The following is a 112,404-nucleotide window of genomic DNA, read 5'->3' on the forward strand; positions in this document are numbered from 1 at the left end:
GGGCGCGAGGTGAGCCGCTTCGGGCAGTGGCGAGGATGTCCATATCGCCGAAAACGAGGCAGCTGTCCTTGGCGCGCGACACCGTCACGTTCAGCATACTGGGCGAGGCATCGACGAAACCGCCATCCGCGTGTTTGGAATAGACAGGCGAGAAAATGACGATGGGTTGTTCGGCCCCTTGCAGCGCATGTACTGTGCCGATGGTCATGCCGTCGCGCCCAGACACGGTGATGCCGCGAGCAGTGCAGGCGTCCCGGAGGGCGCGCACTTGTTGGCCAAAGGGTGTGATAACCCCGACAACCCGTTCCAGAGGCTGGCCGTAGCGGTCTTCGAGAAGCGCGCGGTTCCCCTCCAGCCATGCAGCGATGGTGCGAGCCTCGACCGGGTTGGCGCGGCTGCCACCGTTAGCAAAGGCTCGTCCTTCGACATGCAGGTAACCCAGCGCGGGAAAGGGCGCGTCCTCCGGTGCGGGGCCGCGCATCGGGCGCAGTTTACCCTTGTAGCAAAGGGCATTGCTGAAGCCGATGATCTCGTCATGGCAGCGGCGATGTTCAAACAGGTAGAGCCCGCGATCCAGCTCGGGCCAAGGTGCGACCTTGCAGGCCTGCTGCGCAAGACGCATCGCGCTGCCGTCGGTGGATCGGATGCCGCTCGCGGCTAGGTGATCGGGCACCTTCTCGCCGTCGATCAACCCGCTGTCCTTGAGGTTGCCGATATCGACAGGGCCGGGGATGGCGGAGATCGGCTCGATCTGCTGCGTGTCGCCGATAACCAGCGAGCGTTTGGCCAGAGCGAATGAGGTGCCAGCGACCTCGGGCAGAACTTGCCCAGCTTCGTCGACGATCAGCAGGTCGATGAAATTGAAAAGGCTGTCGGACGCGAACTTGCCACCTTGGTAGCGGCTGCATGACAGCTTCCCAGGCAGGCTGGCAAAAGTGGCCACGGCGCAGGGCGTCAGCATCATGCGACGTTTCCAGCGCGGTTCGACGGCTTTTCGCCCCGTCCTTTCATGTGACGTGGTGATGGTGCCGAGATCGGCGTCCATCGCCATCAGCCACCGCCCTTCCCAGTAGTGGGTCGCGAGCAGGAACAGGTTAAACCGGGTCTGGAGGTCGGCCTGTCGCTCCAGCATGTCCAGGTCATCCGAGCCTCCGAAGGCTTCGGCCGCCTTGCGCCAAGCCAATTCGCTGGCCGTGGCCCGCTGCCTCAGCTCCACTGCGTGGGCCAAGCGCTGCTTGGCAGAGGCAAGGCTCTGCTGCCCCTGTCTCAGGGCATCTGCGACCCGCGTTTCGATATCCTCGACACGGGTCATGTCCTGCAACCCGTCCAGCCGATCACCGATGGTCAGTCGCGCTTTCAAAGCGCGCTTGCGCTTGATCGAAGAAATGAATCTGAAAAGACCGGTGAGCCAAGATTCAGAGGCAAAATAGTGATCAAGCGCTGCGCGTGCGGCGGCCAGTCGATCTGCCTCTTCCTGGCTGGCGCGGAGCGTATCCGCGCGCCGCACCTGCTCAGCGCCCGGATCTTCGCCCAGCTCGGACAAGACAGCGGCAGCACATGTTCTGAGGTGGTTCAAAGCCTTGTCGAGCTGGCTGAGCTTATTGACCTCTTCGCTCAGCCGATTTCGGAGCTGGGCGACAAAGCCGGCAACGTCTGCGTCCTTTACATTCGGGAATGCCTTGCTAGCCGCGTCCAGCCAAGCGGCCCGTGCGCGCTCGACATAGGACACGGACTCACATTCCGCCTGGAAGGCCTCCGTCTGATAGCGCTGCGCGGCCTCCATGCGCCGGGAATGCGACGGAAGAAACATCCCAAAGCTCTTGATGTCCGGCAACCAACGTCCGGCAAACACGCCATCTCCCGCCGAAAAATCCTTGCCGAAGGCGTCGATGATGTTGGTGACCGCTTGGTTGTTCGATGACGCCGCCACGATCACTGGCGGGTCGCCTCCGTCGAGCGCGGCTTTTACCCAGAGCCCCGCCACCGCTGAGAGCAGCATGGTCGTCTTGCCGGTCCCGGGTGGCCCGTTCACTGCGATCACCTCACCGGGTTTCGAGGCGTCGAGCCAGGCCAGAACCTGCCGTTGGTGTTCGGCCAGGGGGAAGTGCGGGTTTGAATGCCCAAGGCGTCGAGAAAACTCCTTTTCAATGCCGTGATCCATCGCGCTCTCAGGGCGGTGGGGCGAGGTGATCTGGCGTAGAAGCGGCGTGTCCGGTTCATTGGCCAGCAGATTGTCGTAGAGATCCAGCATCCCTCGCACCGTTGCATCGGCGCCTTCCGATACCTCAATGAAGCCGCTTCCGATCGGCAAATATTCCGTCTCGTCAGAGGGCCAGCCCGGCGCGAGGGCGTCGACCATCTGACGGCAGTGCTGGCGATATTCCTGCCATCCGTCGGCCGTCGTGATTTCGGGAAGGGGCGTTGTTGTCAGAAAATCATCGAGCACCTCCACCGATCCAAGGGCAAAGGCCCCCCGGGGCAAAGGCGTCAGCAGGTCGCGCGCAATAGCATTGCGAGTTGGCACGATCCGCCCCGCCCGATCCACGACGACCTCGGTGACCACGGGGGCGACGATCTCCGGCATCCCATCAACGCGAGACATGGCATGAGAGTCTTTGCGCGCTGTCACTAGGGGCCAGAAGCGAACCGAGACCGTTCCAACACCATCCTTGCCCTGGAACAGTGTCTGGACTAGCTGCTTGGGAAGGCTACCCGTCTTGAGCGCGTCTTTCGGGAGAACCAAGAATCTTTTTCGATCTGCAGCTCGGAACGTCCCTTCGCCAAGCGCACCATCTGCCAGAGATGTCCGCCAATACCGCAGGACGTTGGATGGTGTTGCGGCCATGAGGGGATCGCCGAGGGACTGTTGCGGGCAGAAAACTAAGCGAGCTCTGTGGTTTGCTCAGTTTTTTTGATTAGTGACCTTTTTAAGATGGGAGGGCAAGTGCTGGGTTTCCAGTCTCCGACCCATCGACGCGCCGCTCCGCTTTGCAACTCCGAAGATCCCCCCGCTCCGCAGATCGAACCTTCACCATTCGGGCGATTGTTCACAGGGCGGATTCAACCGGTCGTCGCAACACCCTCGATCATATCCTGTTTGAGCAGCTGGTCGAGTGCTTCTGCCGGTGTTTGCCAGCTCAGCGTTTTGCGTGGTCGCGTGTTCAGCGCGTGAGCAACCGCATTCAGTTCGTATGCACTATGCTGGCTTAGGTCTGTTCCCTTTGGGAAGTATTGGCGGAGCAGACCATTGGTGTTCTCGTTGCTACCTCGCTGCCAAGGACTTTGTGGGTCGCAGAAGTAGACGTCGAGACCGGTTCTGATCTGGAGCTGGGCGTGTTGTGCCATTTCTGCCCCCTGGTCCCAAGTCAGTGATCTGCGCAGGTGCGCCGGCAGATCCATGATGGTTCCCGCGATGGCATCACGGACGGCTTCGGCACCGTGACCGGCAAGAGCTGGACCGTTCTTTATGGACTTTGTCTTTCCGTGACCTTCCATGCGCGGCAGATGCAACAGCATCGTGAAGCGTGTTGTTCTCTCGACCAAAGTACCGATCGCCGAACTGCCCAGGCCGAGAATGAGATCGCCCTCCCAGTGACCTGGCACCGCCCTGTCACCGATTTCTGCCGGACGATCACTGATCATCAAGGCATCAGAGATGAAAGCCTTTCCGCGGTTCCGGGCGCGCTCTCGAGGGAGCCGCAAAGCGCGCCCAGACCGCAAGCAGGCGGAGAGCTCCCGCCTCAACGCACCGCGCCCTTGAATGTACAGCGCCTGGTAGATTGCTTCGTGACTGATGCGCATGTTCGGGTCCTCGGGAAAGTCCACCTTCAGACGCTGCGAGATCTGCTCCGGGCTCCAGGCCAAGGACCAGCGTCGGCTTTGACGACGAACAGCCCGCCGCTTCTTCCATACCACGACAGGCCCTTTGAAAGCGATGCCGTCCGGCGTGGTGATCAAGCCCGCCAGCCGATCCTGCACGTAGTCACGCAGAGCGGGATTGAGCGCGAGCTTGCTGGCCTTCGGACGCTTGGCGGAACGATCCGCGTGCCACTGCGCGTTGATCGCGCGGTAGTCAAAGTCTCCGCCACGGGTCGCCGAATTGCGCCTGATTTCTCGGGAGATCGTGCTGGGCGCGCGCCCCAGCTTGAAGGCGATACCGCGCACGCCCGTGCCCCTTGCGCACTCCAAGGCAATTTCCTCGCGTTCCGCGAAAGAAAGGTTTCGCCCCTTTGGCGGCGGTGTCGAAGGCGCAAGATGTGTTGGTGGCATTCCGCCAGAACTCCGAAACCATCGGGTTCCGACAGGAGCAGAGACACCCGCTTCAACGGCGGCTTCCTCACTGGATAGCCCCGCTGCAATCTCCCGCCAGAACCGGCATAGATTCTCACGCTGCCAGACTGGCGGTCGACCTGGCGAGGATAATTTGCGCCGCGTCGAGCGCTCAGATTTTCGTTTTCCTGTTGTCATCAAGACCTCCAACAATGGGGTGTTGCGACGACCGGTTGAATCCGCCCAGCGATGGGAAGTCTGTTTCCGGGACGCCGCGCCGCAGCGATAGCGGCATTTTGCAAAGGTCGGCTCTGTGCCGGATATGACCGTTGACCTGAATGTGGCGCGGCTAACCGCAGCAAGGATTCGCAGCCCAATTTCGGCGGCCTCACCATTTGATCGAAGCCTCCAATTCCTGCATTCGTTCATTTCGAACGAGGCTGCCCAAGTCTTGTCAACAGATCTTTGTGGAATGGTGATGTTTTTTCTGAAGGGCTGGCCAGGAGGGCTTAACTCAAACCACTGGCATTTGAGGCAGTTCGCCGTCGGCCCCTTCCTAGCTAACAGCCCTATGGGCTTTATAGGAAGGGGATTCTGCAACCCTGCGATTGAAGTATCCCTTTAAATAAATATCTTAAGTTGCAAAAATATCACCCCCGTCTGCAGCAAGGGCTTCCGCGACACTGCGCGGATTGCTCTTCGCAGCAGCAGCTGGGTAATCTCCGCCCATGATGCTGAACAATATCTCTCATATCACCCTCGCCGCCTGCGGACACATACGCTGATCCATCCAGGATCAGCGTGAGGGCACGTTCAGCCGTACGGTTCCTCTGACAGCTTATTACCTCTCGAATCGTCTGCCGAAAAACGGCCGCCGGTCTGGGAAACTTGGGGGCCAGAAGCTCCCTGGTCATTGTACAAACGGAAACTTTGTGAAGGCGGCATCCGCTGTGGAGCCGTTTTCGCAAGTTTCCTGCACAGCAGCGAGGGAGCGCCAGGACCTGTAAATTGTGGAGGAATTGCAGCGATGCACAATGTCTTCGTGTGCAGCGGCTGCGTTCTCTGAGACTATCGAAACTGCAGTCCTATTTTCGCACAAGACATTGATTTAAGTGAAATTATTCCATCTTCGCTCGAGCCGGTGTAAACAGCCTCGCCACGAAAATCAGCAGAAGGAGAGACCAGAATGAAGACTTAACATCTTTAGAAACGAAAACACCGGAATGTTGGCGCATTCCGGCGTGATCGTTCGAGGCAGACCGAAACCCGCCAGCTTAGACACAGGTCCCTTAGCAAATCCTGCGATCCGTCGCAAGGCTTCTGCATGGGCGAAGGCCTTCCTCACCCAATAGGCACACTTCCCCAAATGGAAGGATGAGCGAACCGGCCCTGACCGTAAACGGCAGGGCGGGACGGACTGTCTTTGCCTGTCTTCACGGAATGGTGCCTCAGCGGGGCCAGCTTCGCGCAGCCCCGGTGTGCGACTCCCTGCGTCCGGTTAGCGGGCGGAGGCCGATATCCCATGGGGAAAAATTGAAATGACCATCCAAGAGCCCGGCTGGCTGCCGGGTCAGCAGGAGACGGATGCTGGCGAGCTGAGTCCTATTGGCCTTCTTTGCGACGGCATTCTCAGCGCTGTTCGCCAGCTTCCCAGCAGCCCTGAGGAAGCCACGGTTGAGATCGGCACACGGATCAGCAGCATTCTGTCGCTGTTCTTCGAGACTGAAGGCGAAGTCCAGTCTGCAAAACGGCGGATCTCTGCGCTCAAGAGCGATCTGCGCCGGGTGACGGAGCAACTGGCGGTGCTGCGCCAGGAGCATTTCGGGCAGAGCTCGGAAAAAGATCCCGGCGATCCCGCGGAGGATGACCTTGGCCTCGCGCTTGACGATGACCTTGACGCTGAACCGAAGGAAAAACCCAAGGGTAAGCGCGCACGCAAAGTACCCAAGGATATCAAGGTCATCACCGTTGATCATTTCCCTGACGAAAGGAGCTGCGGCACATGCGGGCATGATCTCAAGTCGATCAAGCGTGAAGAACGTGCCGGGAGCTTCCGGATCGTGCCGGAGCATGTGGTTTTGGTGAAAGACGTATATCACACCTGCGCGTGCAACCGCGGGATTTGCAAGGAGAACAAACCCGTGGCCGCATAGTCGAAAAACTACATCATGAAGGGACGCGGCATGGAGCCGGGGTTTGCAGTCGAAGCTGCCTGCCAGAAGTTCTTCGAGCATATTCCGCCCTACCGGCTGGAGCGGCGGTTCAGGAACGCCAACATCAATCTTGCCCGCCAAACGATCGAAAACGGTGTTGCCCACGTGGCCAAATACGCGGGGCTGGTCCAGGACGAGCTTCATGCGCATGCGCTTGCTGGTCATACCGCACAAATGGATGAGACCCCGGTGAAGGTTCAGGCGCCTGGAAAAGGGAAGTGCGACACCGGGTATTTCTGGGTGATCAATCGCGATGAGCGCAATTGGAATCCCGAGGCCCGGCCGACTGTGGTGTACCGCTATGCCCATTCCCGCGCCGGCGCAGTTGCAGAGGAATTGCTTTCCGGCGCGTCGCTCTGTTTCCTGCAGACTGATGGCTACTCGGGTTACAACTGTCTCTTCAAAGAGAGCCGGGAGAATGACGGATTAATGCCGGTGCGCTGCAATGCCCATGCAAGGCGCAAGTTCTTCGAAGCCCATTTGGCGACCAAGAGCAAGCTGGCAGCCAAGGTCATTCAGATGTACCGCAAGATGTATGCTGTCGAAAAGGCGGCCAAAGGTCTGCCCCCGGAGGAGCGGAAACAGTTGCGCCTCGAGAAAACCCTGCCCATCCTGACCGAGCTCAAGGCCATCCTGACGAAACATCAGGATGACGCCACCGGGAAACTGAAGACGGCCATCAACTACACGCTCAACGCCTTTGACGGGCTGCAGCGGTTCGTGTCCGATGGCCGGCTTGAGATCGATAACAACGCAGTCGAACGCTGCATCCGGGGCATTGCTCTGACGAAGAAGAACTCGCTTTTCGCCGGGAACCATGAGGCGGCTGAAGTCTGGGCAACCTACTATTCGCTCATCGAGAGCGCGCGCCTGAACAAGGTCAACCCCCGCAGCTACCTGAACTGGGTGGTGCAGGAAATCGAGCGCAACTGCGGTGAGTTGGACTATGGCCAGCTGATGCCCTGGCACTGCCCGGTCGGCCGGATCGACGACTGACAGGCTATCACCACCCGCAATCGGGGCGGTGACGCATTCTCACACAGCCGGATCCCCATGCGGGGTTCCGGCGCAAAGCCGTGTCCGGACAGTCTCCCGGTGAAACGTGCCAATCTTCATTGCCTCAATCCGCGTCGCTTTGCGCCCGTCTCTTCAGGCTTGGGCAGAAACCGGAACGAGTTCAGCCACAAGCTCCAGAACCAGGCTGTTGATCGCCTCCTGGGCTTGCTCCTGAAATTTCTTCCTGCGCAACTTGCGGGCCAGCGCGGACCCGCGGGCGGAGGCTTCCTGCACCAGCAGCAGAAGGGCGATTTCCCGCATCTGATGCATGGCCAGATCAGCCTCGTCCCGCCCTAACAGCCTTTCAAGTTCAGCCGGTGCCGCGCATTCGAATAGCAGGCGCTTCAGGGCGGGCCCGTGTTTTGACGCCTCGGCCCAGGCAATGCAAATGTCGGTCATGCCTGCCATCTCGGCGTGAAAAACCTCAACCGGCATGCATGCCGTCTGTCTGGAATAACCGGCCTGCCGCTCAACATGGAGCTCCCGCTGGGCCGGGTCATAGGACATCACAAGCCCATCGAGCGACACGTCCAATGCAAAGGGATTTCCGAAGCGCTTGCGCAGGCTGAGCGCTTCCGCAAAGAGCACCAGCTGCAAAAGACCGGCCTGCGGCAGATCGCAGGAAATACGCTGGATGCCACTGCGATCGGTGTGCTTGTAGTTGAGCGCGAGCCGGGCACCGCCGTCCTCTCGCGCCTCCATCGAAAATATCTTTGCAGCCATGGCGCGGGTTATATGGAAGGCTGCCGGACCTTCAAGCTGCGGCCGGCAAGGTTCTGCGGTGCTAGGCAATCATACGCCCAAGGTCCGGCAGAAAATGGAAGGGACGTGTTTGCAAGAGCCCCTTGGTCATTCCGGATACTTTCAGGCCACGCAGAAATGCGGTGTTCAGTGAAGGGGAATCGCTTGGTCCGTCTTTGATTGGAGCCACGGTCTTAGGCATACTTGCCTGCAAAAAATTCGGCGGCGACGCCAATTTCCGGGGTGGATACACCGCTTACGCATCTTCGCAATCTTCTTCATCGCAATTGCAATTCTCGGGCTTTATTATCCGCAACCCTACAGTTCCGAGGTCCTGCGAGAAGTCGCGGTCGCGGTGGTGGACCGGGACGACACGACCTCCTCGCGGCAGCTCACCCGCGACGTGGATGTGTCGCAGAACGCCCGTGTCGTCATGAAGCTGCCCGATGTGGCCTCGGCCGAGCGCGCCGTTTTCGAGCGCAGGATCTCGGGCTATCTTTTCATTCCGCAGCATTTCGAACGCGAGCTGTTGAGCGGACGGCAGGCGGCGGTCGCTTTTTACGGAGACGCCAGCTATTTCCTCATCTTCTCCAAGCTGCGATCGGCCATCGGCACCGCCATTCAGCGGCTCGGGACGAACGTGGTGATCGGACGGCTTGCCGCCGACGGGATGAACCCGGAGGAGGCGCTCGCTGTGGCTTCACCAATGCGCATCAACATGATCCCGCTGTTCAACCCCGAGGGCGGCTATGCCAGCTATGTGGTTCCGGCCGTCTTTCTGTTGATCGTTCAGCAGCTTCTTTTGATGGGGGTCGGCCTGCTGAACACCCTGCCTTCAGAAGCCCCAAGGGCCAGTGCCACGCCGATCGTGGCCACCGTCGGCAAGTTAATCTCCTACATGATCCCCGGCGTGTTCCTATACCTCGTGGCCACGATCATCATCCCCTACGTCTATAACATTCCGCGCATCGGCGATGTCTGGTCGAGCCTCGCGATCGCGATCCCGTTCAGCCTAGCCGCGTCGGCGCTTGGCCTGTTCCTTGCAGCGCTTCTGCGGGGTGCCTTGATCGTTCAGCTTGTCTGCAGCCTGCTCGGTCTGCCGCTGTTCTTCATGTCCGGCATCGCATGGCCGAGTGAAGCGATGCCCGAGCTCTTTCAGTCGCTGGCCCTCCTGATCCCCTCGACATCCGGCATCGACGCCGCCGTGCGCATCAACCAGATGGGTGCGGCGCTGTCTGATGTTACCGGGCAGGTCCGGACCCTGTGGTTCCTCGCTGCGGGCTACGCGGTGCTGGCGGCTCTTGCCATGCGGCTGAACTCAGGCAAAGCAACGAAACACATTGACCATATCCCCTAGCCCATGTCGCAATGAGATTAACCGTGCAGGCCCGCGATGACACCCCGGTAACAGGCCGCTGAAGAAGTCGACCTTAGACGCGGCCTGCGGATCACGCTTCACCCTCCGCACGATAGTGGCAGTGGGGAATGATGCAGGGGACGGACGAGGCGCGAGGATCGCTTTGCAGCTACGTCGATCTTGAGGCCCGCATCCCCGCACGTCGCCAGGTAGGCGCGGCATTCAGCAATCAACGGGCGCACAACCCGGCACGAAGGCTGCGCCTTGTCCCGAAAAAAAAGCATGCGGATCTCGGAGGCGAATGGCTGGCTAAGATTGCTGGCGGCATGAGGCTGGATTAGACCGCCACAGGCCTGCCTCCAGCCGCCCAGTCCGGAAGATTGAGGAGGGACCTCAATCCAGCAGGGAACATGCCGTCCCGCTGGCTTGGCCAATTCAGCGGCCTGTTAGATTGAACGGTAGCAACGCTAGGCCATCCGACTGGCGACGGTAGCGCCGAGGGATTGAGACGACGCCGGTGCAGGAGGGGCTTGCCAGCGGCGCCAACGCGGCGCTGACCTTCGGCCGCTACGAGGGCGCGCTGCACCGGTTCAATGCCGAGGTCGAGGCCCGGCTCTGAGCCAGAGGGCCTACACGCTCACCAGCTGGGCGCGCAGGAAGGCGACGTTGAAGGCAAGCCCCGGCAGCAGCCACTGGAACAGGCGCACGACGGCCAGGACCTCCTGAGGGTCGGCATCCTGTGCCGCGGCCTCTGTCAGCGCGTCCGGCGTGAGGCCGGTGGCATTGGGCAGCGCCAGCGCCAGTTCCACCGCGCGTTCGTGAATGTCCTGCACCGCGGGTTCGTAGCGGCCGGAGAGGATCACCGGCTTCAGGTCTCCCCAGGCCGCCGCGAAATAGCTCGGCCAGCGGGCAAAGGCACGGTAGTCGGTGTTCACGAAGGGCAGGCCGAGCGTCTCGCGGAGATCCGCATAGAGCGCGGCGGTGTCCGGGCTGGCGTGATGGGCCTCCATCAGCACCGGATGCGCCCCGGCGGATGGCTGAGCGGGCCGGGGCACGGCCTCGCCCTGCGCGGTCCAGGCCTGGCCCTCCAGAAGCGCGCGCGCCAGCGACGCCATCAGCAGGTAGGGCATGTTCCCGGCCGAGAAGACCTCGTTGCAGGCGGTGATCTGGTCCAGTTCGGCCGCGTCATAGCCCGCCTCCGCGAGCCGCGGCCCGATGGCAGGCGGGGAGAACGCAGCGGCCCGCGTCTCCGCAAAGCTGCGCAGGTCCCGGCAGGCGGCGGCGAAGGCCTCGCTCGCGGCCACCGGTTCCAGCGCCTGCCAGAGTGTCCTGTAGAAGCCCGGGTAGCGGGCGAAGGCCATCGCCACGACCCCCATCCACGGCACGCCAAGCCCGCGCTTGGTGCGGGCGTAGACATCGGCCAGCTCGCCGGTTGCGGCGCGCTCCGGCACCGGGTGGATGGACGGCAGCGGGGAGGGTTTCAGCCGGGCCAGCATCTCAGACCTCCGCCGTCACGTTTGCGGGCAGCCCTTCGCTCCACTTGCGCAGCTCGTCCAGGAACCCAAGCGCGGTGCGGCCCAGATCGGTGATCTGGTATTGCACCGAGACCGGCGCGGTATCCAGCACCTGCCGGGTCACCAGCCCCTGCGCCTCGAGCTGGCGCAGGCGTTCGGTGATCATCTTCTTGCTTGCGCCGCCGATCATCCGGGCAAGATCGTTGAACCGCACCGGCTCGTCCTTCAGGTGCCACAGGATCGACCCCGTCCACTTGCCGCCGATGATCCGCATGCCCCGCTCGATGGCGCAGGGTTCAACGCAGGCGTCATAGGCGTTGCGGCGGCCTTTTTCGTCTTCTTCCACACGTGCACGCATCTTTGCCTCCATGAGGTACGGAAAAGGATTCGGATAGACAGGAAAAGTGATCAGGTGACTTTTCGTTTCCTGTCGTCACCCTTCATGAATTTCTTACAGTTGTCAACGCGGCCCTCTCGGATGCCGGTTTCTCTTTCAGTTTTAGGTCTCTAGCGGGCCCCGTCCGTGCAGGGCGCAGACGTCGCGGGTGGCATAATCAAAAGGTTACCAAAAGTATACTAGTTGCGAAATGTTTCGTTGTGTCCAGATTGATCGCTGTGCAGCGGCCGATCCCGCCGCGCCGCAGGCAATCGCAAGGAAGACACCATGAGCAATATTCTGATCCTCAACGGCCACAAGCCCTATCCCTTTGCCAAGGGTGAACTGAACGCAGCCTTCGTCGAACGCGCTGCCGCATATCTGGAGAAGGCAGGCCACGACGTGCGTGTGACCAAGGTCTCCGAAGGCTATGATGTCGAGCAGGAGATCGCCAATCATCAATGGGCCGACACCGTCATCATGCAGTTTCCGGTGAACTGGATGAGCGTGCCGTGGTCGTTCAAGAAGTACATGGACGAGGTCTATACCGCAGGCATGGACGGCCGCCTGACCAATGGCGATGGCCGCGTCGCCGAAGCCCCGAAAGAGAACTATGGCATGGGCGGCTCGCTGACCGGCACCACCTACATGCTGTCCGTCACGCTGAACGCGCCGGCCGAGGCCTTCGACGACCCGTCCGAGCCTTTCTTCGAAGGCGCGTCGCTCGACGATCTGCTGCGTCCGGTGCATCTGAACGCGAAGTTCTTCGGCATGGCGCCGCTGCCCACCTTCGGCGCTTTCGACGTGATGAAGAATGCCGAACCCGAGGCCGACTTCGCCCGTTTCGACGCGCATCTGGGCCGTGTCTTTGGTGCCAATTCCGTATCGGAAGTGGCCTGATCCACGCCTGTGGAACTCATTCCTAACCAAGGAGGCTCATGAGATGAGCAACTCTCCCCTGATCACCGAAGGCCAGCGTGCTCCGCTGGCCGACGAGGCGTCGCCCGACATGTATGAAGAGCTGGTGAACACCGGAATTACGCGTCTGGTCCGCATGAAGATGCCGCCGGGTGCGACGGATGAGCCGCACCGCCACCCCGAGGAGATCGTCTATTTCATCAAGGGCGGCACACTGTCCATCAAGCTCGAAGACGGCTCGATCGTCGAGAAAGAGGTGGCTGATGGCGACTTCATGCACAACGGACCCTGGACGCATCAGGTCAGCAATGTCGGAACTACCACGGTCGAGGCCGTGCTGTTCGAGCGTCTGGACAATGACTTGGAACCGCACAGCTGAGGCGAGGAACGACAGATGAGCAAGACTATTCTGATCACTGGTGCCGGCTCCGGGCTTGGCAAGGGTGCGGCCTTCGAACTGGCGAAGCAGGGTCATCGCGTGATTGCGACGACCCACCGCGCAAAAGGGGCGGAAACGCTCAAGGCAGAAGCGGCTGAGCTGGGCCTGGCGCTGGAAACCGTCAAGCTGGACATTACCAGTGCGGAGGACCGTCAGGCCGCCTTCGACCGCTTTGGCGCCGAGGTGGATGTCGTGGTGGCAAACGCCGCCATCGGCGATACCGGCCCTATTGCCGAGATTGACGTCGACCGCATTCGGACTGTGTTTGAAACCAATGTGTTCTCGACCGTCGAATTCGTTCAGCCCTACGCGCAGGCCTTTGCCCGCCGCGGGCGCGGCAAGGTGGTGTTCGTTTCGTCGATCGCCGGGTTCCTGACCTTCCCCTATCTGGCCCCCTATACCGCGTCCAAACACGCGCTGGAGGCCATCGCCGAACTGATGCGGGAAGAGCTTGAACCGATGGGTGTCCAGGTTGCGACCCTCAACCCGGGCGCGTACCGGACCGGGTTCAACGACCGGATGTATGACAAGATGGACGAGTGGTACGATCCGGAGAAGAGCATTACGCCGCCGGAAGCGATCCGCAAGGTCCGCGACCTGTTTGCAGGCGACGGCCTGCAGATGGATCCGCAGCCGATGATCGACAAGATGGCCGAGGTCATCGCGGCGGATCACCACAAGTTCCGCACAGTGTTCCCGGAAGAGGCGATCAAGGACGTGCTGGATTACCAGCAAAAACACTGGACGCTGGAAATCTGAACCAACCGGGCCTGCGCGATACTGCGCGGGCCCGGCCATTTGCCCTTGAGGAGACAGCCATGAGCCAACCGGACATTCACCTTTACACCGCGGCCACCATGAACGGTTACAAGCCGGTTATTTTTCTGGAAGAAGCCGGTGTTCCCTATGACCTGACTTTCATCGATTTCTCCAAGCAGGAGCAGAAAGCCCCCGATTTCCTCAAGCTGAACCCGAACGGAAAAATCCCCACGATCTATGACCGGGCCGAAGATCGCGCCATTTTCGAGTCCGGCGCGATCCTGTGGCATCTGGCCAACAAATACGGCCAGTTCCTGTCAGAAGATCCCGTCACGCGCTCGGAAACGCTGCAATGGCTGTTCTTCCAGGTCGGTCACGTGGGCCCGATGATGGGGCAGGCGATGTATTTCCAGCGCATTGCAGCTCCAAACGGGCATGAGGAGCCGTTCTCGATCAAGCGCTACGTGGATGAATCCCGCCGCCTGATGGAAGTGCTGAACACGCGTCTTGAGGGGCGCGACTATATCGCGGGCGAATATTCCATCGCCGACATGATGATCTACCCCTGGGCGCGGGCGTACCCTTGGGCGCGGGTCAAAGTTGACGACTTGCCGCACCTGAAGGCCTGGTTCGACCGCATCGGCGCGCGCCCGGCGGTGCAGAAGGCGCTGACCATCCCCAAGGCGCAGCCTCAGTTCTGGGACGAAAACGCGGATGCGGAGGCCTTCCTGAAGGAAAACGCGGCACGGTTCTCAGGAGATGTGAAGAAGGCCTGATCCAGCCGGGAAACCGCTGGCGGCTGGGGGTGAACCAGATGAGAAAGACGCAATGAAATGAGCATTACACTTGTCGGCTACCCGGTCTCTCCATTTGTGCGCAAGGTGCGGGTGGTGCTGGAGCAAAAGGGGATCGGCTATACTCTGGACCCCGTCGTTCCCTATACCGAGCGGGAGAAGGTGCTGGCGGTCAACCCGGCGGGCACCGTGCCGGTTCTGCTGCCAGGCGATGGCCTGGCGCCCGTCACCGAAAGCGCTGATATCGCCGCCTGGGCGGAACAGACGGTGCCGCTGCCGGTGCTGATCCCGCCGCTGCCGGAGCTGAAACAGCGGGCGCTGCGGCTTCAGCAGTTTGCTGACAGCCAGATGGCGCAGGTCTTTGGCGGGATGATGTTCGGCCAGCGCATCGTTGTGCCCTATTACTTCGGAAAGGTCGGCGGCAAGGAAGACATGGTCGAGCATGCGATGACCGTGCTGGCGCCGCAATTGCTGGATTCGCTGGCGGAGCTCTTGGCCGATGCGGACTATGCCGCGGGCACCTTCAGCGTGGCGGATATCGCTTTGTCAAGCTGGTTGCGCGGAGCGGAGCTGGCTGGGTTCGCACTGGACGATGCGCGCTGGCCGTCTATCCGGAGCTGGCTGGATCGCTGCTATGCGCAGCCCGGATACGCCCGCGTGATCGCGGATGAGGAGCAGCTGGAGGTCGTCCGCTGGGCCCACAACCGTTATGAGGGAGCAGCATGAAGACTCTGGTTTATCTGGCACATCCCCGGCCTGACCGGTCGGAGATAAACGCGCCGATGTTCGAGGCTGCGCGCGGGATCGAGGGCATTACTTGCGTCGACCTGTACGGCGAATACCCGTCTTTTGAGATCGATATCGACAGGGAGCAACAACGGCTCATCGACCATGACGCCATTGTCTTTCTGCATCCTCTGTATTGGTATTCCGCGCCAGCATTGCTGAAGGAGTGGCAGGACCTGGTGCTGGAGCATGGGTTCGCCTATGGCCATGCGGGCCATGCATTGGACGGTAAGGTGACCTTCAACGCGGTCACTTGCGGTGCTGCGGCCGAAGCTTACACACCCGAGGGTGCAAATGGCGCGCATCTGCGTACTCTACTGATGCCATTCGAGAAAACCGCTGATCTGTGCCGGATGCGCTACCTGGCGCCCTTCGTGCTGTTCGGCGCGGGGCGTGCGGTGGACGAGGGACGGGACAAGTCTCACCTCGCCGAATGGCAGGCGCTGCTGCACGCGCTGCGCGACGATACGCTGGACATCGCGTCGGCGCGTGCGGCGCTGACGCTGAACGGGATCGCGGCGGCAGGGGCCGCCAAGCTGGAGGCCGTGTAATGGAACTGCTCGCTGCCGGTTTTGTCTATCTCGCCGCTGCCGTACTGGCGGTGCCGCTGGCCAAGCGTCTCGGCCTCGGCTCCGTCCTCGGCTATCTGATCGCCGGGGTGGTGATCGGCCCGGTTCTGGGCATCGTCGGCGGCGAGACCGCCGACATCCAGCATTTTGCCGAGTTCGGCGTGGTGATGATGCTGTTCCTCGTCGGCCTGGAACTGCAGCCCGCGATGCTGTGGCGGATGCGGGCGCAGCTTCTCGGGCTGGGCGGCCTGCAGGTGCTGGGCACCGCCGCGCTGATCGCCGCGGTAGCGCTGGCCTTTGGCCTGGCCTGGCAGGCGGCCCTGGCGCTGGGGATGATCCTGGCGCTGTCCTCCACCGCGATCGTGCTGCAGACGCTGGGCGAAAAGGGGCTGATGCCGACAGCGGGCGGCAAGAGCGCCTTTTCGGTGCTGCTGACGCAGGACATCGCGGTGATCCCGATGCTGGCGCTGATGCCGCTGCTGGCGGTGAACGCGGCGGCGGGCGGACATGACGGGCATGGCGATGCGGGCCATGGCGCGCCCGCGGCGGATACGCATGGGCACGGCCACGGCGCGCCGACGCTGTTCGACACGCTGCCCGACTGGGCGCAGGCAGCGGCGGTGCTGATCATCATTGCGGGCATCGTTGTGGCGGGGCGGACGGTGATCCGGCCAGTCTTCCGCTTCATCGCCGAGGCCCGCCTGCGCGAGATCTTCACCGCCGCCGCGCTGATGCTGGTGATCGGCATTGCGCTGTTGATGAATTACGTCGGTCTGTCCCCCGCGCTTGGCACATTCCTGGCCGGCGTGGTGCTGTCGGACAGCGAATACCGGCATGAGCTGGAAAGCGACATCGAACCCTTCAAGGGGCTGCTTCTGGGTCTGTTCTTCATCACCGTCGGGGCGGGCATCGATTTCGGGCTGCTGCTGTCCAACCCCTTCGGCCTCGTTGGGCTGGCGGTTGCGCTGATGGCGCTCAAGGCGGGGCTGCTCTACCTGCTGGTCACCGGCTTCGGGTTGCGCGGCGCCGACCGCTGGCTGGTCACCCTGGGGCTCGCGCAGGCGGGAGAGTTCGCCTTTGTCCTGTTCGGCTTTGCCGCCGGGGCCGGTATCTTGGGGGCAGAGGTGGTCAAGCCGATGACGCTGGTGGTGGCGCTGACCATGCTGCTGACGCCGCTGCTGTTCATTGTCTACGAGAAGGTGCTGGCGCCGCGTGCGGTGCGGACAGAAGACCGCGCGGCGGACGGGATCGACGAGGCGGGCAGCATCGTGGTGGCGGGCATCGGCCGGGTTGGCCAGATCATCACGCGGATGCTGGTCACCAACGGCCACAAGGTGACGGTGCTGGACCACGATCCGGACACCATCGAGAACCTGTCGCGGATCGGCTTCCGGGCCTATTACGGCGATGCCACCCGCCCGGACCTGCTGCACAGCGCCGGGCTGGAGAACGCCCGGCTGTTTGTCGCCGCGCTGGATGACCGGGAGAAGCAGACCGAGCTGGTGCATCATGTCGCCAAGACCTATCCCGGGGTGATCATCCACGCCCGCGCCCACGACCGGCACCACGTCTACGAACTGGAGCAGGCGGGCGCCCATCTGGCCCAGCGGGAGACCTTCGAGAGCGCGCTGGCGATGGGCCGCGATGCGCTGACCGCCATCGGCTGCCACCCGTTCCAGGCCGAGACCGCAAGCCGCATCTTCCGCGCCCACGACCGCGAGGCCTTGGACGGGCTACGGGAGACCTGGAACGCCGAAGGGGTCTCGGCCGGGTATCTCGACGCGATGCGGGCGCAGTCGCAAACCCTGTTCAAGCTGATGACCGCCGACCGGCTGGACCGCCACGACCGCTCGGAACGCGGCTGGACACCTCCGCCCAAGGGCGATGCAAACCTGTGAGGAAGACCGCGATGAGTGACAGCAGACCTGACATCCTGCTCTATACGGCGCCGACGATGAACGGCTGGAAGCCGCTGATCTTCCTGCACGAGGCGGGCATCCCCTACGAGCTGGCGGCAGTGGATTTCGCCAGGAAGGAACAGAAGGCGCCGGAGTATCTGAAGCTCAATCCGAACGGCCGCATCCCCACCATCGTCGACCGCGGCAACGATGACTTCGCGGTCTTCGAAAGCGGCGCGATCCTGTGGTATCTGGCGGAGAAATACGGCCGCTTCCTGAGCGCCGATCCCAAAGAGCGCTCGCAGACGCATCAATGGCTGATGTTCCAGATGGGCGGCATCGGGCCGATGATGGGGCAGGCGATGTATTTCCAGCGCATTGCCCGGCCCAACGGCCATGACGACCCCTTTGCCATCAAGCGCTACGTGGACGAGTCCCGCCGCCTGCTGGAGGTGCTCGACGGCCGTCTCAAGGGGCGGACCTGGCTGGTGGGAGAGGAGATGTCGATTGCCGATATCGCCACTTACCCCTGGGCGCGGTCCTATTTCTGGGCCGGGGTGGACGTCTCCGGTCTCGACCATCTGAACGCCTGGTTCGCGCGCCTTGATGCGCGGCCTGCCACCCAGGCAGCGCTGCAGCTGCCGAAACCGCGGCCTGCCGTCTTTGGCGCAGGCGACACCGAAGCCGCGGCGGCCGCCAATGCGGCCAATTACGCCGCCGATTAATAAAAGGAGTGACCCCATGACCGCAGACACCCAGCCGATCCGGGTCGATATCGTCTCGGATGTCGTCTGTCCCTGGTGCGCCATCGGCTATTACCAGCTGGCCAAGGCGGTGCGTGAGACCGGCATCGAAGTGGACATCCACTGGCACCCGTTCGAACTGAACCCGCAGATGGCGCCGGAGGGGGAGAACCTGCGCGCGCACTTGGCCGCGAAATACGGCACCACGCCGGATGAGTCGCGCCAGGCGCGGGCGCGGCTGACGGAGATGGGCGCGGCGCTGGGGTTCACCTTCAACTATGCCGACGACATGCGCATGTATAACACTTTCCGTGCCCATCAGCTGATCGACTGGGCAGAGGAGCATGGCAAGGCGCATGAGGTCAAGCTGGCGCTGTTTGCTGCTTTCTTTTCCCGGCGCGAGGATGTCTCTAGCATCGATGTGCTGGCCGGGGTTGCCGCCGCCACGGGACTGGACGGCGATGCCGCCCGCGCCATGCTGGACAGCGGCGAACGCGCCGAACAGGTGCGCGAGAGGGAACAGTTCTGGACCAGTCGCGGGGTGCGGGGCGTGCCCGCGATGATCTTTGAGCGCCAGCATCTGGTCAGCGGCGCGCAAGGAGAAGAGAATTACGCCGGTATCCTGCGCCAGCTGAAGGCCGCGCAGGCAGCCTGAGGGAGGGCGCTATGAGCGAAGTATTCGATATCCGCCGCGAGGAGGGCGAGAGCAAGGGCCGCTACGTGCTGCAGCTTGACGGGCATGAGGCCGTGATGACCTATTCGCGGCTGGGCGCCGCCTCGATCATTATCGACCATACCGAGGTGCCGGAGGCGCTGAAGGGGCGCGGCGCGGGCCGGGCGCTGGTGCAGCGCGGCGTCGAGGATGCACGCACCGAGGGTCGGAAGATCGTGCCGCTTTGCCCCTTCGCCAAGGCCCAGATCGCCCGCCATCCGGACTGGCAGGACGTTCTGTAGCGGCTGCCTCGGCAGGGCAATTGGATACTTGGGTCTGTCCCCGGGCAGTGCGCCGCCATGCGAATATGCGTTTAAGGGAGGAAGTGGATGAACCTGCAGGAAATCAAGGCATTGACCTTCGACACCGGCGGCACCGTGCTGGACTGGCACAGCGGCTTTCGCGATGCATTCGACGCGGCGGGGCAGCGCCACGGGATCCGCCGGGACTGGGCGGCGCTGGCCAGCGATCTGCGGCGGCGGTCGATGCAGGCGATGCTGAACCTTGGCGAAAACGGACCGCCGGAGTACAATTTCGACGAGGCGCACCACTTCTGCCTGGAGGCGCTTCTGGAAGCCGAAGGGCTGGAGGCTTTTGACGCGCAGGACCGGCGCGCGATTGCCTGGGAGGCGCCGCATGGGTTTGACGCCTGGCCGGACGTGCGGGAAGGGCTGGCGGCGCTGCGCCGGGAGCGCATCGTGGCGTCGTTCTCGCTGCTGTCCTACCGGCTGATCATCGACAGCTCGCGCCGGAACGGTCTGGTCTGGGACGCGGTGCTGTCCTGCGAGGGGCTCGGCCTCTACAAGCTGCTGCCAGAAGCCTACCGGCGGGCGGCGGGGCGGCTGCAGCTCGATCCCGCGGAGTGCCTGATGGTGGCCTGCCACCCTTATGACCTGGACGCGGCGCGGCAGGTGGGGTTCCGCACCGCGCTGGTGCGGCGGCCGCGGGAATGGGGGGACCAGCCCCAGGAGACGCCAGCGCAGGGCGAAACCGGCGCCTATGACCTGGAGGTGGACAGTTTCACGGAGCTGGCGGCGGCGCTGCGGGGCTAGGCGCGCTCCCCTGCGTGCGGCGGAAGCGGCCGGGGGTCATGCCCGCCTGGCGCGAGAACACCCGGTGAAAGGCTGGCAGGTCGGAATAGCCGACCTCCGCCGCGATTTCCGCCACGCTGCGGGTGGTCGCGGCGAGCAGATCGCGGGCGCGCTCGATCCGCAGGTTCTGCTGGTAGGCGGTCAGGCTGTGGCCTGTGGCGCGGGTGAAGCGCCGCTGCAGGCTGCGCAGCGACAGGCCAACCGCGGCGGCCAGTTCGGTGGCGTGCAGCGGCTCGGCCAGCTGCGCCTCGATCCTCTGCTGCGCGGCCAGCACGGGGGCATCGCCATGGTCCATCGGCGGCAAGAAGCGGCGGAAGCGGCGCTGGTCGCGGCGGCCCGGGTCGATGATGAAATGCCGGGCCGTGTCCAGCATCGCCGCGCGCCCCGCCAGCCGCTCGATCATCACCAGCGCCAGGTCGATCCAGGCCATCAGCCCGCCCGCGGTCACTAGGTCGGTGTGCTCGATCACCAGCCGCCCGGTATCGAGCTGCAGGCCGGGGTAGGCCGCCCGCATCCGCGCCTCGAGCCCCCAGTGGGTGGTGACCGGACGGCCCCGGTCGATCCCGGCCGAGGCAATCCAGTGCAGACCGGTGCAGGCCGAGCAGATCAGCGCGCCGCGCGCGGATTGCTCCGCCAGCCAGCCGATAACCCAGGGCGCGTCCGCGGGATGAACCTCGCGCGCGGAGGGCGGCAGGATCACGGCGCGGGCGCGCGCGGGCGCGTCATCGGGCTGGCGGACGGTCAGCGGGGCGAGCCCCGCGTGGCCCAGGATGTCGCCAAGCCCCAGCACCGCCGAGGGCATCGCCCCGGGGTAGGCCAGGATCACGGCGGGAAACGGTTCGGCGGAGGGATCGGGTGGCATGGTTTGGCGTAACCGGCAAAAACTTTGTCACCCGCGACAATACCCGGCCCGGCTGCGCTGCGCCATACCCGTACGCAACCAAGCAATGGAGAGCCCCGATGCCCAACACCCCCCACAGTCTTACCGTCGGCCAGATCCGGCTGACCGTGTTCGATGACGGCCATTTCGATCTGCCGCTGGAGTATTTCTCCGGCCTGTCCGAGGATCTGGCCAGTCGGCTGAGCGCGCCGCTGACCATCGGCGCCAACCTCTGGCTGATCGAGGCCGGCAGCCGCCGCGTGCTGGTGGACACCGGCTCCGGAGCGGCGCTGCAGCAGATGTTCCCGGCCACCGGCCAGGCGCTGGCGCAGATCGCCGGAGAGGAGATCACCGACATCGTGCTGACCCATATGCACGCCGACCATCTGGGCGGGCTCATGGGCGGCGGGTTTGCCGGGGCGAAGGTTCACGTCTCGAAGCCCGAATGGGCGTTCTGGACCCAGAAAGCGCTAGCCGATGCGGTGCCCGAGGACCAGCGCCCGATGATCGAGATGGTGCAGGCGTTGGCCGCGTCCTTTGCGGACCGGGTGGTGCTGCACGAGGGTGCCGCCGATCTGGGCGAAGGCCTGAGCCTGAAGCCGCTGCCGGGGCATACCCCGGGCCACATCGGGCTGCGCCTGCATTCCGGGGGCGAGGAGCTGCTGATCGCGGGCGATGCGCTGATCTCGGGCGCGGTGCATTTTGCCGAGCCGGACGTGGCTTACGCGCTCGACAGCGACGCGGCCGCAGCCGCTGCCACCCGCCGCGCGCTGCTGGCGGAGGCGGCGCAGTCGGGCACGCTCATCGCCGCCACCCATCTGCCTTTCCCGGGCCTGGGCCGGGTCGAGGCCGAGGGCGATGCCTGGCGCTTCGTGCCGCTTTGAGCGGGCCTTTTCCGAATTTGACAATAGTCTGAACAGAAAACCGGCGGCCGCGAGGGGCCGCCGGTTTTATTTTTCGTGCAAGCCGCCGGTTCAGCCGGGACAGGCAGCGCCGGTTTCGATCCAGTTTTCAGCCAGTTCGGCAAAGGCCTCCCAGGTGCCGGGCGCCGGGGTGCGGCCTTCGCCCGGGGTCCAGGCCCAGCCGACCAGCGTGTCATCGCCCATGTGGTGCGCGACCTCTTCCAGCGACCGGCCGCCGTTGCGTTCCGGGTCCTTCAGCTGGGCGCAGATCTCCGGAACCGTCAGGCCGATCCAGCCCATGCTGACCGGTGCCAGCTGCCAGTGGCCGTTGCCCGGCACCGAGCCGCTTTCGCCGAGGAACGGCTGGTTCTCGTCCCCGTGGCAGGTGGTGCAGCGCATGGCGACGACGCCGAAGTTGTCCTCGGTGCGCGGCACCGGCGGAGAATGCGGCTTTTGTTCGTCGCCCTGCAGCGGCCCGGTGTTGACGGGGTGGCAGTTCATGCAGCGCGGGTGAGTGATGACCTTGGCCATCTCCTCGAAGATCGCAACCGAGCGCGCTTCGGCAGGCTCGATGCTCTCGAAGGCTTCAGCGGTTTTCAGGCCGTTGACCTCTCCGGCAAGCGCCGGGGTGCCGGGCAGCAGCTTGGCCATAAGGATGGCAACCGTGAGCGTGGCGAGGCGGGTATTGGGCTGTTTCATTGTCCGGTCTCCTTTCACGCGCGCACCAGCGGCAGACGGCGCACGGGCGCGCCCTTCAGCACGCGCCAGGCATTGGCGACGGCCGGCGCGATCGGCGGGGTGCCCGCCTCGCCGATGCCGCCCAGGTTTTCGGTGCTGACGGCGAGGTCGATCTCGACCTCGGGCATTTCGTGGATCCGCAGCAGGCGGTAGCTGTCGAAGTTCTCCTGCGCCACCCGGCCGTCCTCGTCGAAGGTGATCTCGTTGAACAAGGCCGCGCTGAGGCCGAAGCCCAGCCCGCCTTCGATCTGCGCTTTCACCACGTCGGGGTTGACGGCGATGCCGACGTCGGCGGCCACCCAGACCTTGTGAACCCGCGGTTCGCCATCCACCTCGGACACCTCTGCGATAAAGGCGAAATGCGAGTCGTAGCTGGGGTGCAGGGCCACGCCGTAGGCCTTGCCATCCGCGCCGTTCACGCCCTGCCAGCCCGCCATTTCCGCCACGCGCTCCAGCACCTTGCTGTCGCGCGGGGACTTGCCGCCCAGCAGCTCCAGACGGCCCGCGACCGGGTCCTTGCCCTTGGCCTGCAGCACCTCGTCCAGAAACACCTCGTTGGCGAATGCGGTATGCGAGTGGCCGACCGAGCGCCACCACAGGTGCGGCACCTTGCTGTTGGTCGGCACCCAGCGGGCCTCGAATGCGCCGAAGTCATAAGGTTTATGGATCGAACCCTCAACCGAGAACGGGTCGACGCCGTTCTGGATCACCACTTCGAAGGCGGAACCGCCCATGATGCTTTCGGTCGCAAAGGTGTTCTGCCAGCCCACGATGCGGCCGTCCTCATTCAGAGCGGCGCGCTGGCGGTGGACGGCCTGCGGGCGGTAATAGGCGCCCTGGATGTCGTCCTTGCGGCTCCAGACCAGTTTGAAGGTGCCCTCACCGCCGGCCTTGGCGACCTGGGCCAATTCCTGAGCGAACTGGCCGTCATACTGGGCGCGGCGGCCGAAGCTGCCGCCGGCCAGCAGCGTGTTGATCGCCACCTGCTCGGGCGCGATGCCGAGGATATTGGCGGTCACCTGCTGGTCGACGGTCTGCATCTGGCTGCCCATCCAGATCTCGGCCGCGTCGCCGCGGTTCTCGATCACGCCGTCCATCACCTCCAGCGGTGCATGGGCGAGGAAGGGCAGGCGGTATTCGGCCTCGATCACCTCGGCCGCATCTGCAAAGGCGGCGTCCAGATCGCCGTAGGTATCGGCAACCACGCCTTCACCCGTCGCAGCGGCGGCGGCGACCTCTTCCATCTGCTCCTCGGCTGAGCGGGTTTCGGCCTCGCTCAGATCCCAGTCGATCTCAAGCGCATCGCGGCCCTTGAAGGCGCAGTAGGTATTCCTGGCATAGACCGCGACGCCGGTAGGGATGGTCTCGACCTTCTCGACGCCGTCGATGGCCAGCGCGGCGGCGGCATCGACGGATTTCACCTTGCCGCCGATCCAGGGCGAGTGGGCAACGGCAACGGTCAGCATCCCCTCCCGGAAGACGTCGAGGGTGAACTGCGCCGCGCCGGTGGTCTTGTCCGCGGAATCGAGGCGCGGGACATCCTTGCCGATCAGCACGAAATCCGCCGGGTCCTTGAGCTTGGGCTCTTCGGGCGGGGTGCTGTCCTGGGCGGCGGCGACGAGTTCGCCGAATTGCGCCGACTGGCCGCTGGCGGGGTGGCTGACGACGCCCTTGGCGACGGTGATCTCATTCTCGGGCACGCCCCATTCGCGCGCAGCGGCCTGCACCAGCATCGAGCGCGCCGCGGCGCCGGCCTGGCGCATCTGGGTGAAGGCGTTGCGCACCGCGGTGGAGGCGCCGGTGCCCTGAATGCCAAATGCGAAGTTCTGGTAAGTGGCGGTGTCCGCGGGCGCATGTTCGGCGCGCATCTGCGACCAGTCGGCGTCCAGCTCCTCGGCAACGAGGGTGGCAAAGCCGGTGAACGGGCCCTGGCCGAACTCGATATGCTTGACGATCACCGTGACGGTGTTGTCCTCGGCGATGCGGACGAAGGCGTTCAGGCTGACCGGGCCGGAGGCCGCCTTGGCCGCCATCTTGCCGCCAACGGGGAGGTGCGCGCCGATGATCAGAGCGGCGCCGCCGGCCAGGAAGCCGCGGCGGGTGGGGGAGAACGTGGTCATGGATCAGGCCTCCAGCATTTTGGCTGCGTTGTGGATCGCCTTGCGGATGCGCACGTAGGTCGCACAGCGGCAGGCGTTGCCGGCCATCGCGTAGTCGATGTCCTCATCCGTCGGGTTGGGGATTTCGCTCAGCAGCGCGGCGGCGGCAATGATCTGGCCGGACTGGCAGTAGCCGCATTGAGGCACGTCAATGTCGAGCCAGGCCTTGCGCACGGCCTCGGCCTCCGGGCCCTCCAGCGCCTCGATGGTGACCACGTCGGAGCCTTCGAGCGCCTCCACCGGGGTCACGCAGGAGCGCACGGGCATGCCGTCCACCATGACCGTGCAGGCGCCGCACTGGGCAATGCCGCAGCCGAATTTGGTGCCGGTCAGGCGCAGGTCGTCGCGCAGCGCCCAGAGCAGCGGCGTATCGCCGGGAACGTCAAGCGTGACGTCCTTTCCGTTGATGGTGAGGTCGGTCATTTCGGGTCTCCTCCTTTGGCTGGTCCTGGAGAGTGGCTTCAACGCTGTTTGGTGCTGCGTTGTCGGGAGTGAAAAAGGTCGGGTAGGGGCGGGTCGCGCTTACCGTTTCATCTCAGGTTTCGAATCGCAACCGGTATACTTTTGGTAACCTGGCGACCCGGCAGGCGCGGCCCGGCGGGGTTATCGGCTAGGGTCCGGGATCCGGCCTCGGGCAAGTGTCTGGCTTCCAGTTGGGTTTGCGGTCCTTGTCGATGATCGCGGCCCGCACCCCTTCGAGGAAGTCGCCTTCGGTCAGGCAGTATGACGCTGCGTCAAGGTCACGCTCCAGGCAGCGGCGCAGGCTCGGGCAGGGGCGCGCGGCATCCAGCAGATCGAGCGCGAGCCGCAGGGAGCGCGGCGAGGCCCGGCGCAGCGCGGCAGCGGCGTCCTGCGCCCAGGCGTCGGGCCGCCGCTCCAGCCGGGCGGCCATCGCGGAGGGCGATTGCCCCGCAAACATCGCAGCCGCGTCTTCCGGATCGGGCAGGGTGCCCGGCCCGGGCGAGGTGCTGAATTGCGCAATCGGGCCTGCGTCCGCCGCTTCCATCAGCGCCCCGGCCAGGGCGGGCAGCCGGTCCGAGGGCACGAAACTGTCCGCCAGCCCCAGCGCGATGCAATCGGCGGCGCCAAGGCGCACCCCGGTCAGCGCAACCAGCCGGGCCAGCCCCTCGGGCGCCCGTGCCAGCAGGTGGCTGGCCCCGACGTCGGGCACCAGCCCGATGCCGCACTCGGGCATCGCCAGCACCGTGCGTTCAGTGACCACGCGGTGCCGCCCGTGGGCCGAAATACCTGCGCCGCCGCCCATCACGATGCCGTCCATCAGCGCCACATAGGGGGTTTCGAGTTCGGCAATCTGGGCGTTCAATGCATAGTTTTCTGCCCAGAATCCGGTGCAATAGGCAAAGTTGCCCGCCGTGCCCTCCGCATAAAGCCGGGCCACGTCGCCGCCGGCGCAGAAGGCCCTGCCGCCGACGGCGTCCACCACGATCAGCGTCACCCCCGGAGCGGCCTCCCACTCGGACAGGACGCGCGACATGCGCTGCACCATTCCGCGGGTCAGGGCGTTCAGCGCCTTGGGCCGGTTCAGGGTGATCCGCGCGGCGGCGCCAGCTTTGGTTTCGGTGATCTCCGGTTCCAGCATTCCGGTCTCCTTTGGCTTGAGCCTGTGGCGGGAAGGGGTCACGCGGGATGCGTGGCCCCGCGTTCGATGCGGTAGCTGCGGTCCAGCAGGTCGGCGCAGTGGTGGTCGTTGGATTCCGCGATCAGGATCGACATGCCCTCGGATTTCAGGTCCCGCAGGATTTCCGAGATCCGCCGGGCCAGCACCGGGGCGATGCCTTCGGAGGGCTCATCCAGCAGGATCAGCCGCCCGCCCATCATCAGCGCCCGCGCCAGCGCCGCCAGTTTCTGCTGGCCGCCGGACAGCGAGGTGGCGCTGCGGCCGCGGAATTCGCGCACCTCCGGCATCAGGTCATAGATCCATTTCAGCCGGTCCTGATAATCGGGGATGTCCACCGCCCAGACAGGCATCATGATGTTTTCCTCGGCCGACAGCTGCGGCACCAGCTTGCGGTCCTCGGGCATGTAGCCGATGCCGATGCGGGCGCGGTCCTGCGGCCGGGTGGCAGACAGCTGGCAGTGGTCAAAGTTCATCGTGCCGGACTGCGCCGCGAGGAGCCCCATGATCGCGCGCATCATCGTGGTCTTGCCCGCGCCGTTGGGGCCGATCAGGCCCACCATCTCGCCGGTGTTCACGGTGAGCGCGCTGCCGCGCAGGATCGGCACCGGGCCGATGGAGACGTTCAGGTTGTTGATCTCAAGCATAGGCTGCCTCCGCTTGTCCGGTTGTGGCCGTTGGGGCGGTTGGGGCGCGGGTGTCGCCGATCACCAGCTCCCGCACCTTGGGGTCGATTAGCGCCCGGGCGGGCGGGGCGTCGCAGATCACCTCGCCTGAGAAGAAGGCGAGCACCCGGTCGACGTAGCGCTCGACGATTTCCATGTCGTGCTCGATAAACAGGACAGTGGTGCCGGAGGCCTTGAGCGCCGACATCACCGTGTCCATGATGGCGAACTTCTCCTCTGCGGCGACACCGGAGGTGGGCTCGTCCAGCAAGAGCATCCTGGGGCCGCTGACCACCGCCATGGCAATGTCGAGCAGCTTGCGCGAGCCTTGCGACAGGGCGCTGGCCTCATGGTCGGCGACACCCGACAGCCCATAGCGGGCCATGACCGCGTCGCATTCCGCCAGCAGCTCCGGCCCGGCGATGGGGCGCAGCACCGCGCCGCCCTTGCGCCGGGCCAGCGCCAGCGCCGACAGGAGGTTCTGCCGCACGCTGAGGGTCATGAACACCTGGCTGACCTGGAACGAGCGGGTGAGCCCCTGATGCACCGCCAGCCGCGGCGCGATGCCGGTGATGTCGCGGCCCCGGAACCGGATGGTGCCGCCCGAGGGTTTCAGGTAGCCGGTGACCATGTTGACGAAGGTGGTCTTGCCCGCGCCGTTGGCACCGATCACGCCGACCACCTGGCCTGCGGGGATGTCGACGTTGATGTCCTTGGCCGCGGTCACGGCGCCGAAGGATTTCTGCAGGTCCTTGACGGAGAGGATGGGCGTATCAGTCATGACGGAGCCTCCGGATAAAGGGGATGCGTTCCAGCAGCGACCAGATGCCGCCGGGCAGGAAGAAGATGATCAAGAGCAGCGTGCCGCCGACGATCAGCTGCCAGGCGTGCGGGGCGATCTCGAAGGCGTAGGTGCGCAGGAACTCGAAGATGATGGCGCCGATGAAGGGGGCCAGCACGCTGCCCGGCCCGGCCATGATGGTGATGAAGACCAGCTCGCCCGAGACGGTCCAGTAGACCATGCTGTCGGGATCGACCTGCCCCAGCGCCATCGCCATCATGCCGCCCGCGGCGCCGGCCAGGGCGGCCGAGATCACGTATTTGATGTGGATCGCACGGGCCACCGAATAGCCCAGGTATTCCACCCGGATCTCGTTATCGCGGATCGCCGTGGTCAGCCGTCCGAGGGTCGAGCGCAGGTACATCTGCACCAGCACCGCCAGCGCCAGGCAGACGGCGATGATGGCGGTGAACAGCACCTGCTTGCCCTCGGGCGCCCAGCCCAGGAAGGTGGTCTGCGACACCGAGAAGCCATCGGTGGACCCCAGCGCCTCGGTCTTGACCAGGATGCCGTAGAGCACCATCGAAAACGCCAGCGACAGCATGGCAAAGAAGATGTCGCGGTAACGGCGCAGGATGAAGCCGAGGGCAAATCCCGCGATCACCGCAACAAGCATGGCGGCGAGGATGCGCAGGGCAAAATCGCTGAGGCCCAGCCAGTGCTCGGACAGCGCCACCGCATAGGCGCCCAGCCCGAAATAGAGCCCGTGGCCGAAGGACATCAGCCCGGTGCGCCACAGCACCAGAAGCCCCAGCACGGCGGCGCCGCGCGCCAGGCCGAACATCATGTTGTTGACGACCCAGGCCGGCAGCATCAGCCCGGCGGCGGCCAGCGCCAGCAGTGCCAGTGCGGTCAGCCGCACCGTCTTGTCGGATAGAATTGCGTGCAGCATCAGATTTTCCTCGCCTTGGCCGGAGCAAACAGCCCCTCGGGGCGCACGATCAGAACTGCGGACATCACCAGGAAGATCACGAACAGCTCCAGCTCCGGCAGCTTGTGGACCGCCAGCGCGCGCAGCAGGCCGACCAGCAGCGCGCCGATCAGCGCGCCGGGGATCGAGCCCATGCCGCCAATCACGACGACGGCGAAGCTGAGCACGATGACATCGACGGCAAAGCCGGGCGCCACAGACACGGTGGGCGCGATATAGGCGCCGCCGAGCGCGCCCAGCACGGCGCCCGCGCAGAAGGTGACGACAAACAGGCGGCGCACGTTGATGCCGACGATCAGCGCCATCTCGCGGTCATGGATGACGGCAGTGATCAGCTTGCCCCAGCGGGTGCAAGTCAGCATCCACCAGCTTCCCGCGGCGACGGACAGCGCGACGCCGAACAGGGTCAGCGAATAGACGTCGCGGAAGATGCCGCCCATCTCGACACTGCCCAGGGCCACCATCGGCTGATAGGCGAAATAGGGGTTCACGCCGAAGATCAGCAGGATCAGGTCCTCGAGGATCAGGAACACCCCGAAGGTGGCGAGCACGATCAGGATCTCCTCGTGATCGTAGAGCCGGCGCAGAACGATCCGCTCGATCAGCAGGCCCAGCACGATGCCGACCGCCAGCGCCGATCCGGCGATGATCAGGAAGGCGAACCAATCGGGCAGCCCCATCTCGGAGGCGGCGCCGATGAAATAGGCGGCGGTATAGGCGCCCCAGGCGTAGAAGCCGCCATGGGCCACGTTCAGGATCTTCATCACCCCGAAGATGATGGTGAGCCCCGCCGCGACGATGAACAGGTACGAGGCATAGACCAGCCCGTCCAGAAGTATGGTAAACAGCAGTTGCATGTGTATTTTCCTCCTCCCTCTCTCTCCAGCAGCGGGCAGGGCAGGGGCGCCCCGCCCGCCATCGGGGAGAACCGGGGTCAGCAGCTGGCGCCGGGCATGCCGGCCTCAAGCCATTCGATGCCGGTTTGGCCTTCCGGCGGCATGATGCAGTTCGCGGGGTAGAAGACGACGCCGGTGGCTTCCGGCTCGCCGGTCTCCTTGTTCCAGCCGGTGATGCCATAGCCCACCGGATGCACCGCCTGATGGCCTCCGCCAAGCGCCATCGAGACGCGGCCGCCGAAGCTGTCCCATTCAAGTCCCGTCAAGGCGTCGATGATCTGCGCCTGCTCCGGGAAACCGCCGGCCGCTTTTGCCGCCTTGTCCATGGCGATCTTCAGCGCCAGCACCGACTGTGCGTACTGGTAGGACGGCCCCAGGGGGTATTCGCCGTATTTCTCCTTGTAGCGGTCGACGAACCAGCGGTTCAGCGGCGTGTCCATGTCGCGCACCAGCAGGCCGTATTCGCCGCGGGTGCCCATCACCACGCCTTCGGGGAAGCCTTTGCCCAGACGGTCCACCGCCGAGGCGCCGAGCGTGGAGATGAAGGTCTTCTGCCGGAAGAAGCCGCGCACATTGGCCTGCAGCACGAAGGCCTCCATGTCGCCGTCCCAGAAGCTGGAATGCACCAGCGGCGCCTTGTCGAGCGACAGGGTGGAAATCTCGGTGCCGAACTGACCCGCAAACAGCTTCGGGAACTGCGGGTTGTCCGAGGCCGCGGTGTCCGGGTTGATGGTCTTCATCGCCAGGTCGAAGAACTTGTAGCTGTCCTGGCCCCAGGCGTAGTTTTGGTTGATCCCGGTATAGGCCGGGGCGTCGCCGAACTTGTCGCGCACGTAAAGCGCCGCCGCCACCCCATCGCCGACCGCGTGGCCGGTGGTGCGGAAGACGTAGTCCTTGCCGCCTTCCTCGAACAGGCGCGGCGAACCGCAGACCGGGATGATGGTCAGCGTCTTCAGCTCTTCGGCGACCGGCGCCACCGACAGGCAGGAGCCCGACGAGATATAGCCGATCACAGCGTCCACGCCCTGTTTCTGGACGAGGTTGCGGTATTCAGCGACTTGCTTGGTATTGCCGCCGGCCTCATCCACGAAAACCGGGGCAAGCCGCGCCCCGGCAAAACCGGGGGTATCATAGGGGGCAGGCAGCGCACCTGCGTTGATGGCCTCGATGACCAGTTCGGCGCCCTGGTGGCCCGGTACACCGAACGGCCCGGCGGCGGGGCCGGACAGAAAGGTGACGATACCGACCTTGAACTCCTCCTTGGCGGCGGCGGGCAGCGCATTGAGCGCGGTGCTGGCCGCAAGGCCGCACACGCAGGCCAGTTTCAACAGGTTGGGTTGCATGGATTTTCCTCCCTTAGAGTGCTGCGGCCAGGGGTTGCTCCCCCAGCGCGATATCCTGAAATTCGAGACGCCCGTTCGCGAGCCGCACCGCCTGCTTGCGCTGCCAGTCCCCGGCCTCCTCCGGGAAGTCGCTGCGCATGTGGGTACCGCGGGATTCCTGCCGCCGCCGCATCGCCAGGCACATGGCTTCGGCTAGGCGGGCGACCCGCGCCAGGCGCTGGACTTCGGCGAAGCCGTCCAGCCCGTCCCAGCCCAATTCTGCGATCTCACCCTGAAGCGCGCGGATCTGCGCCAAGGTTTCCGCGAGCAGCGCGTCGGAGCGGGCCGGGCCGAGGCCCATCTGAGTGAGCTGGCGCACCTGGGCGAGCAGTTCGGCGGGAGAGCGGCCGGAGCCTGCGCGCTGCACGGCGGGCGGGATGCCGGCCGCGCGCGCCATGTTGGAGCGCGGCTGCAGGCTGGCGGCGGCGTGGCGGCCTGCAATGGCGCCAAAGGTCATTGCCTCGACCAGCGCGGTGCCGCCGTGGCGGTTGGCGCCGTGCAGGCCCCCGGCCACCTCGCCCACCGCATAGACGCCGGGGATCGCCGTCTGCCCGTCGGTGTCCACCCGCACCCCGCCGATGGTGTAATGCGAGGAGGGCGAGATCCGCACCGGGCGTTCGCGGAAGTCCGGCACGTGTTTGGACAGGAAAGTCGCGGTCAGCGAATCCGGCGCCCACTCGGCATCTTGGGTTTCGCGGAAGTCGATGAACACTTCGCGCCCCTCGATGATCTCCGACTGGATGATGAAGCTGAGGAAGTCCCAGTTGTGCAGTGCCGCCAGCGCCGACTGGCCCGGCCCCATGTGCTTCAGGATCAGGTCCTCGCCCGCGGAGTTCACCAGCTTGGCGGAGGAGGGATAGTCCGGGTAGAGGAAGATCGCGGGCGCGCCTTCCTCGTTCACCGCCAGCGGGTAGAACTGGATGAACTCCATGTCGACCAGCTCGGCGCCGGCTTCCAGCGCCATCGACTGGCCGTCGCCCAGGAGGTTCTGCGGCGTGTCGGTGAACTCGTAGACGCCCTGCATCCCGCCGGTCGCCAGGATCACCGCGCGGGCGGCGATCTTGACCGGCGCGCCGTCCACATCGGCCCAGACGCTCGGCCCCTCGCGGTGCAGCGACAGCGCGCTGCCCTTGATCCGGCGCACGGAGCTGGACTTGACCGCCTTGCGCAGCTGCGAGAACAGCGCGGTGCCGTGGGTGGAGGAGAACTCCATCATCAGCCCGGTCATGTCCTCGGCCCCGTCGGCGCCGTAGGTCTCGTCCAGGATGTCCTTGCCGCGCATGCCGGTGGAGCGCCGCACCCGCACGCCGCGCGGGGCCCGGTCGACTGGGATGCCGTATTTTTCGATGATCGCGCCCATCTCCGCGGGCGCTTCGTCCACCAGCCGCCGCAGCAGGGCGGTGTCGCAGAGCCCCTTGCCGGTGACCTCCGACATGGCGGCAAAAACGTCGTCCTGTGGGAAGCCGTCATGCGCCGCGTAGGTCAGGAAACCGGTGGAAATCGCGGTCGACGAGGCCTGACCGTTGAACAGCAGAACAACATCGGCGCCCGCCTCGCTTGCCGCCAGGGCCGCGACCTGGCCCGCACTGCCTTCTCCGATGACGAGAACGTCGGTTTCGATGATATGGGTCACTTGTTCCTCCTGATGTCTCGCCCTCAAGGCTACGGCCGCGCGGCGGCGGGGCCGCGGCTGAACCTGGGGCTGCAGGGAGAAAATTTTTTATTTTAGATCAGTCAGTTGCGAAGTTTTGAAACCACTCCCCCGGAACAGCGGTGTCAAATTTGGTCCCATGTGGTATCAATTATGACACCAAACTGATCCGCGGGAGGACCTTCCATGCAGGGCGAATCGGAGATTCTGGACACGCTGTCCTTCGGGGTGCTCAGGCTCGAGGGCGAGCGGATCACCTATGCCAACCGGATGCTGCGCAGCCTGTTCGACGGCGGGCTCACCACGCTGTCCCGGCTCGCCGCGCGCTACCCCGAGCTGGAGGACCTGCGCCGCCGAGACGGCACCGAACAGGTGCCGGTCTGGATCACCGTCAACGCCTCGGTCTTCTGCGTCGCAAGCGCCCGGCGCGGCACCGCGGTGGAGCACTGCTTCCTGCCGAGCTGGTTCGTCTCCGCCACCGACGCGGGCCTGCAGGCGCTGCAGGCCAATTTCGACGACTTCGCCGAGATCTTCGAGAACTGCTTTGACGGCATCTACGTGGCCGACGGCGCCGGGCGCACCCTGTGGATGAACGCCGGGTTCGAGCGCTGCTATGGCCTGAGCGCGCGCAACTTCCTCGGGCGCGACGCCAGCATGCTGGAGCGCGAAGGCTATCTCGATCCGCTGATCACCTGGAAGATCATCTCCACCAAGAAACGCCAGACCGCGCTGCAGACGACGAAATCCGGGCGCAAGGTGCTGGCCACCGGCATCCCGCTGATGGCGCCGGACGGCTCGGTGCGCCGGGTCATCATCAATTCGCGCGACACCACCGAGCTGATCGAGATGCAGGGCAAGCTGACCGCCGCCGAGCAGGAAATCCGCAACTACGAGAGCGAGCTGCGCGAGATCCGGGAAACCGCGGCGCTGGACGGCGAGCTGTTCTGGGCCAGCGAGGACATGCAGGAGACCGTGCAGCGCGCAATGCGGGTGGCGCGCACCGGCGCGGCGGTGCTGATCAGCGGGCCGTCGGGCGTGGGCAAGCGCAAGCTCGCGGATCTGGTGTTCCGCTATAGCAAGCGCAGCCGCAAGCGGCTGCTGCGCTTCGGCTTCGGTGGGCTGCCGGAGGCGGCGGTGATGGCGGAGCTGTTCGGCCACAAGGACTCCGCGGGCGGCCGCGGCGACGGGCTTCTGGCGCGGGCCGCTGGCGGCACGCTGATCCTGGAACGCGCCGACCTGATGCCGCCCGGGGTGCAGGAAAGGCTGTCCGCCTGGCTGCGCAGCGACACGGCGCAGCCGGGCCGCGGCGGGCGCGGCGTCCGGCTGATCGCCACCAGCCGCGGCGATTTGAGCGCGATGGTGCGCGCGGGCCAGTTCCGCGAGGATCTCTACTACCGCCTGGCGGTCGCCGGGATCGAGATTCCGCCGCTGCAGGACCGTGTCGCGGACATTGCCGGGCTGGCGCAGCATTTCCTCGATATCTTCAACCAGCGGCACGGGGCCGAAAAATACTTCGACCGCGCCGCGGTCAGCCGCCTGGCTCGCTGGAGCTGGCCGGGCAACGTGCGCGAGCTGCGCGCCCTGGCCGAGCGGCTGGTGGTCACCGAGCCGGAGGCGCACATCACCGCCGCGACGGTGGAGGCGGTCCTTGCCGGCTCCGCGCACGCGCCCGCCCCGCAGGCGCAGGATGGCGGCCCGGTTCCGCCCGGTGAGGTGCGCGAAAGGATCCGCGCCTACGAGGCGGAGCTGCTGCAGGACCAGGTCGCCCGCGCGGGCAGCATCCGCAAGGCCGCCGATGCCACCGGGATCAGCGTGTCCACGATCAAGCGGAAGCTTGCCTGGAGGAAGGCCTCAGGGGCCACAGGGACAAAATCGGCAGGATGACCCTGTCTGGCGCCGGGCGTGGCCGTCCAGCGGAGCGGGCTTCATTCCGCGGCAAGCGCCAGGGCCGCGGGCAAGCCTGCCTACTTCGCTGCCATCACCTCTACCTCGACCTTGAACTCTTCCCGTGTGAAACCTGAAACGATCAGCAGGGTCGAGCTTGGGACCCGCCCGGTTCCGGCCAGGAATTCGTCCCTCGCGCGCATATAGCCGGCCATGTGCTCGCGGCTGGTGACATAGGCCGAGATATGGGTGATGTCAGCAGGCTCCATATTCCCTTCCCGCAGGATTTCCCGGATGTTTTCGAAGCAGATGAGGGCCTGTTCATAGCTGCATTCGGGGATCGAATCATCCGGCTTCATGCCCAGCTGACCGGAGGTTACGACGACCCGTTTACCAGCCGGAATCTCCGTTCCATGCGCATAGGCGGCGAAGGGCGGCCGAATGGTGCCTGGGTTTAAGGCTCTCATTTCATTTCCTTTTCTCAGGTACCTCAAAAGGCTTGCAAGACGCAGGAGAGTTTGCAAGCCTAAAGGCACTCTCTGGCACAGATCAACATCAGGGCCACGCAAAACCAATTCTCTGAAGGAGGGGAATATGGCACCGCGTGTCCTATTGGTGCGCCATGGCGATGAGCCTGCCGATGACCGTGTCGTCACCTGGCTGGCGGCGAACGGCTTTGAGGCCGTGACCCGGAAACCTTTTGCGGGCGATCGCCTCGATGACGTGGGCGAGGTCGCGGCATCGGTGATCTACGGCGGTCTGTTCGACGTCTTTGAGACGGCCAAATACCCGTTCCTGCTGGAGGAAGACCGCTGGATCGCGCAGTGCCTGGAGGAAGGCATTCCGCTGCTCGGCATCTGCCAGGGATGCCAGCAGCTCGCCTATCATCTTGGCGCCTGGGCGGGGGCGCCGGAGCGGGAATTCTTCGAGTTCGGCTATTACCCGGTTGAACCGTCTGAGGAGGCGGGAGAGTTCCTGCAGGCACCGCTGGTCGTTACCCAGGCGCACTACCACACATTCGACCTGCCCGCGGGGGCGGTCCGGCTTGCCGGAAATTCAGAATACCCGAACCAGGCCTTCCGCTATGGAGAAAACGTCTTTGGCTTCCAATTCCATGCCGAAGTGACACCGGCCGGCTTCCGCCGCTGGCAGGACAGCAAAGCGCATGTTTACGGGCGGCCCGGGGTGCAGGACATGCAAACCCAGAACCGGCTGATGGCGGCCCACGATGCGGCCCAGGCGCGCTGGTTCAACGGGTTTCTTGACAGTTTCCTGGGGCAGGCAGCATGAGCGTTCAGGGACATTGGGCAGAGCTGAAGGCGCCGGATTTCCACGCCTTGCCGGAAGATTGCGTGGCGGTGCTGCCGCTGGGGGCGACCGAGCAGCACGGGCCGCATCTGCCGCTGTCGGTCGATACGGACCTGACGCAGGCGGCGGTTAGGCTGATGCTTGCAGAACTCAGCCCTGAGCAGTCGGTTCTGGTGCTGCCCGCGCTGACCATCACCAAAAGCAACGAGCACGACCGCTTTGCCGGGTCATTGAGCCTGTCGCCGGAGACGCTGCTGGCGGTGCTGCGTGACATCGGTGCCTCGGTGGCTCGTGCAGGGGTTGCCAGGCTGGTGTTGTTCAACGGGCATGGCGGCAATACTGCGCTGCTGCAGGTGGCAGCGCGTGAATTGCGCATCAGCCACGATCTGATCGTGGCCGTTTGCTCATGGTCGGGCTTTGCCGAAACGGAGGGGCTGTTCGAGCCCGGCGCTTACGCGGTGGACCTGCACGCAGGCGACTGTGAAACTTCGGCTATGCTGGCTGCCCGCCCTGATTTGGTGGACATGGGCAAGGCAAAGAATTTCCGGACCGCGATGGAAGACTGGGCCGGGCAATTCCGCTTTATCGGGCTGACCGGCCAGCCGGCTGCACCGGGCTGGATCGCAGGCGATCTGAACCCCGAAGGGGTGTGCGGCGATGCCTCCGCGGCCACCGCGGCAAAGGGGGAAGCGATGCTGGCCTCTGCCGGGCGCAATTTCGCGCTGTTTCTTGCGGAACTTGCCCGCTTCGATCACAGGAACGGCTCATGAGGGATACCCTTCCTGCAGATGCACGCCTGCCCGGTGTGCTTGTTCCCGCGTCGCTGGTGGCGGCGCCGGAGCGGTTCGGCGGGCAGTTGCAGGGCGACTGCCTGGCTGGCGACCTTGTCGTGCAGAAAGGGCTGGCCGTGGCGCTCGAGTCAGCCACGGTTCCGCCTGAGCGGATGGTGCTGCCCAAATTCACCGAGCCGCATGTGCATTTCGACAAATGCCATACGATCGACCGGATGCAGGGGATCGGCGGCGGGCTGGACGATGCAATCTCGGCTCAGGCGCGGGACCGCGGGACATGGACCGCCGGGGACATCCGCCGGCGGGCAAGCCGCGGACTTCAGGAACTGCTGGCGGCGGGTTGTGACACCGTGCGCACGCATGTTGATTGGGGAACTGATCAGGACCCGGCGGCAGCACCTTTGGCCTGGGACATCCTGCGGGAACTGAAGGAAGAGGCCCCGGCAGGGGTGCTCCTGCAACGGGCGGCGCTGACCGGTGCCGACATGATGGCCGATGCCGGCAATGCCCGCGCCTGCGCCCGCCGGGTGGCACAGGGCGGCGGCGTGCTGGGTGCCTTTGTGCTGGGCCAGCCTGAGCGGCAGGTTGGAATTCTCAACACCTTCCGTGCCGCAGAGGAAGCCGGTCTTGCGCTGGACTTCCACGTTGACGAGGGCCTCGCGCCCGGTCTCGACGGGTTGGAGATGATCGCCGATGCGGCGCTGGAAACCGGGTTCCAGGGGCCGGTTCTGTGCGGCCATGCCTGCAGCCTGATGAACCGCACCGGTGCGGAGGTGCAGCGTATCGCGGAGAAACTGACCCGCGCCGGGATTTCGGTGGCCGCACTGCCCGCCACCAACCTGTATCTGCAGGGGCGCGGCGCCGGCACTCCGGACCGCCGCGGGCTGACCCGCATCCATGAACTGCAGGCCGCCGGGGTCAACGTCGTGCTGGGCACCGACAACGTGCGTGACGCATTTTGCCCGCTGGGCAGCCACGATCCGCTGGCGACCCTCTCGCTGGCGGCATTGGCCGCGCATCTGGACCCGCCCTTTGGCCGCCACCTTCCGATGATCACCACCCGCGCCCGCAAGGCGCTTGGCCTTGCGCCCGTAACCGTCGACGGGGCTGCTATCGGGGATCTTCAGCTGTTCGACGCTCTCTCGGTCACAGACATTCTGGGCAGCCGTGCTGCACCGCGCTCCTTGACCGAGGCCTTGCAAGGAGAACAACAATGACAGAGATGCCGCTGGAAAGCCCACGCACCGACTGGGCCGCATTTGCCGCCAGCCTGTCGCCAGTGGAGGTGATTGACGAGCCGGTTCTGGTCAAGAAACGCTCGCGCGACTTTTTCTGGTACAGCCCGGTTCTGAATGCGCAGCTGAAGAAATGCTTTGGCGATCTGGTGGCGGTACCCAAGACCCCGGATGAAATGCGCCACTGCCTGCAGCGCGCCTACGAGGCGGATGTTCCGGTCACCCTGCGCGGCGGCGGCACCGGCAACTACGGTCAGGCGGTGCCGCTGAAGGGCGGGCTGATCATCGAGACCACGAAGATGAACCGCATCCTTGAGATCGGCGAAGGCTATGTGCGCGCCGAGGCCGGAGCGCTTATGGCTGATGTTAATGCCGCGCTGATCGAACAGGGCTGGGAAATGGCGATGTTCCCCTCGACCCAGGACATTGCCACTATCGGCGGCTTCGTTGCCGGCGGATCGGCAGGGATCGGGTCGATCGCGAACGGCGCCTTGCGGGAAAAGGGTAATATCATCCAGCTTAAGGCGCTGTCGCTGGAGGCGGATCCGCAAGAGCATGTCTTCGATGCAGAGGAGGCTCTGCAGATCCACCACGCCTGGGGGCTGAACGGGGTGATTACCGAGGTTACCCTGCGCACGGTGCCGCACCGCAACTGGATCGGCTGCATGGCCACCTTCGACAGCTACCGCGACTGCTATGCCGCAGGCTATGCGCTGGCGGCTGCGCCGGACATCGGCTGCAAGCTGGCCAGCACGGTCGAGGCGCGGATCGTTGACTATTTCCCGCGCCTCAAGGGGCATCTGCGGGAGGGCACGCACCTGCTGGTCTCGCTGGTTCCGGTGGAGGACATGGAGGCTTTCCGCGCGCTGATTGCGGCGCAGGGCGGCCATCTGGATCTGGCAATGAACGATGCGGAGCGGCAGGCGGCCAAGCTGCCGCATGTCTTTGAGTTCGCATATAACCATACGACCCTGCAGGTGCTGAAGGCGGACCGCTCTGCCACCTATCAGCAGACCGGGGTGCCGGATGCGTCGAATGCGGATGCGGTTGCCGCCGTGGGCGCAGCCTTGGGCGATGACGTCTGGCAGCACCATGAGTTTGCCCGGCTGGACGGCAGCATCGTCGCCTTTGACCTGCCGATCATCTGGTTCTCAAACGAGGCGCGCCTGCGCGAGATCAACAGCATCTACGAGCAGCACGGACACAGCGTTTCCGACGCGCATACCTATTTCGTCGAGGGCGGCGGGCTGAAGAACGCCGACTACCGGCACCTCGCGTGGAAAAAGCGCATGGACCCCAAGGGGTTGCTGAACCCTGGCAAGTCACGGGCCTGGGAGGGTGTGAAGCATCTCTCCGCTGAAGAAATCGAAGCAAAAGCAAAGGGCTGAGGAGACCCGATATGACCACCATTCAGACAAAACCGCTGACGCCGCATTTCGGAGTCGAAGTGAGCGGGATGGCCCTTTCCGATGTCAGCGCGGGACAGAACTTCGCTGAGCTGCGGGCGCTGTTCGAAGAACATTCGGCGCTGCTGTTCCGGGCGCAGGACATCAGCAACGCTGAACACATGGCGCTGGCGCAGCTGTTCGGCCCGATCGAGGACCGCAAGGCGGACGAGCGCAAGCCCGGAGAGAAATTCGAGGTGCCCGAGGTTTCCAACGTGCAGAAAGACGGCTCCACGTCGGGAGAGATGGATCTGCACACGCTGAACCTCAAGTCCAACTTCCTGTGGCATTCGGACAGCACTTTCCTGCCCACGCCCGCTCTTACCAACATTCTGATCGGCCGCGTTGTCACCACCGAGGGCGGCGCAACGGAACTGGCCAGCACCCGGGCCGCCTGGGCAGCGATGCCGGAGGCGTTGAAAGCAAAGATCCGTGGCCGCGGCATCTGGCACCGCTACAGTCATTCCCGGCGCAAGATCTCGCCCGAGCTGGCGGAGCTGCCGATGTTCAACAAATGGCCGGACCAGCATTGGAACGCGGTCTGGCCCAACCCGGTGAACGGGCGCGAAGCGCTCTATATCGCCAGCCATGCCTTCAAGGTCGACGGCTACGACGAGACCGAAAGCCAGGCGCTTCTGGATGAGCTGATGGCGTACTGCACCCAGCCGGAGTTCACTTATTCGCATCAGTGGGCTGTAGGCGATGTGCTGATCTGGGACCAGCGGGCTGTGCTGCACCGCGGCACGCCCTGGCCTTATGAACAACCCCGCACCCTGTCCAGCATCTGCGCGTCCGTAACAGAGGACGACGGGATCGGCAGCATTCGCATGCCTGCCTAAGCCTCGCGGTGGCTGGGCGCGCTCCCGGCCACCGCCAAACCGCGCCGCAGAGCGCTATCGGCCAGCCTCACGGCACATCAGAGAGGGAAACAATGACCTATTTCACCAGCACAGGAAGTCCGCTGCCGGATTCACTTGCACAGCAGGCCCGCCGCCTCGGAGCTGACCCTGTCAGCCGCAGGGAATTCCTGGCAACGGCGTGCTCCTTTGGCGCAACTGCCGCAACCGCCTATTCGATGATGGGCCTGACTGCGCCTGCACAGGCCGCGGTCAACGCACAAATGGGGGGCACCGTCCGCATCCAGCAGCAGCTTCTAACGATGCGCGACCCGCGAAAGTTCGACTTCAACGCACTGGCGACTTTCACCCGCGGCTGGCTGGAATATCTGGTGCAGTACAATTCGGATGGCACAATCACCCCGGTCCTTCTGGAAAGCTGGGAGATCAGTGACGATGCCACCGATTACCTCCTTCATGTGCGCGAGGGTGTGACCTGGAATAACGGCGATCCCTTCACCGCCGAGGATGTTGCAGCCAACATTGCACGCTTCTGCGACGGCACCGTTGAGGGCAATGCCATGGCCGGCAAGCTGCAGGTGATCATCGACCCGGAAACAAAGCAACTGCTGCCCAATTCGGTCGAAGTGACCGGCAGCCACACCGTGCGGCTGAAACTTCCGAGGCCGGATATCTCGCTGATCGCGGGCTTTGCCGACTACCCCGCTGCCATCGTGCATCCTTCGTTTGACGAGGCCACGATGCTGGATAACCCGATCGGCACCGGCCCTTATCTGCCGGAATTCTACAGAGTCGGCGACAGTGCCGCGCTGATGCGCAACCCGGACCACACATGGTGGAACGCAGGCAACGGAGCTTTCATGGACCGGATCGAGTTTATCGACTTTGGTGCCGATCCGGCAGCGTTTTTTGTTGCCGCTGAAGCTGATGAATACGACGTCAATTTCGACACCGAAGGCGACTATCTGGCGTCCTACGACTCGCTGGATGGCTGGACGAAGCACGAGGTGGTTACCGCGGCCACGGTTCTGGCCCGCTGCAACCAGACCACCAAGGTCGACGGCAAGGCCGTTTACGCTGATGCGCGGGTGCGCCGGGCGCTGGCGATGGCGGTGGACAACGAGGTGGTGCTGGAAATCGCCTATGGCGGCCAGGGCCGCGCTGCGGAGAACCACCATGTCTCGCCTGTCCACCCGGACTACGCTGACATCGGCGCGCCGGTGCGTGACCCGGAAGGTGCCATGAAGCTGCTGGAAGAAGCTGGCATGGCGGATTTTGAGCACGAAGTGATCTCGCTCGATTCCGCGTTTTGGAAGGCAACGGGCGATGCGATCGCTGCGCAGCTGCGCGATGCCGGCATCAAGGTGAGGCGAAAGGTCTATCCAACCAGCACCTTCTGGAATGATTGGGCGAAATACCCGTTCTCGGTTACGAACTGGAACCACCGCCCGCTGGGCATCCAGACTATGGCGCTCGCCTACAGCAGCGGCCAGGACTGGAACGAGTCCGGCTTTGCCAATGCCGAGTTCGATGCGCTGGTTAAACAGGCGCTGGCCATCGCCGACCCGGCGGCACGCAGCCGGATCATGGCAAAGCTTGAACAGATCATGGTAGATGAAGGTGTCATCATCCAGCCCTATTGGCGCGCGCTCTACAACCATTCCAAGAGCAACCTGAAGGGGGCTGAGATTCATATCTCCAACGAGCTGTATCCGCAGTACATGTACTGGGAAGCCTGACTATTGACCCCTCTGCCCGCCGACCGGATCCGGCGGGCAGACCGCAGCAGGGAACAGAGCATTGCTGGAAACCACCGTACTGGCCGCGCAGGCCGTCAGCGTTGCCTTCATGGCTGCGTGGCTGACAATCGGCGCGCTGGAGAACCTTTTGCATCCATTCCTGAATGAAACCTACACCGCCGAGGTCATGGATATGACCCGCATGCGGGAGGAATACCCGGAAGCCTACCGCTTTGTCGCCTATCGCCGGGTCACCAGCAGCAGGCTGCGCCGGGGCCTGTTCCGGTGCATTGTCGTTTGGGAAATTGCAGCCACTGCGGCGCTCTGGGCCGGAACAGCCGCGCTCGCCCTGTCCGCTGCCGGCAGGCTGGCGCAGGACACGGCCATTGCTTTGGGGCTGGCCGGAACATTGATGTTCACCGCGACCTGGTGCGGGTTCCTGATCGTCGGCAACTGGTTCTGCTACTGGTTCGGTCACGAAGGCGGGCAGAACACGCATTTCCAGATGACGCTGTGGGGCTTGCTCAACGCTGTGTTGCTGGTCGGTGGTGCCGTTATTGTTCTCTGAAGCAAGCGGTTGAAGTGAAGAGCGGCTGTTCCCGCCGGGCGGGGGCGACTACACCTATCGAATTTCCTGCAACTTCTGTCGGCCCTAAGGCGTGCCAGTGTTGTGAAACGCGGCCGTAAGATTTCTGCGGTGACAACGCAGGCCGGAAGGTTAAGGCCGGATATGCCTTGGCATGCCCGCGCCTTTTGCTGTTCACCATACTCTGCAAGTCAGAGTTCGGAGAAAGGCAGATAGGCGTTATCGCAGATTTTACTCCTGACCGGATATGACGCCGCAACTTTGAGAACAACGCCGAGAGGATTGCCCCGACAAAAGCAAGACCGTAGCGAAATGTCTCACATGGGCGCCATTTGAGGCCGTACGCTGTTAACGGCAGTTTCCTTCTGCCGCAACCACTTTTACCGAATACGCCGCACCCGCAAGCGCTTCGACCTGCGCGCGGTAAAGTTCGGCGGCGTCCGGCGCGATCTCCGAAGCCGCGGTAGAGAAGTTTGCAATCTCCTCTTCCAGCACGGCCTCCTTCTCCTCGGCGTCCTTGAGCGCGGCGTAGACTGACGGCGTTGCGTGATCGTCGCGGATGGCCCGCATGCAGCCGTCGATGGCCTTCTGCTCGCGCGCGAGGGGCTAACGCAGGTCGGCGTCCCTCGACCGTCGGTCTCGATCTTCTGCTGCTTGCCGCGCAGCGAACTCGCGCCGGAACCGCTCCACCGCCTCGGGCGTCATCAACTCATCCCTGAGACCGTCGAGCACCAGCGGCTGAAGCCGATCAAGACGAATGCAGGGTAGGCGCCTGCATCCTTGGCCGAAAGCAGTGCACAACGAAGGTGAAATATGACAAGCGCCGATACAAACGACGCAACCGCCCCTCTCGTGACATTGCTTCGCAATGCACTGTCGGGCAGTGAAGCGAGATCATGTTTGGCAGGCTCAAACATTGGCGGCGCGTGGCGACACTTTATGACCGCTGTCCCAAGGTCTTCCTCTCAGCCATCGCCCTCGCAGCAGTCGTCATCTACTGGCTATGAAGCCTGACCCCAGGGCTGCCTCGGGCGCCCGGTTTGTTCCGCGCGGGTGCAATAGAGCTTGTGCAGTACCTCCAGAACGGCGACGGCCTCTTGCCCCTTTACGCTGTAATAGATCGTCTGGCCTGCGCGGCGCCCCTCTACCAGCCCGGCTTCTTTCAGCTTCTTCAATTGCTGCGACATGGTCGATTGCGACACGCCGCAGACCTGCGCCAGATCACCGACCGAGCGCTCGCCGTCGAGCAGGCGGCACAGGATCTCCAGGCGCGCCTTCGAAGCCAGCATCGCCATCAAGGCCGCCGCCCCCGCGATATCGCCGTCGAGAAAGTCGTCTGCGCCCTTCATATTACACCTATTGAATATTAGATATGTGTAATATATTCTTCATAGAAGAAGGACACAAGGCCAGTCCGACCTGGACGCGGTCGCCGCATGGAGACGAAACATGGAAACCGAATTTACCCCCTGGCTGTCGCTTGGCGGCGGCATCATGATCGGGGCTTCGGCGGTTCTGCTGATGGCCACCAACGGGCGCATCGCTGGCATCAGCGGTCTCACCGCCAAGATTTTCGCCCGCAAGAGTGATGGTGAGGCGCGGGGCGTCTCGGCATTGTTTGTGCTGGGTCTTTTGCTGGCCGCGCCGCTGTGGCTGCTGGTCTCGGGCGGCTGGCCACAGCAATGGGTGCCTACAAATTCGGTCCTCATGGCAGTGGCCGGTTTGCTGGTCGGTTTTGGGGCGAGCTATGGAAATGGCTGCACCTCGGGCCACGGGGTCTGCGGGATCAGCCGTGGCTCGGTGCGATCGATCGTGGCCACCGTTACCTTCATGGCGACGGCCTTCGTGACCGTTTTTGTCACGCGTCACGTGATTGGAGGTTGAAGTGAAACAAGCTCTTGCCTTTCTCTCCGGACTGATCTTCGGTCTCGGCCTTATCGTCTCTGGCATGGCAAACCCCGCCAAGGTGTTGAACTTCCTCGACCTCTTCGGCGCATGGGACCCCAGCCTCGCCTTCGTCATGGGCGGTGCAATCGCCGTGACCGCGCCTGGTTTCGCCCTGCTGTTCCGCAACCTTCAAACCCCACTTCTTGACAGTAAATTCCGCCTGCCGACACGCAACGATCTGGAGCCGAAACTCGTGACCGGAGCGGCAATCTTTGGCGTGGGTTGGGGCTTGGGGGGCTTCTGCCCCGGACCGGCGCTGACGGCCCTGCCGTTGGCAGCTACCGGCACGCTGATCTTTGTGCCCTTCATGCTCATCGGGATATGGGCCGCACGCCACACGCCTGACATCACGCCTGCCGCAAAGAGGGGAGGCGCCTGATGAGTGATCCGCTGAACACTGCCGTCGTCCGCCACTCGCCTTCGACCGGGGCAGGCAGTCCCGATGTCTGGGGAATCTACGAGCCCGACACCGGCTCGATCCAGTATATCTGCGCCGACCCGACGACGAAGAAGGCCGCGCTCATTGACGTTGTCTGGAACTTCGACCCGAAGAACTACAAGTTCACGACCGAGAGCATGGATCAGGTGCTGGATCTCGTTGAGGAAAATGGCCTGAGCGTGCAATGGATACTGGACACTCACCCGCACGCGGACCACGTCATGGCCTCGGCGCAGTTGAAGGAGCGCACGGGCGCGCCTAATGCCATCGGGTCGCTGGTACCCCAAATCGCCAAGATCTGGGCTGACCTCTACAACCTGCCAGATACCTTCGACCCCGTTCGCGACTTCGACCACCTGTTCCGGGAGGGGGAGACCTTCAAGATCGGTGAGTTGGATGTAAAGGTGATGCTTTCGCCAGGGCATACTCTGGGTTCGATCACTTACGTTTGCGGCGATGCGGCCTTTGTCCACGACACGCTGATGCAGCCGGATGCGGGCACCTCGCGCTCGGACTTTCCGGGCGGCACAACTGAGGAGTTGTGGCAGTCGATCCAAGACATCCTCGCTCTTCCCGGCAGTACGCGGCTCTATATCGGGCATGACTATGGCACCGATGAACGCAAGGAGCCGCAGTGGGAGGCCACGGTGGACGAACACCGCGCGTGCAATATCCATGTGAAGGATGGCACGAAACGCGAAGACTACATCAAACGCCGTCAAAAGCGCGACGCGACGCTCTCGCTGCCCAACCGCATTCTTGCAGCGCTGCAGATCAACCTCCGCGGCGGCCGACTTCCTCCGGCGGAGGAGGATGGCAACCACTATCTCAAGCTACCGGTCAATCGGTTTGACTGAGCGCGAACGGGCTGTCCTTAGGGACGGCCCTGCTTCTGACGGATAGCCTGAAATGCCCCTCCCTCAACTTGCCCGATATTTACCCATCCTCGACTGGGGACGCCGTTATGATCGTGGCCAGTTCACCGGCGACATGTTGGCTGCTGTGATCGTTACGATCATGCTGATCCCTCAGTCGCTGGCCTATGCGCTGCTGGCAGGAATGCCGCCCGAGGCGGGGATCTATGCCTCCATCGCGCCCATCGTGCTGTATGCCATCTTCGGCACCAGCCGCGCGCTGGCGGTGGGGCCGGTGGCGGTCGTCTCGCTGATGACGGCGGCGGCGGTGGGCAAGATCGCCCAAAGCGGCACAGCAGGCTATACTGCCGCGGCGTTGACGCTTGCGTTCATCTCTGGGGCGATGTTGCTTGCGCTTGGCCTGTTTCGGCTGGGCTTCTTGGCGAATTTCCTGTCACATCCGGTCATCGCAGGGTTCATCACCGCTTCGGGGATCCTCATTGCGGCCAGCCAGCTGCGCCATATTCTGGGGATCGACGCTGAGGGGCATACCTTGGTTGAAATCCTCGTCAGCCTCTGGACCCATCTGAATGAGGTGAACCTGATAACGGTCGTGCTGGGTGTAACTTCAACAGGGTTCCTGTTCTGGGTGCGCGGTGGGCTTGAACCACTGCTGAGACGCATGGGACTGGGGCGCCGCTTGGCAGGTATTGGCGCCAAGATGGGGCCAGTGCTTGCGATTGTCGGCACCACGTTGGTTGTCTGGGCTTTTGAGCTGGGTGAAAAAGGCGTAGCGATCGTCGGCGAAGTACCGCAGAGCTTGCCCCCGCTTACCTTTCCCACTGTCTCGCCCGATTTGGTTCTGCAATTGTTTGTCCCGGCGTTGCTGATATCAATCATTGGCTTCGTCGAAAGTATCTCGGTCGCACAGACCCTCGCCGCCAAGAAGCGCCAGCGGATCGATCCGGACCAAGAGCTGATCGGCCTCGGCAGTGCCAATCTCGGGGCGGCTTTCACGGGCGGTTTCCCGGTTACCGGGGGATTTTCGCGATCGGTCGTCAATTTCGATGCGGGAGCCGAGACACCGGCCGCCGGGGCGTTCACCGCCGTTGGCCTGGCGCTTGCCGCGCTGTTCCTGACACCGCTGATCTATTTTCTACCCAAGGCTACCCTGGCCGCGACAATTATCGTCGCGGTGCTGAGCCTCGTCGATTTCTCGATCCTGAAACGGGCATGGACCTTCAGCCATGCCGATTTCGCCGCCGTGAGCGTGACGATCCTTCTTACGCTGCTCCTCGGGGTCGAGGCTGGAGTGACCGCGGGGGTTGTGACCTCGATATTTGTGCATCTTTACAAGACGTCGCGCCCGCACCTAGCCGTGGTGGGCCGGGTGCCGGGTACCGAGCACTTCCGCAACGTACTGCGCCATAAGGTCGAGACCCAACCACATGTGTTGAGCCTGCGCATTGACGAGAGCCTCTATTTCCCCAACGCGCGTTTTCTGGAGGACCAACTCTCGCGTTTTGCGGCCGAAAAGGCTGAGTTGACGGATGTTGTCTTGATGTTCTCGGCGGTGAACGAGGTCGATCTTTCGGCGCTGGAATCGCTCGAAACAATCAACACCCGGCTGAATGACGCGGGGGTCCGGTTGCATTTGAGCGAAGTGAAAGGCCCGGTGATGGATCGGTTGAAGCGCAGCCATTTCCTCGAAGAGCTTAGCGGCGACGTTTTCCTTAGCCAACACGAAGCTGTCTGCAAGCTTGCCGATCCCGGACCCCGGTCCGACCAGTCGGCTCGCCAGTTCACCTGACCGAGCGGCCAGTGCGGTCACTCGTTCAGTGCGCACTGAATGGCTGCTCGCCGCCCACCCGGCAAAGGCTGTCGGCCGCGAACGACGTTAGCGGTCGCGTCCGGATTGGGCTGAGACCGGTCAATCGCGCCCTCAACAACCCTGATTATTCGCGACGGCGGCTAAGGCCGGCCCTTTGCGGTCAGACAATCATGTTGGCGTGTAGCACCACATTGCGGCCCAAAAAGTTGACGTCGTCGAGTGTCAATCCTGCGCCGGTGATGCGAAACTGCTGGTCAGGAATGCCGTCTGATCCGCTGAGGGTGAGGACCAATTCGCCGACTTCCTCCATTTCGGCCGTCAGGCTATCATATTCCACGATGTCGCCAAGATTGATGTTGAGTTGATCAACGCCGGGTTCGAAATCAGTCAATGCAATCGCGGTTTCTTGCAGTGGATTGCTGTCATCATCTGCCGAATTGCCTGAACCACTCTCGTTCACAAATGAAATCTCAAATGTATCTTCCCCTGATCCGCCGGCCAGATTCACGGGGGTTGTCTCGAATTGCTTGATGGGGAGATAGGGGATGTCATGATGCAGCGTGTCGTTTCCATCGCCACCGTTCGACGAGATCTCGTAGCCTGCCCCTGAACTTGGAGCACCGCGTGTGTGTAAAACATCATCGCCCTCGCCACCATGTATGCGGATGTTGTCAGATCCCAGGCCGTCAATCGTATCATTGCCCGCTCCTCCGAAAACCAGGGCTATATCTGACGCCTCCGAAAGAATTTCGATCTGGTCATCGCCGTCGTCCCCGTGAACGGTCCCACTGAGAAGTTCACTTGTGATCGTATCATTGCCCTGGCCGCCGGAGATGGTGCCCTCGGAAAAGCCAGAAATCTGGTCATTGCCTGCACCGCCTGACACGTCAGCGGAGACAGAGGCATCACTGTCAGGCCAGCCTGACAGATCAATAATGTCGTCCCCGTCGCCGCTATCAATGGTAGTTTCTAAAGGGCCGGAGGCGTTCTGGTCCAGAACGAAAATGTCGTCTTCCGCGGTGCCGATGAGGCTGGAACCATCAGTTACAAAGGTGGTTGGATCTGGAGCTTCTCCGGAGGAGTCGTCCGGGGCTTCCACAGGATCGTCGTCATTGTCAAATAGAGCAAAGCTGCCTGCGGCAAGTCCGAGCAAGCCTAGGATTAACAATTCCATATTCTATATCCATTCACGATTGAAGCTCTGTTAGCCCTTCCGCATCGGCGCCGCTGACGGGGCACATATATGCGCACGGAACAAATTACATCTTAGGGGCGATGTTGGAAAATAAAATGCGACTTTGGCATTTCTATCGTCTGAAACGAATATCCGATCCAGTTCACTTCGGCTCTAAAAGTCGGTGCCCTCGGCTATAGCACCAGCTACCTCCGAAATTTGGGACGCGCCCCGATAGGTCTCCTTTACGATCATCGGCTGTTCTGGCTGCCATCGGCCTCATGGCGCCCTCGCTGCGCCTCCCCAAAGCGGAGATGAGCCCGCATCCATTGGATACTGCGGCCTGCATTCGTGTGGCGATTGGCGAATGCGTGGTGATGACGGTTGCACGATGTTCCCGTGTGACCGAAGTTCTCGGGCATGGTGTCTGACGCAGATATTCCGTTTGTAGAGCTACCGCCTTCAGCGCGTCGGCATGTGTATCTCTTCCAAGGACACCAATTTCTCGACCGTTTTGCCATGGGCGTGACTGTTGCCGTAACGGCCCTCGCGCTGCAGGAGCGAGGTCTGGGCGTCGGCGAGATCGGGGCGCTTTTCGCCGTATACGCCGCAGTGGTGTTGATGACGGAACTGCCCTTCGGTGGGCTGGCCGACGGGCTGGGGCGCAAGCCTGTTTTCCTCATCGCCACGGTTGCGAGTGTTGCAGCCTCCGTTGTTTTCCTTCTGTCCAAGGCATTCTGGCCGCTCGCCGCATCATTCGCATTGGTTGGGCTAGGGCGCGCTCTGCGCTCTGGCACGCTGGATGCCTGGTATGTGGAAGGGCTGCGCCAGCACGCTCCCGGAGCCGAAGTCCAGCCGCTCCTCGCGCGAGCGCAGACAGCCAACTTCGCGGGATTAGGGTTAGGGGCGATCGTGGGTGGAGTCCTGCCCGGCCTCGTCACAAGCAACAAACCGTCGGCCCCGCTGATCGGCCAGACTGTCTATGACGTTTCATATGCTGTGGGCCTCGGACTGACGGTGGCAGTGATCGTCTACACTGTTCTGCTCGTTCGTGAACGGCCTAGACCCATGTACGCTTCCGTCGTCCTGCACGAAGTCCGCGCAGTGCCGCGCACGATCCGCGACGGGATGCGGCTGGCTGTCTCCGACCGAACGCTCCTTGTGCTCCTTGTCGTTCTCGCGCTCCTGCTTTTCGCGACTAATCCGGTCGAGGTGCTGTGGCCCATCGTCGTGCAGGCCATGCTCGATCCCGAGCGCGCCGCCGCAGTGGTCGGGCTTCTGACAGCAGGTTACTTTCTGGCAATCGCCGTTGGCGCGAGCTTTGCAGGCCCGGTGGGGCGTCTCTTCAGGCGTCGTCATGCGCTTATGCTCGCGGTCGTGATCGCGGCACTTGCCGTTTGCCAGATCGCCTTGGCCTTGCAGACCTCTCTTGCGGGCTTCGTCGGAGTCTTCCTGCTCTTCTCTGTGGTGCTTGGACTGTCCGAGTCGCCCGCTGCGACCATCCTCCATGCCCGGGTGCCAGACCACCGGCGCGCTACAATCTTATCAGTCCAATCCCTTCTCAAACAGTTGGGCGCGATGGCAGGCCTGCTCGCCCTCGGCTGGATCGGGGAGACCGCAGGGGTAGCTATTTCCTGGATCGTTGGAACGCTAGGTCTCGGGATCGCCGCGATCCTTGCGATGCTGCTTGCTCGTCAAATAGGGCGCTGGTCGAACTCGCCGCCGACGCAATGATACCTTTCGTCCACGCTATCCCACCGGACAATCAGGCTGTCGCACCAGATCGGCGAACAACGGTTCGTCCCGCATAACTGCTATCCGCCCGCTGCTTTCTCTGTGTCCCGGCCTTCCGCACCCGCCGCCAGCCGCAGCAGCCCGGCCAAGTCGCCCTCAAGGGTCAGCTCTGGTGACGTGTTCCCCTTGGACCCCAGTGGAGTTGCGACTGCTCGCGCCCTTTTGTCTTGCGGGATCGGCCGATCTCAAACTCCTGTTCCTGCCGGGCAAGCAGCTCGGCGCTATCCTAGCCAATGCGACGCTCCACCACCTCGTTTCCCAGCCGCTAATAATCATACGAATATCCGCTACCGCGGTTACTTTGCGGCTAGCGCTGCCCTTCAATAGGCTGACACTGCCATCCTCAGCATCAGCAACAGATCTGCCGAAGCCGCGGCGCCTTAGAGCAGGAAATGCTTGATATTTGCGCAGCCGCAGTCCAAGGGTCCGCCCCAGATTGAGAGGCAGCGGAAAGACCACAGACCATGACCAGCCGGATCGAGCTTTGCGACCTCGTCTTTACCGTCGAAGGCAAGACCATCCTGCACGGCCTGAGTCTGGACCTGTGCCAGCGCCGGATCGGGATCGTTGGGCGCAATGGCTCCGGCAAATCAACTCTGGCCCGCCTGATCGCCGGTCTGACCCGTCCCAGCAGCGGCGAGATCCGCGTCAACGGGCATGACCTCGCCCGCGACCGCCGTGCCGCGCTGGATGAGGTCGGCATTCTGTTTCAGAACCCCGAGCATCAGATCATCTTCCCCACCGTCGGCGAGGAGCTGGCCTTTGGGCTCGAACAGCAGGGCCAGAGCAAGGCCGAGGCCAAAACCGCCGCCGCCGCGGTGTTGGCCCGCTTTGGGCTGCAACACTGGCAGGAGGCCTATGTAAACACCCTGTCGCAGGGGCAGAAACATCTGGTCTGCCTGATGGCGGTGGTGGCGATGAACCCGCGGCTGGTGGTGCTGGACGAACCCTTTGCCGGGCTCGACATCCCAACCAAGGCGCAGCTGAACCGCTACTTGCGTCTCTATCAGGGCAGCCTGCTGCATATCACCCACGACCCGGCAGATCTGGCAGATTACGACCATCTGGTCTGGATCGATCAGGGGCAGCTGCGCCAGTCCGGCCCGCGGGACGAGGTGATGGCGGCCTACCTGGCTGCGATGCATGATCAGGGAGGGGCCGATGATCTCGCTCACCTCGCCGGTTAGAACCCGCGCCCACGACTGGCCCGCCGGGGGCAAGCTTGGCCTCTTGGCGGCGGCCACCTTTGGCTTGTTCATGCTCAGCGACCTGCGCCTTCAGACGCTGGCGGCGCTTGCGATGCTGGGGCTGTATGCGCTGCCGGGAAAACGGTTTTTCCTCAGCGGCATGGAGCGGCTGCGGGTGCTCTGGCCCTTTGTGGTGATTCTCGCGCTCTGGCATGGCCTCACCGCCACCTACGGCGAGGGTGCCCAGTTCATCCTGCGCCTGCTGACCACCGTCGGGCTGGCCAATCTGGTCACCATGACCACCGCCTTGTCCGAGATGATCGCGGTGTTTCGCTGGCTCGCCACGCCCTTGCGGCGGCTGGGGCTGAACACCCGCGCGATGGAACTGGCGATTGCGCTGGTGATCCGCCTGCTACCCACATTGATTACCAACGGCCAGCGCCTGACAGACGCCTGGCGCGCCCGCTCCCGCCGCCGCCCCGGATGGCGGGTGGTGGTCCCCTTTACCCTGCTAGCCCTCGACGATGCCGACCACCTGGCCGACGCATTGCGCGCCCGCGGAGGCATTCTGGAAACCAAGGAGAAACCCTGACATGGAACGCAATGTCGTCCTGATCGCCCTGTTCACCGCGATGATCGCCGCGCTTGGCCTCTTGCCCAAGCTGACTTTGGCCAGCGGCATCCCGATCACCGCCCAAAGCATGGGAGTCATGCTCTGTGGTACCGTGCTCGGCGCCAAGCGCGGCGCGCTAGCAGTGCTTTTGTTTCTGCTGCTGGTGGCGGCGGGTCTGCCGCTGCTGACCGGCGGTCGCGGCGGGTTGGGTGTGTTCACAACTCCCTGGGCAGGCTTCTACATCGGCTTCCCACTTGCGGCCTTTGTCGCCGGTCTGGTGATGCAGACCTGGCAGCGCGGCAATATCACCGTGATCGCCATCGTCGCAGCTGTGATCGGCGGCATCGGCGCGATGTATCTGGCAGCGGTGCCCTATTACATGCTGATGAAACCCGCCGGTCTGGGGGAATCCCTGCTGACCGTCATGGCACCCTTCGTGCCGGGGGATCTGATCAAGGCCGTGGTGGCCGGGCTGATCACCGGCGCGCTGTACAAGGCCCGCCCCGCCAGCGTACTGTCGCGCAGCTGATCCACAGGCCGGCGGAGGGCAGCCAGATGACCACAGACCCAAGCAAGCGCTCCGCCTTCGCAACCCGCGCCGAATGCGACGCGGCGCTGCCGCATATTCTGGCGGCGCCGCGCGACGTGGCCGCCATCGACAGCCTGTGTTTTCGCCCCGCCTATGGCGAACGCCGCTTTCCGGAGCAGCTGCATCTGACCGTGGCAGGCGGCATCGCAGATGAGCGCTGGTTGAAAGCTCCCTGGCTGACCCTGCCCGACGGCAGCCCGGACCCGCGCATTCAGGTCTCGATCCTGCCGCGGCGGGTGATGGACCTGTGCTGGCGCGACCGCACCAATACCGTGCATCCCGGCGACACCATGGTGGCGGACCTCGATATGAGCGAGGCTAACCTGCCCACCGGCACTCGCCTGCATGTGGGCAGCGCTGTGCTCGAGGTTTCGGACAAGTTCAACACCGGCTGCGCCAAATGGCGCGACCGCTACGGTGCCGACAGTCTTGCGTGGATCAACCACAAGCCCAACCGCCCGCTGCGCCTGCGCGGCGTGCTCTGCCGGATCGTGCAGGACGGTGTGATCCACGCCAGTGACCAGATTCGGGTAGAGCGCTGAGCGCCGCGCCGACCGTTCCCCCTGACAGGCCGGTGCCGCGTCATAACCTGCCGACTATTCAGCCCTACCGTAGGCGTGCCCCGCGTGAGGCGCTGAGAGTGGCAAATGCGCTGACCCATCGAACCTGATCCGGCCAGGAACGGTTTCGTGTATGAACACGCATACCGTATCTCAGCGCCAGTGTGTTTACTTGCTGGGATACCTAGGGTCAGGAGTCATGACCAACAGTTGCCGGTCGCAGTGCGATGCGCCTTCAAATAGGTCGCGTCTACGATCACGGTCTCTTCCTCGCCGTGCTCGGCGGCCAGTGCGATCTTCATCTGCGCGAAGATGCTTTTCTCGCTCCAACGCTTTCATGAGCCGTGACGCGTCTTTTTCGGACCACATTCCCGCGGCGGATCCCGCCATCAGAATCTATTGCGACCAATGCAGAACAGCCCGCTCAGAACCCGTCTATCATCCACCGGTCGCTTGCCATGTGACTTCGGGAGGAAGGGGGTAAGCACAGCCATTTGCGCGCAGGTCAGCCATTAAAGGGCGCTGATGTCACGGCTGCGATTTCCGAGCCGTGAGTCACGCAGCGCGTTGAAAATAAATGCATCCTGGCCCTAAAGGCTGTTGTGCAGTTCAGTCTGCATATTTCCAATGGCTTCGCATAGATGGGTTGTGAAGGCTTTTGACGTTAGGGACTGTGTTGCGTAGCCCGGTGTCAGGATCGAGACGCTGGTGCTGATCCGAGGGCGGAACGGGCGGATCGCGAGCTCTCTAGTGGTCTGCCGCTGCTGGAGGCAGCTGTAGCCGGTGATCATGTCGCAGATCATGTAGCACATGCCCGCGGCGACGAATTGCAGGCCCGGTGCCCAGGTTCGCAGCTCCAGCCGCTTGCGGAAGCGGTATCCGCTTTTTCGAAATGCCGCTTCTGTCCGGACCGTCAACGGGTGCTTGTCGAACAGAACCGCCATCGGCTGACCGTCCAAATCCTGCGGCGTGATCTCCTCGGCTGTCGCAAGTGGATCGTCGGCTGGAACGACGCACACACATTCGAGATCGAAATCCATCTGTTTCACGGAAGGGCGGGGCAGTGGTGTCTCGGCAAAGCCGATGTCGAATTGCTGCGAGGCAATCAGGTCTTCGATCACGTCCGACGAGCGCATAATCAGCGAGACTTCCAACTCATCCTTGCCTTGCAGGAACTCCGTTAGAATTCGCGGCATGAACATTCCGGCCGCCGCCGGGTGGCAGGCGACACGCAACTTGCCTGCCTCGTGCGTGCGGATTTTGTTCACCGTGCGTTCGATGCGCTCTATCCGCTCCAGAACGGTTTCGCATTCCTCGAGAAAAAACCGCGCTTCCGGCGTCGGAATGAGCTTGCCCTGATCGCGCACGAACAGGCTGAAGCCCAGTTCGCCCTCCAGCGTCGAAATCATCGTGCTGACAGCAGGTTGGGTGCGCCCGACGGTGCGCGCCGCCTGGGAAATGGAGCCGCTGCGCATGACTTCCCGGAAGGTGAATATCTGGCGGAGGGAAAAGTTCATGCCCGGCCCATTAAGCAAATTGATGGAGTCACAGATATTTTGAAATTGATTTTATGCCCTGTGTCCAGCCAAATCCGTCAGACACGCTGCGGGACCACGGGAGGGAGGACCGATGGACACATTTTCCAAATATCTGCTGACAGGTCTGATCTGTTTGGTGGCCCTGGGGCAGTTCGTGCAGGTCGTCACCCGCTACGTGCTGCAGATCCCGGTGATGGGGCTGGAGGAGACCATGCTCTATCCCACCATCTGGCTGTATATCCTTGGTGCCGTGAACGCCTCGCGCGAGGATACCCATATCCGCGCCAACGTCCTGGAGATCGCCATCAAGACAGAGCGCGGCCACACCGTACTGGCGATCATCGGTGAAATCATCAGCCTGATCGTCGGCCTGTGGCTGCTGAGCTGGGCGTGGGATTACACCCTTTACGCCTGGCGGGTCTGGAAGGAGAGCCCGACGCTCTACCTGCCGACATTCTATTCCGAAGCAGCGCTGGTGGTCGGACTGGCCCTGATGATGCTCTACACCGCGCTGCACCTGCTGCGCCACGTCAATGCCCTGCGCGCGGGAGCCGCAAAATGATCGAGATCGCCCTTCTTGCCATTGCCGTTCTGGTGCTGACCCTGACCCTCGGCGTGCCGCTGCCCTACTGTTTCGGCGCCGCCCTCATGATCATGTACTTCCTCGGCGACGTGACCATGAAAGGCATGATGCTCTGGGGATCCCAGCAGCTGGGGAACCCGGTTCTGTTGGCCATTCCGCTGTTCGTGCTGGCAGGCACCATCATGTCGGCCAGCGGCATCGCCGCCTCTCTGCTGAACTTCGTGAATGCCTTCATCGGCCATGTCCGCGGCGGCCTTGGCGTTGTGGCGGCGGTCAGCTGCGCCATCATCGGCGCGATCTCCGGCTCGGGGCTTACCGGCATCGCCGCCATCGGCCCGCTGCTGATCCCCGAAATGGAAAAGCGCGGCTATCCGCGCGAATACGCCACCGCGCTGATTGCCAATTCCTCGATCCTCGGGCTGCTGATCCCGCCCTCGGTCACCATGATCGTCTATGGCTGGGTCACTGACACCTCGATCCTCGCCTGCTTCCTCGCGACGCTGGGGCCGGGCCTGCTCATCATGTTCAACTTCTCGGCCATGAACCTGTGGATGAGCCGCAAGTTCGACCTGGTGCTGGACGATGTGCCCAGCGTTTCGCAGCTGGCCGGCGACGTGGCGAAGAAAGGCTTCAACGCCACCCCGGCGCTGTTGATGCCGGTGATCATCCTGGGCGGTATCTACGGCGGCATCATGACCCCGACCGAGGCCGCGGCCCTGTCGGTGATCTACGCGGTGCCGGTCGGCTTCTTCATCTACAAGGGGCTGAAATGGGACAGCTTTCTTGACGCAGGCAAAGAAGCCGCAACCGCGGTCGGCGCGATCATGGTGATGATCCTGTTTTCGATGATCCTGAGCCAGATGTTCGTCTACGAGGCGATCCCGCAGAAAATGGTCAGCGCGATCTTTGAGATCACCGAAAACAAGGTGCTGCTGCTGATCTTCGTCAACATCCTGCTGTTCCTGGTCGGCATGGTGGTGAACGATGTCACAGCCATCATCCTGATCGCGCCGCTCTTGCTTCCGCTGATGCAGGCGATCGGTGTCTCGCCGGTCCAGTTCGCTGCGATCATGGGCGTGAACACCGCGATGGGCGGCGTCACCCCGCCTTATGCCTCGATCCTCTACCTGGGCGCGCGGATCGGCAACGTGAAAGTCACCAAGGTGATCCCGCCCGCGATGATCCTGATCCTGACAGGCTATGTGCCGGTGGTTTTCCTGACCTCGCTCTGGCCCGACCTGTCGCTCTTTCTGCCGCGCCTCTTCGGCTACTGACCCACCCCTGATACCAACGGAGGAGACCACCCATGAAACACTTTCTGACCGGCACCGCAGCCGCCGCGCTGATGTCGCTCGCAGGCCTTGCCTCGGCCGCCGACCTGAAGATGAGCCACGTGCGGCCGCAGGATACCACCATCGACAAGGAGCTGCGTGCCTTTGCCGCCGAGGTGAACGAGGCCACCGGCGGCGATGTGTCGATCAACATCTTCCCGGCATCCGCGCTGGGGGACTACACCACGGTGCAGGAACGCATCAGCGTCGGCGCCATCGACATGGCGACCCAGCCTGCCGCCGCGGCCGCTGATCGCCGGATGCAGATCAGCTCCTTCCCCTACCTTGCAAGCAACTGGGAGGAAGCGCGCGCGATCTACGGTCCTGAAGGCCCGGTGCGCGAGGTGATGGCAGAGCTTTACGCCAAGCAGGACATCACCATGCTGGCGGCCTATCCGGTGTATTTCGGCGGCATCGCGCTGAACACCGACCCGGTCAACCCGGGCGATCCATCGCAGCCGAACGGCATCAAGGTCCGGGTGCCTGGCATCAAGAGCTTCCAGATGACAGGTGAGGCACTTGGATACATCCCCTCGCCGATCCCCTTCTCCGAAGCCTTCACCGCGATCCAGACCGGCGTTGTCGACGGCGTGATCGGCTCCGGCGCCGAAGGCTACTATGCCTCCTTCCGCGATGTGACCAAGGCCTATGTGCCCGCCAATACCCATTTCGAGGTCTGGTACATGATCATCTCCAACCAGTCGCTGGCGGAACTGGACGCGGAGGATCAGGAAGCGCTGAAGACCGCCGCGGCCGAGTTCGAGGCCAAGCGCTGGACCGTGGCTGAAGAGGACCAGCGCAAATGGGAGCAGCGGCTGGCGGGCGAGCTTGGCGCCAAGGTCGTCGAGCTGAGCGACGCCGAGCGCGAAGCGATGGCCGCCAAGGTGCGCAGCGAGGTCTGGCCGGTGGTTCTGGAAGACGTGGGCGCCGAGTGGGGCCAGGACATTCTGGACAAGATTGGCAAGTAACCCGCGGCCGGAGGGGGCGGCACCGCGCCGCCCCGCACCCAATCCCGGAGAGATGGCAGAATGGAAGCAGATTATGCAGTGATCGGCGGCGGCGTTGTCGGCCTGTCGGTAGCCTGGGGGCTGCTCAGGCGCGGCAAGCGCGTCACGGTTCTGGATGGCGGCGACGGCGCGTTCCAGGCCAGCCGCGGCAACTTCGGCCTGGTCTGGGTGCAGTCCAAGGGCATGAAACAGCCGCGTTACGCCAGTTGGAGCCAGCAGTCCGCTGCGGCCTGGGCCGGTTTCGCCGCCGAGCTGGAAGACGGCACCGGCCGCTCCGTCGGGCTGGAGCAGAACGGCGGCTATGACCTGCATTTCTCCGAAGAGACGCTTTATTCCACCGTCGCCCAATACGAAACGCTGAAGGAGAAGCTTGGCGGCAACTACCCATTTGAGGTGCTGGGCCGCAACGCGCTGAGCCGCGAGGAGCCGCATATCGGTCCCAAGGTTGCGGGCGCGATCCTGCATCACCAGGACGGCCACGCAAATCCGCTGCGGCTGCTGCAAACGCTGGCCGAGGACGTCCGCAGGCGGGGCGGCCGGGTCTTGAATGGCAAGACCGTCACCGGCGTAGCCAAGCCGGATGGCTTCCGTGTGAGCTGCGGGGACGGCACCGTGGTGACGGCTGGAAAGGTCATCCTGTCCGCGGGCCTTGGCGCGATGGAGCTGGGGCCGAAGCTGGGCTTCAAGGCGCCGGTGCGGCCGCAGCGCGGCCAGGTCCTGATCACCGAGAAGCTGCCGAAGATGATCCACCGGCCCTCGCTGATCGCCCGTCAGGTGGACGAGGGCGGTATCCAGATCGGTGCCACCAACGAGGAGGCCGGGCTGGATGACAGGGTGACCCAGCCGGGGCTGTCCCGGCTCGCGGCCGAAGCCGTGGCGGCCTATCCGGCGCTTGCCCGTGCGCAGCTGGTGCGCAGCTGGGGCGCGCTGCGCATCCTGACGCCGGACGGGCTGCCGATCTACCAGGAAAGCCCGGAACTGCCCGGGGCCTACCTCGTCACCTGCCACAGCGGCATCACCCTGGCCGCGGCGCACGCGCTGTTCCTGCCGGACTGGCTGGAAGGCACATCCGCAGCCCCCGATCTGGAGGTGTTCAGTGAAGACCGATTCCCTGTTTCTTGAGCTGGAAGACGCCCCCCGCGTGCGGATCTGGTTCGACGGCCAGCCGCTCGATGTGCCCGAGGGGGCCAACCTTGCCGCCGCGCTGCTGGCCGCCGGCGTGCAGGTGTTCCGGCACACGCCGGTATCCGGCGCGCCCCGGGCTCCGTACTGCATGATGGGAGCCTGTTTCGAATGCCTGGTGGAAACCGGCGGCACCCTGCGCCAGGCCTGCATGATGGAGGCCGAAGACGGCCTGCGCATTTCACGCCCGCATGAAGACGCAGCAGAGGTGCGCGATGGAACGCTTTGACCTTGCCATCATCGGCGCCGGGCCGGCCGGCATGGCCGCCGCCGCAGAGGCCGCGCAAAGAGGGCTGGACGTCGCCCTTCTGGACGAGCAGAACCGCCCCGGCGGGCAGATCTACCGCGAGGTGGACCGCGCCGCCGGACCGCGCGGCGCGATACTGGGGCCGGATTATCTGCATGGCGCCTCTCTGACGGCGGGGATCGCCCGGCCGGAGATCCGCTACCTGCCCGGCACCGTCGTCTGGGCGGTTGAGGACGGCTTGCGCATCTCCTTCACCCGCGACGGCCGCGGCGGCCAGCTGGAGGCCGGCCGGGTGATCCTGGCCACCGGCGCGCTGGAGCGTCCCATGCCGGTGCCCGGCTGGACCCTGCCGGGGGTGATGACGGCCGGAGCGGCGCAGATCCTGTTGAAGCAATCGGGTGTGCTGCCCCGCCGTGCGGTGCTCGCGGGGAGCGGGCCGCTGCTCTACCTCATCGCCGCCCAGATGGTGCGCGCGGGCACGCCGCCGCTGGCACTGGTCGAGACCCAGACCCGGGCGAGCCTGCGTGCGGCAGGCCGCCACCTGCCCGGGGCGCTGCGCGGCTGGCGCTACCTCGCCAAGGGGCTGAAGCTGCTGGCGGAAATCCGGCGCGCCGGCGTGCCCCGCCATACTGGCGCAACGGCGATTGCCGTGGAAGGCGGCACCGCGGCCGAAGCCCTGACCTTCCGCTGCAACGGCCGGACGCACCGCATCCCCTGCGGCACCGTCCTGCTGCACCACGGCGTGGTGCCGAACACCCAGGCCGCTCGCTCGATCGGCGTGCCGCACCTGTGGTGCCCTGCGCAGCACTGCTTTGTGCCGGAAACCGGCGCATGGGGGGAAACCGCCAAACCCGGCATCCTAATCGCGGGCGACGGGGCCGGCATCCACGGCGCCATGGCCGCCGAATACGCAGGCCGCATCGCCGCTCTGAAGGCCGCGGAGGAACTGGGGCGGATCTCTGCCCCGGAACGCGACCGCCTTGCCCGCCCGCTTCTGCGCGCCCGCAGCCGGGAAACCGCGGTACGCCCCTTCCTGGATGCGACCTATCCGCCCTATGCAGAGGCCTTGCAGCCTGCCGACGGCACCATCGTCTGCCGCTGCGAGGAAGTGACCGCGGGCAGCATCCGCAGCCACGCCCGGCTCGGCTGCCTCGGCCCCAATCAGGCCAAGGCCTTCAGCCGGGCCGGAATGGGCCCCTGCCAGGGCCGCTACTGCGGGCTGACCGTGACCGCGCTGCTTGCCGATGCCCATGGACAATCCCCGGACGAGACCGGCTATTACCGTATCCGGCCGCCGATAAAACCGGTAACACTTGGCGAGCTCGCCGCGATGGACGAGCTGCCTTCACATGCCGCCGAATAGGAGAGAAAGATGATCGAACGGATCGATACCGGCCCCCGCATGAGCAAGATCGTGAAGCACAATGGCGTAGCCTACCTGTGCGGCCAGGTCGGCGATGGCGCCACCGTGGCCGAACAGACCCGCGACTGCCTTGCCCGCGTCGAGGCGCTGCTGGAGAAGGCAGGCTCCTCACCGCGGCAGATCCTTCAGGCAATCGTGTGGCTCGCCGACATGAAGGACTTCGACGAGATGAACGAGGTCTGGGACGCATGGGTGCCGGAAGGCCATGCCCCCGCCCGCGCCTGTGGCGAAGCCCGGCTTGCGCGCCCCGATCTGAAGGTCGAGATCATCGTGACAGCGGCCTGCGACTAACTCCATATTCGTTCCTTGCTAACCTACCTTACGAGAGCAAAGTGCGGATACAGGAGGGTCAGATATCCTTCACCAGGCGCAGCGCGTCGTAAATCGCTGCGTGGGTGTTGCGGGCGCTGACGGCGTCGCCGATGCGGAATAGCTGGAACGAGCCGCCGGGGTTGCGTTGCACGGTCTGAGGACGCCCTTCGATCAGCGCATCGTAGTCGACGGCTCCTCCGTTGACGGACAGGGGCTTGAGGTCGAAATAGAGGTCATCAAGCGGCAGCGTGCCATAGTTCACCACAATCTGATCGTAGCTCTTTTCCGACGTGAAGTCGCTGTAGTCGGTGCCGATCGTTGCCTTCAGCAGGTTCCCGTCGCGGCTGACGTCAAGCAGTCGGCGGGTCACGGTGAAGGTCACGTCCTTGTCCTGTAGGGCGCGCATGTAAGGTACGAGGTTCATCGCCATGATGTCCGGCGCAAAGACCCGGTCTGGTGTCATAACCTCGACCGATGCACCGGCATTGGCTGCCACTTCTGCTGCTTGCAAGCCGGGGTGATCGCCGCTTTCGTCATAGATCAGCACGTTCTGCCCCGGTTTCACGTCGCCTGAGATCAGGTCCCAGCTGGTCACCACGAGGTCCTGTTGCCGTCCGCTTTCAAACAGTTCCGTGTTGGGCAAGCCGCCTGTTGCAACGATTACCACATCAGGGTCCAGCGCGGTCACGTCCTCTGCCTCTGCCCAGGTGTTGAACCGGAATTCGACATCCCGTGCCGCGCATTGTGCCATGCGCCAGTCGATGATTGAGATCATTTCCCGTCGGCGCGGGCTCAGCGCGGTCAGGCGTACTTGTCCGCCGGGGTCGGGTTGGGCCTCGAAGACCGTCACCTCGTGACCGCGTTCGGCGGCCACACGCGCCGCCTCGAGTCCGCCCGGTCCAGCCCCAACGATCACAACCTTCTTTTTCTGCTCCGCGGTGGTCAAATCATGCGGCATGGTCAGCTCGCGCCCGGTTGCCGCGTTATGAATGCACAGCGCGTCGCCCGCCTGATAGATCCTGTCGAGACAGTAGGTCGCGCCAACGCAGGGGCGGATGTCATCCTCACGGCCTTCGGTGATCTTCCGCACGATATGGGGGTCGGCCATATGGGCGCGCGTCATGCCGACCATGTCAAGCAAACCTGCCTGCACCGCATGGCGTGCGGTGGGTACGTCCGGAATCTTGGCGGCGTGGAAGGTGGGCATCCCGGTCGCCTCCTTCACCGCGCCGGCGAAATCGAGGTGCGGCGCATTCTTCATACCCTGGACGGGGATCACGTCGGTCATGGCGGGGTCGGTGTGAATACGCCCGCGGATCACATTCAAGAAGTCGACCATGCCGCTGTCGGCGAGACGTTTGGAAATCTCGAGGCCTTCTTCGGGCGTGATCCCGCCTGCCTCGGCCTCGTCCGCGGTGTAGCGCAGGCCAACGATGAAATCATCGCCGACGCGTTTGCGGATTCCCCGCAGCACCTCGAACGGAAGTTTCAGACGGCTCTCCAGGTTCTGCCCGCCATAAGGCCCATCCAGATCATTGGTCAGCGGTGACCAGAACTGGTCAAGCAGATGCCCGTAGACCTGCAATTCGATACCGTCCATGCCGCCTTCCTTCATGCGTTCGGAAGCGTCGGCAAAGTCCGAGATGATCCGCTCGATATCCCAATCTTCGGCCAGCTTTGGAAATGCCTTGTGGGCCGGTTCGCGATGTTTGGAAGAACTGACGGAAGGAAGCCAGTCGCCCTTGTTCCAGTTGGTGCGGCGGCCAAGGTGGGTCAGCTGAATCATCACCGCGCAGCCGTGTTCGTGGCAGGCGTCGGTCAGCTTCTTGATCCACGGCACCACCTCATCTCGGTAGGCGAGGATGTTGTTAAAGACCGGCGGGCTGTCTTTGCTGACGGCGGCGGAGCCGGCTGTCATGGCAAGGGCAACACCCGCCTTGGCCCGTTCCGCGTGGTAGGCAGCATAGCGTTCCTTCGGCATGCCGTCTTCCGGATAAGCCGGTTCGTGACTGGTGGTCATGATCCGGTTTTTCAGCGTCAGGTGTTTCAGCTGGAAGGGCTGCAAAAGCGGGTCCTTGGACATTGGTCTTTCCTTGAGTTGTGCTTTGCCGGCGATTGAGGAGGGCGGTTTCAGTACCAGGCATCCTTCATCGAGGCTTTCTTGCGGGCAATGAAATCCTGCAAAGCCTCGTCCGTGTCTGCATTCATCGGCGGGGCTTCATACTGGTCCAGAATGGACTTCCAGCGCGTGTTCGCGCGCTGTGCGGCGTCAATACTTCCCTGTTCTTCCCAGCTCTCGAACGGCTGGTCATCGTTCAGGGCGCTGTCCCAATAGGCGGATTGATAGTGACGCAGCGTGTGCTCGGTGCCAAACAGATGTTCACCGGGCCCCTTTTCGGCCAACGCCTCCACGCCGAGAGTGTCGTCGGTCACCTCTATTCCTCTCAGATAGGCATGCAGAGCGCCGCACATGTCCGTGTCCATCACGAATTTTTCGTAGGACATGGAGAGCAGACCGTCGAGAAAGCCTGCCGAATGCAGGATGTAGTTCGCGCCCCCCTGTATCGCTGACATCATCGACATCATCGATTGCTGCATGGCCTGCGCATCGGGTTGTTTCGAGGTGCTGAAATTGCCTGCACACCGCAGCGGCATCTCGAGCCGCCGGGCGAGCTGCCCCATGACCAGTGATCCAAGGGCCGGTTCCGGTGTGCCGAAAGTGGGTGAGCCCGAGCGCAGAGACATGGAGGAAAGAAAGCCGGCCAGCACCGCTGGTGCGCCGGGGCGAACCAGTTGGGTGAGCGCGCAGGAGGTCATTGATTCAGCGAGACATTGGGCGATCGCCCCGGCCATTGTCAGCGGCGATACCGCACCGCCAAGCAGGAACGGCAAGTGGATTGATCCTTGACCGGCGCTGGCGTACTCGCGAATTCCGCGCGTGGTGATGCCGTCAAGCACCAGTGGCGATGTCGTGTTGAAGTTCCCAAGAATGACGCAGTTCTGTTCAACGAAATCTGGTCCGAACAGGATGCGGCACATTTCAATGCTGTCCCTTGCGCGCTCCGGTGCGGTGATGGAGCCAAGAAAGGCGCGGTCACTGTACCGCATGTGGGCGTAGACCATGTCGAGATGACGCTTGTTGACCGGAATGTCCGTCGGTTCGCAGATCGTCCCGCCAGAATGGTGGAGCCAAGGCGAGGATTGCGCCAACTTCACCAGGTTCTGGAAATCCTCGATCGTGCCGTAGCGCCGCCCCTTGTCCAGATCCATCACGAAGGGGGACCCATAAGAGGGCGCAAAGACCATCGCGTCGCCGCCAATTTCGACCGAATTCGCGGGATTGCGGGCGTGCTGGGTGAACCGTGAGGGTGCAGTTCGCAAGATTTCGCGGATCATGCCGGGTTCAAACGTGATGTTCCAGGTTTCCGGCGATACCTGGCGGACCTTGCCACCGGCTTGGCGGAAAAGCTCGACCGTTTCGGGGTCTTCGCGAAACTCCATGCCGATCTCGGCCAGAATACGGTCGGCGGCCTGTTCGATTCTGACGAGTGCCTCTTCGTCCAAAAGGTCATAGGGGGGAATCCGGCGGGTGATGAAGGGGACGCGCAGATGCGGGTTTTGACCTGGAGCGCTGTCGCGGCGGGTATGTGGGCGGCTGCGTCGGCCGCGCGCTCTTGTCGTGGAAACCTCGGTCATGGCGCGCTCCTTTCAATAGTGGGCTTCAGCGGGCACTGCGTTTTCCCGTTGCAAGAAGCGTGCGGACAATCGCGATTGGCGGCAATGACAGAAAAATTCACCTAGGCTTAGATGAAGTAATCTGAAAATGTCCGAAAGCGGTCAGAATTGCGCTATAGTGGTGCGGTTGATCGAACGTGAATGAGGAATTCTTGGCCAAACGACCTTACGACCTTCCCCCGATGAATAGCCTTGTCGCGTTCGAGGCCGCGGCACGCCATGTCGGCTTCAAGGCTGCCGCGCGGGAACTGAATGTCACCCCGGCGGCGATCAGCCATCAGGTGAAGGCCCTGGAAGCCGAATTGCGATGTCCGTTGTTTCGGCGTCACCATCGTGGCGTGGAGCTGACGGAAACGGGAGCCTACTTGCTGGTTGCGCTGCAACGCGGCTTTGAAGCCATGGGAGATGCGGTGGACCAGCTCAGACAGAGGTCGCACCGGGCCTCGGTCACGATACGGGTGACCACGGCGGTCAGTTCGCTCTGGCTGACACCCAAGCTTGCGCAGTTTTGGAAATCACACGGCGATATCTCGGTTGCCCAGATTGTCAGTGATACCGAGCAAAGCGCGGAAGATTGCGACCTCAGTATTCACTACGGTATCAAGCCGCGTGAGTCCGGCCATTGCAGCACCTTGTTTCATGACCGGATCATGGCGCTCGGCAGTCCGCGGTTCGCCGAACTGCACCCGGTCAAGCAGGCTGCGGATCTTGCAAAGCTGCCGCTGATACATTTTGAATCCGCGGGGGCTGGCTGGACCGACTGGACCGGCTGGTTTCGAAATCTCGGGTACGCTGGGCCCGTGAAGCACAGTCACAGCGTCAACAATTACGTGATTGCCCTGCAGGCGGCGCGCGATGACATGGGGGCGGTTCTGGGCTGGGTCGGCTTGACCGAAACCTATCTTGAGAGCGGTGAGCTGGTGCCTTTGCTGCCGGACCGTGTCGAAACGGTGGAAAATTTCTACATCAGGTTGGCCCCCCATGCCTCGCAACGGGCGCGGCTGGTCTATGATTGGCTGCTGAGCGCCACGTGATCGCAACGTGTCAGGGTGCGCGCGGTCTCGGGATCGGAGCCTCCTGGGATGGGGCTTGCAGATGATCGCTATGTGCCGGGGCCTTGTCCGGCGCGACAAAGGTCGCCGCCAACGCCAGATCCTGCGTGAATTGCGCTTCAGCCTGCTTGCGGACCTCCGGTTCTGACAGCCGTAACAGGTAGGCGGGGTGAAAGGTGATCAGGACCGGCAGACCCGCTCTGCCTGTTTCGATGGTGCCGCGCCGGGCGTGAAGACCGGTTTCCTTCCCCGTCAAGCTGCGCGCGGCGGTGGCGCCCAAGGCCAAGATCAATTTGGGGCGAACGGTTGCGATTTCGGCATCAAGCCACCAGCGACAATGTTCGATTTCGGCGACACCCGGCCGTTGATGGATGCGCATCTTGCCGCGGACAGAGAACTTGAAATGCTTCACAGCATTGGTGACATAAGCCGTCTCGCGGTCCAGTCCGGCCTTGGCGGCGGCCTGGTCGAAGAGCTGGCCCGCTGGTCCTACAAACGGACGTCCACTCAGATCCTCCATCTCGCCGGGCTGTTCACCCACGATCATAAGGTTGGCTTGGGCTGGTCCTTCTCCGAGCACGGCTTGCGTTGCGTTGCAATGCAGGGGGCAGCGCGTGCAGCTTCGGATTGCCTTTGGCAAGGCTTCCGAGGGTCCGCTCCAGGCAGATTTGCAGGACGCCAATTGCGCCTTGAGCTGTTCGACGCGGGCAGGGGGCAGGGTCGGCGCTGCCTCTGCCATGGCGCGGGCACGCATCGGCGCATCGGCGATCATCTGCGGAATATACGCGGCCTCGGGGAGGTTTTTCCAATATTTCTTGGGCATTTCCGATTGCATTGCCTGCACCTTGAGGCGCGCAGGATTGAAGATGTTCTGGAAGTAGGTGATCCACAGTGCCTCACTGGCATCCTCTGGCAGATCAGGCTTGGCGTGCCCCTCGGAAAACGACAGTTTGCCCTGCTCGAATACAGCCGACACATCAGGCGTCAGGATGCGCCAATCCATATCGGCGAAGCGGCGCACGAAAAAATCCGCTGTCGGCTCGACAGTGTGATGGGTTGGCTCGAACCAGGCTGCAAAACTGCGGCGTGCCGCGCCTGCACTGCCAATTTCGCGAAAGCGGACAAAGGCCTTCATCTTGTGCTGACACCGGCGCACGTTTTTCTCCATCCGGCGCAATCTTGCCAGATCGCGGTCACCCCGATCGGCCATCAGGTTTTGGTGTGGTGTTTCTCTCAGCCGCCACAGGAAGGCATAGAGGAAGGCAAAGCGTTCCGGATCACTGTGCCAGACAACCGTTTCGGCCATTTGAATGAAACTGCGCGGTACCGATACCGCGCCACCGTCCGTCGATGGGCTGTCGTCGCTGAACAGGTCGGGGGCGGTTGCATGATCGCCCCAAAGGATTTGCTCAGGCGGGACGTTCCCTGCGAGAAAACTGCGGGCGGCCTCGCGCCATGCGCGGAAGGTGCCGATAGGGGGCAGGGTAACCCGATGCATCAGAACAGGGCCAATTGTTCGGGTGGCGGGGCAAAGCGTGCGCGCAGATCCGCACTGTCGGTCAAGGCTCCCGGTGTCCAGCCCCCTGCGGTGATGAAGGCCCGGGCCTTCTTCATCTGTGCCCCCATACGCAGGAGGTCTTCGTAGCGGAGGGTCCGGTGGCGGCGGCTGGCGAGGATCCGGTTGACGGTTCTGACGCCGAAGCCCGGCACCCGCAACAGCATCTCGCGGCTGGCGCGGTTGACGTCCAGTGGAAACACTGCCCGGTGCGCGAGGGCCCAAGCCAGCTTTGGGTCGATCTCCAGATCCAGGTTGCCGTCCCGTGTGACGGACGTGATCTCGTCCAACTGAAAATCGTAAAAGCGCAGCAGCCAGTCTGCCTGGTACAGGCGATGTTCGCGTTGCAACGGTGGCCGGATCAGCGGCAGCTTGGCAGAGCTGTCGGGAATAGGCGAGAAGGCAGAGTAGTAGACGCGCTTGAGTTTGTAGCTGGAGTAAAGTCGGGTCGATTGCCCCAGCACCGTCGCATCGTTGGAGCCGTCGGCCCCGATGATCATCTGCGTGGACTGTCCGGCGGGGGCAAAGCGGGGCGGGCGCTTGCCGGTAAACGACTTGTCCTTGCCGGCCTCCTTTGTCATGCGCACATTGGCCATCGCCCGGCGGATCTGTTCCGGCTTCTTTTCTGGCGCATATTGCTGCACCGCCTGATCCGTGGGCAGTTCGACGTTGATCGACAAACGGTCGGCCAGCAACCCCGCTTCCTTGATCAGCTCGGGCGCGGCGTCGGGGATCGTCTTGAGGTGTATGTAGCCGCGAAAGTTCTCCTCGTGACGCAGTTTGCGAGCGATCTGCACCATGTCGGACATCGTCGCGTCGGGTGAGCGGATGACGCCCGATGACAGGAACAGCCCTTCGATGTAATTGCGCCGATAGAATTCTATCGTGAGCCGCACCACCTCGTCGACGGTGAACCGGGCGCGGGGCACGTTGGAGGAGGCACGGTTTATGCAATAGCTGCAATCATAGATGCAGAAATTGGTCATCAGGATCTTGAGCAGGCTGATACAGCGGCCGTCAGGCGCATAGGCATGGCAGATTCCGCTGCCTTCGTTGGACCCCAGCCCCTTGCCATCGCGGGAATGGCGCTTGGTCGATCCGGATGACGCGCAAGAGGCGTCATATTTTGCCGCATCGCTGAGAATTTCCAGTTTCTGTTTCAGGGTCTGTCGTGCCATTTGTTCTATATATGTTCTCACGCGACATTTGTCACGAGCAGAAGCATCGTCATTCCGTCGGGTAACGGAAATCCGCTCATTGCGTCTCCGCTCAGGCGTTCCCGTCCGATCGCAGCGGGTGCGGAAGCGACAGTTGCCAAGGCGCATGTCCGGTCACCATTTGCCTTTGTCAGGCGGGCAGGGCGGGGCAAGACACGGCGTCGCCGCGCGGGCTCGCGAGGCGCAGGAAATTGCATGTTCGCTGCTTCTCATCTAGGCTCTGCATTCTAGCTTCAGCACACTCGCGTCCGGTGAAGCGGCGCAATCCAAGGAATAATTAGATGCAAACTGCCTTAGTGGCTAACGACGTGTCCGACATACTGGGCGTCCTGAATGCCTTGGATGACGAAATCGCCGTTCTCGACGCCTCGGGCCACATAATCGCCGCGAATGCTGCCTGGGAGAAGTTTCGGGTGGAAAACGGTGGAAATCCAGAACGGTGCTCGGTCGGGAGCAACTATTTCGCGGTTTGCACATCGGCTTGCGGATCATCGAGCGCTACCGCGGGGATCGTGGCGGACGGGCTCACCGCGGTGCTTGCAACCGGCGAGACCTTCCGGTGTGAATACCCCTGCGACAGCCCGACCGAGAAACGCTGGTTCGATCTGACCGTAAACCGGTATCTCCGAGGCAAGGAACGTTTCCTGATCGTTCAGCACCGAAATGTCAGCAAGCGCCATGTCCAGCGGGAGGAGGTTGAGCAGGGCTATATCAATTCCAACGCGATGGCCGCGTTGATCGCTTCCACCAGCGATGCGGTGATCAGTTATGATCTGGACGGCAATATCATCACGTGGAATCCCTCGGCGGAACGTCTTTATGGCTACGAAAAGTCCGAAATTCTCGGGCGGTCTCTTGAAACGCTTTATCCCGAGGGCTGGCCGAAACGGGTCGCCAGTTATCGCGACGAGATCATCGCGGGCAGGTTGCGTGATTTCGAAGCAACGCGGATCGCGAAGGATGGAACGGAGCGGGAAGTCTGGATCAGCTGCGCTCCGATCCGCAACGTGGACGGTGAGGTCATCGCGATTTCGAACATTCACCGCGATGTGACGGAGGTGCGCAATGCGGAACGCGCCAGGGATCTGATCGCCCGGGAAGTCATCCACCGCGCCAAGAACATGTTGAGCGTGGTATCCGCGATCCAGCGCCAGACCGCGCGCACGGCGGAGACGCTTCAGGATTTCAACCGGAGCTTCGGGGCACGGCTCGCCTCACTGGCAAAATCGACGGATCTGCTGGTCAATAACGCATGGACGAGCGTTTCGCTCCGCCAATTGGTTGCTGAGCATCTGGAACCCTTCACGATGGTTGAGGCTGACCAACATATCCTGATTTCGGGGCCGGATGTGGATTTGCAGCCGGAAGCCGTTCAGACCATCGGCATGGCCATACATGAGTTGGCCACGAATTCTGCCAAGTACGGCGTATTGCAGCAGAGGCAGGGGCGGGTGTCGATATCTTGGGACGTTGACCGCGGCAGTGGCGAATTACAGTTCCAGTGGCGGGAAACCGGGATCAGCATTGATGGCACCCCGTCCAGAACGGGGTTCGGACATTCGGTGTTAACGAATTATGCCGCTACGGTGCTGGATGCTCCGGTTTCTTATGTCGTGGATGGCAGCGGTATTGACTGGGACATAAAGGTACCCGCGTCCCATTTTCAGGCGGCCTCATGATGCACCGTAGCAGCGCAGGACATTGCTGCGGTCCCCGGCCCTTGGGCGGCTGACGGTTCGATGATCACGGATAGTCGACATCAGTCCCCAAAGCCGCGGCTGGTGGCAGGGCGTGGCCTACAGCCATTGCCGTTTCGGCGCAGGCTGCCTTTTCTGATACCTCTTCTTGCCGCGATCGTCCTGGCTGTTGCGGTCTTCAAGGCCTCGGAGGTGTATTTCCTTTCGGAGGAGCGGGCCAAGGCGGAAGGACGGCTGTCTCTGTATCAAAGCAGCGTCATGGCGGAACTGGACCGGTTTTCGCACCTTACCTATGTACTCGCGCAGGATGCTGCCGTTCTGGCGACGGCCGAAGGTGGAAATACTGTTGTCCTGAATGAACGTCTGCGGCGCTTTGCGGACAAGGCCGGGCTCGATGCCATCTACCTCATGGATGTGGCGGGATCGACCATCGCCACGTCAAATCACGGCCGACCAGACAGCTTTCTCGGGCACAATTACGGCTTCCGCCCTTACTTTCAGCAAGCCTTGGGCGGACGACAAGGGCGGTTTTTCGCAATCGGGACCACGACCGGGCTGCCGGGCTATTTCATTGCCGATGCAGTGCTCGGGGCAGATGGGAAACCAGTTGGCGTCATCGCCATCAAGATCAGTTTTGCCCGACTGGAACAGAGTTGGCGCAAGTCGGGCGAACAGGTTTTATTGGCCAATGAGGATGGTGTCGTGCTGCTCGCCTCGGAACCCGACTGGCGCTATCGGGTGTTGTTCCCGCTATCCGACGGCCAGCGCCGCCGGATCATAGACGCCCGACAGTTTCCCGGCCGTAGCCTGGAGCCGATGGACTGGCGGCCGGGCGTCGATCAGCGCGCGGTGATAACGGGCCGAGAGCAATTGCACCTCACGGCAGCCATTCCCCCCCATGACTGGACACTTCACTATTTCGCCAGTGATGATCGTGCGGTCGCCCGCAGCTGGTTGCTGACCTTGCTGGTCGGTTGCGCGGCGGGCCTGGCGCTGATCCTGTTTCAGGTTCAGCGGGCCCGTCGGATCAGTGCCGCGCTGGCACGCTCCGAGCGGGAGGAGGCAGAGCTGCGCCGCGCCAATGAGAGACTGGCGAGCGAGATCGAGGAACGGCGCGCAGCGGAGCAGCGCCTGAAACGTACTCAGGAAGAATTGGAGCGCGCCAGTCGTCTGGCCGCGTTGGGGCGTTTGGCTGCCTCGGTGACGCATGAGCTGGGGCAGCCGATTGCGGCCATGCGAAACCATCTCGTGGCAGCCGAGATGGCGCCAATCGATACGGCCAAACTGTCGGTGCGGATCGGTGCCCTGGTGGACCGGATGGAGGGCATCACCCGGCAACTCAAGTTCTTTGCGACCCCGGATGCTGAAGCTTTGGCGGTTGTTGATCTCAACGCAGCGCTGCGCGACGCAGCGGCTTTGGTGGCGCCCAACCTTGAAGCTGCCAACGCCGAGTTGCGACTTGATCTCTGCCCTGATCTTGGTGGCGTTCAGGGCAGCCGTTTGCGGATCGAACAGGTCATGACCAATTTGCTGCGCAATGCCATCGACGCCAGCGAAGACCACGCGGCCCCGCTGATCGAGGTCGAGACCGGGGCTGGGGGGGACGGCATCTGGTTCGAAATCCGGGACAACGGCCACGGATTGGGCGAAGCGACATTGGCGGAATTGCAGGAACCCTTCGTCACCACCCGCGAAAGCGGTCGCGGCATGGGCTTGGGCTTGGCGATTTCAGCCGGTATCGTGCAGGACCACGGTGGAACCATGACGGGCCGCAACAGGGACACCGGCGGTGCGGTATTCCGCGTCGCCTTCCCGGCCACATCAGCGAAGGACGACCAACTATGAACGGCTCGAGGCCCTTCAGCATTCTGGTGATTGACGACGACCGGTCCATGCGGCAGTCGCTGGCCGAACTGCTTGAGGCCGCGGGCTGGCAGGTCACAACGGTTGCCCGGGCCTCGGCAGGGCTCGAAAGACTGGATGCCTTGAGCCCCGACGTCATTTTGTCCGACGTGCGCATGCCCGGCATGTCCGGGCTTGAGCTGCTGGATGTTCTGCCACCCGAGGCGCCGCCTCTGGTGCTGATTTCTGCTCATGGCGACATTCCCATGGCGGTCAAGGCGATGCAGGATGGAGCCTATAGTTTCGTTGAGAAACCCTATGAACCACGTCGCCTGCTGGCCATCCTGCGCCATGCCGCGGAACAGCACCGGATGCAGCAAAGCAATGCCCGGCTGAAGGCGCGCCTGTTCGAACTGTCGGGGCTTGATCGGGTGTTGTTGGGGCAGTCCGCGCCGGTCGTGCAGCTGCGGCAGGATATTCTGGACCTTGCGGACACCGGCACCGCGGTCCTGATCATCGGAGAGACGGGGACCGGCAAGGAGCTTGCAGCGCGAGCGCTTCATGATCTGGGCCCCAACGCCGATGCCCCGTTTCTGGCACTGAATTGCGCGGCCCTGTCAGCCGGCACCTTCGAGGCGGAAATGTTCGGCGTCGATGGCGGGCCCGGCGGACGGTTGCTGGCGGCTTCCGGCGGTACGTTGTTTCTGGACGAGATATGCTCCTGCCCGTTGGACGTGCAGGCCAAGTTGCTGCGGGTGATCGAGGACAAGCAGATCTTGCCGGTCGGCGGCCAGATGCCGGTGCCCGTGAATTTTCGCGTGGTCACCGCTACCAACGAGGATGTTGACCTCGCAGTGACAGAGGGGCGGCTGCGCAAGGACCTGCTGTTCCGGCTCAACACGATGGTGCTGACCCTGCCACCACTGCGCCAGCGCCGCGATGATTTGACGTTGCTGACAACCTATTTCCTCGAGAAGTTTGCAATGCTCTACGAAACCGCCGTTCCCGAGATCACCCAGGATGACCTCGCGGTCCTGCTGGCCCATGAATGGCCCGGCAACGTGCGCGAGCTTCGCAGCATCTGCGAGCGCCGGGTGCTCGCGGCGCGAAGGGGCGGTGGCAGCATGGCGTCGGCAATCCGGATCGATCAGCATCCGGATGATGTACCCGATACCTTGCGTGAGGCGGTGGCGGCCTTTGAGCGCGAATTGATCGGAAAGGCGATCAAGGCGCATGAAGGGCGCATGGATGCGGCAGCCGAGGCGCTGGGAATTGGTCGGCGGACGTTGAACGAGAAGATCGTCAAACTGGGCCTCGACAAAAGCGCTTTACTCTGACTGTCGCCCTGCGGAAATCCGCAGGATGGTTGCGGAGACGCGCGCATTTTCCTTCATAGGCAGCGGCATAACCTTCTGGAATATTCCCCCAATCATTTCCGTATGCATCTGGGAGGAGCATCCGTGCGCAACTACCTCAAAGGGGCCGCTCTTGCCGCCCTCACCACGACCTTTGCAACCGAAGCCTTGGCCACCGAATGGAATGTCTCGCTGTGGGGCAAACGCCGGGCCTTTACTGAACACGTCGAGAAACTGGCGGAACTGGTCGAAGAGAAGACCGGCGGCGAGTTCACCCTGACCATCAGCTATGGCGGTCTGTCCAAGAACAAGGAGAACCTCGACGGGATCTCGATCGGCGCGTTTGAAATGGCGCAGTTCTGTGCGGGCTATCACCGGGACAAGAACCCCACCATTACCGTTCTGGAACTGCCGTTCCTGGGCGTCAGCTCACTGGAGCAGGAGATCGCGGTCTCGCAGGCCCTGTATCAACACCCGGCGGTGCAAAAGGATCTGGCGCGCTGGAACGCGACCTTGCTGATGCCGTCGCCATTGCCGCAGTACAACCTGGTCGGCACCGGTGACGTCCCTGCGACGTTGAAGGATTTCGAGGGGCTGACCGTGCGCGCCACCGGCGGTATCGGCAAGGCGATGGAGGCGGTTGGCGCCGTTCCCACCTCGATGTCGGCCACCGAGGTACGTCAGGCAATGGACAGCGGTATCGTCAAGGCGGTTGCCTTTGCGCCGCACGCGCACATGTCTTTTGGAACCCTCGAAAACGGGGCGTGGTGGACCACAAACCTGAACCCCGGAACGGTAAATTGCCCGGTGGTTGTCAACACAGATGCTCTCGACAGCCTGCCTGACGACCATCGCACGGCGCTGATGGAATCGGTGGACGAAGCGCTGCAGCACTATGTCGACTTCTACAAGTCCAAGACGTTGGATGCCTGGGAGCCTGCACTGGAGGCCGCCGGTATCGAACAGGTAACGTTCTCGGCTGAGGAACTCGCCGCCTTCAAAGACGCAGCGGCAGCGCCCGCGGCTGAAGCCTGGATCGCGGAAAACGCGGCTCGCGGCATCCCCGCCCAGGAACTCTATGACCTGGTGACAGGCCTGATTGCCGAAGGCAGCTGATCCTGCCGTGCCCCGTAGCCTTCGGCTGCGGGGCTGTTTCTGCTTTCCTGAAAAAATGATGGAGGCACGCCATGGCTGGCGCATCCCTTGTGCTGACTGATGACAGCCGTCTCAGTTCACTCGACCAAAAGCTCTACCGTTTGGAAAAGCCCCTTGCCCTGCTCAGTGGCTTGGCGGTGTTTTCGCTGATGCTACTGGCCGTCGGGTCCGTTGGCGGGCGTAACCTGTTCAACAGCCCGTTGCCGGGCTACGTCGACTGGATCGAGCAGGCGATGCCGTTGATCGCCTTCATGGGGATCTCTTTCACGCAACGTGACGGCGGCCATATCCGCATGGACATGGTGGTAGGTGCCTTGAAGGGCCGGGCGCTTTATCTGGCTGAATTCATCACCACTGCCGCCGTGCTGTTGCTCATGCTGCTGATGGTCTGGGGCTCCTGGGCGCATTTCGAACGCAGCTTCGATTTTGCCGCGCCGTGGTGGAGCGCCGACAGCTCAATGGATATCTCGCTGCCGCTGTGGCCGGCCAAGCTGCTGGCGCCGGTTGCCTTCAGTGTGCTGTGCCTGCGTCTGTGCCTGCAGCTGTGGGCCTATGGTGCAGCGTTTCGCAGCGGCACAGATCAGCCTGTTGCTGTCCCGATGATTGCCGACGCCGCCACCCAGGCCGCGATGGAGGCGGAACACGTCTCCGGCCACGACACCTGAGGAACATCTGACATGGAACCGATTGAAATTGGCCTGATCGTCTCTGCCGGGCTTTTGGTAATGGTGGTCCTTGGTATGCGGGTGGCATTTGCCGCGGCTGCCGCAGGGATGGTTGGCCTGATCTGGATCTTCTGGGCCAAGTTTGGCTACGATCCGGCCCGCTTTGGCAAGGCGCTCACCATCGCGGTCAAGACCGCAGGGCAGGTGCCGCATTCCAAGGTTTCCAGCCAGGCGCTGTCGCTGATCCCGACGTTCATCCTGATTGGCTATCTTGCCTACTACGCAGGGCTGACCCGTGCCTTGTTCGAGGCCGCCAAACGCTGGTTGGCCTGGGTCCCCGGCGGATTGGCGGTGTCGACCGTTTTTGCCACAGCGGGCTTTGCCGCCGTGTCCGGCGCGTCTGTTGCCACCTCGGCCGTGTTTGCCCGTATCGCCATCCCGGAAATGCTGCAGATTGGCTATGACAAGCGTTTTGCAGCTGGTGTGGTGGCTGCTGGCGGCACGCTGGCGTCACTGATCCCGCCCTCCGCGATCCTGGTGATCTATGCGATCATCGTCGAGCAGGACGTGGGCAAGCTCTTGTTGGCCGGTTTTATTCCCGGCGCCTTCTCCGCGCTGATTTACGGCGCGCTGATTGTTGGCATGGCGATGGTCATCAAGGACTTCGGTCCCCGCGTCACCGGCTTCACCTGGCGTCAGCGCTTTGCCGCCTTGCCGCAAGCCTTGCCGATCCTGTTCGTTGTCGTGACCATCATTTTCTTTGTTTACAACCCCTTCGGGGGCGACGCTTGGGGTACCCCGACCGAAGGCGGCGCAATCGGGGCCTTCGTGGTTTTCCTGATGGCACTGCGTCACGGCATGCGCTGGCGCGAGTTGAAGGATGCGCTGCTCGAAACCGCCAAGCTGAGCGTGATGATCTTCACCATCATCTGGGGGGTGCTGATCTACGTGCGCTTCCTTGGCTTTGCCGATCTGCCCGGAGCATTTGCCGACTGGATCACCTCGCTGGAGATGAGCCCCATGCTGATCCTGATCTGCATCCTCCTGGCCTACGCGGTGCTTGGCATGTTCATGGATGCGATCGGCATGCTGCTGTTGACGTTGCCCGTGGTCTATCCTGCCGTCATGGCCCTGAACGGCGGCGAAGCGGTATCAGCGGCCGACAGCACCTTTGGCATGTCGGGGCCGATGTGTGCCATCTGGTTCGGCATCCTGGTGGTCAAGATGGCAGAGTTCTGCCTGATTACCCCGCCGATTGGCCTCAACTGCTTTGTGGTCGCCGGCGTGCGCGACGATCTGAGCGTGCAGGACGTGTTCAAGGGGGTCACGCCGTTCTTCATCGCTGACGCAATCACGATCGCACTGCTGGTTGCCTTCCCGGCCATCGTGTTGTGGTTGCCGGGGCAGGTCTGACAAAACTGGAGCCGCGAGACCGAGCGTGACACGGTTTTCGCGGCCCCGCAGACCCAGTTGGCTGTAAACGGCTTCCATTCCGTCTCCATTCGAAAGGCGCCTTGTTGCATTCGGACAAGAGGCGGCGTTGAGTGGAACGCGCGGCGGGATATTCTCGCACCCCTATAATCATGGTTATGTTATTATTCTGTGACCACCGGTGCGCTAAGTCGCAGCCTGGGGTTATCTGCTCGCGGCACATTTTACGTGGTGTAGCAGCCACAACGGTTGCCGGGACCAGTGTGATCACACTTGGCGGCCGTCGAGCGAATGGTAATTAGCATGTATACTAACTTGTAATGCCGCAACCTATCGTAGTACAACGTCGTGGCGTCCAATCCGGCGCCGAGCGCGGCCTTTTCGGAAGCCAACGCACAACAGTATCAGACAGGGTTACACGCAATGAAGGACTGGAATTCAGCCGCGGCTGGTCTCTACAAGGGCGAATTTCGCCGGATGTTCATCGACGGTCAGTGGTGCGAAGCGCGCTCCGGCGAAGTGATCGAGGCCCGCAACCCGGCCGATGGCAGTCTGCTTGCAACCGTCCCGCGTGGCGGCCGTGAAGACATTGACGCGGCGGTGGCGGCTGCCCGCAAGGCATTTGAGGGGCCTTGGTCGAAATGGACACCTTTTGAGCGTCAGGCCTTGTTGCTTCGCATAGCGGAGCGTTTCGAGGCCGAATGGGAGACCCTGTGCCTGTCCGATACACTCGACATGGGGATGCCCATTCAACGCACCCTCGCCAACAGCCGTCGCGTGCTGGGCATGTTGCGTTTCTATGCCGGTCAGGCAGTGGCGATCCATGGAGCCACGATTCCCAACTCCTTCCCGGGTGAGATCTATTCGCAGACGGTGCGCGAACCGATTGGTGTCGTCGGGGCCATCATTCCCTGGAACGCACCGATTGCGGGGTCGGTGTGGAAGATTGCGCCTGCGATTGCCACGGGCTGCACCATCGTTTTGAAGCCGTCCGAGGAAGCTTCGCTGACTGTTCTGATGATTGCACGCATCATGCAGGAAGCCGGGCTGCCGGACGGCGTTCTGAATATCGTGACCGGTACGGGCAGCGAGGCCGGCGCGGCCCTAGCGGAACATCCCGGAGTGGACAAAATCGTCTTTACGGGGTCGACCGCAACTGGCCAGGCGATCGCTCGCGCAGCCACTGGCAACCTCAAGCGGGTGTCGTTGGAGCTTGGCGGCAAGTCGCCGGTGATCGTTTGCCGGGACGCTGACATCGAAAAGGCCGTGCCGGTGGCCGCGATGGCCGTTTTCGCCAACTCGGGGCAGATTTGTATTGCAGGCTCGCGGCTGTTCGTCGCCCGCGAGATCCACGACGAGTTTTTGCGCCGGGTTGCCGACTATGCCGCGTCCTTGCGGATTGGTCATGGCATCGAGGAAGATACCGACATCGGACCTATCATTTCCGCCCGCCAGGCAGAACGCATCGCCGGCTATCTGGCGGCAGGCCCCCAGGAGGGGGCCACGGTTCTGACGGGGGGAGCCCGTGCCGACGGGCCAGAGCTGCAGGGCGGGCACTTCTTCCAGCCTACCGTTCTGGGTAACGTGACCGACGACATGAGCGTTGCCCGAGAGGAGATCTTCGGACCGGTGATTTCGGCCCTGCCCTTTGACAGCCTCGACGAGGTCGTCAAGCGCGCCAACGCGACACCATATGGCTTGGCTGCAGGTGTCTTCTCGACACATCTGGGCACGGCGCACAAGCTTGCCCACCGTCTGAAAGCGGGCTCGGTGTGGGTGAACATGTACCATGCAATCGACCCTGCCGTGCCTTTTGGTGGTGTCAAAATGTCGGGCTATGGCCGGGAAGGCGGCACCGAGCACATGGAAGAATACCTCGACACCAAGGCGATCTGGATCAACGCAGACTGAGGTCTGGCTTCGAGCGCGCCCACGATAAGACGGAAAGAGCATAAAATGCATGTAGGTATCATCGGCGTTGGCCTTATGGGGCATGGTATCGCCCGCAACGTCCTTTTGAAGGGCGGTTTCAGCCTGAGCTTCCTCGATCACCCCGGCAACCAGCCAACGGAGGAAATCCTTGGCCTCGGTGCCAGCGCTTGCGCCAGCCCGGCCGAGGTCGCGGCGAAGTCGGATGTCGTGATCCTTTGTGTCACCGGCTCACCGCAGGTCGAGGCCATCGTGGCCGGGTCACAAGGTGTTGCCTCGGCGCTGAAGCCCGGTGCCGTTGTGGTGGATTGCTCGACAGCGCTGCCGGAGACGACCCTGCGCATGGCCGATATCATTCGTCAGGCAGGCGGTGATTACATCGATGCCCCAATGACGCGCACGGCGAAACACGCCCATGAAGGCACGCTGAACCTGCTGGTCGGTGGTGCGACAGAGGCGCTGGAAAAGGTGCGTCCGGTGCTGGCTGCCTTTACCGAAAAGGTCGATCACGTTGGCCCGCTGAGTCATGGTCACCGGCTCAAGTTGTTGCATAACTATGTGTCGGTGGGTTTCATGACGCTGCTGGCCGAGGCCGCGGCACAGGCTGCGGATGCCGAGATTGATCCGCAGGTGTTTGTCGATGTTCTGGCGCAAGGCGGTGGCGCGAGTGTCGCGCTGGAGCGGCTGGCCCCGTACATCGTTGACCAGGACCGCGAGGGGCTGCCCTTCTTTGTGTCGAACGCATTGAAAGATATCGATTACTATCGTGGGATGTCCGAGGCCTCCGGTGCGCGAAAAACGGTTGCCGATGGTATTTCCAAGGCCCTGAAAGCGCCGGTGGAAGCTGGCCAGGGCGAGGCCTATGTCCCTGAACTTGTGCAGCTGTTTCGCAAGGGCGAAACGGCCTGAAAACAGGATCGGCAGCCTCAACCCCTGGGGTTGCCAGAAAAAATTGCCTTGTGTAGCAATTAACAACCTTTAGAGGGAGGATTTCAATGACTTTCGCGTATCGCGGGCTGGCCACGGTCGGCTTGCTCATTGCCGCCGGTTTGCCGGCATTTGCCCAGACCGAAGTGAAGATCGGCTATGCGCTTGCGCCTGACAGCCACTATGGCGTCGCGGCCCAGAAGTTCGAGGAGGTTCTGAAGGCCGAAACGGGAGATGCGTTTGAGTTCAAGCACTTCCCCTCTTCCGGTCTGGGCGGTGAACGGGAAGTCATCGAGGGGCTGCAACTCGGAACGATCGAGGCAACCATCGTTTCGTCCGGCACCCTGGCGAATTTTGTCCCGGATACAGGCGTTTTCGACATTCCCTTCCTGTTCCGCGATCTGGAGCATGCCCGCGCGGTGCTGGATGGGCCGATTGGTCAGGAAATCCTCGCCAAATTCGATAATGTTGGCTTGCATGGATTGGCATGGGGTGAACAGGGCTTCCGCCACATCACCAACAACCGAAACCCGATCCATACTCCGGCCGATGCCGAGGGGCTGAAGCTGCGCACGATGGAAAATCCGGTGCATCTCGCCGCGTTCAACGCGATGGGTGCCGCGCCGACGCCGATGGCTTGGCCGGAGGTGATTTCGTCTCTTCAACAGGGCGTCATTGATGGTCAGGAAAACCCGCTGTCGGTGATCGTTTCGGTGAAACTGGATGAAGTGCAGAAATATCTGACCTTGTCCGGTCACGTCTATTCCCCGGCCATGCTGTTGGTGTCCAAGCCGTTCTGGGAAGGTCTGGACGAGACGCAGAAGGCCGCTTTTGAGAAGGCTGCTGCCGCGGCCTCCGAGGCAATGCGTAGCTATGTCGACAATGTTGAGACCAGCGGCGTCGAGACGCTGAAGGACCGCGGCATGGAAATCAACGCCCTGTCTATGGACGAGAAAGCCGCGTTCCAAGAGTCCATCAGCGCCGCCTATGAAGGGTACTACGAGACCTACGGCAAGGATCTGGTGAACGCGATCGTCGCATTCAAGTGATACGTGCGTGTCGGCGCCCCTCCGGCGCCGACGCCTTTTCGGTGGCGGGGAAGTCGTGAAAAAGCTGGAAAACATCTTTGTGGCGCTCAACGGATGGGTGCTGATCCTGATGCTGTCGGCCATGGCACTCATCGTGGGCAGCAACATCACGCTGCGGTACTTCACCTCGCATTCACTGCCCTGGGCCGACGAGGCGGCTCGTTACCTGATGATCTGGCTGACATTTATTGGTGCGGGGCTGATCCTGCGTATCGGCGGCCACGTCGCAATCACCAACCTCCAGGATAGCCTGCCGCAGGCCGGGCAACGGATGCTGAGGGCGGCGATCGTTGCGATGCTGTTGCTGTTCTTTGCGTTCATGGTGCACGTCGGTTGGCAATACGCCCAGCGAATGCAGTATCAGGTCACGCCCGCGCTGCGCCTGCCCTTTTTGTACGTGTATGCGGCAATGCCGGTCGGCTTTTCCTTGTTGATCCTGCATCTGCTGTTGATTGCCCGCCCGTTCATCGAGGCGGGACGTTACCGGTCGCTGGACCCCGATGCCGATGGGCCGGATGCTTTGCCCGGAGGTGCGAATGGCTGAGATCCTGTTCCCTGCCCTGTTCGTGCTGCTGGCACTTGGACTGCCGGTTGCCTTTGCGATGGCGATTTCGGTGTTTCTTGCTATCACCTTTGCCTCCAATTACCCGCATCTGGTGGTGGTGAAGGAAATGTTTGCCGGCCTGGACAGTTTCCCGCTGTTGGCGGTGCCCTTCTTCATCCTCGCCTCCGAGATCATGACTGGTGGCGCGGTGACCCTCGCGATCTTGCGTCTGGCGCAGGCATTCGTCGGCCATTTGCGCGGTGGTCTGGGCCATGCCAACGTGGTCAGCTCGGCGATGTTCGCGGGCATTTCAGGCAGTGCGCTTGCTGATGCCGCCGGCCCGGGCACTATGATGATCCGCATGATGGAAAAAGGTGGCTATGACCGCCCTTATGCCGGGGCGCTGACAATCGCCAGTTCGGTCGTGGGACCGATCATCCCGCCTTCAATCACCATGATCATCTATGCCATGCAGGACAAGGAAGTCTCGGTCGGCTCGCTGTTCATGGCGGGGGTCTTGCCGGGACTGCTGATCACTCTGCTGATCCTTCTGGCCAATGCCCGCGTCAGCAAAGCCCGCAACTACGCTTCCGGGCGGCCAATGCCCACGCTGGCCGAAATTGGGCGGATTGCATTCTTTGCCGTGCCGGCGTTGTTGCTGATCCTGCTGGTTGTGGGCGGTATCCGCTTTGGTGTCTTCACCCCAACGGAAGCGTCCGTCATCGCCGTGTTCTACGCGCTGCTGGTCGGCATGTTCGTCTACCGCTCACTGCACTTGCGCGATCTGCCGGGGATTGTCCTGCGAGCAGCTTTGACGTCCGGAGCGGTGCTGTTGATCCTGGGCGCAGCCAGGGCTTTTGCCTGGGTGCTGATCATTGAAAGCGTACCGCAATTTCTGGCGGAGACGATCATCTCTTGGGACCTGTCCCCGATTGTCTTCCTGTTGGCTGTCAATCTTCTTCTGCTGGCTTTTGGCCTGTTCATGGATCCGCTGCCGGGGGTGATGATCCTGGTGCCGATCCTCGCGCCAATCAGCTTTGCCCTGGGGATCGACCCGAACCATTTCGCGATTATCGTGATCGTGAATCTGACACTGGGATTGGCCACGCCGCCGGTCGGCAGCCTGATTTTCGTGGTGTCCTCCACCGTGGGGCTCAAGCCCTCGGCCTTGGTACGGGAAATGCCGCCATTTTTTCTCGCCCTGGCTCTCGCACTGCTGCTGATTACCTTCCTGCCGTTCCTGTCAACATGGCTACCGAGCGTCAGTGGCTTTTGACGGCCCCTGCGCATGGGGCCGTCAGTCTTGGCGACGTAGGTCGCGTATATGCCGAACGGGCTACCTGGGATCGATGAACCAGGCCTTGGCGTTTTCATAGCAAATCCCGCGGACCAGTTGCTCCAGCGCCTCGGGGTCATCGGGCAGATGTCCGGTTTCGGACCAGCGCCCGATCATGCCGCAGAGCAGTCGACGGAAATATTCGTGGCGCGGAAAGGACAGGAATGAGCGGCTGTCCGTCAGCATGCCCAGAAACGTGGACAGCAGGCCAACCTGCGCCAGCGTCCGCATCTGGCTTTCCATGCCGTGCAGCGTGTCGTTGAACCACCAGGCGGATCCGGCCTGTATCTTGCCCGGCACCGAGCCGTCCTGAAAAGTGCCCGCCGTGGCGACCAGCACCGGATTGCGCGCCGGATCCAGCCCATAAAGCACCATGCGCGGCAGTTGCCCGTCGCGGTCGAGCCGGTCGAGAAGCACGTTCAAGGGCCCGGCCATATCGGTGTCACGCAGTGAATCCCCCCCGGCATCCGGGCCGATCGCCTGCAACAGCCGGGTGGAGCCGTTGCGCACCACATTCATGTGGCACTGCATCACCAGCCCGCGCGCCGCATAGGCACGTCCCAACGCGTCGAACAAAGCTGCCCTGTGGCCGGATGCCTGTTCGGGCGTGACAGGTTGGCCTGCACGCGCAGTGCGCAAGGCCGTATCCAAAGCGGCGGCACCCGGAATGTCACCTGCATCGAGGTGATTGATGCCATGATCTGCCGCCCGGCAGCCGTGGGCGACGAAATGATCCAACCTCAGGAGCAAAGCCGCGACCAGATCCTCGAAGCTGCGGATCCGATGCGTGAGAGCCTCCAACCGCTCAATATAACCGGCAAAGCCGGACGCCTCTATCTGCACCGATTTATCGGGCCGAAAGGTTGGCACAACGGTGATGTCCGCGCCCTTCATGGCGGCGTGATGCGTCAGGTCGTCGAGCGGGTCGTCGGTGGTTCCGACGAGCTCTACGTTCATTCGGCGCAGCAAACCCTGTGCCGTGAAGCCCGGCTCCGACAGGCGGGCATTGGTGGCGTGCCATACATGATCTGCGGTCGTCGGCGACAGCACGGTCCCAGTCAGGTCGAAGTAGCGCCAGAGCTCGAGATGCGACCAGTGATGTACAGGGTTGAGGACTGCCCGAGGCATGGCCTCGGCAAAGGCGTCAAATTTCTGTCGCCAACTGGCGTTGCCGGAGACACGGGCCTCATCCACTCCGGCCCACCGCATGGCGCGCCATTTGTAGTGGTCGAAGGCCAGCCACATCTCGCCGATGTTGTCCCATTTACGGTCCGCGGCAATCTCGGCCGGTGGCAGATGGTTATGATAGTCGACGATCGGCAGGTCACTGGCGATTTCGTGAAACAGGTGCCGTGCAGTGGCGGTGTCGAGCAGGAAATCACTGTTTAGAAAGGCAGTCATTGCGCAGCCTCGGCAGGTGAAACATGGGTGAGCGTTGCGGCAAGAGTCGCTGCCGCGCCAGTCCTTTCGAGGCGCGCATAGGCCTCCAGCACCGGACCGGTTAGCGCCGTGCAATCGTGCAGCGCCTCCGGAAGCAGGCCGGGCAGCGCGAGGACGGAGGTGACGGGCGTGTCCGAGGCCGCTGCCGCATTCAATTCGGCCTGCCGCGGATCGTCGATCGGGGCGAGGTCGCGCAGACCCTTGATCCACGCGGCCAGGGCAAGGGCACTGATGCTCCAGTCCCGGTCGGCTGCGATGTTCTGCGCGATGGGCGCCAGCAGGCGTTGGGGCATTTTCTGACTGCTGTCCATGGCGATTTGTGCCAGTCGGTGGCGCAGCCGGGGATTGGCAAAGCGCGTAAGCAGGTCATCGGCATAGGCTACAATGTCAATCCCACCAGGCAGGGTCAGTGTCGGCGCCTGTTCCGCCAGCATCAGGTGACGCAGCGCAGTGCGCAGATCATTATCCTGCATGCAGTCCGAGACAGTCTCATGCCCAAGCAGTTGGCCAAGCCAGGCCAACGTCGTGTGCGCACCATTCAGAAGGCGTAACTTCATCTCTTCAAAGGGCCGTACATCTGGTACCAACAGCGCTCCGCCTGCAGCAAAGGGGGGGATGTCTCCGGCAAAATCGTCCTCGATCACCCATTGGCGGAAAGGTTCGCAAAGGATCGCGTTCGGGTCTTCTGCATCCATCGCATCACGGATTACAGCGCGGCTTTCGTCGGTCATGGCCGGAACGATGCGGTCGACCATGGAGGAAGGAAACCGCACATGAGTGGAAATCCAGCTCGCCAGCTCCGGGTCCAGTGCCGTGGCAAAATCCAGAACCGCCGCACGCGTCAGCGCGCCGTTGTGGGGCTGGTTGTCACAGGACAGGATGGTCAGCCCGCCATGGCCCGCGGTGCGACGTTGTGCCAGCCCGGCAACAATCACTCCAATCGCCGTTGACGGCGCCCCACCCGCAAGATCGGCGCGAATGCCGGGATGGTCGACGTCGAGCGCGCCCGCTTTGGTGCAATAACCCTTTTCGGTAATCGTCAACAGGATCAACGACATGGAGGCCGAGGCAATCAGCGCGGGCAAGGCTGCGGCGCCGTCGCGGGCGGGATGGCAACTGCCGGTCAACACTCCGATTTCGCGCAGGGTGATCGTGTCACCATCTGCTTCGGCCACGTGGTAGAGACCATCGGCCTGATCGAGCGCGTCAAGCGCGTCAACGCCTGAATTCAGCCGAGCCGCCACGACGCCCCAGTCACCGCCCGCCGCGGCCAGCCCATGGTGCAGGTACACCATCGGGTGGGCGCGGGCAAAGGCGCCAAAGCCAAAGTGCAGAATGCGTGGACGAAGAGCCGTGCGGTCATAGGAGCACGGAATGCGCATGCTGGTCACAGGGAGATCCTTCTTGCTGTCTTCAATGTGCGAGACTCGCCGGATGGAAGCAGCAGGTCCGCTTCCGGCAGGACCGGCCTGCCGGGACCTTCGCGGCGGGTGCGCAAGCTGATGCTGTCGGTGTCGCAGGACACCTCGAAATGGGTCAGGCACCAGTCGCTGTCGCAGGACACCCCGTCATCCTCGTACATCAGGCTGCCATGGCATCCCTCTCCGGGGGCCGGGAAGATGGCCAGCACGCGCCCGGTTTCTGCCTCCGATGCGGCGCGGTCGGCACCCTCGCCCATCGGGATCACCGCGCCACCGCGCACGAACAGCGGGATGCTGTCGAGCGTCACTGGAAGCTCCAGCCACTGACCTCCGGCATGCCAGGTGCCGGCGTGGAACTCCCACCAGCCGTTGGCGTGTCTGGGCAAGTAGACCGCATGGGTGTCACGCCCCTTGTCGAGCACGGTTGCGACCAGAAGGTCCCGACCAAGAAGGAAGCTGTCCCCCTCCTCCCAGGTTTGCGGGTCATCGCCGAAGTCCAGGAACAGTGGTCGAAGCATGGGCTCGCTATGTTCTGCCGCTTGCCACAGGCAGGTGTAGAGATATGGCATCAGGCGATAGCGCAGGCGGATCGCCGCCCGGATTCGATCGGTGACCTCGGGGTACATCCAGGGCTCGTTGACCGTCGCATCTTCATTCCAGGAATGAATGGTGAAACGAGGGTGAAAGATCCCGTTCTGCACCCATCGCACGAACAGTTCCGGTTCCGGCCGGGGGCCAGAGAAACCGCCGACATCATGGCCGATGTTGAAAAAGCCTGACAGGCTCATCCCGAGCCCGGTGCGCTGGTTCCAGCGCAGCGTCTTCCAGTCGGTGCGGTTGTCGCCGCTCCACGTCTGCGCATAGCGTTGCAATCCCGGCGCGCCGGAGCGGCTGATCAGATAGGGGCGCTTTCGAGGGGCATGGGCTTGTTGCGCTTCCATGGAGGCGCGGGTCATCAGGATGGGCATCACCGGACGCATCAGCGCGATATCGGTGCTGTCGCCAAAGCCCGCGCATTGGGCGTGGCGGTCCCAGATTTCATACTCGTTGTTGTCATTCCAGGTGGACCCGATGCCCCGCGTCAGCAGCGCCGAGGTGACGTTCGATTTCCACCAGTCAATTGTAGCCGGGTTGGTGAAATCCAGATGTGAGCCCTCGTCATCCCAGAACACGGACATCTCGGGGCCAGAGCCTGCGTCCGCTTCCGGGCTGGCGTGGACGAACAGACCAGCGTCCGCTGCCTCTGAATATCGCGGATGGTCCTGCAGCAGGCAAGGTTTGATGTTCGCGATCAGATGCACGCCCAGTTCCGCGAATTTCGAGGCCATACCCTCCGGATCGGGCATCTTGTCGCCATTCCAGTTGAACACGTAACGCTTGACGCCAATGGAGGTGTAGCCAGAGGACATCTGAAAGCTGTCGCAGGGAATTCGATGTTCGGCGATCTTGGTGAGGAAACCTTCGAGTTGGGCTTGTGCGTCTGGCGCGTCCGTATAGGACATCGTGGAACCGGAGTAGCCAAGGCTCCAGCGCGGCGGAAAGGCGGTGCCGCCGGTCAACTGTTCCTGACGTTTGACGAGGTCCAGAACCTGCGGCGCCCAGGACATGTAGAAATCCAGATCGCCGTCTTCGGCGCGATAGGCGCGGTAGGGTGCGTGATAGTTGTCGAGTTCGTTGCCAAGGTCGAACCAGCACCCGGCGAGATTGTCGTAGAAGATTGACCAGCACCCGGCGGTCGAGGTTCGGGTGATGGTGAAAGGAACATGTTTGTAAAGCGGGTCTGTGCTTTCCGCATCATAGCCCATGGCATCGATGTTGCGCATCTCGTAGCGTTTGCCTGCGCGGTTCAAGGGACCGGTTTTCTCGCCAAGGCCAAAGACCGGTTCGCCTTCCGTACGGGCAAGGAAATGGGCGTGAGTATGATCGCGCAGGCCCAGATGGATGCCGCCGGTGGCGCGATCCTTTGCAAAGCATTGCCAGGTGCCTCCGACCTTGGCCTCCCAGATCATTTGCAACGGGGACAACAGCCGAAGGCGCAAGGTGTCCGTGGCGACAGTGATCTCGCTCTCGGAGGTGGTCACCTCCGGGGGTGGACAGGAAAACCCTGTGAGGTCCTCGCGGCTACGCCCGTGCCATGGGGCCTCGCCCTCCGGCGCGATTGTCCAGGTGCGATCCAGCCGCCACGCCGCATCCTTTTGCAGAGACACGCGGAACAGCGTGGGCTCCAGGACATGAATATGCAGCAGGTTACGTCCCTCGACGCGCAGGGTGACGCCGGTTGGGGTCTCCGCCTCCAGAGACCAGGATTTCAGGCATTTCATTATTGATATCCCAACAGAACACGCGGCAGGAACAGGCTGATTTCAGGGACGTAGGTCACCAGCATCAGCAGTCCGAACAGCAGTGCGTAAAATGGTAACAAGGGCCGGATGACCCGCGCGATCGATGTGCCCCCGACCGAGCAGCCCACGAACAGGGCCGAGCCGACTGGCGGGGTGCAGATGCCGATGCACAGGTTCAGCGTCATCACCACGCCGAAATGTACCGGGTCCATCCCGAGTCCTTTGACAACCGGCATGAAGATCGGCGTGAAAATCAGCAGGGCCGGCGTCATGTCCATGAAGGTGCCGACGATCAGAAGCGCCACATTGATCGCCAGCAGGATCGCGATCGGATTGTCGGACAGGCTGAGCAGGAAGTCCGAAATCGCGAAAGGAATTCCACCAAAGGCCATCACCCTGCTCATGGCGATAGAGGCGCCGATCATCAGCAGCACGACCGAGGTGGTGACGGCGCTGTCGATCAGGATGGCAGGCAGATCTTTGAGGGTGATCTCGCGGTACCACACCAGCGCCAGCAACAGGGTGTAGAGCACGGCCGCCGCCGAGGCTTCGGTCGCGGTAAACACCCCGGAGATGATGCCGCCCATGACGATGACAATGAGGCCAAGTGGCAGCGCCGCATCACGGGCTGCGACCCAGACCTCAGCCAGATCCGGGCGCGGCGCGACCGGATAGCCGCGACGCTTGGCGATGATGCCGGCCACGATCATCAGGCCAAGTCCCATCAGGATACCGGGCAGATACCCGGCCACGAACAAGGCCGCGATGGAGGTGCCGCCGGTGATCAGCGAGTAGACGATCAGCGTCGCCGAGGGCGGGATCAGCAGTCCGGTGGGACAAGAGGCGATGTTCACCGCAGCCGAGAATGCCGGATCGTACCCTTCCTTTTTCTGCAGCGGCGCCATCACCCCGCCCACAGCCGCGGCCGAGGCAACGGCCGAACCGGAGATTGAGCCGAACATCATGTTTGCGATCACGTTGCAATGGGCCAAAGCACCGGGCAGTCGGCCGCCGAGGACCTTGGCGAAATTGATCAGCCGCATGGCAATCCCGCCGCGGTTCATGATGTTTCCGGCAAGGATAAAGAAGGGGATTGCCAGCAGGGTAAAACTGTCGAGACCGGACGCCAACTGCTGCGCCACAATGAACAGTGACTGGTCCAGCCCCATGAACAGCAGGAAGGTGACAGTAGTTGCGATACCGATGCTGAAGGCAATCGGCACCCCGAGAGACATCAGCACGGCAAAGCTGCCGAAAAGAAGAAAGATGGATTGGGTCATGCCGTTGCCTTAGTCCAGAGGTCCGCCGACCGGCGCGCCGCTGCGGGCCGCATCCGGATCAGACGGGCCGTTGCGCCAAATCTCAAATGAAAAAATCGCGCAGAAATAGAGGATTACTGCACCCGCGAATGGAATGGCACCGTAGACATAGGCCATTGGAATTTGCAGGGCGGGCGTGACCTGACCGGAGGCCAGGGTCTTCATGACCAGTTGCCCTCCCCCTTTCACCATCACCATGCCCGCAAACCCCGCAACAGCCAGCAGGACGAAGCCCTCGGAGAGCGCCCGCGCGCGTCCGGTCAGCTTCTGGGTCAGCAGGTCGATCGCCAGGTGGCGCCGCAGTCCCATCGTGTAAGCTCCGCCGATCAGCGCCAGCCACATGAACAGGAATCGGGCCAACTCATCCGTCACCGTGGAGGGGGTGCCAAGAATGTAGCGGCTGATAACTTGCCAGCTGACGCAGGCCACCAGCACCACGAAGATCACCGAAATCACGGTCTTAAGAAAGGCGTCGACAAAGGGTCTCATATGCCGCCCTCCCCGTTTTCACGAGGTGTTGCGATCCGCGTCATTGGCTTCCTCCCTTTCACTGGCTGGCCAGTCCTGCGTCAGAACCTTGCGCAGGAATTCATATTGGTCAACCAATTTATGGTGATTGGTACGGACTTTTGAGAATTTGGTCCCGAGATGGAGGTTTTGGTTGACTGAAGTTCGAATCTGGTGAAGTTTCTCGCCATACTGGTTGACCAATTTAAGCATGTCAGACCAAAATCCACGGGAGGAGAGACCATGACCAAGACATTCACGACCGCTTTGTCTGCGCTGGCGCTGGCCGCATCGGCGGGGCTTGCAGGCGCGACAACGTTGAAGTTGAACCACAATAATCCGCCGGATCATCCGGTTCATGTTTCCATGCAGGTGATGGCTGATCGGGTGGCAGAACTCACCGATGGCGAGATCAAGATCCAGATCTTCCCGAATGCGCAGCTGGGCACCCAGCGCGAATCCATGGAACTGGTTCAGAACTGCGCCCTGGAAATGGCGCGGTCCAACGCGTCCGAGCTTGAAGCCTTCGAGGAGAGCTACTCCGCGTTGAACCTGCCGTATATCTTCTCTTCAGAAGAGCATTTCAATTCGGTCATTACCGGTGATATCGGGCAGGATATTCTGAACGCCTCTGTCGACCAGGGGTTCCGCGGTGTCGCCTTCTATACCGAGGGCGCGCGTTCCTTTTATGCGCAAAAGCCCATTCTGTCGCCCGACGACCTGAAGGGGGTAAAGGTGCGGGTGCAGCCCAGCCCTTCGGCGATCCGTATGGTGGAACTGCTGGGTGGTAACCCTACGCCGATCTCCTGGGGTGAGCTGTACAGCGCCTTGCAGCAAGGCGTCGTGGATGCCGCGGAGAACAATCCTACGGCGTTGACGACTGCCCGCCACGGCGAAGTTGTCAGCGATTTTTCTCTGGACGAACACACGATGATCCCGTCTGTCGTCGTGATCTCCAACTGTGCCTGGGACGCGATGACTTCGGAACAGCAGGCGGCTCTGCGCACGGCCGCGCTTGAATCGATGGCGGCGCACCGCAAGGCGTGGAATGCGGCCTCGGATGCGGCAATCGATGAGGCCAAGGCGTCGCTGAACGTAAACATCCATACGGTCGACAAGGCACCCTTTGCGGCGGCCGTTCTGCCGATGCATGAGGAAGTCGCTGCGAAATCGGAAAAGCTCGCCGAGCTGATCGATCGTATCAAAGCGGCACAATAACCGGCAGAGGCACAGGCACCAATGTTAGAACGCTCCGAACTGGCAGATAATGCGCTGCAGGCGCTGCATGACGAAGACTATGATCGGCCCTTCAACACGCAGTCGCTGAACGCCGATACGCTGATCTTTACCCGCGGCCGCCACGGGCAGTCGCTGGACGGGGATTGGAACTTCTGTGTCGATCTGCTGGACACCGGCCTCAGGCAGAAGTGGTTCGCCATGCTGCCGGAGGCACCGGAAGATCGGATCGAACCCTGGGATTACGATCCTTACATGGGGGAAACGGTGCCTGTGCCCTCCTGCTGGCAGATGCAAAAGGATAAGTGGTATTTCTTCGAAGGGTCTGCCTGGTACACGCGGGCGCTGACCCATACGCCGTCCGAAGGCCGCCGCCAGATCCTGCGTGTTGGCGCGGCGCAATATGACTGCAAGGTCTTCCTGAACGGGGAATTTGTCGGCAATCACTACGGCGGCTCGACCCCGTTTTGCGTGGAGCTTACGGAAACGCTGAAACCCGGCCGGAATTGGCTGATGCTCTGCGTGAACAACACGCGCACCCTTGATCGCGTTCCGATGCGCAACACGGATTGGTTCAACTACGGTGGCATCTACCGCGAGGTGACACTCTACGATTTGCCATCCACAGTGATCCGCGACCTGTTCGTGCGCCTTGACGGTGACGAGATCCGTGTCTCTGCCGAGGTTGATGGCCCGGCGGATATGGCCCGGTTTGCCATCCCGGAGCTGGGCGTGGACGTGGCGATGCCGCTAGTCGATGGCAAGGGCGAGGTCGCAATTTCTGCAAAGCCAGAGCTTTGGTCGCCGGAAACTCCCAAGCTTTACGAAGTGCGCTTGACTGCTGGTGAGGACGAAATCCAGGATCGTGTCGGGTTCCGCACCATCCGTCGGGAGGGGACCGAGATACTGCTGAATGGTCGCCCGATTTTCCTGCGGGGCATCTCGGTGCATGAGGATGACGAAACCCTCGGAAAAGTGACGTCAGACGCGGACATTCGCCGTCGCTTTGCACATGCAAAGGAACTGGGCTGCAACTATTTGCGTCTGGCACATTACCCGCATCACGAACGCGCAGCCGAAATAGCCGACGAGCTGGGGCTGTTGCTGTGGGAAGAAGTGCCGGTCTACTGGGCCATCGACTTTGCCAACCCGGCCACGCGACGTGACGCGCAGAACCAGTTGCGCGAACTGATCCGGCGCGACCGCAATCGTGCCAGCGTCATCATCTGGTCGGTCGGCAATGAAAATCCGGACACCGATGCAAGGCTCGACTTCATGCGTGGACTGGCGGATCTGGCCAAGTCCGAAGATCCGACCCGCCTCACCTCTGCAGCTTGCTTGGTCAATCATGCCAAACTCAAGATCGAAGACCGGCTGGCGGCTCACATTGATGTGATTGGACTCAATGAATACTATGGCTGGTACGAAGAGAATTTCGAAGAATTGGGCGTTATCGGCCGCAACTCCGCTCCGGACCGGCCTGTTGTGATCTCCGAAACCGGCGCAGACGGCGATAACACGGATCAAGGCCCCGAACGTGGTTTGTTCAGCCTTGCCTATCAGGATGAAGTCTATCGCAAGCAGATCGCTACGCTTCGCGAACTCGACTACATCAAGGGCATGTCTCCGTGGATCCTCTATGACTTTAGAGTGGAGCGGCGTCAGGGCGTTTTTCAGCGCGGCTGGAACCGCAAGGGGTTGATTGCCGCCGACAAGGAAACCAGGAAACCCGCCTTCTATACGCTTGCTGCGTACTACGCTGAACGCGCTGCGCAGGATCGGGATGCAGCGGCAGCAACCAAGGGGGATCAGGCATGAGCCAATATCGGCGATATCAGGATGTGGCGCAGGCGCTTCGGGGGATGATCCGCGATGCCGGGCTTTCGGTCGGTGACCGGCTTCCGCCGGAGCGACAGCTATCTGAGCGCCTGTCGGTCTCGCGCTCGCTGGTGCGCGAAGCGCTGATCATGCTGGAGATCGACGGGCTGGTAGAAGTCCGAAAGGGCTCTGGTATCTATCTGGCGGCATCTTCGGCCACCGCCGCACCGCCTGTCCGGGATGATATCGGCCCCTTTGAACTGTTGCAGGCGCGGCAGCTTCTGGAAAGCTCGATCGCTGCCTTTGCCGCCGAGATGGTGACCAAGAACGACATTATCCGAATGCGCGAAGCGCTGGAGATGGAGCGGGCCGATATCGAGGCTGGGAGCACGGACCATTCCGGCGACGAGCTGTTTCACCGTCTGATCGCAGAAGCCACGCAAAACAGCGTGTTGGTCGATATGGTGCATGAGTTGTGGCGCAAACGTGACCAAAGCCCGATGTGGGCCAAGCTGCACGACCGCATCTTTGATGCGGATTATCGCCGCAACTGGCTGGAGGATCACCAGCGGATCCTGGCCGCCCTGCGGACCAAGGACAGCGCCGCCGCGCGGGCTGCCATGTGGCAGCATCTGGCGCATGTGCGCGAGACCCTGATGGAATTGTCGGACGTCGATGATCCTGCCTTCGATGGCTACCTGTTTCAATCCATTTCCGCGCCGAACTGAGGCCGGTCTCACCTTCCCGCGCGGTTCCCCACCGGCGCATAGACTGACAAGAACAAGAGGATCGCATGATCGAAACCTGGCGCTGGTTTGGCCCGCACGACCCGGTAACACTGGATGACATTCGCCAGGCAGGGGCCAGCGGCATCGTCACCGCCCTGCATGAGTTGCCCAACGGAACTGTCTGGCCGGTCGAGGCGATCGCGGCGCGGCGCGACATGATTGCCGATGCGGGCCTGCGCTGGGAGGTTGTCGAGAGTGTACCGGTGCATGAAGACATCAAGCGCGCCGCACCGGGCTGGGAAGTTAAGGCTGAGGCCTGGGCGCAATCTCTCCGAAATCTCGCGGCCTGCGGTATCACCACGGTATGCTACAATTTCATGCCCTTGCTGGACTGGACGCGCACCGATCTCGCCTACGCTCTGCCGGATGGCGCGCTGTGCCTGCGCTATGACGCTGTGGATGCGGCGGTGTTTGATATCCATATTCTTTGCCGCAGTGGCGCCCTGAGCGATCATCGCCCGGACATCGTCGAGCGCGCGGCAAAGCGTTATGCGGATATGTCCTCCGAAGCCTGCGAGGCGCTGACACGTACCATCATCGCAGGCCTGCCCGGTGCGGAAGAAAGCTTTGACCTCGACAGCTTTCGCGCTCAGTTGGCGCTTTACGATGACATCGATGCGGCGCGCCTGCGGAAAAACCTGGCAGCGTTTCTACGCTACGTGGTTCCGGTGGCCGAGGAGGTCGGCGTCCGGCTGGGGATTCATCCGGACGATCCGCCCTTCCCCATTTTCGGCTTGCCGCGGGTGGTCTCCACCGAAAACGACCTCGAGGCTATTCTTGACATGGTCAATAGTCCCGCGAACGGCCTTACTTTCTGCACGGGATCGCTTGGCGCGCGGAAGGACAATGCGCTTACGCAGATGCTCGACCGTTTTGCCGCGCGGGTGAACTTCCTGCATCTGCGTGCCACGTCGCTTGAGCAGGATGGTGTCAGCTTTCACGAGGCCCCGCACCTTGCTGGTGATGTCGACATGGTGGCCATGGTGCAGGCGGCGTTGGAGGCCGAGGTCGTGCAGGGGCGGTCCCTGCCCTTCCGCCCCGACCATGGGCACATGCTGGCGCATGATCAGCGCGTCGATAGCACGCCAGGTTACCCCTACATCGGGCGTCTGCGTGGTCTTGCAGAGCTGCGCGGGGTCATCCATGCGCTTGAAAAACGTCGGTAAAAGCCAGTGGCTTCTAGCCTAGTTGGTTGCTTGCAGCGTGCGGAACGCCCCAGCGCAGTATCGTGCCAACATGGCGGCAGGGAACTCAGCCCTGCCGTGAACTAACGCGGATGATGCCGTCAAGCGGTCGGTCCAGCTGCGCCGGAATCGGCTGACTGGCCGCTGCGCTTGCGCAGCTCTGTCTTCAGGATCTTGCCATAGCTGTTCTTGGGCAGCTCTTCGACGAACTCATATCGCTTGGGGCGTTTGAAGGCTGCGATCTGTTGGCGACACCAGCTGTCCAGCTCGGCAACCGTGACGGTCTGCTCCCGCGCCAGAACCACATAGGCGACCACTTGCTCCCCCCAGTCGGGTTCCGGTTCGCCGATCACGGCAACCTCAAAAACTGCCGGGTGGGTCAACAGGGCTTCCTCGACCTCTCGCGGGTAGATGTTGGTGCCGCCTGAGATGATCACATCCTTCGAGCGGTCCGTGAGATAGAGAAACCCGTCCTCATCCATGTGACCCAGATCTCCGGTGTGCAGCCATCCGTCCCTCAGCGCTTGCTCGCTGGCTGGTTCATTTCGCCAATACCCACTCATCACGGTTGGTGCCCGTACGCAGATTTCACCGGTCTGCCCTGCGGGTAAGTGGGAGCCATCGGGGCCAAGCACTGCCAGCGTCACGGCGCCCTGGGCGATCCCAACGGAGGCACGACGGGCTTTCCAACGTGGATGAGACTGATCTGCGACCAGGTCTCGGGGCAGGACCGAAATCGTCATCGGCGTTTCGCCCTGGCCATAGATTTGCACGAATTTTGGCCCGAAACAGGCGAGCGCTTCGTCGATGTCATTGGCGTACATCAGGCCGCCGCCATAAATGATCGTGCGGATCCCGTCGCCATCGTAGCCGAGCTGTTTCGCGTGAGCGATCAAGCGTTTGACCATCGTTGGCGCGGCAAAGAAAACGAGATCCCCCCGGCTTCCGGCAAGCCGGATGATCTCATCGCAATCGAAGCCACGCGATGCGGGCACAAGATGACGGCCGCCCGCACGGATCTGCGCGAACATGTACAGACCCGCGCCGTGTGACATGGGTGCGGCATACAGCATGTGGTCGTCCGGCCGCGCCGTGTCGACGTCCATTGCGTAGCACAGCGTCATGCAGCGCAAGTTTTCATGGCTGAGCATCACACCCTTCGGCGTGCCGGTGGTGCCGGACGTGTAGAACAGCCATGCAAGATGCTGATCTGCGACTTGCTCGGGCGGGGAAATGGCGACCTGCGTCCTGATCTGGGCGCCGAGGGGCGCTTCGGAGATTTCCGCATGCTCCGCGAACACGTCTCCCGACTGGGTCAGGACCACGGCTGCGCCGGAATTGTCGATGATCCATTTCGCTTCCCGAGGGTGCAGTTTGTGGTTGATCGGCACCGCCACGGCACCGAGCCACCAGCAGGCGTGCAGCGCCTCGATGTATTCCGGGGCATTTGCTGCATAAATTGCAACACGGTCCCCCGCACCAATGCCGTGCCGGCCGCGCAACCACGCCGCGCGGTTGCAGGTCGCCTGCATCAGCTCATGATAGCTCTGTCGCAGTTTGTCTCCCTCGTAGAGCGCCGGACGGGAGGGCCATGATCGAGCCGTCTGATACAACCAGTTCGCGATATTCATAGTCTTGAGACGTTCCGGATAGGTGTCAGGCGCGATCAGCTTGCAAAATGGTGGCATAATTTGCCACGGCTGCGCCGCCCATGTTGAAAACAAGACCCCATTCGGCGCCTGCACGCTGTATGCCGCCGGCGCGGCCGGTTAGCTGGCGAAAGCCCAGGGCATGCATGGACACCCCCGTGGCCCCCACCGGATGGCCCTTGGCCTTGAGCCCGCCAGAGAGGTTCACCGGCGTGCGCCCGTCGGCGAAGACGGTGCCGTCCTCGAGGGCACGCGCGCCCTCACCTTCTGGCGCCAGGCCCATCGCTTCGTAGATCAGAAGCTCTGCCGGGGTGAAACAATCATGGACCTCGGCAAAGTCGAGATCGGATACAGTGATGCCTGCCACCTCGTAGGCCTGCCGGATTGCGCGGGCTGGTCCTTCAAAGGCGACAAAGTCGCGGCGGTTCATGGGCAGGAAGTCCGAGACATGCTCCGCGGCAGCGACCCTGACCCGTGCAGGCGCATCCCCGGCCTCGGCATTCTCGGCACTTAGCACGATCGCCGCGGCACCATCTGTCACCAGAGAGCAGTCGCTCAGGCGCAGCGGCGGAGCGATCAGCGGGTTGCGCTCACTTTCCTCTCGGCAGAATTCATACGTGAGCGGCTTGTGCATGTGGGCCAAGGGGTTCTTCATCGCGTTGTCGTGGTTCTTGGCCGCGATGCGCGCCATTGCATCCATGGGGCTGCCGTATCGTTTGGCGTATTGCTTTGCAGCGATTGCGAACACCTGCGGAAAGCTCAGCCCGGCTTCGGTCGGGTTGTTTTGATAGCCCGCTCCCGCCAGCGCCTGGGTGACCTCGGCTGTTGACCGGTGGGTCATCTTCTCGGCACCCACGACGAGCACGTTTCGGGCTGCGCCCGACCGAATTGCATTTATGCCGCCGTGGATCGCGGCCGCCCCGGACGCGCAGGCGTTTTCGCAGCGCGTGGCAGGCTTGAACCGGAAGTCCGGATGAGCCTGAAGGATGAGAGAGGAGGCAAATCCATCTGGCACCAGACCCGAGTTGAAGTGCCCGAGGAAGACTGCATCAATATCGGACGCAGAAACTTGTGCCTCCTCCAGTGCCTCTCGTGCCGCCTCGACGATCAGATTCTCAAGGGTCTCCTCCAGTCGGCCAAAGCGGGTGTGGCCGGAACCGATGATATAGATGTCGTTGCTCATGAAATGTCCTCCCACGCTGACCCTGACGGAAAATACCTGTGGCCGGTATTCGTAGAACTACGTAGAAATCTACGTAGACGCTACGTAGATACGGGTGCAGTATGGAGGGGGCGCATTGAATTACGACCAGATTTCAGAAGCGGATCTGAACTTGACCGGTTTTATGGATGCGCCGATTGGCCTGATGGTGTTGTCAAACAGGGTGATCCAGCGGGTCAATACGGAGATCGAGCATATCTTTGGCTGGAGTTGTGAAGAGCTGGAAGGGCAATCCATTCGTATCCTGTACCCTTCCAGCGTGGACTATGAAAAGACCGGCATTCGCTGGCGGCGCTGGTTGGATGGTCGTCCCCGTTACACCGATGAGCGGTTCATGCAGTGTCGTAGCGGCGAAATCATCTGGACGCGTGCCTCTGGACGGACCCTGACACCGGCTGACCCGTTTCGGTTGATGGTGTGGACCTTTCAGCACCTTGAACATCGGCCGCCTGATGCGGCGACGTTGACCCCCCGTGAACGTGAGGTCGCTCGCTATATCGTCAATGGCTACACCAGTAAGGAAACCGGAAATGCGATGGGAATATCCCCTCGAACCGTCGAGGTCCATCGCGCATCGGTCATGAAAAAGCTGGGAGTTCAGAACGCCGCCGAGCTGGTCGCCAAAATGATTGTTCAGAGTTAGAGGCGCGTCTCACGGGAATACTAGCGTTGGGCCATGTCGATCGCTGCGACGCAGTTGATATCGGCCCTGCGCCACTGCTGGTTTTTGAGCGCGGAAGCAGGCGAATCCACAGCGCGTGTCCGTTCACCACGCGCGCCTGGTCGACAAAATCTGGAGGGGAACTTGCATCTGAGGTCGCAAACGAGCGCCGATTCAGAAACAATATCGGGCTTGAGCTCGTACTGCACGGGATTGCGTGAACAAACGGCGGATTTGTTTGATTTTTAGACAACTCACTTCAATTATGAGGTGAGCTGTTTACGAGGAGGTCTATCCATGACGCGTATTACAAAGATGTTCAAGGCTTGTAGTGCATCGCTCGCAATGTTCACTACGCTGCCCACAATTGTTTCGGCACAGACGGTTGGCGTGGATCTTGGCGTCGACGTGCAACTGGGGGGAACCCGACCAGCCGCAGTCCCGGAAATCGACGCATCAACTGGCGCCATGGCGCTCGCCGCCTTGGCCGCTGCACTCGTGCTAACCTGGGAACTCAACCGCCGCCGCAAGGCGAAATAAGCGGCGGTCAAATCAAGGACCATTGGCCGGTGTACCATGCAACGGCGGCGATGTATGCGTTGGCGGTAACATGTGCAACGACTGCATCGCCCAGCCGTCCCCGGCGGAGCATGGCTGCCGCAAACAGCAGCCCGGCGAGGGCAGCCAGAGCAAAGCGGCCGTGCAGGGCCGCAAACAGTGCCGTGGACACGAAGACCGCAACGACTTTGGCTGTCAGGGTGCCAGTATCAAGTCGGGACAACAGGTAGCCGCGGAAAAAGGCTTCTTCGATCACCGGGACCAGAAGGGTTGTGCCGACGGTTCGGATCAATGCCCAGATCACAAACGCGCCGCCGCTCAAGGCGACGACTGGCATGTCCTCGCTAGGCGCGGGGGCTGAGAACCACACCCAGACCGCGCCCACTGCAAGGCCGACGGTGACTGCAAAAGGGTCAAGCGACAGTTGGATCTGGGCGCGCAAAGGTCGACGCATCCACAGAAGGGCCCCAAGCATGGCGGCCGCTTGCAGTGGATAACCATGTGCCGGGTTCTCCCAGAACGCATGCGCTATGATGCCTGAAACCATGAACGCGATGAACGGAATGATGAGTGCGGCGATGGGATTGGCGCCGAGTGTGGTGTCATCGCGTTTGATGCCTTCCATCCGACGCAGTGCAGGCACGGACTGGGCGAGGTAGAGCACCCCAAGCGCGAGCATGATGAAAAGGAGCCAGCCGGCGAAACTATGGAACCCGTTCACGGCAAGCTCCGGCGACACGTGCTTGCCAAGGAGGATCAGCACCGTGATCCGTACAATGTTAAAGAGCCAACTTGCCAGGAGCGCAGCGGGCCAAAGCATGAGCCAGAACACGCCCTGTCGCAAAGTTTCTCGAAACAATATGGCATAGATTGCCATGAAGCCCGTGATCAGGGCAAAACCTTCAATGCCAGAACATTGGCTGGCGACGGCCACCACGAACCCTGGCAGCCCGATCCAGGCGCGAGAGGGTTCGATGAAGACCTCTGGCTCCACCGCTGAAAGCAACAGCGCGACTCCCTGAAAGGTTGCTTGTGAGACCATCTCGACGGCCCAAAGGGGCTCCAGCATCTGGGCAAGAAATGGGATCAGGGCTGCCAGCAACAAAATGGCAAGAGGCTGGAAGTTCTCGCCTTTCAACCAGTGCCACCAGTTTGCGGGCCGGACCACCCAGCATAGCGCCCCGACAGCGGTCAAGGCACCGCCTGTGGCAAGCAGCATGAAAACCTGGGCAAACCTCTCGTTCGCCTCCTGTGGCGGGATCAGATGCACCGGCAAGAACATGATCAGTACGCCTGACAGGTGGATCAGGCCCCAAAGGTGGGTGCGACCTGAATCCCGCATCAGATTGCGTAATCGCTGCCAGCTTTGGCGACGTGTGCACATCAAGATGACAAAGGCCGTGACAGCACAGATCGCGCTGATGAAGGAGATCCGCAGGCCGCGGCACAATCCGACCAGATCTGTCGTGTGACATTCGATAGGAAAGGCAAATTGGTAGGTCACGATGACCGCAATACTCTCCAGACCAATAAGGGCCAGAAGCGACGTGATGCCCACCTGTCGTTTTATGCCTGCCTGCCGTTGCAACCGAACCTCTGTCAAAGAGACACAACCCTGACGAGATAACCTGTTGAGTGTGGCAAAATTATGGGCTTGTCCAGGCACGGATGCGCGGACCAGCCGTGGCGGATTATCCTGCTATGGACTCTGGGTTCTCCGGCGGTAGGACAGAAGTGTCCACGCCTATGGCTCCTCCGCTGACAATATTCCACGCTTGCGGGGTCAGTGGGACAACGGTTTTTTAAGTTGCAGAGGTGGTTGAAGGTCCTGCTGAAGCCGTTATGTGAGCAGCCAACGTGTTCTTGACAGGCCCAATCGATGGAGCCTCACCTGAAAGGTCCAGATATGAAACGCATTCTCGCACTCGCCCTGACACTGACCATGGGAACTGCAGCCGCTGCCGAAACGCTCACTGTGGGCATGTCTGGCGGCTATTTCCCTTTCACCTTTGTGAAGCAGAATGAACTTCAGGGGTTCGAAGTCGATGTGATGAACGCCGTTGGAGAAGAAGCCGGTTTTGATATCGAGTTCGAAACCATGTCCTTCTCCGGTCTGATCGGGGCGCTGGATGCCGGTCGCATTGACACCATCGCCAACCAGATCACCGTCACCCCTGAGCGGGAGGCAAAGTTTGTTTTCACGCAGCCCTACGTCTTTGATGGCGCCCAGGTGGTGACCAAGAAAGGCAATGATGAGGTCTCCGGTGTCGAGGATCTGCGCGGGAAAACCGTGGCGGTGAACCTCGGTTCAAACTTCGAGCAGCTTCTGCGCGACCTGCCCTATGCCGATGAAATCGACATCCGCACATATGAATCCAACATCGAACAGGACACCGCGCTTGGCCGCGTGGATGCCTTCGTGATGGATCGCATCTCGTCTGCGCAGGTCATCAAGGAAAGCCCGCTGCCGCTGCAACTGGCCGGCAAGCCGTTCTCCGAAATCCGCAACGCTTTGCCGTTCCGTGACGACGCAGAAGGTCGCGCGCTGCGGGACCGTGTAGATGCGGCTCTGACCACGCTGAAGGAAAACGGAACCCTCGCCGACATTTCCGTCAAGTGGTTCGGTACCGACATCACGGAGCAGTAACCGATGCGGGGACTGGACCTTGAATACATGCTGGGGCTGGTCCCCGTCATCGCGGGATATATCCCGCTGACCCTGGCCATCGCGGCGCTGGCAATGCTGCTGGCGCTTGTGCTCGCTGTGGCCTTGGCGGTGGAGCGCGTGGCGCGGGTGCCTGTGCTGGATGCGCTGGTACTGCTCTTTATCAGCTTCTTCCGCGGGACACCTCTGCTGGTGCAGTTGTTTCTCTTTTACTACGGTTTGCCACAGGTCTTGTCCTTCCTCACGGCGATTGACGGGGTGACGGCGACGATCATGGGATTGACGCTGCATTTCGCGGCCTACATGGCGGAAACGATCCGGGCAGCCATCACCGGGGTAGACCGGAGCCAGTGGGAGGCGGCGCAATCCATCGGCATGACGCAGGTGCAGATGATGAGCCGAGTGATCCTGCCGCAAGCCGCGCGCACGGCGGCGCCCACCTTGGTCAATTATTTCATCGATATGATCAAGGCCACCTCGCTGGCCTTTACGCTTGGCGTGACCGAAATGATGGGCGCGACCCAAAAAGAAGCTGCCGGAAGCTTTCTTTACTTCGAGGCCTTTCTTGTCGCCGCGGTGCTCTACTGGATCATGGTTGAAGCGCTGAGCCAGCTGCAGAAACGCTTGGAAACACGTCTGAACAAGGCATATGCACGATGATCCGTATCGAAGGACTGACCAAACGTTTCGGAGAGACCACGGTTCTCAACAACATCAATCTGGAGATTGAAGACGGAGAACGGGTGGTGATCATCGGTCCGTCGGGAACCGGAAAATCGACCCTTCTGCGTTGCGTGAATTTTCTGGACCGGCCTGATGCAGGGCGGATCACGGTTGGTGCTGTCACGGTAGATGCGGCGCACTCGCGAAAGCGGGAGATCCTGGCCCTCCGCCGAGCGACAGCGATGGTGTTTCAGAATTACGGGTTGTTTGCGAACAAGACTGCGCTTGAGAACATCATGGAAGCGTTGGTCACTGTCCAAAAACGGCCGAGACAGGAGGCGGAGCAGCGCGCGCGCGACATCCTGTCCGAAACTGGGCTGAGCGACAAGGCTGACAATTATCCCGCCAGCCTGTCCGGTGGGCAGCAGCAACGGGTGGGGATTGGTCGCGCCATGGCCATCGGCTCTGAACTGATGTTGTTTGACGAACCAACCTCCGCGCTGGATCCCGAATGGGTCGGCGAAGTTCTGGACCTGATGCGCTCGGTTGCGCAAAAGCGCCAGACCATGTTGATCGTGACGCATGAAATGCGCTTTGCCCGTGATATCGCGGATCGGGTCTTGTTCATGGATGGCGGTCGCATCGTTGAACAGGGACCGCCTGAGCAGGTTTTCGACGCACCTCAGGACGCGCGGCTGAAACGCTTCCTGAGCCGGGTGGCTGGCTGACAGGCGGGAGCGCGGCCGGAACGTCGGCCGATTGGCCGGATTACCAGCCCACAGGCAAAGCCGAAGTAACGGGAGTTGGAAGGCTTGATCGGATCACGCGAGGTCGCTTCAGACCTTGGCAGGTTTGGACCCGACCTCGCGTTGACGTCCCCCCTTCAGGTTCTCTGCGCATCGCGGATCAGGGCCAACAGGCGGTAAAAGCCGTGCGCCATCTTGGTGAAGGGCGTGAGCAGAAAGAAGGTGAGCACCGCACCGAGATGGACCGCGAGCAGCGCGGGCATCAAGGCTGAGCTGCCAAACGCATAGAGCGCAAGCCCTGTGAGCGCCACGAAGCCCAGAAGCAGGATGAAGCCAATAGAACCGCTAAAGGCGCCTTCGTCATCCAGCGACCGGTCGGCGCGCAGCTTCAGCGCTGCCATCCAGATGCAGCCCGCTGTCAGAAGGACGCCACCCGGCACGCCCAGCAGTTTTGGCAGCGACCACAGCGGATAAGGGGCGGGCATGTCGAAAGCGTAATGCAGAACCGTGCCGACCGAGGTCGAGGCAAAGCACAACAGAAACCCATACATCACCGCCTGATGCGCGTAACGGCGGGCGTGGCTGAAGCGGTCCTCGTCCTCGAAATTGCAGCCGTCGCCATGCCCGGCCGCAAGGTTCTTCATTTTTGCCGCCATACCGAAGGCCTGCTTCAGATGCGCGAGCCGGATCGGCTCCCCGTCCACCGCGCGCCAGTAGCGCGCCATGCCCACGCCAAGGCTCACCAGCGGCAGCAGGAAGGCGGGTAGGAAGATCGCCACCATCGCATTGTGCGACAGGGCGGCATAGAAGTCCACGCCGCTGCCGCCAAGCGCCCGCAGCGCCCAGAAGATCACCGCGAACCCCAGCGCCAGTGCCAGCGCGATGGCGCCGCCATGGGTGTGGAAGCGGCGCGCCAGCGGCTGCGGCCAGGCATAGGCTTCCCAGCTGTCGCGGCGGACCTCCGCCAGCGCCTTGGGCAGGTTCAGCTCGAACTCATGCGGCGCGGTGTACTGGCAGGCGTAATAGCAGCCGCGGCAGTTGTGGCAGAGATTGGCGAGCTGGGTGATGTCGCCGTCGGAAAAGGCGCGGCCCGCGTGCATGGCCGGAAACACCGAGCAATAGCCCTCGCAATAGCGGCAGGCGTTGCAGATTTCGGCCTGGCGGCGGGCTTCCTGGATGAGTTCAACGGTTTGCATGGGCTGCGGCCTCCCGTCCCGCGATGCGTCCAAAAACGGTTCCGATAGTCATGCCGAACCCGGCGAGATAGCCCTGCCCGAGGATCGAGCCGGCCATGGTCTCGCCCGCGGCCCAGAGGTTTCGAACCGGACCCTCGGCGGTGCGGCACTGGGCGGTCTCGTCGACCTTCAGGCCCAGGTAGGTAAAGGTGACGCCGGTGCGCAGCGAATAGCCGTAGAACGGTGGCTCGCTGATCGGCCGGGCCCAGTTGGTCTTCGGCGGCACAAGTCCTGTGGTGGCAACCCCATCAAGCTCGGTCGGGTGAAACGCCGAGGTATCGCCGCAGGCGGCGTTGAAGGCATCCACGGTTTCGCGCAGCTTGTCCGGCGGCAGTCCCATCATGCCCGCCAGCTCCTCCAGCGTGTCCGCCTTCAGCGGCGGGAAGACCGAGGGCATGAACAGGTTCAGCGATTTCGAGTCGATGATGACATGGCCCACCTGGTCCGGCTGCGCCGCCACCAGTCGGCCCCAGATCGCGTAGCGCTTGGGCCAGACGTCCTCGCCCTCGTCATAGAAGCGCTCGCCGTTCTTGTTCACCACGATAGAAAACGGCACGCAATCGAGCCGGGTGACGATGCCGCCGTCATATTTCGGCGCGCGCCCGTCGATGGCCACCGCGTGGCACTGGTCGGCGTCGCCGATGCTCTCGACACCCTGCTCCAGCAGGTCCGCCAGCACCACCCCGCGGTTGTAGGGCGTGCCGCGGATCAGGAAGTTGCGCGCCGCAGGCCCCCAGGCGCGGGTCAGCCAGTCGATATCCGCCTGGAACCCGCCCGAGGCCACGACCACGCTCTTCGGACGCATCGAGTGTGCTCCGTCCTCATGGGTGTAGTCGACCCTCGTGATCCGGCCCCCCTCCAGTTCCAGATGAGTGACCGCCGCCTCGTAGAGCACCTCCACCCCCAGCGCTTCCGCGGTGCGGTAATAGGCATTCACCAGGCTCTTGCCGCCGCCCATGAAGAAGGCATTGGTGCGCGCCAGCGACAGCGTCCCGGAAAGGGAGGGTTGGAAGCGCACCCCGCGCTCCTGCATCCAGGGCAGACACTCTTCGCTGCTGCGGATCGCAAGGCGCGCCAGATGCGCGTCGGTCTTGCCGCCGGTGACCTTCATCAGGTCGGCAAAATACTCCTCCTCGCCGTAGTCCTCGACCAGCGGCCCCAGCGGGCCGCCGTGCATGCAGCGGAAGTTGCGGGTGTGGCGCGAGTTGCCGCCGCGGTAGGCCTTCGGCGCGGTCTCCAGAATGATCACGCGGGCGCCCGCCTCGGCAGCGGTCATCGCAGCGCAGAGCGCGGCATTGCCGCCCCCGATCACGGCAAGATCATAGGCTTCGGTCATGGCTGTCCTCCTGGCTGAGACCGTCCTAGCCGGAGGAATTTGATTTGACCAATGACGGTTGATCTTCAATTATTGCGATCACCGCATCAATTGGGCGTTTCGCGCTGGCCGCGTATCTATCTGAAGTCAGTCTGTGGTAAACTTGGCGCGGTTTTAGGGTTGGGAAGCGAACCTGAACCCATCAGCGTCATTCAGATAGGCCTCGAAGAAATCCGTAAAAGTTGCGACCAGTGGCGGCAGGGCGTCATAGGGTGGATAGTAGAGTGACAACCACAGCGGCGCAGTTTCCCAATCCGGCAAGACTCGTTCGATCTGCCCGTCCCGCAGTCCATCTTGAACGATGAATTCGGGAAGCACGGCGATGCCAGCCCCTGCAAGCGCCAATTCATACAGGAAATCCCCGTTGTTCGAGATGATGGAACTGCCGGAAGTCACTGTGCGTTTCAACGGGCCTTTGCTGAAGCGCCATGTATCGGGCGTTTCGCGCGAGGAGTAAGACAAGCAGTGGTTGCGATCCAGATCCTCAGGGGTTTGCGGGCGGCTGCAGCGTTCAAATAGACGCGGGGCTGCAACTGCCATTCGGGGAACCTCGCAGATTTTGCGCCATATCGTGGACCTGTCTTTGGGCGGAGACGAAATCCGTATCGCCAAATCCGCGCCTTCATCGACAATATCGATCAGTTGGTCTTCCAGCGTGACGTTCAAGGCAATGTGGGGGTAGGCCAGCCGGAAACTGTCAACAAGGCCCGGCATCAGCCGCATGCCAAAGGACATCGGCGCATTGATCGACAAGCTGCCACGGTGCGGCTGGGTCACCTGTTCCAGGTCCCGGGTCACCCGGTCAAAGTCTTCGACAATGGCCCGGTAACGTGCCGCGACCAGGGCACCAGTCGACGTAAGCGACACCTGACGTGTCGTCCGCAGCAGGAGCTGGTGGCCGAGGTCTTCTTCCAATCGCGCTACAGTGCGGGTGACCGTGGCCGGGGTCATGCGCAGACTGCGCGCCGCCGCCGCAAAACTGCGCAGCGCGGCAACTTCAAGAAAGACTCGGATCGGCTTCAGATCTTGCATAGACCATTATTGCATTTTCTATAACAGTAAATGCAATAACGTTTCTATTCTTGGAAGTGTCCCCTTCATCTACCTTTGTTCCAACGCAAGACACGCGCTGGAGACAAACCATGATCAAGGACATCCTTGGCCTGCACCACATCACCTCGATGGCTGCGGACGCCAATGAAAACAACAGCTTCTTCACCAAGGTTCTGGGCCTGCGGCGCGTCAAAAAGACGGTGAATTTCGATGCGCCCGAGTTCTACCACCTGTACTACGGAGACGAGGCCGGAACCCCCGGATCGGTCATGACCTACTTCCCCTTCGGCCGCATGCCCCGCGGAACCCGCGGCATCGGAGAGGTTGGCATAACCGAGTTCGCGGTTCCCAAGCAGGCCCTCTCCTACTGGAAAAACCGCCTGTCCGCCTTTGAGGTCAAAGGCCTGGAGCAATCCATGGCGTTCGGAGAAAACCGCCTCACCTTCGACGGGCCGGACGGCGACAGCTTTGCCCTTGTGGAAAGCGACCATCGCGGCCGCACGCCGTGGACCGGGGCAGATGTTCCTGAAGAGACCGGGATCCTCGGGTTTCACGGCGCCCGTTTCCGCCTGCGCAACGCCGCGGCCACTGGAGAGCTTCTTGAATTCATGGGCTACCAAAAGGCCGAAAGCGGCCACGGTCTGACCCGTTACGTGGTCGAAGGCGGCAATGCGGCCGATACCATCGACCTCGAGGAACTGCCCAATGCCCCGGTTGCGGGCGAGGGCGCGGGCTCGGTGCATCACATCGCCTTTGCGGTGGAAAACCGCACCGTCCAGGAAACGGTCCGCAAGGCATTGCTGGACACCGGCTACCAGGTCACTCCGGTAATCGACCGCGACTATTTCCACGCCATCTACTTCCGCACACCCGGCGGCGTGCTCTTCGAGATCGCCACCAATGAACCGGGGTTCAACCGCGATGAAGACAGCGCGCACCTGGGCGAGGCGCTGAAGCTGCCCGCCCGCTATGAACCCTACCGCCAGCAGATCGAGCAGCTTCTGCCGCCGGTCGCAGCCTGAGGACCTGTCATGTCCAACGACAATTATCACGCGCTGACCAAGGCCGGCAAACCCGGTGCTCCGCTGGTCTTCGCCTTTCACGGCACCGGCGGGGACGAGACCCAGTTCTTCGGCCTCGCGGAGCAGATCCTGCCGGAGGCGTCCATCGTCTCCCCCCGCGGGAACGTATCGGAGATGGGCGCGGCCCGCTTCTTCCGCCGCACCGGCGAAGGCGTCTACGACATGGCGGACCTTGCCCGCGCGACCAAGGCGATGGCGGCCTTCGTTGCGGCCCATAAGGCCGCGCATCCGGACGCTCCGGTCTATGGCTTCGGCTATTCCAACGGCGCGAACATCCTGGCCTCCGTGCTGATGGCACAGCCCGGCCTGTTCGACCGCGCCGCCCTGCTGCATCCGCTGATCCCGTGGCAGCCCGCACCCGCGCCGGGACTGGCTGGCCGGAAGGTGCTGATCACCGCCGGGCGGCGCGATCCGATCTGCCCCTGGCCGCAGAGCGAGGCGCTGTTTGCCTGGTTCAAGGCCCAGGGCGCGGGCTTGCGCACCGAAACCCACGGCGGCGGCCACGAGCTGCGGCAGGGCGAGATCGAAGCGCTGGCGAAGTTCCTCAGGGCCCCGGCATTGGAGGATGCGGCATGACCCTGCCCGGCTTCGCTGCCCCGCCCAACTTCCCTGTCCTGCCCCGCTTCCCTCTCCCGCCCGCCGCCGCGCGCGCCGCGGCAACAGCCCCCGCCTGAGCCCCTGCGGCGGCACCGGCAAAGACGCCCCCACCCCAACGCACTCCAAGGAGCACCCCATGTCCAAGCTTGAAGTCCTCACCCCGCAGAACAGCCAGCTGATCTTCATCGACCACCAGCCGCAGATGGCCTTCGGCGTGCAGTCGATCGACCGCCAGACCCTGAAGAACAACACCGTCGGGCTGGCCAAGGCCGCGAAGATCTTCGGCATTCCCACGACCATCACCACGGTCGAGACCGAAAGCTTCTCGGGCCGCACCTACCCCGAGCTGCTGGACGTCTTCCCCGAAGCCCCGCTGCTGGAGCGCACCTCGATGAACTCCTGGGACGACCAGAAGGTGCGCGACGCGCTGGCCAAGGGCGCCGCCGAGGGCCGCAAGAAGATCGTGGTCTCCGGCCTGTGGACCGAGGTCTGCAACCTCACCTTTGCCCTGTCGGCACTGAATGACACCGACTACGAGATCTACATGGTGGCCGATGCCTCCGGCGGCACCACGGCAGAGGCGCATAAGTACGCGATGGACCGGATGGTGCAGGCAGGCGTGGTGCCGGTGACCTGGCAGCAGGTGCTCCTGGAATGGCAGCGCGACTGGGCCCGCAAGGACACCTACGACGCCACCATCGCGCTGGTTCAGGAACACTCCGGCGCCTACGGCATGGGCGTCGATTACGCCTACACCATGGTGCACAAAGCCCCCGGCCGCAGTAGCCATGGCGGAGAGACGCTGGCACCGGTCCCTGCATAACCGGCAGGACCACGCCCAGCCGCCTGCCGGGAGCCCCCCGCTCTCTTCGCTAGCGCCCGGCAGGCTCTAACAGCTCCAAAGGAGGCTTACGAATATACCAGACCTGAACCTCCGCCGCGCGCTCGGGGCTGGATGACAGCCACTCCCATTTGATCCGGACTGGCTTGAATTGCAGAATGGAGCTGCGCAGGAGACCCCAAGGACACTCCGAGTCCGCCCGGCGGCGATATCAGGGACCGCGCCATGGGCGACGCAAGCGGCGCTTAAAGCCCTTGACCTGCGCCGGGATGGCCCCACCGTTTGCCATGACCCCAAACTCGCCCGACTTCCTCATGAGCCTTTCGAAAGGAACACGCCAATGAGCTGGAACCCGACCCACAATCCTGAATGCCCCGAATGCGGCGATGCGATCGATACCCTGATCATCCCGCGCGCGCGGGATCTTGGCGGGTTTGAAGTCCGCCGCGCGCTGCCATCGGTCAAACGGCAGATGGTCGGGCCTTTCATCTTCTTCGATCAGATGGGGCCGGCGGAATTCATCACCGAGGGCGGCATCGACGTCCGCCCGCATCCGCATATCGGCCTCGGCACCGTGACCTACTTGTACCAGGGGGAGTTCGAGCACCGCGACAGCCTTGGCACCCACCAGATGATCTATCCCGGCGAGGTGAATTGGATGGTCGCGGGCAAGGGCGTCACCCACTCGGAGCGCACCAGCGAGGAAACCCGCGCGACGCGACACAGCCTGTTCGGGATCCAGACCTGGATTGCACTACCCGAAGACAAGGAGGACATTGACCCTGGGTTCGAGCATCACAAGAAGGACGCGCTGCCCGAGATTATCGATGCCGGTGCCAAGGCCAAGCTGATCCTCGGCAGCGCCTATGGCCAGCACAGCCCGGTCACCATGCACAGCGAAACATTCTACCTCGATGTGACGCTCGAGCCCGGTGCTCAGTTTCCCCTGCCCGATGACCACGAGGATCGGGGAATCTATGTGACCGAAGGCTCGATTGAGGTCGCGGGTCAGAGCTTCGAGGCCGGGCGGATGATGGTTTTCCGACCGGGTGACTCCATCAGTGCCCGCGCGGGCGCGCGTGGCGCGCGGCTGATGCTGCTGGGCGGTGCGACGATGAACGAAGGCCGCTACATCTGGTGGAACTTCGTATCGTCTTCAAAAGACAAGATCGAAGAGGCAAAGGAAGCGTGGAAGGCCGCTGACTGGAACAATGGCCCGTTCAGGCTGCCCCCAGGCGACGAGGACGAGCATATCCCAATTTCACCTGAGCTGGACCGTACGAAGCCGCGAAAAGGATGAGCGACCGCATCTACTGGGCCAGTACTTCGTCCTCGCCAATCGCGCTTCGAAGTTTGGCTATGTTGTTGTTTAGTTGTTCTTTAGGGCGCGCCAAGTGAAACCCGCCCTGGCGCGCCTGCCGCGATGTGGGATGTTCAGATCTGCCGAAAGGACAAGCGCACGGCCAACCGGTCCAGTTCTGGTGTCACCACGACCTGGCTGGTAGAACATCCGCAGGCTCTGCCGTAGTCAGCTTCGATCCCCGGAATTCCGTTTTCCCGTGTTCTTCGAAGCCGTTGATCCAACAGGAACACCCGCTGTGGTGGCGCTCCCGCCAAAACCTGGGTCGGTGGCATGGACCAGGGCGGTTTACTCCAACAAGCCGCGCTCGGTCAGCACCTTGCGCGCGACACGGAAGCATTCAAGCGATTGTGGCACGCCGCAGTAGATGCCAATCACGTGAATGATCGATCGGATCTCCTCCTTGGTGACCCCGTTGTTCAAGGCGCCTTTGCAGTGAATTTCCCACTCGTGCATCTTACCCAAAGCGCCAATCATCGCGAGGTTCATCATCGAGCGTGTCTTCGCGTCGATAGTGTCGTCGCCCCAGCCAAAGCCCCAGCACCAGGCCGTCATCGCCTCTTGAAACGGGCGCGTGAAATCATCGGCAGCGGCAAGGTTTTTTTCGACGTATTCAGCACCCAGCGTGGATTTGCGCTGCGCCAATCCACGCTCGAACAGATCGTCATCCATTTTGATACTCCTTGGTTTTGGTTCGACAGGCTTTTCACAGGCGTGCCGGATCGTTTTGATTGCTTAGCAGGGGATTTTTCTGACCACTTGGTCGTGTAGCGTCGCTAGGCCCTGCGGTTTCCGCTGGCTGTCGCGCCAGATCGCCCAGGGCACAAATGCTGCACTCGGCGCCGAGGACGCGCGTTTTTCAGAGCGGAATATGCGGCGGGGCTTTCGCCCCCTCATCCCCTTCAACATTGATGCTTCTGATCATCATTACGGCAGAGGTTGCAGAAGTGGCAAACAAATGCTCCGAGAACCGGGTGCCGCACATGGATTGACGTTGCAGCTGGACCAATAAGGTGAGGCTGATCATCACCAATCAGGCCGACGCCTCCGCAGATCCCTGTGGCGCTTCAGTGCCGAGCCGAGGGCCCTGCTGAAAGGAACCGACTAAAGCTTTTTATTTGACTGACGGGTGGATCTACAGAATTAGTGCGATATGAGCATCAATTATGACTTCGGTGATCTCGAGGCCTTCCTTGCAGTCAAGGAGACCGGCAGTTTCCATGCTGCGGCAGAGCAACTGAACCTGTCTCAATCCGCCATCACCCGACGGGTGGCGAAGCTTGAGCAGGCGCTGGACACTCGATTGTTCGAACGGACCACCCGCGCGGTCAAGCCAACGCTTGCCGCCAAGCGCCTTCAAGCCCGGGCCGAGGCCATTCTGGAAGACGCCCGCGAGACCACCCGCGCGATGCGCGACGATAGCGTGGCGTTTGCCCATCAGCGCAGCGCGGTTGTTGCCATTGCACTGGTTCCGACCTTGCTGTCTCGGTTGGTGATCCCGGCCCTCGGCCAGTTTCACGCGACCGGTAGACGCGCCCGATTGCGGTTATTGGATGGCAGCGCAAATGGGGTCGCCGAAGCCGTGTCACAGGGGGACGCGGATTTCGGCCTCTGCTCGCTGCCTGCGCTGGAACCCAACACCGATTTCGAGCCTCTTTTCGAGGACCGCATCATGGTCGCCCTGCCAAAGGCGCATCCGCTGGTCGGGCGCACCTGTGTTACGATTGCTGAATTGGCCGAGA

104 protein-coding genes and 2 pseudogenes (2 of these 106 running past the window's edge) are annotated in these 112,404 nt (G+C 62.6%); 67 read left to right on the plus strand and 39 right to left on the minus strand.

All coding sequences use genetic code 11. The annotated features are described in order from the left end of the window. Both ACZ52D_RS16610 and ACZ52D_RS16615 read right to left on the minus strand, forming a co-directional pair. Positions 1-2,602, minus strand: the 5' portion of a protein-coding gene (locus ACZ52D_RS16610; protein WP_464443401.1) for an AAA domain-containing protein. The gene continues 551 nt to the left of window position 1, outside the view; the window shows 2,602 of its 3,153 coding nt (coding positions 1-2,602); its start codon is at positions 2,600-2,602; the stop codon falls past the left edge of the window. 458 nt (positions 2,603-3,060) lie between these two features. Next, positions 3,061-4,467: an IS30 family transposase gene (locus ACZ52D_RS16615; protein WP_464443402.1), complete on the minus strand. Its 1,407-nt coding sequence runs from the start codon at positions 4,465-4,467 to the stop codon at positions 3,061-3,063. Positions 4,468-4,591: 124 nt separating this feature from the next. On the opposite strand from ACZ52D_RS16615, the gene ACZ52D_RS16620 reads away from it, so the two are divergent. The 3 genes from ACZ52D_RS16620 to tnpC all read left to right on the plus strand — a co-directional run bounded on the left by ACZ52D_RS16620 (position 4,592) and on the right by tnpC (position 7,478). Further along, positions 4,592-4,894 carry a hypothetical protein gene (locus ACZ52D_RS16620; RefSeq protein ID WP_464443403.1) on the plus strand — a complete coding sequence of 101 codons (303 nt, stop codon included), beginning with the start codon at positions 4,592-4,594 and terminating at the stop codon, positions 4,892-4,894. A gap of 913 nt (positions 4,895-5,807) precedes the next feature. Next, on the plus strand, positions 5,808-6,422 hold the full coding sequence (locus ACZ52D_RS16625; protein WP_464443404.1) for an IS66 family transposase: 615 nt from the start codon (positions 5,808-5,810) through the stop codon (positions 6,420-6,422). A gap of 15 nt (positions 6,423-6,437) precedes the next feature. Then, positions 6,438-7,478: an IS66 family transposase gene (gene tnpC / locus ACZ52D_RS16630; RefSeq protein ID WP_464443405.1), complete on the plus strand. Its 1,041-nt coding sequence runs from the start codon at positions 6,438-6,440 to the stop codon at positions 7,476-7,478. A gap of 153 nt (positions 7,479-7,631) precedes the next feature. Here tnpC and ACZ52D_RS16635 read toward each other — a convergent pair whose 3' ends face one another. Further along, positions 7,632-8,261, minus strand: coding sequence for a hypothetical protein (locus ACZ52D_RS16635; RefSeq protein ID WP_464443406.1), 630 nt, complete (start codon positions 8,259-8,261; stop codon positions 7,632-7,634). Between the two features lie 289 nt (positions 8,262-8,550). On the opposite strand from ACZ52D_RS16635, the gene ACZ52D_RS16640 reads away from it, so the two are divergent. Then, positions 8,551-9,636, plus strand: a complete 1,086-nt coding sequence (locus tag ACZ52D_RS16640; RefSeq protein WP_464443580.1) for an ABC transporter permease — start codon at positions 8,551-8,553, stop codon at positions 9,634-9,636. A 629-nt stretch (positions 9,637-10,265) separates the two neighbouring features. Here ACZ52D_RS16640 and ACZ52D_RS16645 read toward each other — a convergent pair. Both ACZ52D_RS16645 and ACZ52D_RS16650 read right to left on the minus strand, forming a co-directional pair. Next, positions 10,266-11,132, minus strand: a complete 867-nt coding sequence (locus ACZ52D_RS16645; protein WP_464443407.1) for a halocarboxylic acid dehydrogenase DehI family protein — start codon at positions 11,130-11,132, stop codon at positions 10,266-10,268. Position 11,133: 1 nt separating this feature from the next. Next, complete coding sequence (locus ACZ52D_RS16650; protein WP_464443408.1) at positions 11,134-11,508, minus strand: winged helix-turn-helix transcriptional regulator; 375 nt, start codon at positions 11,506-11,508, stop codon at positions 11,134-11,136. 306 nt (positions 11,509-11,814) lie between these two features. Between ACZ52D_RS16650 and ACZ52D_RS16655 the strand changes: the two genes are divergently transcribed. From ACZ52D_RS16655 to ACZ52D_RS16705, 11 genes are all read left to right on the plus strand, one after another. Continuing rightward, on the plus strand, positions 11,815-12,426 hold the full coding sequence (locus ACZ52D_RS16655; RefSeq protein ID WP_464443409.1) for an NAD(P)H-dependent oxidoreductase: 612 nt from the start codon (positions 11,815-11,817) through the stop codon (positions 12,424-12,426). 43 nt (positions 12,427-12,469) lie between these two features. Beyond that, positions 12,470-12,823 carry a cupin domain-containing protein gene (locus ACZ52D_RS16660; protein WP_464443410.1) on the plus strand — a complete coding sequence of 118 codons (354 nt, stop codon included), beginning with the start codon at positions 12,470-12,472 and terminating at the stop codon, positions 12,821-12,823. 15 nt (positions 12,824-12,838) lie between these two features. Next, the gene (locus ACZ52D_RS16665) at positions 12,839-13,642 is read left to right on the plus strand and encodes an SDR family oxidoreductase (protein ID WP_464443411.1); all 804 of its coding nucleotides are present in this window, start codon (positions 12,839-12,841) and stop codon (positions 13,640-13,642) included. A 59-nt stretch (positions 13,643-13,701) separates the two neighbouring features. Continuing rightward, on the plus strand, positions 13,702-14,418 hold the full coding sequence (locus ACZ52D_RS16670; RefSeq protein WP_464443412.1) for a glutathione S-transferase family protein: 717 nt from the start codon (positions 13,702-13,704) through the stop codon (positions 14,416-14,418). 57 nt (positions 14,419-14,475) lie between these two features. After that, the gene (locus ACZ52D_RS16675; RefSeq protein ID WP_464443413.1) at positions 14,476-15,162 is read left to right on the plus strand and encodes a glutathione S-transferase family protein; all 687 of its coding nucleotides are present in this window, start codon (positions 14,476-14,478) and stop codon (positions 15,160-15,162) included. Then, on the plus strand, positions 15,159-15,773 hold the full coding sequence (locus tag ACZ52D_RS16680) for an NAD(P)H-dependent oxidoreductase (protein ID WP_464443414.1): 615 nt from the start codon (positions 15,159-15,161) through the stop codon (positions 15,771-15,773). The genes ACZ52D_RS16675 and ACZ52D_RS16680 overlap by 4 nt, the downstream gene beginning before the upstream one ends. Then, entirely contained in the window at positions 15,773-17,689 is a 1,917-nt protein-coding gene (locus ACZ52D_RS16685; protein WP_464443415.1) for a monovalent cation:proton antiporter-2 (CPA2) family protein, read from the plus strand. The genes ACZ52D_RS16680 and ACZ52D_RS16685 overlap by 1 nt, the downstream gene beginning before the upstream one ends. Positions 17,690-17,700: 11 nt before the next feature. Next, positions 17,701-18,414 (plus strand): glutathione S-transferase family protein, encoded by a 714-nt coding sequence (locus tag ACZ52D_RS16690; protein WP_464443416.1) that lies wholly within the window; start codon positions 17,701-17,703, stop codon positions 18,412-18,414. A gap of 16 nt (positions 18,415-18,430) precedes the next feature. Continuing rightward, entirely contained in the window at positions 18,431-19,087 is a 657-nt protein-coding gene (locus ACZ52D_RS16695; protein WP_464443417.1) for a DsbA family oxidoreductase, read from the plus strand. Positions 19,088-19,098: 11 nt separating this feature from the next. Further along, positions 19,099-19,386 (plus strand): GNAT family N-acetyltransferase, encoded by a 288-nt coding sequence (locus tag ACZ52D_RS16700; protein WP_464443418.1) that lies wholly within the window; start codon positions 19,099-19,101, stop codon positions 19,384-19,386. An 87-nt stretch (positions 19,387-19,473) separates the two neighbouring features. Then, on the plus strand, positions 19,474-20,196 hold the full coding sequence (locus tag ACZ52D_RS16705) for an HAD family hydrolase (protein WP_464443419.1): 723 nt from the start codon (positions 19,474-19,476) through the stop codon (positions 20,194-20,196). Here ACZ52D_RS16705 and ACZ52D_RS16710 read toward each other — a convergent pair. Further along, positions 20,165-21,097, minus strand: coding sequence for a GlxA family transcriptional regulator (locus ACZ52D_RS16710; RefSeq protein WP_464443420.1), 933 nt, complete (start codon positions 21,095-21,097; stop codon positions 20,165-20,167). The two genes, ACZ52D_RS16705 and ACZ52D_RS16710, sit on opposite strands and share 32 nt — an antisense overlap. Before the next feature lie 98 nt (positions 21,098-21,195). On the opposite strand from ACZ52D_RS16710, the gene ACZ52D_RS16715 reads away from it, so the two are divergent. Next, positions 21,196-21,999 carry an MBL fold metallo-hydrolase gene (locus ACZ52D_RS16715; RefSeq protein ID WP_464443421.1) on the plus strand — a complete coding sequence of 268 codons (804 nt, stop codon included), beginning with the start codon at positions 21,196-21,198 and terminating at the stop codon, positions 21,997-21,999. A gap of 90 nt (positions 22,000-22,089) precedes the next feature. On the opposite strand, the gene ACZ52D_RS16720 is transcribed toward ACZ52D_RS16715, so the two are convergent. The 10 genes from ACZ52D_RS16720 to ACZ52D_RS16765 form a co-directional block, all read right to left on the minus strand. Continuing rightward, a complete protein-coding gene (locus ACZ52D_RS16720) occupies positions 22,090-22,716 on the minus strand; it encodes an Isoquinoline 1-oxidoreductase subunit (protein ID WP_464443422.1) in 627 nt (208 codons plus the stop codon). Between the two features lie 14 nt (positions 22,717-22,730). After that, positions 22,731-24,875 carry a xanthine dehydrogenase family protein molybdopterin-binding subunit gene (locus ACZ52D_RS16725; protein WP_464443423.1) on the minus strand — a complete coding sequence of 715 codons (2,145 nt, stop codon included), beginning with the start codon at positions 24,873-24,875 and terminating at the stop codon, positions 22,731-22,733. A 3-nt stretch (positions 24,876-24,878) separates the two neighbouring features. Continuing rightward, the gene (locus ACZ52D_RS16730) at positions 24,879-25,337 is read right to left on the minus strand and encodes a (2Fe-2S)-binding protein (protein WP_464443424.1); all 459 of its coding nucleotides are present in this window, start codon (positions 25,335-25,337) and stop codon (positions 24,879-24,881) included. 187 nt (positions 25,338-25,524) lie between these two features. Then, a complete protein-coding gene (locus tag ACZ52D_RS16735; protein WP_464443425.1) occupies positions 25,525-26,514 on the minus strand; it encodes an enoyl-CoA hydratase/isomerase family protein in 990 nt (329 codons plus the stop codon). A 38-nt stretch (positions 26,515-26,552) separates the two neighbouring features. Further along, the gene (locus ACZ52D_RS16740; RefSeq protein ID WP_464443426.1) at positions 26,553-27,197 is read right to left on the minus strand and encodes an ABC transporter ATP-binding protein; all 645 of its coding nucleotides are present in this window, start codon (positions 27,195-27,197) and stop codon (positions 26,553-26,555) included. Further along, positions 27,190-27,996: an ABC transporter ATP-binding protein gene (locus tag ACZ52D_RS16745; RefSeq protein ID WP_464443427.1), complete on the minus strand. Its 807-nt coding sequence runs from the start codon at positions 27,994-27,996 to the stop codon at positions 27,190-27,192. Before ACZ52D_RS16745 ends, ACZ52D_RS16740 begins: the two co-directional genes overlap by 8 nt. Beyond that, positions 27,989-28,948, minus strand: a complete 960-nt coding sequence (locus tag ACZ52D_RS16750) for a branched-chain amino acid ABC transporter permease (protein ID WP_464443428.1) — start codon at positions 28,946-28,948, stop codon at positions 27,989-27,991. The genes ACZ52D_RS16745 and ACZ52D_RS16750 overlap by 8 nt, the downstream gene beginning before the upstream one ends. After that, a complete protein-coding gene (locus ACZ52D_RS16755; RefSeq protein ID WP_464443429.1) occupies positions 28,948-29,844 on the minus strand; it encodes a branched-chain amino acid ABC transporter permease in 897 nt (298 codons plus the stop codon). Before ACZ52D_RS16755 ends, ACZ52D_RS16750 begins: the two co-directional genes overlap by 1 nt. Positions 29,845-29,921: 77 nt before the next feature. Further along, entirely contained in the window at positions 29,922-31,226 is a 1,305-nt protein-coding gene (locus tag ACZ52D_RS16760) for an ABC transporter substrate-binding protein (RefSeq protein ID WP_464443430.1), read from the minus strand. Between the two features lie 13 nt (positions 31,227-31,239). Then, positions 31,240-32,898: an FAD-dependent oxidoreductase gene (locus ACZ52D_RS16765; RefSeq protein ID WP_464443431.1), complete on the minus strand. Its 1,659-nt coding sequence runs from the start codon at positions 32,896-32,898 to the stop codon at positions 31,240-31,242. A gap of 204 nt (positions 32,899-33,102) precedes the next feature. On the opposite strand from ACZ52D_RS16765, the gene ACZ52D_RS16770 reads away from it, so the two are divergent. Continuing rightward, a complete protein-coding gene (locus tag ACZ52D_RS16770; protein WP_464443432.1) occupies positions 33,103-34,800 on the plus strand; it encodes a sigma 54-interacting transcriptional regulator in 1,698 nt (565 codons plus the stop codon). An 80-nt stretch (positions 34,801-34,880) separates the two neighbouring features. On the opposite strand, the gene ACZ52D_RS16775 is transcribed toward ACZ52D_RS16770, so the two are convergent. Then, positions 34,881-35,267 carry a RidA family protein gene (locus tag ACZ52D_RS16775; protein WP_464443433.1) on the minus strand — a complete coding sequence of 129 codons (387 nt, stop codon included), beginning with the start codon at positions 35,265-35,267 and terminating at the stop codon, positions 34,881-34,883. A 127-nt stretch (positions 35,268-35,394) separates the two neighbouring features. Between ACZ52D_RS16775 and ACZ52D_RS16780 the strand changes: the two genes are divergently transcribed. The 7 genes from ACZ52D_RS16780 to ACZ52D_RS16810 all read left to right on the plus strand — a co-directional run bounded on the left by ACZ52D_RS16780 (position 35,395) and on the right by ACZ52D_RS16810 (position 42,743). Beyond that, the gene (locus tag ACZ52D_RS16780) at positions 35,395-36,090 is read left to right on the plus strand and encodes a glutamine amidotransferase-related protein (protein WP_464443434.1); all 696 of its coding nucleotides are present in this window, start codon (positions 35,395-35,397) and stop codon (positions 36,088-36,090) included. Then, positions 36,087-36,878, plus strand: coding sequence for a creatininase family protein (locus ACZ52D_RS16785; RefSeq protein WP_464443435.1), 792 nt, complete (start codon positions 36,087-36,089; stop codon positions 36,876-36,878). Before ACZ52D_RS16780 ends, ACZ52D_RS16785 begins: the two co-directional genes overlap by 4 nt. Then, positions 36,875-38,116, plus strand: a complete 1,242-nt coding sequence (locus ACZ52D_RS16790; protein ID WP_464443436.1) for an amidohydrolase family protein — start codon at positions 36,875-36,877, stop codon at positions 38,114-38,116. Before ACZ52D_RS16785 ends, ACZ52D_RS16790 begins: the two co-directional genes overlap by 4 nt. After that, on the plus strand, positions 38,113-39,522 hold the full coding sequence (locus tag ACZ52D_RS16795) for an FAD-binding oxidoreductase (protein WP_464443437.1): 1,410 nt from the start codon (positions 38,113-38,115) through the stop codon (positions 39,520-39,522). The genes ACZ52D_RS16790 and ACZ52D_RS16795 overlap by 4 nt, the downstream gene beginning before the upstream one ends. Before the next feature lie 11 nt (positions 39,523-39,533). Next, positions 39,534-40,418 carry a TauD/TfdA dioxygenase family protein gene (locus tag ACZ52D_RS16800; RefSeq protein WP_464443438.1) on the plus strand — a complete coding sequence of 295 codons (885 nt, stop codon included), beginning with the start codon at positions 39,534-39,536 and terminating at the stop codon, positions 40,416-40,418. A 92-nt stretch (positions 40,419-40,510) separates the two neighbouring features. Then, positions 40,511-42,175 carry an ABC transporter substrate-binding protein gene (locus ACZ52D_RS16805; protein WP_464443439.1) on the plus strand — a complete coding sequence of 555 codons (1,665 nt, stop codon included), beginning with the start codon at positions 40,511-40,513 and terminating at the stop codon, positions 42,173-42,175. A 61-nt stretch (positions 42,176-42,236) separates the two neighbouring features. Next, on the plus strand, positions 42,237-42,743 hold the full coding sequence (locus ACZ52D_RS16810; RefSeq protein WP_464443440.1) for a DUF2165 domain-containing protein: 507 nt from the start codon (positions 42,237-42,239) through the stop codon (positions 42,741-42,743). 366 nt (positions 42,744-43,109) lie between these two features. On the opposite strand, the gene ACZ52D_RS16815 is transcribed toward ACZ52D_RS16810, so the two are convergent. Beyond that, on the minus strand, positions 43,110-43,331 hold the full coding sequence (locus tag ACZ52D_RS16815; RefSeq protein ID WP_464443441.1) for a hypothetical protein: 222 nt from the start codon (positions 43,329-43,331) through the stop codon (positions 43,110-43,112). Positions 43,332-43,534: 203 nt separating this feature from the next. Between ACZ52D_RS16815 and ACZ52D_RS16820 the strand changes: the two are divergent. Continuing rightward, positions 43,535-43,768, plus strand: a pseudogene (locus ACZ52D_RS16820) (hypothetical protein); the annotation flags it as partial. On the opposite strand, the gene ACZ52D_RS16825 reads toward ACZ52D_RS16820, so the two are convergent. Beyond that, positions 43,763-44,110: an ArsR/SmtB family transcription factor gene (locus ACZ52D_RS16825; protein ID WP_464443442.1), complete on the minus strand. Its 348-nt coding sequence runs from the start codon at positions 44,108-44,110 to the stop codon at positions 43,763-43,765. The pseudogene ACZ52D_RS16820 and the gene ACZ52D_RS16825 sit on opposite strands and share 6 nt — an antisense overlap. A 100-nt stretch (positions 44,111-44,210) precedes the next feature. Between ACZ52D_RS16825 and ACZ52D_RS16830 the strand changes: the two genes are divergently transcribed. Genes ACZ52D_RS16830 through ACZ52D_RS16845 form a run of 4 tightly spaced genes read left to right on the plus strand, consistent with a single transcriptional unit; the run spans position 44,211 to position 47,811 of the window. Beyond that, complete coding sequence (locus ACZ52D_RS16830; protein WP_464443443.1) at positions 44,211-44,645, plus strand: YeeE/YedE family protein; 435 nt, start codon at positions 44,211-44,213, stop codon at positions 44,643-44,645. A 1-nt stretch (position 44,646) separates the two neighbouring features. Continuing rightward, the gene (locus ACZ52D_RS16835) at positions 44,647-45,087 is read left to right on the plus strand and encodes a DUF6691 family protein (protein WP_464443581.1); all 441 of its coding nucleotides are present in this window, start codon (positions 44,647-44,649) and stop codon (positions 45,085-45,087) included. Then, the gene (locus ACZ52D_RS16840) at positions 45,087-46,004 is read left to right on the plus strand and encodes an MBL fold metallo-hydrolase (RefSeq protein ID WP_464443444.1); all 918 of its coding nucleotides are present in this window, start codon (positions 45,087-45,089) and stop codon (positions 46,002-46,004) included. Before ACZ52D_RS16835 ends, ACZ52D_RS16840 begins: the two co-directional genes overlap by 1 nt. Before the next feature lie 52 nt (positions 46,005-46,056). Then, on the plus strand, positions 46,057-47,811 hold the full coding sequence (locus tag ACZ52D_RS16845) for a SulP family inorganic anion transporter (RefSeq protein WP_464443445.1): 1,755 nt from the start codon (positions 46,057-46,059) through the stop codon (positions 47,809-47,811). A 181-nt stretch (positions 47,812-47,992) separates the two neighbouring features. On the opposite strand, the gene ACZ52D_RS16850 is transcribed toward ACZ52D_RS16845, so the two are convergent. Beyond that, positions 47,993-49,006 carry a hypothetical protein gene (locus tag ACZ52D_RS16850; RefSeq protein ID WP_464443446.1) on the minus strand — a complete coding sequence of 338 codons (1,014 nt, stop codon included), beginning with the start codon at positions 49,004-49,006 and terminating at the stop codon, positions 47,993-47,995. A 420-nt stretch (positions 49,007-49,426) separates the two neighbouring features. Here ACZ52D_RS16850 and ACZ52D_RS16855 point away from each other — a divergent pair, with 420 nt between their 5' ends. The 5 genes from ACZ52D_RS16855 to ACZ52D_RS16875 all read left to right on the plus strand — a co-directional run bounded on the left by ACZ52D_RS16855 (position 49,427) and on the right by ACZ52D_RS16875 (position 53,731). After that, positions 49,427-50,740 carry an MFS transporter gene (locus ACZ52D_RS16855; RefSeq protein ID WP_464443447.1) on the plus strand — a complete coding sequence of 438 codons (1,314 nt, stop codon included), beginning with the start codon at positions 49,427-49,429 and terminating at the stop codon, positions 50,738-50,740. A gap of 524 nt (positions 50,741-51,264) precedes the next feature. Beyond that, positions 51,265-51,987 carry an energy-coupling factor ABC transporter ATP-binding protein gene (locus ACZ52D_RS16860; RefSeq protein ID WP_464443448.1) on the plus strand — a complete coding sequence of 241 codons (723 nt, stop codon included), beginning with the start codon at positions 51,265-51,267 and terminating at the stop codon, positions 51,985-51,987. Then, the gene (locus tag ACZ52D_RS16865) at positions 51,962-52,579 is read left to right on the plus strand and encodes an energy-coupling factor transporter transmembrane component T family protein (RefSeq protein WP_464443449.1); all 618 of its coding nucleotides are present in this window, start codon (positions 51,962-51,964) and stop codon (positions 52,577-52,579) included. The genes ACZ52D_RS16860 and ACZ52D_RS16865 overlap by 26 nt, the downstream gene beginning before the upstream one ends. A gap of 1 nt (position 52,580) precedes the next feature. Next, positions 52,581-53,129, plus strand: coding sequence for a biotin transporter BioY (locus ACZ52D_RS16870; RefSeq protein WP_417474027.1), 549 nt, complete (start codon positions 52,581-52,583; stop codon positions 53,127-53,129). Between the two features lie 26 nt (positions 53,130-53,155). Next, positions 53,156-53,731 (plus strand): hypothetical protein, encoded by a 576-nt coding sequence (locus ACZ52D_RS16875; protein WP_464443450.1) that lies wholly within the window; start codon positions 53,156-53,158, stop codon positions 53,729-53,731. A 233-nt stretch (positions 53,732-53,964) separates the two neighbouring features. Here ACZ52D_RS16875 and ACZ52D_RS16880 read toward each other — a convergent pair. Both ACZ52D_RS16880 and ACZ52D_RS16885 read right to left on the minus strand, forming a co-directional pair. Continuing rightward, a pseudogene (locus tag ACZ52D_RS16880) lies at positions 53,965-54,243 on the minus strand (transposase); the annotation flags it as partial. Between the two features lie 96 nt (positions 54,244-54,339). Next, positions 54,340-55,266, minus strand: coding sequence for a LysR family transcriptional regulator (locus ACZ52D_RS16885; protein ID WP_464443451.1), 927 nt, complete (start codon positions 55,264-55,266; stop codon positions 54,340-54,342). A gap of 112 nt (positions 55,267-55,378) precedes the next feature. Here ACZ52D_RS16885 and ACZ52D_RS16890 point away from each other — a divergent pair, with 112 nt between their 5' ends. Genes ACZ52D_RS16890 through ACZ52D_RS16920 form a run of 7 tightly spaced genes read left to right on the plus strand, consistent with a single transcriptional unit; the run spans position 55,379 to position 61,351 of the window. Continuing rightward, positions 55,379-55,849, plus strand: a complete 471-nt coding sequence (locus tag ACZ52D_RS16890; protein ID WP_464443452.1) for a TRAP transporter small permease — start codon at positions 55,379-55,381, stop codon at positions 55,847-55,849. Beyond that, on the plus strand, positions 55,846-57,144 hold the full coding sequence (locus ACZ52D_RS16895) for a TRAP transporter large permease (protein ID WP_464443453.1): 1,299 nt from the start codon (positions 55,846-55,848) through the stop codon (positions 57,142-57,144). Before ACZ52D_RS16890 ends, ACZ52D_RS16895 begins: the two co-directional genes overlap by 4 nt. Before the next feature lie 32 nt (positions 57,145-57,176). Beyond that, positions 57,177-58,169 carry a TRAP transporter substrate-binding protein DctP gene (gene dctP / locus ACZ52D_RS16900; RefSeq protein WP_464443454.1) on the plus strand — a complete coding sequence of 331 codons (993 nt, stop codon included), beginning with the start codon at positions 57,177-57,179 and terminating at the stop codon, positions 58,167-58,169. Positions 58,170-58,229: 60 nt separating this feature from the next. Continuing rightward, complete coding sequence (locus tag ACZ52D_RS16905; RefSeq protein ID WP_464443455.1) at positions 58,230-59,330, plus strand: NAD(P)/FAD-dependent oxidoreductase; 1,101 nt, start codon at positions 58,230-58,232, stop codon at positions 59,328-59,330. Beyond that, complete coding sequence (locus tag ACZ52D_RS16910; protein ID WP_464443456.1) at positions 59,305-59,619, plus strand: (2Fe-2S)-binding protein; 315 nt, start codon at positions 59,305-59,307, stop codon at positions 59,617-59,619. The genes ACZ52D_RS16905 and ACZ52D_RS16910 overlap by 26 nt, the downstream gene beginning before the upstream one ends. Further along, positions 59,606-61,000, plus strand: coding sequence for an FAD/NAD(P)-dependent oxidoreductase (locus ACZ52D_RS16915; protein WP_464443457.1), 1,395 nt, complete (start codon positions 59,606-59,608; stop codon positions 60,998-61,000). Before ACZ52D_RS16910 ends, ACZ52D_RS16915 begins: the two co-directional genes overlap by 14 nt. A 9-nt stretch (positions 61,001-61,009) precedes the next feature. After that, complete coding sequence (locus ACZ52D_RS16920; protein ID WP_222455683.1) at positions 61,010-61,351, plus strand: RidA family protein; 342 nt, start codon at positions 61,010-61,012, stop codon at positions 61,349-61,351. Between the two features lie 58 nt (positions 61,352-61,409). On the opposite strand, the gene ACZ52D_RS16925 is transcribed toward ACZ52D_RS16920, so the two are convergent. After that, positions 61,410-63,455 carry an oxidoreductase gene (locus ACZ52D_RS16925; RefSeq protein WP_464443458.1) on the minus strand — a complete coding sequence of 682 codons (2,046 nt, stop codon included), beginning with the start codon at positions 63,453-63,455 and terminating at the stop codon, positions 61,410-61,412. 47 nt (positions 63,456-63,502) lie between these two features. Beyond that, the gene (locus tag ACZ52D_RS16930) at positions 63,503-65,068 is read right to left on the minus strand and encodes a trimethylamine methyltransferase family protein (RefSeq protein ID WP_464443459.1); all 1,566 of its coding nucleotides are present in this window, start codon (positions 65,066-65,068) and stop codon (positions 63,503-63,505) included. Positions 65,069-65,289: 221 nt separating this feature from the next. Here ACZ52D_RS16930 and ACZ52D_RS16935 point away from each other — a divergent pair, with 221 nt between their 5' ends. After that, positions 65,290-66,141, plus strand: coding sequence for a LysR family transcriptional regulator (locus tag ACZ52D_RS16935; RefSeq protein ID WP_464443582.1), 852 nt, complete (start codon positions 65,290-65,292; stop codon positions 66,139-66,141). 10 nt (positions 66,142-66,151) lie between these two features. Here the strand turns inward: ACZ52D_RS16935 and ACZ52D_RS16940 are convergent, their stop codons facing one another. Further along, positions 66,152-67,657, minus strand: a complete 1,506-nt coding sequence (locus ACZ52D_RS16940; protein ID WP_464443460.1) for a UdgX family uracil-DNA binding protein — start codon at positions 67,655-67,657, stop codon at positions 66,152-66,154. Then, positions 67,657-68,892, minus strand: a complete 1,236-nt coding sequence (locus tag ACZ52D_RS16945) for a putative DNA modification/repair radical SAM protein (RefSeq protein ID WP_222455678.1) — start codon at positions 68,890-68,892, stop codon at positions 67,657-67,659. Before ACZ52D_RS16945 ends, ACZ52D_RS16940 begins: the two co-directional genes overlap by 1 nt. Positions 68,893-69,212: 320 nt before the next feature. On the opposite strand from ACZ52D_RS16945, the gene ACZ52D_RS16950 reads away from it, so the two are divergent. From ACZ52D_RS16950 to ACZ52D_RS17000, 11 genes are all read left to right on the plus strand, one after another. Then, positions 69,213-70,610 carry a PAS domain-containing sensor histidine kinase gene (locus tag ACZ52D_RS16950; protein ID WP_464443461.1) on the plus strand — a complete coding sequence of 466 codons (1,398 nt, stop codon included), beginning with the start codon at positions 69,213-69,215 and terminating at the stop codon, positions 70,608-70,610. A gap of 60 nt (positions 70,611-70,670) precedes the next feature. Further along, positions 70,671-72,473: a sensor histidine kinase gene (locus tag ACZ52D_RS16955; protein WP_464443462.1), complete on the plus strand. Its 1,803-nt coding sequence runs from the start codon at positions 70,671-70,673 to the stop codon at positions 72,471-72,473. Further along, positions 72,470-73,807, plus strand: coding sequence for a sigma-54-dependent transcriptional regulator (locus tag ACZ52D_RS16960; RefSeq protein WP_464443463.1), 1,338 nt, complete (start codon positions 72,470-72,472; stop codon positions 73,805-73,807). The genes ACZ52D_RS16955 and ACZ52D_RS16960 overlap by 4 nt, the downstream gene beginning before the upstream one ends. 123 nt (positions 73,808-73,930) lie before the next feature. Beyond that, on the plus strand, positions 73,931-74,941 hold the full coding sequence (locus tag ACZ52D_RS16965; RefSeq protein WP_464443464.1) for a C4-dicarboxylate TRAP transporter substrate-binding protein: 1,011 nt from the start codon (positions 73,931-73,933) through the stop codon (positions 74,939-74,941). Between the two features lie 71 nt (positions 74,942-75,012). Further along, positions 75,013-75,645 (plus strand): TRAP transporter small permease subunit, encoded by a 633-nt coding sequence (locus ACZ52D_RS16970; protein WP_222455673.1) that lies wholly within the window; start codon positions 75,013-75,015, stop codon positions 75,643-75,645. A 12-nt stretch (positions 75,646-75,657) separates the two neighbouring features. Beyond that, on the plus strand, positions 75,658-77,058 hold the full coding sequence (locus ACZ52D_RS16975; RefSeq protein ID WP_464443465.1) for a TRAP transporter large permease: 1,401 nt from the start codon (positions 75,658-75,660) through the stop codon (positions 77,056-77,058). Positions 77,059-77,499: 441 nt separating this feature from the next. Next, the gene (locus tag ACZ52D_RS16980; protein WP_464443466.1) at positions 77,500-78,987 is read left to right on the plus strand and encodes an aldehyde dehydrogenase family protein; all 1,488 of its coding nucleotides are present in this window, start codon (positions 77,500-77,502) and stop codon (positions 78,985-78,987) included. Positions 78,988-79,032: 45 nt separating this feature from the next. Further along, positions 79,033-79,914, plus strand: a complete 882-nt coding sequence (locus ACZ52D_RS16985) for an NAD(P)-dependent oxidoreductase (RefSeq protein ID WP_464443467.1) — start codon at positions 79,033-79,035, stop codon at positions 79,912-79,914. Between the two features lie 86 nt (positions 79,915-80,000). Continuing rightward, complete coding sequence (locus ACZ52D_RS16990) at positions 80,001-80,981, plus strand: TRAP transporter substrate-binding protein (protein ID WP_222455669.1); 981 nt, start codon at positions 80,001-80,003, stop codon at positions 80,979-80,981. A 55-nt stretch (positions 80,982-81,036) separates the two neighbouring features. Beyond that, positions 81,037-81,564 carry a TRAP transporter small permease gene (locus ACZ52D_RS16995; RefSeq protein WP_464443468.1) on the plus strand — a complete coding sequence of 176 codons (528 nt, stop codon included), beginning with the start codon at positions 81,037-81,039 and terminating at the stop codon, positions 81,562-81,564. Continuing rightward, the gene (locus ACZ52D_RS17000) at positions 81,557-82,840 is read left to right on the plus strand and encodes a TRAP transporter large permease (RefSeq protein ID WP_464443469.1); all 1,284 of its coding nucleotides are present in this window, start codon (positions 81,557-81,559) and stop codon (positions 82,838-82,840) included. The genes ACZ52D_RS16995 and ACZ52D_RS17000 overlap by 8 nt, the downstream gene beginning before the upstream one ends. A 60-nt stretch (positions 82,841-82,900) precedes the next feature. Here the strand turns inward: ACZ52D_RS17000 and uxaC are convergent, their stop codons facing one another. The 5 genes from uxaC to ACZ52D_RS17025 are packed head-to-tail and all read right to left on the minus strand — an operon-like array spanning position 82,901 to position 89,911. Next, positions 82,901-84,301: a glucuronate isomerase gene (gene uxaC, locus ACZ52D_RS17005; RefSeq protein WP_464443470.1), complete on the minus strand. Its 1,401-nt coding sequence runs from the start codon at positions 84,299-84,301 to the stop codon at positions 82,901-82,903. Continuing rightward, positions 84,298-85,722, minus strand: coding sequence for a mannitol dehydrogenase family protein (locus ACZ52D_RS17010; protein ID WP_464443471.1), 1,425 nt, complete (start codon positions 85,720-85,722; stop codon positions 84,298-84,300). Before ACZ52D_RS17010 ends, uxaC begins: the two co-directional genes overlap by 4 nt. A 5-nt stretch (positions 85,723-85,727) precedes the next feature. Then, positions 85,728-88,082 (minus strand): glycoside hydrolase family 31 protein, encoded by a 2,355-nt coding sequence (locus tag ACZ52D_RS17015; protein ID WP_464443472.1) that lies wholly within the window; start codon positions 88,080-88,082, stop codon positions 85,728-85,730. Next, the gene (locus ACZ52D_RS17020) at positions 88,082-89,383 is read right to left on the minus strand and encodes a TRAP transporter large permease (protein WP_222455663.1); all 1,302 of its coding nucleotides are present in this window, start codon (positions 89,381-89,383) and stop codon (positions 88,082-88,084) included. Before ACZ52D_RS17020 ends, ACZ52D_RS17015 begins: the two co-directional genes overlap by 1 nt. A gap of 9 nt (positions 89,384-89,392) precedes the next feature. Beyond that, entirely contained in the window at positions 89,393-89,911 is a 519-nt protein-coding gene (locus ACZ52D_RS17025) for a TRAP transporter small permease (protein WP_464443473.1), read from the minus strand. Positions 89,912-90,172: 261 nt separating this feature from the next. On the opposite strand from ACZ52D_RS17025, the gene ACZ52D_RS17030 reads away from it, so the two are divergent. The 4 genes from ACZ52D_RS17030 (at position 90,173) to uxuA (ending at position 94,937) form a co-directional block, all read left to right on the plus strand. After that, complete coding sequence (locus ACZ52D_RS17030; RefSeq protein ID WP_222455661.1) at positions 90,173-91,147, plus strand: TRAP transporter substrate-binding protein; 975 nt, start codon at positions 90,173-90,175, stop codon at positions 91,145-91,147. A 21-nt stretch (positions 91,148-91,168) separates the two neighbouring features. After that, positions 91,169-92,983: a glycoside hydrolase family 2 protein gene (locus ACZ52D_RS17035; protein WP_464443474.1), complete on the plus strand. Its 1,815-nt coding sequence runs from the start codon at positions 91,169-91,171 to the stop codon at positions 92,981-92,983. After that, complete coding sequence (locus tag ACZ52D_RS17040) at positions 92,980-93,711, plus strand: FCD domain-containing protein (protein ID WP_222455659.1); 732 nt, start codon at positions 92,980-92,982, stop codon at positions 93,709-93,711. The genes ACZ52D_RS17035 and ACZ52D_RS17040 overlap by 4 nt, the downstream gene beginning before the upstream one ends. A gap of 65 nt (positions 93,712-93,776) precedes the next feature. Continuing rightward, positions 93,777-94,937 (plus strand): mannonate dehydratase, encoded by a 1,161-nt coding sequence (uxuA, locus tag ACZ52D_RS17045; RefSeq protein ID WP_464443475.1) that lies wholly within the window; start codon positions 93,777-93,779, stop codon positions 94,935-94,937. A 119-nt stretch (positions 94,938-95,056) separates the two neighbouring features. Here the strand turns inward: uxuA and ACZ52D_RS17050 are convergent, their stop codons facing one another. Together ACZ52D_RS17050 and ACZ52D_RS17055 are read right to left on the minus strand one after the other, a co-directional pair. Further along, entirely contained in the window at positions 95,057-96,586 is a 1,530-nt protein-coding gene (locus tag ACZ52D_RS17050; RefSeq protein ID WP_464443583.1) for a class I adenylate-forming enzyme family protein, read from the minus strand. Positions 96,587-96,611: 25 nt separating this feature from the next. Beyond that, positions 96,612-97,787, minus strand: coding sequence for a thiolase domain-containing protein (locus ACZ52D_RS17055; protein ID WP_464443476.1), 1,176 nt, complete (start codon positions 97,785-97,787; stop codon positions 96,612-96,614). Between the two features lie 115 nt (positions 97,788-97,902). On the opposite strand from ACZ52D_RS17055, the gene ACZ52D_RS17060 reads away from it, so the two are divergent. Together ACZ52D_RS17060 and ACZ52D_RS17065 are read left to right on the plus strand one after the other, a co-directional pair. After that, the gene (locus ACZ52D_RS17060; RefSeq protein WP_464443477.1) at positions 97,903-98,469 is read left to right on the plus strand and encodes a LuxR C-terminal-related transcriptional regulator; all 567 of its coding nucleotides are present in this window, start codon (positions 97,903-97,905) and stop codon (positions 98,467-98,469) included. A 315-nt stretch (positions 98,470-98,784) separates the two neighbouring features. Continuing rightward, positions 98,785-99,027, plus strand: a complete 243-nt coding sequence (locus tag ACZ52D_RS17065) for a VPEID-CTERM sorting domain-containing protein (protein WP_464443478.1) — start codon at positions 98,785-98,787, stop codon at positions 99,025-99,027. 7 nt (positions 99,028-99,034) lie between these two features. Here ACZ52D_RS17065 and xrtE read toward each other — a convergent pair whose 3' ends face one another. Next, the gene (gene xrtE, locus ACZ52D_RS17070) at positions 99,035-100,603 is read right to left on the minus strand and encodes an exosortase E/protease, VPEID-CTERM system (RefSeq protein ID WP_464443479.1); all 1,569 of its coding nucleotides are present in this window, start codon (positions 100,601-100,603) and stop codon (positions 99,035-99,037) included. 348 nt (positions 100,604-100,951) lie between these two features. Between xrtE and ACZ52D_RS17075 the strand changes: the two genes are divergently transcribed. From ACZ52D_RS17075 to ACZ52D_RS17085, 3 genes are read left to right on the plus strand one after another with little or no spacing between them, the layout of a single operon-like run. Continuing rightward, entirely contained in the window at positions 100,952-101,692 is a 741-nt protein-coding gene (locus ACZ52D_RS17075) for an amino acid ABC transporter substrate-binding protein (RefSeq protein ID WP_464443480.1), read from the plus strand. A gap of 3 nt (positions 101,693-101,695) precedes the next feature. Beyond that, positions 101,696-102,370 carry an amino acid ABC transporter permease gene (locus tag ACZ52D_RS17080; RefSeq protein ID WP_222455651.1) on the plus strand — a complete coding sequence of 225 codons (675 nt, stop codon included), beginning with the start codon at positions 101,696-101,698 and terminating at the stop codon, positions 102,368-102,370. After that, a complete protein-coding gene (locus ACZ52D_RS17085; protein ID WP_222455650.1) occupies positions 102,367-103,101 on the plus strand; it encodes an amino acid ABC transporter ATP-binding protein in 735 nt (244 codons plus the stop codon). Before ACZ52D_RS17080 ends, ACZ52D_RS17085 begins: the two co-directional genes overlap by 4 nt. A 155-nt stretch (positions 103,102-103,256) precedes the next feature. On the opposite strand, the gene tcuB is transcribed toward ACZ52D_RS17085, so the two are convergent. The 3 genes from tcuB to ACZ52D_RS17100 all read right to left on the minus strand — a co-directional run bounded on the left by tcuB (position 103,257) and on the right by ACZ52D_RS17100 (position 106,761). Beyond that, positions 103,257-104,315, minus strand: coding sequence for a tricarballylate utilization 4Fe-4S protein TcuB (gene tcuB / locus ACZ52D_RS17090; protein WP_464443481.1), 1,059 nt, complete (start codon positions 104,313-104,315; stop codon positions 103,257-103,259). Further along, entirely contained in the window at positions 104,302-105,690 is a 1,389-nt protein-coding gene (tcuA, locus tag ACZ52D_RS17095) for an FAD-dependent tricarballylate dehydrogenase TcuA (protein ID WP_464443482.1), read from the minus strand. The genes tcuB and tcuA overlap by 14 nt, the downstream gene beginning before the upstream one ends. A gap of 153 nt (positions 105,691-105,843) precedes the next feature. Continuing rightward, positions 105,844-106,761, minus strand: coding sequence for a substrate binding domain-containing protein (locus tag ACZ52D_RS17100; protein ID WP_464443483.1), 918 nt, complete (start codon positions 106,759-106,761; stop codon positions 105,844-105,846). 110 nt (positions 106,762-106,871) lie between these two features. Between ACZ52D_RS17100 and ACZ52D_RS17105 the strand changes: the two genes are divergently transcribed. From ACZ52D_RS17105 to ACZ52D_RS17120, 4 genes are all read left to right on the plus strand, one after another. Then, a complete protein-coding gene (locus ACZ52D_RS17105; protein WP_464443484.1) occupies positions 106,872-107,804 on the plus strand; it encodes a VOC family protein in 933 nt (310 codons plus the stop codon). Positions 107,805-107,813: 9 nt separating this feature from the next. Further along, on the plus strand, positions 107,814-108,440 hold the full coding sequence (locus ACZ52D_RS17110; RefSeq protein WP_464443485.1) for an alpha/beta hydrolase: 627 nt from the start codon (positions 107,814-107,816) through the stop codon (positions 108,438-108,440). Positions 108,441-108,597: 157 nt separating this feature from the next. After that, positions 108,598-109,284 (plus strand): hydrolase, encoded by a 687-nt coding sequence (locus ACZ52D_RS17115; protein WP_464443486.1) that lies wholly within the window; start codon positions 108,598-108,600, stop codon positions 109,282-109,284. A 358-nt stretch (positions 109,285-109,642) separates the two neighbouring features. Further along, entirely contained in the window at positions 109,643-110,602 is a 960-nt protein-coding gene (locus tag ACZ52D_RS17120) for a pirin family protein (RefSeq protein ID WP_464443487.1), read from the plus strand. 348 nt (positions 110,603-110,950) lie between these two features. Here ACZ52D_RS17120 and ACZ52D_RS17125 read toward each other — a convergent pair whose 3' ends face one another. Both ACZ52D_RS17125 and ACZ52D_RS17130 read right to left on the minus strand, forming a co-directional pair. Then, complete coding sequence (locus tag ACZ52D_RS17125) at positions 110,951-111,334, minus strand: carboxymuconolactone decarboxylase family protein (RefSeq protein ID WP_464443488.1); 384 nt, start codon at positions 111,332-111,334, stop codon at positions 110,951-110,953. Positions 111,335-111,521: 187 nt separating this feature from the next. Further along, complete coding sequence (locus ACZ52D_RS17130; RefSeq protein ID WP_464443489.1) at positions 111,522-111,689, minus strand: hypothetical protein; 168 nt, start codon at positions 111,687-111,689, stop codon at positions 111,522-111,524. A gap of 126 nt (positions 111,690-111,815) precedes the next feature. Between ACZ52D_RS17130 and ACZ52D_RS17135 the strand changes: the two genes are divergently transcribed. After that, a protein-coding gene (locus ACZ52D_RS17135) for a LysR family transcriptional regulator (RefSeq protein ID WP_464443490.1) crosses the window boundary here: on the plus strand, positions 111,816-112,404 show its 5' portion. 314 nt of this gene lie beyond the right edge of the window; 589 of the gene's 903 nt are visible here — the first part of the coding sequence; the start codon lies at positions 111,816-111,818; its stop codon lies off the right edge, out of view.

It is taken from the genome of Leisingera sp. S2M4, assembly GCF_055398055.1.

Excerpts from the sequence above, each read along its gene's own strand:
- ACZ52D_RS16615 (WP_464443402.1), bottom strand. The coding sequence starts at position 4,467 with ATGACAACAGGAAAACGAAAATCTGAGCGCTCGACGCGGCGCAAATTA.
- ACZ52D_RS16620 (WP_464443403.1), top strand. The coding sequence starts at position 4,592 with ATGACCGTTGACCTGAATGTGGCGCGGCTAACCGCAGCAAGGATTCGC.
- ACZ52D_RS16625 (WP_464443404.1), top strand. The coding sequence starts at position 5,808 with ATGACCATCCAAGAGCCCGGCTGGCTGCCGGGTCAGCAGGAGACGGAT.
- tnpC (WP_464443405.1), top strand. The coding sequence starts at position 6,438 with ATGAAGGGACGCGGCATGGAGCCGGGGTTTGCAGTCGAAGCTGCCTGC.
- ACZ52D_RS16635 (WP_464443406.1), bottom strand. The coding sequence starts at position 8,261 with ATGGCTGCAAAGATATTTTCGATGGAGGCGCGAGAGGACGGCGGTGCC.
- ACZ52D_RS16645 (WP_464443407.1), bottom strand. The coding sequence starts at position 11,132 with ATGCTGGCCCGGCTGAAACCCTCCCCGCTGCCGTCCATCCACCCGGTG.
- ACZ52D_RS16650 (WP_464443408.1), bottom strand. The coding sequence starts at position 11,508 with ATGCGTGCACGTGTGGAAGAAGACGAAAAAGGCCGCCGCAACGCCTAT.
- ACZ52D_RS16655 (WP_464443409.1), top strand. The coding sequence starts at position 11,815 with ATGAGCAATATTCTGATCCTCAACGGCCACAAGCCCTATCCCTTTGCC.
- ACZ52D_RS16660 (WP_464443410.1), top strand. The coding sequence starts at position 12,470 with ATGAGCAACTCTCCCCTGATCACCGAAGGCCAGCGTGCTCCGCTGGCC.
- ACZ52D_RS16665 (WP_464443411.1), top strand. The coding sequence starts at position 12,839 with ATGAGCAAGACTATTCTGATCACTGGTGCCGGCTCCGGGCTTGGCAAG.
- ACZ52D_RS16670 (WP_464443412.1), top strand. The coding sequence starts at position 13,702 with ATGAGCCAACCGGACATTCACCTTTACACCGCGGCCACCATGAACGGT.
- ACZ52D_RS16675 (WP_464443413.1), top strand. The coding sequence starts at position 14,476 with ATGAGCATTACACTTGTCGGCTACCCGGTCTCTCCATTTGTGCGCAAG.
- ACZ52D_RS16680 (WP_464443414.1), top strand. The coding sequence starts at position 15,159 with ATGAAGACTCTGGTTTATCTGGCACATCCCCGGCCTGACCGGTCGGAG.
- ACZ52D_RS16685 (WP_464443415.1), top strand. The coding sequence starts at position 15,773 with ATGGAACTGCTCGCTGCCGGTTTTGTCTATCTCGCCGCTGCCGTACTG.
- ACZ52D_RS16690 (WP_464443416.1), top strand. The coding sequence starts at position 17,701 with ATGAGTGACAGCAGACCTGACATCCTGCTCTATACGGCGCCGACGATG.
- ACZ52D_RS16695 (WP_464443417.1), top strand. The coding sequence starts at position 18,431 with ATGACCGCAGACACCCAGCCGATCCGGGTCGATATCGTCTCGGATGTC.
- ACZ52D_RS16700 (WP_464443418.1), top strand. The coding sequence starts at position 19,099 with ATGAGCGAAGTATTCGATATCCGCCGCGAGGAGGGCGAGAGCAAGGGC.
- ACZ52D_RS16705 (WP_464443419.1), top strand. The coding sequence starts at position 19,474 with ATGAACCTGCAGGAAATCAAGGCATTGACCTTCGACACCGGCGGCACC.
- ACZ52D_RS16710 (WP_464443420.1), bottom strand. The coding sequence starts at position 21,097 with ATGCCACCCGATCCCTCCGCCGAACCGTTTCCCGCCGTGATCCTGGCC.
- ACZ52D_RS16715 (WP_464443421.1), top strand. The coding sequence starts at position 21,196 with ATGCCCAACACCCCCCACAGTCTTACCGTCGGCCAGATCCGGCTGACC.
- ACZ52D_RS16720 (WP_464443422.1), bottom strand. The coding sequence starts at position 22,716 with ATGAAACAGCCCAATACCCGCCTCGCCACGCTCACGGTTGCCATCCTT.
- ACZ52D_RS16725 (WP_464443423.1), bottom strand. The coding sequence starts at position 24,875 with ATGACCACGTTCTCCCCCACCCGCCGCGGCTTCCTGGCCGGCGGCGCC.
- ACZ52D_RS16730 (WP_464443424.1), bottom strand. The coding sequence starts at position 25,337 with ATGACCGACCTCACCATCAACGGAAAGGACGTCACGCTTGACGTTCCC.
- ACZ52D_RS16735 (WP_464443425.1), bottom strand. The coding sequence starts at position 26,514 with ATGCTGGAACCGGAGATCACCGAAACCAAAGCTGGCGCCGCCGCGCGG.
- ACZ52D_RS16740 (WP_464443426.1), bottom strand. The coding sequence starts at position 27,197 with ATGCTTGAGATCAACAACCTGAACGTCTCCATCGGCCCGGTGCCGATC.
- ACZ52D_RS16745 (WP_464443427.1), bottom strand. The coding sequence starts at position 27,996 with ATGACTGATACGCCCATCCTCTCCGTCAAGGACCTGCAGAAATCCTTC.
- ACZ52D_RS16750 (WP_464443428.1), bottom strand. The coding sequence starts at position 28,948 with ATGCTGCACGCAATTCTATCCGACAAGACGGTGCGGCTGACCGCACTG.
- ACZ52D_RS16755 (WP_464443429.1), bottom strand. The coding sequence starts at position 29,844 with ATGCAACTGCTGTTTACCATACTTCTGGACGGGCTGGTCTATGCCTCG.
- ACZ52D_RS16760 (WP_464443430.1), bottom strand. The coding sequence starts at position 31,226 with ATGCAACCCAACCTGTTGAAACTGGCCTGCGTGTGCGGCCTTGCGGCC.
- ACZ52D_RS16770 (WP_464443432.1), top strand. The coding sequence starts at position 33,103 with ATGCAGGGCGAATCGGAGATTCTGGACACGCTGTCCTTCGGGGTGCTC.
- ACZ52D_RS16775 (WP_464443433.1), bottom strand. The coding sequence starts at position 35,267 with ATGAGAGCCTTAAACCCAGGCACCATTCGGCCGCCCTTCGCCGCCTAT.
- ACZ52D_RS16780 (WP_464443434.1), top strand. The coding sequence starts at position 35,395 with ATGGCACCGCGTGTCCTATTGGTGCGCCATGGCGATGAGCCTGCCGAT.
- ACZ52D_RS16785 (WP_464443435.1), top strand. The coding sequence starts at position 36,087 with ATGAGCGTTCAGGGACATTGGGCAGAGCTGAAGGCGCCGGATTTCCAC.
- ACZ52D_RS16790 (WP_464443436.1), top strand. The coding sequence starts at position 36,875 with ATGAGGGATACCCTTCCTGCAGATGCACGCCTGCCCGGTGTGCTTGTT.
- ACZ52D_RS16795 (WP_464443437.1), top strand. The coding sequence starts at position 38,113 with ATGACAGAGATGCCGCTGGAAAGCCCACGCACCGACTGGGCCGCATTT.
- ACZ52D_RS16800 (WP_464443438.1), top strand. The coding sequence starts at position 39,534 with ATGACCACCATTCAGACAAAACCGCTGACGCCGCATTTCGGAGTCGAA.
- ACZ52D_RS16805 (WP_464443439.1), top strand. The coding sequence starts at position 40,511 with ATGACCTATTTCACCAGCACAGGAAGTCCGCTGCCGGATTCACTTGCA.
- ACZ52D_RS16815 (WP_464443441.1), bottom strand. The coding sequence starts at position 43,331 with ATGCGGGCCATCCGCGACGATCACGCAACGCCGTCAGTCTACGCCGCG.
- ACZ52D_RS16825 (WP_464443442.1), bottom strand. The coding sequence starts at position 44,110 with ATGAAGGGCGCAGACGACTTTCTCGACGGCGATATCGCGGGGGCGGCG.
- ACZ52D_RS16830 (WP_464443443.1), top strand. The coding sequence starts at position 44,211 with ATGGAAACCGAATTTACCCCCTGGCTGTCGCTTGGCGGCGGCATCATG.
- ACZ52D_RS16840 (WP_464443444.1), top strand. The coding sequence starts at position 45,087 with ATGAGTGATCCGCTGAACACTGCCGTCGTCCGCCACTCGCCTTCGACC.
- ACZ52D_RS16845 (WP_464443445.1), top strand. The coding sequence starts at position 46,057 with ATGCCCCTCCCTCAACTTGCCCGATATTTACCCATCCTCGACTGGGGA.
- ACZ52D_RS16850 (WP_464443446.1), bottom strand. The coding sequence starts at position 49,006 with ATGGAATTGTTAATCCTAGGCTTGCTCGGACTTGCCGCAGGCAGCTTT.
- ACZ52D_RS16855 (WP_464443447.1), top strand. The coding sequence starts at position 49,427 with ATGGTGTCTGACGCAGATATTCCGTTTGTAGAGCTACCGCCTTCAGCG.
- ACZ52D_RS16860 (WP_464443448.1), top strand. The coding sequence starts at position 51,265 with ATGACCAGCCGGATCGAGCTTTGCGACCTCGTCTTTACCGTCGAAGGC.
- ACZ52D_RS16865 (WP_464443449.1), top strand. The coding sequence starts at position 51,962 with ATGATCTCGCTCACCTCGCCGGTTAGAACCCGCGCCCACGACTGGCCC.
- ACZ52D_RS16870 (WP_417474027.1), top strand. The coding sequence starts at position 52,581 with ATGGAACGCAATGTCGTCCTGATCGCCCTGTTCACCGCGATGATCGCC.
- ACZ52D_RS16875 (WP_464443450.1), top strand. The coding sequence starts at position 53,156 with ATGACCACAGACCCAAGCAAGCGCTCCGCCTTCGCAACCCGCGCCGAA.
- ACZ52D_RS16885 (WP_464443451.1), bottom strand. The coding sequence starts at position 55,266 with ATGAACTTTTCCCTCCGCCAGATATTCACCTTCCGGGAAGTCATGCGC.
- ACZ52D_RS16890 (WP_464443452.1), top strand. The coding sequence starts at position 55,379 with ATGGACACATTTTCCAAATATCTGCTGACAGGTCTGATCTGTTTGGTG.
- ACZ52D_RS16895 (WP_464443453.1), top strand. The coding sequence starts at position 55,846 with ATGATCGAGATCGCCCTTCTTGCCATTGCCGTTCTGGTGCTGACCCTG.
- dctP (WP_464443454.1), top strand. The coding sequence starts at position 57,177 with ATGAAACACTTTCTGACCGGCACCGCAGCCGCCGCGCTGATGTCGCTC.
- ACZ52D_RS16905 (WP_464443455.1), top strand. The coding sequence starts at position 58,230 with ATGGAAGCAGATTATGCAGTGATCGGCGGCGGCGTTGTCGGCCTGTCG.
- ACZ52D_RS16915 (WP_464443457.1), top strand. The coding sequence starts at position 59,606 with ATGGAACGCTTTGACCTTGCCATCATCGGCGCCGGGCCGGCCGGCATG.
- ACZ52D_RS16920 (WP_222455683.1), top strand. The coding sequence starts at position 61,010 with ATGATCGAACGGATCGATACCGGCCCCCGCATGAGCAAGATCGTGAAG.
- ACZ52D_RS16925 (WP_464443458.1), bottom strand. The coding sequence starts at position 63,455 with ATGTCCAAGGACCCGCTTTTGCAGCCCTTCCAGCTGAAACACCTGACG.
- ACZ52D_RS16930 (WP_464443459.1), bottom strand. The coding sequence starts at position 65,068 with ATGACCGAGGTTTCCACGACAAGAGCGCGCGGCCGACGCAGCCGCCCA.
- ACZ52D_RS16935 (WP_464443582.1), top strand. The coding sequence starts at position 65,290 with ATGAATAGCCTTGTCGCGTTCGAGGCCGCGGCACGCCATGTCGGCTTC.
- ACZ52D_RS16940 (WP_464443460.1), bottom strand. The coding sequence starts at position 67,657 with ATGCATCGGGTTACCCTGCCCCCTATCGGCACCTTCCGCGCATGGCGC.
- ACZ52D_RS16945 (WP_222455678.1), bottom strand. The coding sequence starts at position 68,892 with ATGGCACGACAGACCCTGAAACAGAAACTGGAAATTCTCAGCGATGCG.
- ACZ52D_RS16950 (WP_464443461.1), top strand. The coding sequence starts at position 69,213 with ATGCAAACTGCCTTAGTGGCTAACGACGTGTCCGACATACTGGGCGTC.
- ACZ52D_RS16955 (WP_464443462.1), top strand. The coding sequence starts at position 70,671 with ATGATCACGGATAGTCGACATCAGTCCCCAAAGCCGCGGCTGGTGGCA.
- ACZ52D_RS16960 (WP_464443463.1), top strand. The coding sequence starts at position 72,470 with ATGAACGGCTCGAGGCCCTTCAGCATTCTGGTGATTGACGACGACCGG.
- ACZ52D_RS16970 (WP_222455673.1), top strand. The coding sequence starts at position 75,013 with ATGGCTGGCGCATCCCTTGTGCTGACTGATGACAGCCGTCTCAGTTCA.
- ACZ52D_RS16975 (WP_464443465.1), top strand. The coding sequence starts at position 75,658 with ATGGAACCGATTGAAATTGGCCTGATCGTCTCTGCCGGGCTTTTGGTA.
- ACZ52D_RS16980 (WP_464443466.1), top strand. The coding sequence starts at position 77,500 with ATGAAGGACTGGAATTCAGCCGCGGCTGGTCTCTACAAGGGCGAATTT.
- ACZ52D_RS16985 (WP_464443467.1), top strand. The coding sequence starts at position 79,033 with ATGCATGTAGGTATCATCGGCGTTGGCCTTATGGGGCATGGTATCGCC.
- ACZ52D_RS16990 (WP_222455669.1), top strand. The coding sequence starts at position 80,001 with ATGACTTTCGCGTATCGCGGGCTGGCCACGGTCGGCTTGCTCATTGCC.
- ACZ52D_RS17000 (WP_464443469.1), top strand. The coding sequence starts at position 81,557 with ATGGCTGAGATCCTGTTCCCTGCCCTGTTCGTGCTGCTGGCACTTGGA.
- uxaC (WP_464443470.1), bottom strand. The coding sequence starts at position 84,301 with ATGACTGCCTTTCTAAACAGTGATTTCCTGCTCGACACCGCCACTGCA.
- ACZ52D_RS17010 (WP_464443471.1), bottom strand. The coding sequence starts at position 85,722 with ATGCGCATTCCGTGCTCCTATGACCGCACGGCTCTTCGTCCACGCATT.
- ACZ52D_RS17015 (WP_464443472.1), bottom strand. The coding sequence starts at position 88,082 with ATGAAATGCCTGAAATCCTGGTCTCTGGAGGCGGAGACCCCAACCGGC.
- ACZ52D_RS17020 (WP_222455663.1), bottom strand. The coding sequence starts at position 89,383 with ATGACCCAATCCATCTTTCTTCTTTTCGGCAGCTTTGCCGTGCTGATG.
- ACZ52D_RS17025 (WP_464443473.1), bottom strand. The coding sequence starts at position 89,911 with ATGAGACCCTTTGTCGACGCCTTTCTTAAGACCGTGATTTCGGTGATC.
- ACZ52D_RS17030 (WP_222455661.1), top strand. The coding sequence starts at position 90,173 with ATGACCAAGACATTCACGACCGCTTTGTCTGCGCTGGCGCTGGCCGCA.
- ACZ52D_RS17035 (WP_464443474.1), top strand. The coding sequence starts at position 91,169 with ATGTTAGAACGCTCCGAACTGGCAGATAATGCGCTGCAGGCGCTGCAT.
- ACZ52D_RS17040 (WP_222455659.1), top strand. The coding sequence starts at position 92,980 with ATGAGCCAATATCGGCGATATCAGGATGTGGCGCAGGCGCTTCGGGGG.
- uxuA (WP_464443475.1), top strand. The coding sequence starts at position 93,777 with ATGATCGAAACCTGGCGCTGGTTTGGCCCGCACGACCCGGTAACACTG.
- ACZ52D_RS17050 (WP_464443583.1), bottom strand. The coding sequence starts at position 96,586 with ATGAATATCGCGAACTGGTTGTATCAGACGGCTCGATCATGGCCCTCC.
- ACZ52D_RS17055 (WP_464443476.1), bottom strand. The coding sequence starts at position 97,787 with ATGAGCAACGACATCTATATCATCGGTTCCGGCCACACCCGCTTTGGC.
- ACZ52D_RS17065 (WP_464443478.1), top strand. The coding sequence starts at position 98,785 with ATGACGCGTATTACAAAGATGTTCAAGGCTTGTAGTGCATCGCTCGCA.
- ACZ52D_RS17075 (WP_464443480.1), top strand. The coding sequence starts at position 100,952 with ATGAAACGCATTCTCGCACTCGCCCTGACACTGACCATGGGAACTGCA.
- ACZ52D_RS17080 (WP_222455651.1), top strand. The coding sequence starts at position 101,696 with ATGCGGGGACTGGACCTTGAATACATGCTGGGGCTGGTCCCCGTCATC.
- ACZ52D_RS17085 (WP_222455650.1), top strand. The coding sequence starts at position 102,367 with ATGATCCGTATCGAAGGACTGACCAAACGTTTCGGAGAGACCACGGTT.
- tcuB (WP_464443481.1), bottom strand. The coding sequence starts at position 104,315 with ATGCAAACCGTTGAACTCATCCAGGAAGCCCGCCGCCAGGCCGAAATC.
- tcuA (WP_464443482.1), bottom strand. The coding sequence starts at position 105,690 with ATGACCGAAGCCTATGATCTTGCCGTGATCGGGGGCGGCAATGCCGCG.
- ACZ52D_RS17100 (WP_464443483.1), bottom strand. The coding sequence starts at position 106,761 with ATGCAAGATCTGAAGCCGATCCGAGTCTTTCTTGAAGTTGCCGCGCTG.
- ACZ52D_RS17105 (WP_464443484.1), top strand. The coding sequence starts at position 106,872 with ATGATCAAGGACATCCTTGGCCTGCACCACATCACCTCGATGGCTGCG.
- ACZ52D_RS17110 (WP_464443485.1), top strand. The coding sequence starts at position 107,814 with ATGTCCAACGACAATTATCACGCGCTGACCAAGGCCGGCAAACCCGGT.
- ACZ52D_RS17115 (WP_464443486.1), top strand. The coding sequence starts at position 108,598 with ATGTCCAAGCTTGAAGTCCTCACCCCGCAGAACAGCCAGCTGATCTTC.
- ACZ52D_RS17120 (WP_464443487.1), top strand. The coding sequence starts at position 109,643 with ATGAGCTGGAACCCGACCCACAATCCTGAATGCCCCGAATGCGGCGAT.
- ACZ52D_RS17125 (WP_464443488.1), bottom strand. The coding sequence starts at position 111,334 with ATGGATGACGATCTGTTCGAGCGTGGATTGGCGCAGCGCAAATCCACG.
- ACZ52D_RS17130 (WP_464443489.1), bottom strand. The coding sequence starts at position 111,689 with ATGATCAGCCTCACCTTATTGGTCCAGCTGCAACGTCAATCCATGTGC.